This is a genomic window from Nonomuraea sp. NPDC050536 (genome assembly GCF_044457685.1).
Classification (GTDB): domain Bacteria; phylum Actinomycetota; class Actinomycetes; order Streptosporangiales; family Streptosporangiaceae; genus Nonomuraea.
In genome coordinates, this window is the sequence record NZ_JBITHD010000030.1 from 1 (window position 1) to 101,381 (window position 101,381).

The 101,381-nt window shown below is 67.2% G+C and carries 86 protein-coding genes and 1 pseudogene; 28 read left to right on the forward strand and 59 right to left on the reverse strand.

The features are described from left to right. Positions 1–259: 259 nt before the first annotated feature. The 3 genes from ACIBHX_RS47110 to ACIBHX_RS47120 form a co-directional block, all read right to left on the reverse strand. Positions 260–988, reverse strand: a complete 729-nt coding sequence (locus ACIBHX_RS47110; RefSeq protein ID WP_397074908.1) for a hypothetical protein — start codon at positions 986–988, stop codon at positions 260–262. A gap of 575 nt (positions 989–1,563) precedes the next feature. Further along, the gene (locus ACIBHX_RS47115) at positions 1,564–2,058 is read right to left on the reverse strand and encodes a cupin domain-containing protein (protein WP_397074910.1); all 495 of its coding nucleotides are present in this window, start codon (positions 2,056–2,058) and stop codon (positions 1,564–1,566) included. A gap of 145 nt (positions 2,059–2,203) precedes the next feature. Next, a complete protein-coding gene (locus ACIBHX_RS47120) occupies positions 2,204–2,608 on the reverse strand; it encodes a DUF4267 domain-containing protein (protein ID WP_397074911.1) in 405 nt (134 codons plus the stop codon). A 308-nt stretch (positions 2,609–2,916) separates the two neighbouring features. On the opposite strand from ACIBHX_RS47120, the gene ACIBHX_RS47125 reads away from it, so the two are divergent. Continuing rightward, a complete protein-coding gene (locus ACIBHX_RS47125) occupies positions 2,917–4,149 on the forward strand; it encodes a helix-turn-helix domain-containing protein (protein ID WP_397074913.1) in 1,233 nt (410 codons plus the stop codon). Positions 4,150–4,230: 81 nt separating this feature from the next. Here ACIBHX_RS47125 and ACIBHX_RS47130 read toward each other — a convergent pair whose 3' ends face one another. Beyond that, complete coding sequence (locus tag ACIBHX_RS47130; RefSeq protein ID WP_397074914.1) at positions 4,231–5,604, reverse strand: alpha/beta hydrolase family protein; 1,374 nt, start codon at positions 5,602–5,604, stop codon at positions 4,231–4,233. Between the two features lie 79 nt (positions 5,605–5,683). On the opposite strand from ACIBHX_RS47130, the gene ACIBHX_RS47135 reads away from it, so the two are divergent. The 3 genes from ACIBHX_RS47135 to ACIBHX_RS47145 all read left to right on the forward strand — a co-directional run bounded on the left by ACIBHX_RS47135 (position 5,684) and on the right by ACIBHX_RS47145 (position 7,869). Further along, positions 5,684–6,265, forward strand: coding sequence for an ArsR/SmtB family transcription factor (locus ACIBHX_RS47135; RefSeq protein WP_397074916.1), 582 nt, complete (start codon positions 5,684–5,686; stop codon positions 6,263–6,265). A gap of 78 nt (positions 6,266–6,343) precedes the next feature. Beyond that, on the forward strand, positions 6,344–6,970 hold the full coding sequence (locus ACIBHX_RS47140) for a TetR/AcrR family transcriptional regulator (protein WP_397074917.1): 627 nt from the start codon (positions 6,344–6,346) through the stop codon (positions 6,968–6,970). A 161-nt stretch (positions 6,971–7,131) separates the two neighbouring features. Next, positions 7,132–7,869 (forward strand): VOC family protein, encoded by a 738-nt coding sequence (locus tag ACIBHX_RS47145; RefSeq protein WP_397074919.1) that lies wholly within the window; start codon positions 7,132–7,134, stop codon positions 7,867–7,869. Between the two features lie 197 nt (positions 7,870–8,066). Here ACIBHX_RS47145 and ACIBHX_RS47150 read toward each other — a convergent pair whose 3' ends face one another. Continuing rightward, positions 8,067–8,462: a RidA family protein gene (locus ACIBHX_RS47150; protein ID WP_397075039.1), complete on the reverse strand. Its 396-nt coding sequence runs from the start codon at positions 8,460–8,462 to the stop codon at positions 8,067–8,069. A 136-nt stretch (positions 8,463–8,598) separates the two neighbouring features. On the opposite strand from ACIBHX_RS47150, the gene ACIBHX_RS47155 reads away from it, so the two are divergent. Further along, complete coding sequence (locus tag ACIBHX_RS47155) at positions 8,599–9,573, forward strand: helix-turn-helix transcriptional regulator (RefSeq protein ID WP_397074921.1); 975 nt, start codon at positions 8,599–8,601, stop codon at positions 9,571–9,573. A gap of 47 nt (positions 9,574–9,620) precedes the next feature. Here ACIBHX_RS47155 and ACIBHX_RS47160 read toward each other — a convergent pair whose 3' ends face one another. Beyond that, on the reverse strand, positions 9,621–10,181 hold the full coding sequence (locus ACIBHX_RS47160) for a cysteine hydrolase family protein (protein WP_397074922.1): 561 nt from the start codon (positions 10,179–10,181) through the stop codon (positions 9,621–9,623). A gap of 233 nt (positions 10,182–10,414) precedes the next feature. Further along, positions 10,415–11,368 carry a serine hydrolase domain-containing protein gene (locus ACIBHX_RS47165; protein WP_397074924.1) on the reverse strand — a complete coding sequence of 318 codons (954 nt, stop codon included), beginning with the start codon at positions 11,366–11,368 and terminating at the stop codon, positions 10,415–10,417. A gap of 2 nt (positions 11,369–11,370) precedes the next feature. Between ACIBHX_RS47165 and ACIBHX_RS47170 the strand changes: the two are divergent. Beyond that, positions 11,371–12,000: pseudogene (locus ACIBHX_RS47170) on the forward strand (response regulator); the annotation flags it as partial. A 113-nt stretch (positions 12,001–12,113) separates the two neighbouring features. Here ACIBHX_RS47170 and ACIBHX_RS47175 read toward each other — a convergent pair. The 10 genes from ACIBHX_RS47175 to ACIBHX_RS47220 all read right to left on the reverse strand — a co-directional run bounded on the left by ACIBHX_RS47175 (position 12,114) and on the right by ACIBHX_RS47220 (position 23,316). Then, entirely contained in the window at positions 12,114–13,358 is a 1,245-nt protein-coding gene (locus ACIBHX_RS47175; protein WP_397074925.1) for a M24 family metallopeptidase, read from the reverse strand. Further along, complete coding sequence (locus tag ACIBHX_RS47180; RefSeq protein ID WP_397074927.1) at positions 13,351–14,421, reverse strand: sugar phosphate isomerase/epimerase family protein; 1,071 nt, start codon at positions 14,419–14,421, stop codon at positions 13,351–13,353. The genes ACIBHX_RS47175 and ACIBHX_RS47180 overlap by 8 nt, the downstream gene beginning before the upstream one ends. 7 nt (positions 14,422–14,428) lie before the next feature. Then, the gene (locus ACIBHX_RS47185) at positions 14,429–15,847 is read right to left on the reverse strand and encodes an FAD-binding oxidoreductase (protein ID WP_397074928.1); all 1,419 of its coding nucleotides are present in this window, start codon (positions 15,845–15,847) and stop codon (positions 14,429–14,431) included. Then, positions 15,826–16,902 (reverse strand): sugar phosphate isomerase/epimerase family protein, encoded by a 1,077-nt coding sequence (locus tag ACIBHX_RS47190; protein WP_397074929.1) that lies wholly within the window; start codon positions 16,900–16,902, stop codon positions 15,826–15,828. Before ACIBHX_RS47190 ends, ACIBHX_RS47185 begins: the two co-directional genes overlap by 22 nt. Beyond that, positions 16,899–17,726 (reverse strand): ATP-binding cassette domain-containing protein, encoded by an 828-nt coding sequence (locus ACIBHX_RS47195; protein WP_397074930.1) that lies wholly within the window; start codon positions 17,724–17,726, stop codon positions 16,899–16,901. Before ACIBHX_RS47195 ends, ACIBHX_RS47190 begins: the two co-directional genes overlap by 4 nt. Beyond that, positions 17,723–18,586, reverse strand: a complete 864-nt coding sequence (locus tag ACIBHX_RS47200) for an ABC transporter ATP-binding protein (protein WP_397074932.1) — start codon at positions 18,584–18,586, stop codon at positions 17,723–17,725. Before ACIBHX_RS47200 ends, ACIBHX_RS47195 begins: the two co-directional genes overlap by 4 nt. Further along, the gene (locus tag ACIBHX_RS47205; RefSeq protein WP_397074934.1) at positions 18,583–19,470 is read right to left on the reverse strand and encodes an ABC transporter permease; all 888 of its coding nucleotides are present in this window, start codon (positions 19,468–19,470) and stop codon (positions 18,583–18,585) included. The genes ACIBHX_RS47200 and ACIBHX_RS47205 overlap by 4 nt, the downstream gene beginning before the upstream one ends. After that, positions 19,470–20,477, reverse strand: a complete 1,008-nt coding sequence (locus ACIBHX_RS47210) for an ABC transporter permease (RefSeq protein ID WP_397074935.1) — start codon at positions 20,475–20,477, stop codon at positions 19,470–19,472. Before ACIBHX_RS47210 ends, ACIBHX_RS47205 begins: the two co-directional genes overlap by 1 nt. A 26-nt stretch (positions 20,478–20,503) precedes the next feature. Then, on the reverse strand, positions 20,504–21,946 hold the full coding sequence (locus tag ACIBHX_RS47215; protein WP_397074936.1) for an ABC transporter substrate-binding protein: 1,443 nt from the start codon (positions 21,944–21,946) through the stop codon (positions 20,504–20,506). A 131-nt stretch (positions 21,947–22,077) separates the two neighbouring features. Then, positions 22,078–23,316 carry an amidohydrolase gene (locus tag ACIBHX_RS47220; RefSeq protein WP_397074937.1) on the reverse strand — a complete coding sequence of 413 codons (1,239 nt, stop codon included), beginning with the start codon at positions 23,314–23,316 and terminating at the stop codon, positions 22,078–22,080. 179 nt (positions 23,317–23,495) lie between these two features. On the opposite strand from ACIBHX_RS47220, the gene ACIBHX_RS47225 reads away from it, so the two are divergent. Further along, positions 23,496–24,251: a GntR family transcriptional regulator gene (locus tag ACIBHX_RS47225; protein ID WP_397074939.1), complete on the forward strand. Its 756-nt coding sequence runs from the start codon at positions 23,496–23,498 to the stop codon at positions 24,249–24,251. A gap of 95 nt (positions 24,252–24,346) precedes the next feature. On the opposite strand, the gene ACIBHX_RS47230 is transcribed toward ACIBHX_RS47225, so the two are convergent. Beyond that, the gene (locus ACIBHX_RS47230) at positions 24,347–25,123 is read right to left on the reverse strand and encodes a helix-turn-helix domain-containing protein (protein WP_397074941.1); all 777 of its coding nucleotides are present in this window, start codon (positions 25,121–25,123) and stop codon (positions 24,347–24,349) included. 102 nt (positions 25,124–25,225) lie between these two features. Between ACIBHX_RS47230 and ACIBHX_RS47235 the strand changes: the two genes are divergently transcribed. From ACIBHX_RS47235 to ACIBHX_RS47255, 5 genes are all read left to right on the forward strand, one after another. Then, positions 25,226–25,609: a nuclear transport factor 2 family protein gene (locus ACIBHX_RS47235; RefSeq protein WP_397074942.1), complete on the forward strand. Its 384-nt coding sequence runs from the start codon at positions 25,226–25,228 to the stop codon at positions 25,607–25,609. Positions 25,610–25,807: 198 nt separating this feature from the next. Continuing rightward, the gene (locus ACIBHX_RS47240; protein WP_397074944.1) at positions 25,808–26,920 is read left to right on the forward strand and encodes an ABC transporter substrate-binding protein; all 1,113 of its coding nucleotides are present in this window, start codon (positions 25,808–25,810) and stop codon (positions 26,918–26,920) included. Between the two features lie 82 nt (positions 26,921–27,002). After that, positions 27,003–27,176, forward strand: a complete 174-nt coding sequence (locus ACIBHX_RS47245; RefSeq protein ID WP_397074945.1) for a hypothetical protein — start codon at positions 27,003–27,005, stop codon at positions 27,174–27,176. A 50-nt stretch (positions 27,177–27,226) separates the two neighbouring features. Further along, on the forward strand, positions 27,227–28,606 hold the full coding sequence (locus tag ACIBHX_RS47250) for a UDP-glucose dehydrogenase family protein (protein ID WP_397074946.1): 1,380 nt from the start codon (positions 27,227–27,229) through the stop codon (positions 28,604–28,606). A gap of 127 nt (positions 28,607–28,733) precedes the next feature. Further along, on the forward strand, positions 28,734–29,195 hold the full coding sequence (locus ACIBHX_RS47255; RefSeq protein WP_397074947.1) for a DUF6221 family protein: 462 nt from the start codon (positions 28,734–28,736) through the stop codon (positions 29,193–29,195). A 166-nt stretch (positions 29,196–29,361) separates the two neighbouring features. Here the strand turns inward: ACIBHX_RS47255 and ACIBHX_RS47260 are convergent, their stop codons facing one another. Further along, positions 29,362–30,723, reverse strand: coding sequence for an NAD-dependent succinate-semialdehyde dehydrogenase (locus ACIBHX_RS47260; RefSeq protein ID WP_397074948.1), 1,362 nt, complete (start codon positions 30,721–30,723; stop codon positions 29,362–29,364). Positions 30,724–30,755: 32 nt separating this feature from the next. After that, a complete protein-coding gene (locus tag ACIBHX_RS47265) occupies positions 30,756–30,977 on the reverse strand; it encodes an agmatine deiminase family protein (RefSeq protein ID WP_397074950.1) in 222 nt (73 codons plus the stop codon). A gap of 345 nt (positions 30,978–31,322) precedes the next feature. Between ACIBHX_RS47265 and ACIBHX_RS47270 the strand changes: the two genes are divergently transcribed. Genes ACIBHX_RS47270 through ACIBHX_RS47280 form a run of 3 tightly spaced genes read left to right on the forward strand, consistent with a single transcriptional unit; the run spans position 31,323 to position 36,214 of the window. Continuing rightward, positions 31,323–32,909 carry a glycoside hydrolase family 13 protein gene (locus ACIBHX_RS47270; protein ID WP_397074952.1) on the forward strand — a complete coding sequence of 529 codons (1,587 nt, stop codon included), beginning with the start codon at positions 31,323–31,325 and terminating at the stop codon, positions 32,907–32,909. Continuing rightward, positions 32,906–34,984, forward strand: coding sequence for an alpha-galactosidase (locus tag ACIBHX_RS47275; protein ID WP_397074954.1), 2,079 nt, complete (start codon positions 32,906–32,908; stop codon positions 34,982–34,984). The genes ACIBHX_RS47270 and ACIBHX_RS47275 overlap by 4 nt, the downstream gene beginning before the upstream one ends. Before the next feature lie 12 nt (positions 34,985–34,996). Then, positions 34,997–36,214, forward strand: coding sequence for an MFS transporter (locus ACIBHX_RS47280; RefSeq protein ID WP_397074955.1), 1,218 nt, complete (start codon positions 34,997–34,999; stop codon positions 36,212–36,214). 22 nt (positions 36,215–36,236) lie between these two features. Here the strand turns inward: ACIBHX_RS47280 and ACIBHX_RS47285 are convergent, their stop codons facing one another. After that, complete coding sequence (locus ACIBHX_RS47285) at positions 36,237–37,904, reverse strand: MBL fold metallo-hydrolase (RefSeq protein WP_397074957.1); 1,668 nt, start codon at positions 37,902–37,904, stop codon at positions 36,237–36,239. A 93-nt stretch (positions 37,905–37,997) separates the two neighbouring features. Between ACIBHX_RS47285 and ACIBHX_RS47290 the strand changes: the two genes are divergently transcribed. After that, entirely contained in the window at positions 37,998–38,660 is a 663-nt protein-coding gene (locus tag ACIBHX_RS47290) for a winged helix-turn-helix transcriptional regulator (RefSeq protein WP_397074958.1), read from the forward strand. A 64-nt stretch (positions 38,661–38,724) separates the two neighbouring features. Here ACIBHX_RS47290 and ACIBHX_RS47295 read toward each other — a convergent pair whose 3' ends face one another. After that, complete coding sequence (locus ACIBHX_RS47295) at positions 38,725–39,693, reverse strand: LysR family transcriptional regulator (protein ID WP_397074960.1); 969 nt, start codon at positions 39,691–39,693, stop codon at positions 38,725–38,727. 84 nt (positions 39,694–39,777) lie between these two features. On the opposite strand from ACIBHX_RS47295, the gene ACIBHX_RS47300 reads away from it, so the two are divergent. Continuing rightward, positions 39,778–41,064 (forward strand): MFS transporter, encoded by a 1,287-nt coding sequence (locus tag ACIBHX_RS47300; RefSeq protein ID WP_397074962.1) that lies wholly within the window; start codon positions 39,778–39,780, stop codon positions 41,062–41,064. Between the two features lie 41 nt (positions 41,065–41,105). Further along, positions 41,106–41,738 carry a cysteine hydrolase family protein gene (locus tag ACIBHX_RS47305; RefSeq protein ID WP_397074963.1) on the forward strand — a complete coding sequence of 211 codons (633 nt, stop codon included), beginning with the start codon at positions 41,106–41,108 and terminating at the stop codon, positions 41,736–41,738. On the opposite strand, the gene ACIBHX_RS47310 is transcribed toward ACIBHX_RS47305, so the two are convergent. Continuing rightward, positions 41,735–41,998 carry a hypothetical protein gene (locus ACIBHX_RS47310; protein ID WP_397074965.1) on the reverse strand — a complete coding sequence of 88 codons (264 nt, stop codon included), beginning with the start codon at positions 41,996–41,998 and terminating at the stop codon, positions 41,735–41,737. The genes ACIBHX_RS47305 and ACIBHX_RS47310 overlap by 4 nt on opposite strands. A gap of 46 nt (positions 41,999–42,044) precedes the next feature. Between ACIBHX_RS47310 and ACIBHX_RS47315 the strand changes: the two genes are divergently transcribed. The 3 genes from ACIBHX_RS47315 to ACIBHX_RS47325 all read left to right on the forward strand — a co-directional run bounded on the left by ACIBHX_RS47315 (position 42,045) and on the right by ACIBHX_RS47325 (position 47,765). Then, the gene (locus ACIBHX_RS47315; protein ID WP_397074967.1) at positions 42,045–42,599 is read left to right on the forward strand and encodes a YceI family protein; all 555 of its coding nucleotides are present in this window, start codon (positions 42,045–42,047) and stop codon (positions 42,597–42,599) included. Positions 42,600–43,050: 451 nt separating this feature from the next. Continuing rightward, entirely contained in the window at positions 43,051–45,855 is a 2,805-nt protein-coding gene (locus ACIBHX_RS47320; RefSeq protein ID WP_397074968.1) for a cation-translocating P-type ATPase, read from the forward strand. A gap of 74 nt (positions 45,856–45,929) precedes the next feature. Then, a complete protein-coding gene (locus ACIBHX_RS47325) occupies positions 45,930–47,765 on the forward strand; it encodes a protein kinase (RefSeq protein WP_397074969.1) in 1,836 nt (611 codons plus the stop codon). Positions 47,766–47,852: 87 nt separating this feature from the next. Here the strand turns inward: ACIBHX_RS47325 and ACIBHX_RS47330 are convergent, their stop codons facing one another. From ACIBHX_RS47330 to ACIBHX_RS47340, 3 genes are all read right to left on the reverse strand, one after another. Next, the gene (locus tag ACIBHX_RS47330) at positions 47,853–48,050 is read right to left on the reverse strand and encodes a ferredoxin (protein WP_397074970.1); all 198 of its coding nucleotides are present in this window, start codon (positions 48,048–48,050) and stop codon (positions 47,853–47,855) included. 20 nt (positions 48,051–48,070) lie between these two features. After that, positions 48,071–49,171 carry a cytochrome P450 gene (locus ACIBHX_RS47335; protein ID WP_397074972.1) on the reverse strand — a complete coding sequence of 367 codons (1,101 nt, stop codon included), beginning with the start codon at positions 49,169–49,171 and terminating at the stop codon, positions 48,071–48,073. 144 nt (positions 49,172–49,315) lie between these two features. Then, the gene (locus ACIBHX_RS47340; RefSeq protein ID WP_397074973.1) at positions 49,316–50,746 is read right to left on the reverse strand and encodes an MFS transporter; all 1,431 of its coding nucleotides are present in this window, start codon (positions 50,744–50,746) and stop codon (positions 49,316–49,318) included. A gap of 325 nt (positions 50,747–51,071) precedes the next feature. Here ACIBHX_RS47340 and ACIBHX_RS47345 point away from each other — a divergent pair, with 325 nt between their 5' ends. Together ACIBHX_RS47345 and ACIBHX_RS47350 are read left to right on the forward strand one after the other, a co-directional pair. Further along, complete coding sequence (locus tag ACIBHX_RS47345; RefSeq protein WP_397074974.1) at positions 51,072–51,560, forward strand: SigE family RNA polymerase sigma factor; 489 nt, start codon at positions 51,072–51,074, stop codon at positions 51,558–51,560. Beyond that, a complete protein-coding gene (locus ACIBHX_RS47350; RefSeq protein ID WP_397074975.1) occupies positions 51,557–52,297 on the forward strand; it encodes a hypothetical protein in 741 nt (246 codons plus the stop codon). The genes ACIBHX_RS47345 and ACIBHX_RS47350 overlap by 4 nt, the downstream gene beginning before the upstream one ends. A 155-nt stretch (positions 52,298–52,452) precedes the next feature. Here the strand turns inward: ACIBHX_RS47350 and ACIBHX_RS47355 are convergent, their stop codons facing one another. Further along, positions 52,453–53,367, reverse strand: a complete 915-nt coding sequence (locus ACIBHX_RS47355) for a cation diffusion facilitator family transporter (RefSeq protein WP_397074977.1) — start codon at positions 53,365–53,367, stop codon at positions 52,453–52,455. 108 nt (positions 53,368–53,475) lie between these two features. On the opposite strand from ACIBHX_RS47355, the gene ACIBHX_RS47360 reads away from it, so the two are divergent. Then, complete coding sequence (locus tag ACIBHX_RS47360; protein WP_397074979.1) at positions 53,476–53,679, forward strand: hypothetical protein; 204 nt, start codon at positions 53,476–53,478, stop codon at positions 53,677–53,679. Positions 53,680–53,881: 202 nt separating this feature from the next. Here the strand turns inward: ACIBHX_RS47360 and ACIBHX_RS47365 are convergent, their stop codons facing one another. Both ACIBHX_RS47365 and ACIBHX_RS47370 read right to left on the reverse strand, forming a co-directional pair. Beyond that, on the reverse strand, positions 53,882–55,507 hold the full coding sequence (locus ACIBHX_RS47365; RefSeq protein ID WP_397074981.1) for an ABC-F family ATP-binding cassette domain-containing protein: 1,626 nt from the start codon (positions 55,505–55,507) through the stop codon (positions 53,882–53,884). A gap of 415 nt (positions 55,508–55,922) precedes the next feature. Beyond that, positions 55,923–56,768, reverse strand: coding sequence for an NAD(P)H-binding protein (locus ACIBHX_RS47370; protein ID WP_397074982.1), 846 nt, complete (start codon positions 56,766–56,768; stop codon positions 55,923–55,925). A gap of 154 nt (positions 56,769–56,922) precedes the next feature. On the opposite strand from ACIBHX_RS47370, the gene ACIBHX_RS47375 reads away from it, so the two are divergent. Then, entirely contained in the window at positions 56,923–57,372 is a 450-nt protein-coding gene (locus ACIBHX_RS47375) for a MarR family winged helix-turn-helix transcriptional regulator (protein ID WP_397074984.1), read from the forward strand. Positions 57,373–57,507: 135 nt separating this feature from the next. Here ACIBHX_RS47375 and ACIBHX_RS47380 read toward each other — a convergent pair whose 3' ends face one another. From ACIBHX_RS47380 to ACIBHX_RS47395, 4 genes are all read right to left on the reverse strand, one after another. Further along, positions 57,508–57,975: a DUF3995 domain-containing protein gene (locus ACIBHX_RS47380; protein WP_397074986.1), complete on the reverse strand. Its 468-nt coding sequence runs from the start codon at positions 57,973–57,975 to the stop codon at positions 57,508–57,510. A 139-nt stretch (positions 57,976–58,114) separates the two neighbouring features. Beyond that, positions 58,115–58,879, reverse strand: a complete 765-nt coding sequence (locus ACIBHX_RS47385) for an amino acid ABC transporter ATP-binding protein (protein WP_397074987.1) — start codon at positions 58,877–58,879, stop codon at positions 58,115–58,117. Then, positions 58,876–59,742, reverse strand: a complete 867-nt coding sequence (locus tag ACIBHX_RS47390) for an amino acid ABC transporter permease (protein WP_397074989.1) — start codon at positions 59,740–59,742, stop codon at positions 58,876–58,878. The genes ACIBHX_RS47385 and ACIBHX_RS47390 overlap by 4 nt, the downstream gene beginning before the upstream one ends. Positions 59,743–59,744: 2 nt before the next feature. Then, positions 59,745–60,656 (reverse strand): ABC transporter substrate-binding protein, encoded by a 912-nt coding sequence (locus tag ACIBHX_RS47395; RefSeq protein ID WP_397074991.1) that lies wholly within the window; start codon positions 60,654–60,656, stop codon positions 59,745–59,747. A gap of 111 nt (positions 60,657–60,767) precedes the next feature. Between ACIBHX_RS47395 and ACIBHX_RS47400 the strand changes: the two genes are divergently transcribed. Together ACIBHX_RS47400 and ACIBHX_RS47405 are read left to right on the forward strand one after the other, a co-directional pair. Beyond that, complete coding sequence (locus ACIBHX_RS47400; protein ID WP_397074992.1) at positions 60,768–61,406, forward strand: TetR/AcrR family transcriptional regulator; 639 nt, start codon at positions 60,768–60,770, stop codon at positions 61,404–61,406. A 58-nt stretch (positions 61,407–61,464) separates the two neighbouring features. After that, positions 61,465–62,289 carry a dimethylarginine dimethylaminohydrolase family protein gene (locus ACIBHX_RS47405; RefSeq protein ID WP_397075040.1) on the forward strand — a complete coding sequence of 275 codons (825 nt, stop codon included), beginning with the start codon at positions 61,465–61,467 and terminating at the stop codon, positions 62,287–62,289. 6 nt (positions 62,290–62,295) lie between these two features. On the opposite strand, the gene ACIBHX_RS47410 is transcribed toward ACIBHX_RS47405, so the two are convergent. The 6 genes from ACIBHX_RS47410 to ACIBHX_RS47435 all read right to left on the reverse strand — a co-directional run bounded on the left by ACIBHX_RS47410 (position 62,296) and on the right by ACIBHX_RS47435 (position 77,089). Next, positions 62,296–63,564 (reverse strand): M20/M25/M40 family metallo-hydrolase, encoded by a 1,269-nt coding sequence (locus ACIBHX_RS47410; protein ID WP_397074994.1) that lies wholly within the window; start codon positions 63,562–63,564, stop codon positions 62,296–62,298. Continuing rightward, entirely contained in the window at positions 63,561–64,823 is a 1,263-nt protein-coding gene (locus tag ACIBHX_RS47415; RefSeq protein WP_397074996.1) for an ArgE/DapE family deacylase, read from the reverse strand. Before ACIBHX_RS47415 ends, ACIBHX_RS47410 begins: the two co-directional genes overlap by 4 nt. An 86-nt stretch (positions 64,824–64,909) precedes the next feature. Then, positions 64,910–66,133: an MFS transporter gene (locus ACIBHX_RS47420; RefSeq protein WP_397074998.1), complete on the reverse strand. Its 1,224-nt coding sequence runs from the start codon at positions 66,131–66,133 to the stop codon at positions 64,910–64,912. Between the two features lie 410 nt (positions 66,134–66,543). Continuing rightward, entirely contained in the window at positions 66,544–72,570 is a 6,027-nt protein-coding gene (locus ACIBHX_RS47425; RefSeq protein ID WP_397074999.1) for a putative Ig domain-containing protein, read from the reverse strand. Between the two features lie 544 nt (positions 72,571–73,114). Next, entirely contained in the window at positions 73,115–73,321 is a 207-nt protein-coding gene (locus ACIBHX_RS47430; RefSeq protein WP_397075001.1) for a hypothetical protein, read from the reverse strand. A 12-nt stretch (positions 73,322–73,333) separates the two neighbouring features. After that, positions 73,334–77,089: a helix-turn-helix domain-containing protein gene (locus ACIBHX_RS47435; protein WP_397075002.1), complete on the reverse strand. Its 3,756-nt coding sequence runs from the start codon at positions 77,087–77,089 to the stop codon at positions 73,334–73,336. 271 nt (positions 77,090–77,360) lie between these two features. Between ACIBHX_RS47435 and ACIBHX_RS47440 the strand changes: the two genes are divergently transcribed. Continuing rightward, a complete protein-coding gene (locus tag ACIBHX_RS47440) occupies positions 77,361–79,214 on the forward strand; it encodes a BTAD domain-containing putative transcriptional regulator (protein WP_397075004.1) in 1,854 nt (617 codons plus the stop codon). A 35-nt stretch (positions 79,215–79,249) separates the two neighbouring features. Here ACIBHX_RS47440 and ACIBHX_RS47445 read toward each other — a convergent pair whose 3' ends face one another. The 20 genes from ACIBHX_RS47445 to ACIBHX_RS47540 form a co-directional block, all read right to left on the reverse strand. Continuing rightward, on the reverse strand, positions 79,250–79,867 hold the full coding sequence (locus tag ACIBHX_RS47445; protein ID WP_397075005.1) for a DUF5825 family protein: 618 nt from the start codon (positions 79,865–79,867) through the stop codon (positions 79,250–79,252). Continuing rightward, the gene (locus ACIBHX_RS47450; protein WP_397075007.1) at positions 79,867–81,744 is read right to left on the reverse strand and encodes a RiPP maturation radical SAM C-methyltransferase; all 1,878 of its coding nucleotides are present in this window, start codon (positions 81,742–81,744) and stop codon (positions 79,867–79,869) included. Before ACIBHX_RS47450 ends, ACIBHX_RS47445 begins: the two co-directional genes overlap by 1 nt. Then, the gene (locus tag ACIBHX_RS47455; RefSeq protein ID WP_397075009.1) at positions 81,725–82,924 is read right to left on the reverse strand and encodes a SagB family peptide dehydrogenase; all 1,200 of its coding nucleotides are present in this window, start codon (positions 82,922–82,924) and stop codon (positions 81,725–81,727) included. Before ACIBHX_RS47455 ends, ACIBHX_RS47450 begins: the two co-directional genes overlap by 20 nt. A gap of 145 nt (positions 82,925–83,069) precedes the next feature. Next, positions 83,070–84,362: a M16 family metallopeptidase gene (locus ACIBHX_RS47460; RefSeq protein ID WP_397075010.1), complete on the reverse strand. Its 1,293-nt coding sequence runs from the start codon at positions 84,360–84,362 to the stop codon at positions 83,070–83,072. A 56-nt stretch (positions 84,363–84,418) separates the two neighbouring features. Then, positions 84,419–85,696, reverse strand: a complete 1,278-nt coding sequence (locus ACIBHX_RS47465; RefSeq protein ID WP_397075012.1) for a M16 family metallopeptidase — start codon at positions 85,694–85,696, stop codon at positions 84,419–84,421. 106 nt (positions 85,697–85,802) lie between these two features. Then, positions 85,803–85,997: a hypothetical protein gene (locus ACIBHX_RS47470; RefSeq protein ID WP_397075014.1), complete on the reverse strand. Its 195-nt coding sequence runs from the start codon at positions 85,995–85,997 to the stop codon at positions 85,803–85,805. 186 nt (positions 85,998–86,183) lie between these two features. Continuing rightward, entirely contained in the window at positions 86,184–89,105 is a 2,922-nt protein-coding gene (locus tag ACIBHX_RS47475) for an adenylate/guanylate cyclase domain-containing protein (RefSeq protein WP_397075015.1), read from the reverse strand. Beyond that, positions 89,096–89,281, reverse strand: coding sequence for an aroma-sacti cluster domain-containing protein (locus ACIBHX_RS47480; protein ID WP_397075017.1), 186 nt, complete (start codon positions 89,279–89,281; stop codon positions 89,096–89,098). Before ACIBHX_RS47480 ends, ACIBHX_RS47475 begins: the two co-directional genes overlap by 10 nt. Then, a complete protein-coding gene (locus ACIBHX_RS47485; protein WP_397075018.1) occupies positions 89,209–89,958 on the reverse strand; it encodes an iron-containing redox enzyme family protein in 750 nt (249 codons plus the stop codon). Before ACIBHX_RS47485 ends, ACIBHX_RS47480 begins: the two co-directional genes overlap by 73 nt. Continuing rightward, entirely contained in the window at positions 89,951–90,916 is a 966-nt protein-coding gene (locus ACIBHX_RS47490; RefSeq protein WP_397075020.1) for a hypothetical protein, read from the reverse strand. Before ACIBHX_RS47490 ends, ACIBHX_RS47485 begins: the two co-directional genes overlap by 8 nt. After that, the gene (locus tag ACIBHX_RS47495; RefSeq protein WP_397075022.1) at positions 90,913–91,698 is read right to left on the reverse strand and encodes a hypothetical protein; all 786 of its coding nucleotides are present in this window, start codon (positions 91,696–91,698) and stop codon (positions 90,913–90,915) included. The genes ACIBHX_RS47490 and ACIBHX_RS47495 overlap by 4 nt, the downstream gene beginning before the upstream one ends. Before the next feature lie 299 nt (positions 91,699–91,997). Beyond that, the gene (locus ACIBHX_RS47500; protein WP_397075024.1) at positions 91,998–92,642 is read right to left on the reverse strand and encodes a GAF domain-containing protein; all 645 of its coding nucleotides are present in this window, start codon (positions 92,640–92,642) and stop codon (positions 91,998–92,000) included. Positions 92,643–92,651: 9 nt separating this feature from the next. Beyond that, positions 92,652–93,488, reverse strand: a complete 837-nt coding sequence (locus tag ACIBHX_RS47505; protein ID WP_397075025.1) for a S8 family serine peptidase — start codon at positions 93,486–93,488, stop codon at positions 92,652–92,654. Positions 93,489–93,507: 19 nt separating this feature from the next. Continuing rightward, positions 93,508–94,740 (reverse strand): MFS transporter, encoded by a 1,233-nt coding sequence (locus tag ACIBHX_RS47510; protein ID WP_397075027.1) that lies wholly within the window; start codon positions 94,738–94,740, stop codon positions 93,508–93,510. A gap of 3 nt (positions 94,741–94,743) precedes the next feature. Then, on the reverse strand, positions 94,744–95,826 hold the full coding sequence (locus tag ACIBHX_RS47515) for a hypothetical protein (RefSeq protein WP_397075028.1): 1,083 nt from the start codon (positions 95,824–95,826) through the stop codon (positions 94,744–94,746). 11 nt (positions 95,827–95,837) lie between these two features. Beyond that, positions 95,838–97,046, reverse strand: coding sequence for a YcaO-like family protein (locus tag ACIBHX_RS47520; RefSeq protein WP_397075030.1), 1,209 nt, complete (start codon positions 97,044–97,046; stop codon positions 95,838–95,840). Continuing rightward, a complete protein-coding gene (locus ACIBHX_RS47525; RefSeq protein ID WP_397075032.1) occupies positions 97,039–97,884 on the reverse strand; it encodes a TOMM precursor leader peptide-binding protein in 846 nt (281 codons plus the stop codon). Before ACIBHX_RS47525 ends, ACIBHX_RS47520 begins: the two co-directional genes overlap by 8 nt. Next, positions 97,877–98,932, reverse strand: a complete 1,056-nt coding sequence (locus tag ACIBHX_RS47530) for a radical SAM protein (protein ID WP_397075034.1) — start codon at positions 98,930–98,932, stop codon at positions 97,877–97,879. Before ACIBHX_RS47530 ends, ACIBHX_RS47525 begins: the two co-directional genes overlap by 8 nt. Before the next feature lie 296 nt (positions 98,933–99,228). Then, positions 99,229–100,113, reverse strand: a complete 885-nt coding sequence (locus tag ACIBHX_RS47535) for a hypothetical protein (RefSeq protein ID WP_397075036.1) — start codon at positions 100,111–100,113, stop codon at positions 99,229–99,231. A 1,001-nt stretch (positions 100,114–101,114) separates the two neighbouring features. Then, positions 101,115–101,381: S26 family signal peptidase (locus tag ACIBHX_RS47540; protein WP_397075037.1), on the reverse strand; the 267-nt coding region annotated here is incomplete at its 5' end.

Sequence of the window (101,381 nt, forward strand, 5' to 3'; positions counted from 1 at the left end):
CGACATCACCGCCCGCAGCCTGTGACCCGCAGCCTCCCAAGGAGAGGTAGACCAAGCCCGGTGACGACGAACGGCCCCGGTCCATCCATGTGGACTGGGGCCGTTCCAGGCCCTCCACTCGGGTTCGTGCGACCAGACTCAAAGTAGCTCTGAGTGACCAAGGTCCGGGGCATGACGAACATCGGAACGATAAGTCCCGTTAGGCGAGGCGCTCACGTAACTGTTTCATCTTCGGATCGACCGGGCTGTGCGCCGTGCCCTACTTTCGGCGTCTACGCCAGTTGAGGTTCTTGAGTGATGGCGAAGCGGCTGCGTATGGCCGGTTCCAGGGTGCTCCGTCGCAGGCGAGCCCGACCCCGGTGTTGAGGAATCCGGCGTCCTGACACTGGTACAACACTCCGCGCATCGCGGTGGCGTTCCTGGGGCCCTGGTAGCGCGAGGCGAAGTTCTGGAAGCACGACTTCGACTCGCCGGTGGTGTAGGGGGAGGGGCCGGCGGCTGCGATCGCGACGAGGAAGGACCTGTTACAGCCGATCTTCGGCGACGGCTCCTTCCCTCTGAGCAGCGCAGCCCGCCTGCAGCCGGTCACCGTCTGGAAGGCGTCGACGACGTCCTCGTTCGGGCGGAGCCGGGAGTACGCGAGGACGAGGTCGATCTGAGCCGCGAGCGGGTACGCCCCGGTGTTGCCGAACTCCTGGTCGAGGAGGCGGAACCACGTCTCGAAGCTCGGCACCTGGACCTGGGCACCCGGAGGCAGGGTGTAGACGGCGAGGTCTGTCGGGCTGTCAAAGCTTTCCAGGCCTGGAAACCCGACGTACGACAGGATTCCGATGCCGACCTTCGGTGGGTTGTCACCATAGGCCCGGCGCAACACCAGATAGTGCTCAAGATTGGTGTTGGACGCCCCCCAGGCGTACCAGAAGCCGCTGGGACAGATCGTCGTGCTGCCGCGCTCGTGTGTCGTACCGGAAGAAAGGGTGAGACGCATCGAACCTGCCGGTTGTTCCACGCGGCCAGGTACTCGCCGGGTGTGGAGACGCAGCCCGCCGCTCGAGTCGAGCCCGAGGGCGGCGCCCAGGTCACGGTGAGCGCCAGACACAGACCATGACGACGAGAGACGACTTCCTGACAGCCGACGGATGGTTCATGCGTGCTCCCTCGGATTGGCCGGTTCCAGCCGGATCGGAACCGGCCGAGCTACCGTGACCAATGTCCGAGGACAGGAGCGATTCCGAGCCGGTGACGTGGCGGTTGATGGCTTCATCCGGACGGCACCGAGGGCGAGCCCTCAAGCGGCTTGTACTAAAACGTGCTCGCAGGACATCGCCAGCCGAGATCTTGTCCTGGGAGCGCGAGCGACTGGAGCCAGCTGCGGCTCGCCTCGGCCGACCTTCGGAAGGTCAAAGAGTAGATCGCGATGTCGGCCCGCGATTTCCGCCGCCGGATCAAGGCGGCGGCGACGCCCCGTGTAATGATCTAGAAGGAAACCTAGGCCAGCCGCTGGGATCGGCGGGAACAGGAATGCCGGGCCGGCTCGCTGACGAGTCCCGGTCCGGCTGGGCTTCAGGATCTGGCGTTGTTCCAGGTTGTGCTGTTGAGGAAGTAGGTGTCGTAGATCTCCTGGACTTCCAGCAGGCTTTCTGGGGGGACCTTGCCGTACGCGATGCGTTCGAGGTGGCGGAAGTACTCGAACCGTTCGACGCCTGGGGTGATGACGATGAGGATGTCGGCGTCTTCGCCCGGTGTGGCGGCGAAGGCGTGGGCGAGGCCTGGCGGGACGACGACCAGATCGCCGCGTTCGGCGGTGATGACCTGCTCGCCCGACAACAGCTGGGCAGAGCCGTCGAGCATGTAGAACAACTCGACCGAGTTGGAGTGGTGGTGGGGGTTGGCGCCGTTGGCGCCGTTGCTCAGGCTGACTCGTTGGGTGGACAGCGCACCGCCGGTCGAACTGCTGTCGGCCAGCAGCCGGATCGTGGTCGGGGCGCGGCCGATCACTTCGGCCTCGGCGGAGCGGACGATCACGGACTCGTCGAAGTTCGGCATGACCAGCGACATTTCTAAGACTCCTTGCTGATGACGATCGATGGCTCAGATGACGATCAGGGGCTCGGACGGTGATGGCCGGCTGGGTGCCGTCCCCACGCCGTTGCGGTTCGTCCTCTGGCGAAGGCGGCGTGGGGGTCGAGCGCTGCCGTAGGTCCTACGCAACCGCGGGGACGGCGCGGGATCGAGGGTTGGTGCGGAGAAGGAGCGCACCGGTGAGCGCGACCACGACCGCGGTGGCGCAGTGGATGCCCAGCGCCGCGGCCACTGGACCGCTCTGCGACAGCACGATGGTCATGTCGCCGAAGGGCACGAATGACGCCGCGAGCATCGCCCAGCCGAGCGTTCGGCGCTGGCCGGCCAGCAGGAGGGTGAAGATGATGAGCCCCTGTCCGATGTCACGCACGCCCTTGACCGCGAAGTAGCCGCCGGCGTTGCCAGTCGGCGGGTGGGGGAGACCGAAGCCGGAGGCCGCAGCCTGCCCGTCCAGGAGATAGTTGAAGCCGACGTAGGTGATGAAGAGTCCACCGACGACGGCGAGGACAGTGGCGAGGTTCTTCATGATGTCTCCCTGAGAAGTTCGTGTTGCCTGGAAATCTACGACGATCTCCAAAGCTTGGCAAGTGTTTGCCAAGAAGATTTGCCAGCGATGTCCTGTGGCATCGTTTCGGTTGGGCTTGGTTTGAGTGAAGCCACCTGGTCGTTGGAGTGGCCTTGCTGGAGGGAAGCGTCTCCCTGCTGGCAACCAATTTGCCAAGCGTGCGCAAGATGACTAAGATCAAAGGCGACAGGACTGACACATTTGGCACGGCGATGGCAAGATGGTCTGGCTAAGACTCGTCGTCGATTCACCCGTTTGGGGGCAAGCGCGTGCTCCAGCAGCCTCAGTTCGGCCGTCGGCTCAAGCAATTGAGGACCGAGCGCGGCCTCACGCAGGGCGCACTCGCCGGCGACGACATGTCGACCGGTTATCTCTCGCGCCTGGAGTCTGGAGCCCGCCAGCCCACTGAGCGCGCGGTGGCGCATCTGGCCAACCGGCTCGGGATAAGCCCAGCGGAGTTCGAGGAATCCACTTCATCGTCGCTGGCACAGAGTCTGACCATCGCCACCGGCCTCGACTCGGACGAGACGGCCGGGCTGCTGGCCGAGGCGCTGAAGACGGCGCATGGCCAGGACCCTTTGCTGCGCTGGCAGGCCTTGTGGCGGGTCGCCGAGTGGAAGCGACGTTGCAACGAATGCCCTGCTGAGCGCGCCTACCTTGACGAGTTGGTCGGGCTCAGCAACGAGATCGGGCTGCCAGAGCTGCGAGTCAGAGCGTTGACCCAGCTCGCTCGATGTATGCGAGCCTCTGGAGAGATCACGCCTGCGGTCGAGGCCGCCACGGTCGCCCACCGGCTGGCCCTCGACTGCGAGCTGTCCTCACGGGACATGGCGACGGCCCTGCTGGCGCTCGTGTCAGTGGAGGCGGAGGCGGGTCGGCTGTCCGAAGCTCGCATGCATGCTGATGAGCTGGCCGTCCTCGTCGAGGGCCAGCCCGACGCACTGTGGGCCGAGGCCATGTGGACCGCAGCGGCCGTCCGGGTTCGTCAGGGCGAGCTGGCGGGCGCGCAGGCGCTGCTCGACCAGGCCCTGGAGCGCTTCGACGGCCGGGAGAACCTCACCCTGTGGCTGCGGCTGCGGGTGGCCTCTGCCAGCCTTCATCTCCAGAAGACCCCACCCGAGCCAGACCTCGCCCTTCAGCGCGTCGAGGCGGTCGAGGCGATTCTCCCGTTCGCCGGAGCACCGGCTCTGGAGCAGCAACTGATGTCCATCCGGGCGCACATCGCCGTCCAGGAGGGCCGGGTCACGGACGCTCACGCCCTGCTCGATCGACTCGCTGACACTGATCTGCGCATGACCTACCGGGAACGCGTCAGGCTGGACATCCTGCGTAACCAGGTCCTCCTTCTCGAGGGTAAGGATGAGGAAGGCCTGGCCGGATTGAGGAGCCTCGCCCAGCAGGCCCAGCAAAACTCCAACATCGACCTTGCCGCGGAGATATGGCGAATCGCCGCCGAATCCTTGGCACAGGCGCGTGAAAAGTCCTCGGACATCAAGAGCTGACATGCGCACCAGGGCGGCGCGGCGCGAGCTCGGGCTGAGCGACGCGCCGGGCACGATCTGCGGAGGCGGTCACTGGCCGGCTCAGGGGAGCAGTAGCCCCCAGTAGAGCGCCCACGGCACCAGGAGCGTGCCGCCGGTCAGCAGGAGGCTCAGCCGTACTCGCTCAGAGCCTGAAGCTCGGCGCCAGGCGGGTACGGCGAGCGCGGCCGAGACCACGGCGGCGACCGCCAGGACCTGCAGCCCGAGCCAGACCAGCGGCCGTCCGGCCAGGACGGGCCCGGGATGGGCGAGCTTCGCGCCGGTCAGCGTCAGATACATCAGGTAGGCGAGCGTACCCAGCGTCACCACCAGGCCCGCCGCGGACAGCAGCCGCGCGGGCCGCCCTCCGCTTACCCGTCTGCCGCGTAGCCTGCGGGCCAGCGCCCACAGCGGGTACGCGGCGAAGGCCACCATCAGCAGCGCCAATGCGGCGAGCTGCACGGTGGCGGACTCCCACCAGGCCATGGGCGGCACCGCCACAGAGAGGTTCGCTTGCCGCGGCGCGGGGGTGGCGTTCTCACCGGACGGGAGCTCGCCGCGCGTGACCCGCGTGACCCAGGCGCCGATGGCGTCGGCGTAGCCGGGTGTGAGCGTGGGAAGCCGGGTGACGCCACCGTCGGGGGAGTCGTGCACGGCGTGGTCGCCGGGGAAGAAACGCAGTGTGTAGTGGTCGTGGCCGAGGGCCCTGACCAGCAGCGGCGGGTTCTCCTGCGGCGGCGTGAGCAGGTCGTGGTCGCCCCAGATCGCCAGGATCGGCTGGCGTACCTTCGCCAGCACCGCGCTCGCGTCGTGATACGGCTCGGGAAACTGGCCGGCGTCGGCGAGCAGCCGGTACAGGCTGGGCTCCGCGCGATCGACGATCGAACCCGCCACCCCCGCCTTGCGCAGCCCAGCCGCCACGGCCCAGGTCTGCTGGCGCAGCGGGGAGATGGCGTTGGCGCCGACGAGGATCAGGAAGGAGACGTCCGCTGAACGGCTGGCGGCTAAGGGGGCCACCCAGCCGCCCTCGCTGAAGCCCCAGAGGCCGACTTTGGTCTTGTCGACGCCCGGCTGGGCGCGCAGCGCTCCCACCGCGCCGAGCGCGTCGTCGGCCAGCCGTCCGTAGTCCAGCTCGGCCATCGAGTAGGCGCGCTTGTCGTAGATCAGCACCGACATGCCCTGCTTGGCGAAGGCGACGGCCTCGTTCATCAGCTTCGTGCGGGGTGTGCCGGGGCTGGATCCGCCCACGAGGACCAGCCCTGGCCTGGGCGCGCCGCGGGTGGCGGGGGAGAGCACGCTGCCGTGCATCGGCAGGCCGTCGGCGCCGCGGAAGCTGACCTCCACAGTCTGGAGCTCAGGTACGGCGGCGCGGGCCGCCACCGAGGGGAGTGTCGCCAGGAGAACGGTCGCCAGCGCGACCATGAGGAGTCTTCGCATACCGCCGAAACTACTCTGCAGAGATGTCTCGGCAAAGAGTCGTCTGCAGAAATCCTTCTGGAGAACTAGGCTCATCCTCGTGAAGGATGAGAAGCCCTGGGTACTCGACGACCCGGGAAGGCTGAAGGCGCTCGCCCACCCCATGCGGCGGCTCATGCTCGAGCACCTCAACGTGCATGGCCCCGCCACCTCCACCACGCTGGGGGAGGTGCTCGGCGCCAAGACGGGCACGACCAGCTATCACCTGCGGCAGCTGGAGAAGCACGGGTTCATCGAGGAGATCCCCGAGCGGTCCACCGGACGGGAGCGGTGGTGGCGGCGCGTCGAGACCGGCGACATCCGCCTGCCCCGGCCGGACCAGCTTGATCCCGCCGATCGGCCGGTGCTGGCCGAGTTCCATCGGATCGGGCACGAGCGGGATCGGGAGCTGCTGGACGAGCTGCCCGCCGCCTACGCGGCCGATCCCGCTTGGGTCATGGTGTCGCGGGCATTCGGCTGGATGACCGAGCAGGAGGTGGCCGCCTTCTTCGAGGAGTACATGGCGCTGCTGAAGAAGTACGGTCACCGCCGCGGTGACGCGCCACCGGGGTCCAGGCCGCTGTTCATCCGATTCTTCACGGTTCCGGCGGAGCACGACGTGCAGGGATATGGACCACTTTAATAAAACTTGCAGTTACTTGGTCAGGTTTTGTCAATCAAGCGATTGACTGGGCGATATGGGGTATTTACGGTCCCCTTCATGACTACAGGTGAAAGCGGCCAGCGGGAGATGATCCTTCAGGTCGCGACCAGGCTGTTCGCTGCCCTTGGCTACGACGGCACCTCGACCAGACAGATCGCGGAGGCGGCGGGACTCAATATCGCCACCATCAACTATCACGTCGGCAGCAAGCGCGAGCTCTATCTGGCGGTCATGGAGCGGGCCCACATAGCTCATGCCGCCGTCATGGAGCAGGCGGTCAAGGACCTGCTGTCCGCTCCGCCCGACCAGAAGATCGTCGCCGTGCACCGGCTCATCGACGACTACATCGACTTCTGCGTCGAACGTCCCGAGGTCCCGGCGCTGTGGATGCACCGCTGGCTCTCCGACGCCAGCGACGTCACCGACCTGGAGCCACGGTACGTCCAGCCCCTGGCCCAGCTCGTCATCGACGCCATCGCCCCACAGGTCATCGCGGACGACGTGGACGTGGACTACACGATCAACTCGGTGATCTGGTGCATCCACAGCTTCGTGCAGAGTGGGGTGTTCGACAAGAGCGGCGAGCGGCGCGCCCCTGACGACCCTCGCGTCCTGAAACGCTTCCGCACGCACATGCATCAGATGGTCCACCGCACCCTCGGACTTCCCGGATCTCCTCCCTGATCACAACTGGAGCCGAACGACTCCCGGCTTTTGCCAGGAATTGCGTGCGCTCCATCGTCGCCATCGCGACTGGTATCGCGGCGTGGTCGATCACGCGCGGCGGCGACCCGACGGTACGGCCTTCGGCCGCTCGTTTATCTGGGGGACATAGGGTCGGCGGCATGGCACTGCAACTTGTTCAGGTGAATTTCAAGGCTCGGGACGACTCGGCGCTCGGCCGGTTTTGGGCGGAGGCGCTCGGCTGGGGTGTTTCCAGCGAGGGACCCGGTGTGACCAACGTCGAACCCATGGACTTCGTCTGGCCGGACCCCGTCGCCGTCTGTGTCGACTTCGTCACCGTCCCGGACCCTGAGACGGTGAAGTACCGCGCGCACCTCGATCTCGCCACCACCTCTGCGGCCCATCAGGCGGAGTTGGTCGCGCGCCTGAAGGAACTCGGTGCGACGCCCGCCGATGTGGGCCAGGGCGACGTCCCGTGGACGGTCCTGGCCGACCCGGAGGGCAACGTGTTCTGCGTGCTGGAGCCTCGGGAGATCTACCGGGACACCGGGCCGATCGCCGCGGTGGTGGTCGACTGCACGGACCCGCGGGCCATGGCCAGGTTCTGGGGCGAGGCGGTGGACTGGATCGTGCACGAGGTGACCGACGATCATGCGCGGCTGCGCTCCGCCAAGGGTGTCGGGCCGTATCTGGAGTTCCTCCGCACGCCCGGTGTGAAGACCGTGTGGAACCGCGTCCATCTCGACGTGCTGCCGTACCCCGGTGATGATCAGGCGGCGGAGGTGGCCCGGCTGCAGACCCTCGGCGCGACGCTCGCCGATGTGGGCCAGGGCGAGGTCTCATGGAAGGTTCTGGCCGACCCGGAGGGCAACGAGTTCTGCGTCCTAGGCCGGGCCTGACGCGAAACCCCGCCCGCGTGCCGGCCAGCGGCAGGCGTTGTACGCGGTGCTGGACGACAAGGTCGGCGACGCCGGGACCGGGGAACGAGCTGAGGGATCTTCACGACCGAAGAGTGATTTCGCTCGCTCCAATCAAGATCCTTCTCAGTGCCAACGGCTGTCCGCTGGTTCCTCACCCCGGAGGCGGCGAGGTCGCATCACGCGACGGCGGTCCCCTCAAGCTCGACCATCAGGTCGGGGATCGCCAGCCGTGCCACTCCGAGCATCGTGGTGGACGGTGCCACCCCGGCGGCGCCCAACCGCGACGCCAGCACGCCGTAGTGCTCGAAGAGCCGATCGACGTCGGTGGTGTAGACATTGAGCCGGACGAGGTTCGCGAGGGACATGCCGGCCTCGCCGAGCACGGCCTCCAGGTTGTCGAGGCTCAGCGCCAACTGCGCCGCCATGTCACCCCCATGCTGGGGCTTGCCGTCGTCGCTCATCGCGGTCTGCCCGGCGCAGTACAGGGTCCGGGTGTGCCCGGAGACGATCTCACCCTGGTTGTAGCCCAGCTCCACCGACCACGGCCACGGGTTGACCGCCGTTCGCTCCACTGACATATCAGCTCCATTCGATTCGTCGATCTGACGTACGTCCATCGGCTCGGTAGCCACCGTCTTTGACGTCGTGTTGATAAGCCTCCCGGCAAATCACGACATCCTGTGTCGTGTATCTCGGTAGGGTTTTTGTATGCGCGCCGACCGGTTGGTCTCGCTGGTGCTGCTGCTGCGGCAGCACGGTCGGCTGTCCGCGGTCACGCTGGCCCGCGAGCTGGAGGTATCCACCCGCACCGTCCTGCGCGACATCGAGGCGCTGTCCGCAGCAGGCGTCCCGGTCTACGCCGAACGCGGCCGGCACGGCGGTTTCGCGTTGCTGCCCGGTTTCCGGACCGAGCTCACCGGACTGAACCACGACGAGGCCCTTGCCCTGCTGATCGCCGGATCGCGGCGTGGCGCGCAGGCGTTCGGCCTCGGCTCGGCGCTCGCTTCGGCGATGCTCAAGGTGGTTGACGCGCTACCCGACAGCTATCGGGACACCGCGGCCGGCGCGGCCGAGCGATTGCTCATCGACCCGGAGACCGACCTGCTCTCGCGTCGGCTGGTCGCTGAGGAGGTGCCTGACACGGTAGTGGCCGAGGTCCGGCGCGCGGTGCTGGCCGGACACAAGCTACGCATCCACTACGCGGCTGTGGACCAGACCCCGAAGTGGCGCACGGTGGACCCGATCGGCCTGGTCACCGTACGCGACCAGGGCTACTTGCTGGCCACGAGGTCTGGCGCGGACCGCACCTACCGGTTGTCCAGGGTCTTGGCCGCCGAGGAACTCGCCGAACCCGCACAGCGACCAGCCCGGGTCGATCTGGACCGGGCCTGGCAGGAACGCAGCACGCGGTTTCGGACCGGCGGCGACCAAGTCGCCGTGCTGGTACGGGTGAACCCGGCGCGGCGGGAGGACCTGCTGGGCACCGCGCTGGCCGTACGCGCCGAAGAAGTCGACGCGGACGGCTGGCTGCGGCTGGAGGTGACCTTCCAAGATCCGAGACACGCCGAATGGGCGCTGTGGCAGCTCAGCACGAACGCGGAAGCCCTGGCCCCGCAGTGGTTGCGCACCTCCCTGCGCAACCGCGCCGCCGCGGTCGTCACCCGCTACGAAGTGTCATCCTGAGATCTGCGGGCCGTCGCTTGGCTCAGATCTTCAGTGCTGACGGCCGGTCACAGCCGGGCGGCCCACTCGTCGCCCGTGAGGACCTCAGCACCCCTGGCCGGGAAGACGCGGTTGATCAGGAAGTCGTGCACGTCCGTTTCCGCGTCGGCGCAGGCGTCGCTGAGCACGGTCAGGCCGTAGTCGCGGTCGGCGGCGTCGTAGAACGTAGCGGCGACCATCGCCCCGGTCGCAACACCGGCCAGCACGATCGAGTCGATGTGCTGGGCGCGCAGGAGCCGATCGAGGTCGGTCCCCGCGAACGCGCTGGCGCGGCGCTTGAGGACGACGGCCTCGCCCGGCAACGGCTCGATGCGCGGGTGCACGAGCGTCTCGGGGGATTCTTCGTGAAACAGCGTCCCCGCCCCGTGCAAGGCGCTGATCACCTGGTTTCCCGCTCCCACATCAAGGCCTGAGGCCCGGAGCCCGAACCGTATGAAGATCACCGGGATTCCGGCGGCTCTGGCCGCAGGGAGAACCCTTTCCATGACGGGAAGCACGCCGGCAGCGAAGGCGTAGTTGTCCACGATGCCCGCCTGCAGGTCACCGACGATGAGCGCGGTGGTGGTCATACGGATTCCTGGACTGTACGGCGTGCCATCGGCCATCCTCGCGGTCGTATCCTTGGCGCTGTTATCGATCTAGTACGACGATAGTGGGACAAATTTGCATATGGGGCATTGGCCCCGTCGCAGGCGGCTGGAAACGCGTGCTCCCCACCTCCTAGTGATCGTCACGCGCGGTCACCGCTTGGGCCCGATGCCCGCCGAGCTGCGCGCGGACGCGGATCTGCGCGAGGCGCGCGCTATCGGCGTCGTAGCCGTGCTGCGCTCCAGAGGCGGGCGGCGGCGACTGTGAGCCCCGCGGCTGCGGCCGTCACCAGCCAGAGCATGAACGTCGGATAGAGGTAGGCAAGCTGGATCCAGCCGGCGTCGCGACCGCGGGCCAGCATGCGATGGATCGGGACGATTGTCACGCACAACGTGAGCGGGATCAGGTACGGCGTCAGCCGCCATAGCTGCCACCGAGCGTGACGTCCGGCCCATTGCCGAGCACGTACGCTGCCCCTTGCCGCGAGCCCGATGGTCGCCAGGGTCAGCAGCGCGAAGAGCGCGTCGGTGAGGACCAGGGACTGCGTGGATGGCAACTGCGGGGTGCCGCCTTCGATGATGGCGACGATGCCGGTCATGAGGGCGTGCGCGTCGGAGTAGACCATGCCGGTGTTGGCCATGACGGCGATGCCGTAGCCGGAGTCCGGTATCAGCAGCTGGTGAGCGGTGGAGGTGAACAGGTCTCCGCCGTGTTCGAGTACGGGGGTGCCGCGTTCGGTCTTGCCGATCTCCCAGCCGAGGGCGTATTCATCGTTCGGCTTCGACGGAGTGCGCATCTCCCGGATAGCCTGCGGGGACAGGAGACTCGGGAGACCGGTGTTCTGCGCGATCAGCCATCTGGCCATGTCGTTGGCGGTGCTGAGGACCCCGCCCGAGCCGTTTCCGAATCCCGTGGGCTCGGGCAAAGCGACGGCTTGGCCGAGGACGTACAGGTAGCCGCGGGCGCTGCCGGGCAGGTCGCGATCGGTGTCAACGGTCATGCTGTGGCGCATGCCGAGGGGCTCGAACACGTGCGCGTCGAGGTAGGTACTGAACGGCCGGCCGCTGACCACTTCGACGAGCCGCGCGGCGACCTGGTAATTGGTGTTGTGATAGCTGAAGGCGGCCCCGGGATCCGTGGCGAGCTTCGCCGTCCTCAGCCGGGCCACGGGCCGACGACTCGGTACTGCTCCGCGAAGGGCTGACGCGGCTGCTCGCCGACGCCGGGCATGAGATCGTGGCTGCCGTCGGCGACGGGCAGGCGCTACTCGAAGCGGTGGATGAGCATCCGCCCGACGTGGCGGTGATCGATGTGCGCATGCCACCGACGCACACCGACGAGGGACTGCGCGCGGCACTCGACATCCGCAAGCGCCTGCCGGGCGTCGGCGTGCTCGTCCTGTCCCAGTACGTGGAGAAGACCTACGCGGCCAGGCTCCTCTCAGGCGACGCCAAGGGTCTGGGGTACCTGCTCAAAGACCGCGTCTCGGAGGTGGCCGACTTCCTCGACGCGCTGGAGCGGATACGCACGGGCGGCACGGCCTTCGACCCCGAAGTGGTCCGCCAACTGCTCACCCGCACCACCCATGCCGGCCCGCTGAGCAGGCTGAGTCCGCGTGAAACGGAAGTACTGCGGCACCTCGCCCAGGGCTACGTCAACACCGCGATCGCCGAACGCCTGCACGTGTCGCTAAGCACCGTCGAAAAGCACATCAACTCGCTCATGGACAAGCTGGAGCTGCCGCGCGATCCCGGCTACAGCCGCCGGGTGCTGGCCATCCTGCGCTACCTCGACAACTGAGCGCCGGATGCGCGAACTCGCCGACGACCAGTTCCTTGGTCACCGTTCATGCGTTAAAGGCGTGTTGGCGACAGCCGGGGCCGCGGTCTGACAGGCCGCGGCGCCCAGCGGGGTCAATCGACTACGTTCAGCCGGTTCGGGATGGTGTTGAGCTCCTCCGGGCCGTCTGCCGTCAGCAGCACGGTGCCGCCGATGCAGACGCGCTTGCCGTCGCGCAGAGCGTTGGGCTCGAACGCGAAGGCGTGTCCCTCGGTGATCTCGAAGTCGCCGTCGAGCCCCATACCGCTCGGCAGTTTCTCCAGGTGCGACAGCGCTGGGTCGACCTCCGGGTGCAGGCGGGTAGCACTGTTGTAGAGCGGCGAGACCGTCTGGACCATCGGGCCGGTGTTCCAGGTGCGGGAGCGGTGCAGCGGCTCCTCCATGACCGCCGCGAGCTCGGAGAACCGGAGCCCGGGACGCAGCGCGGCCAGGCCGGCCTCGTAGGACTCCCGGCAGACCTCCTCCAGCTCACGGAGCACTGCGCAAGGCTCGCCGAGGGATACGTCGATCTGCTGCTGCGACTCCATGCCTGCGTAGAACGCGAAGATCTCCGCCGCGATGGTGTCGCCGCGCCTGAGCACGTGCGGGGCGCCCCCCATGCCGAACCACTCAGGGATGTTCCAGGCGAAGCGCGAGCGTCCCGCGCGCTCCAGCATGAACGGCCAGCGCACCCAGCCGCCGCCGGCGATGATCGCCTGGAAGGAGGCTGCGACGATCTCATGCTCATTCGCGCCTTCGCGTACCTTGCCAACGAATGCCGCGCAGGCGGCCTCGCCGAGCTCCGCGGCCCGGCGCAGGAGGACCTGCTCTTCGGGGCTTTTGACGAGTGCGAGCGACTCGTACTCGCCGGAGATGTCGACCCAGGTGACGTCGGGGAGCAGCGAGAGCACTCGCGTCCACTCGCCGAACGGGATGACCCCGGCCCAGTCGCCGACGAACCGGCTGGTGAGACCCACGACGCCGAGCGCCGTCCTGTCCAGTCCGCGTTCCCGCACCGCGCCGGCGAGGTTGGCGAGCCTGTCACCGTGCACCCAGTCGTCGACCCAGCGTTGCCAGCGGGCGCCCGGTTCGTCGAAGCGGCCGAGGGGAACGTCGCCGACCAGCAGGAGCGGGTCGCCGGTTCGGGTGAACAGCACGACCGAGTGGGTGACCTCGTTGGTGATGTACGAGTCCGCGGAGTCCCGGCCGTAGCCGAACACGACTACTCCGTCGAGCCCGGAACGTTCCAGCAGGGCCCGGATCGAGTCCCAGCGGCGGTCACGCTCGCGCAGGCTCAGGGTGGGGTACTTGACGGTCATCTCTTCCAAGGTGTCAGTCATGTGCGTGCTCTGTTCTCTCTTCGGTTGACGGCGGGAGGGACGCGACCAGCTCGCGCAGGCGACGCGCGCTCTCCCTGATGAATTCGAGCGGCTCGCCCGGTGTGACCGGCGCTCTGAGCCGGTGCAGGTCCGGCGCGGACCCGGCCGCGGCGCGAGCCTCGTACGCCCGCGTCAGCCGGACGACCTCGAGCGCCTCCGCGGCGGTCAGATCCGGATGTGCCCGCAGCCAGCGTTCGTCGTCGATGTGCAGCGACATCTCGGCGCGGCTGCCGATGATGCCCTCGATCGAGAGCATCACGTCGCGACCGGCGAGCGGTGCGAGCAGCGCGGGCCAGTCGATCATGCCCTGGCCGACGGGGAGCAGGAACCGGCCGATGCCCTCGTCGGTGAACGCCAGGGCGACGTCGCGGATGTGGGTGGTCCGCACGTACGGCGCGGCGCGGCGCATCGCGCGCACCGGATCCTCGCAGCGCACGAGCACGTTCGCGGTGTCAAAGGTGATACCGAGCACGTCGGCACCCACCGCCTCCACGATCCGGACCAGCTCGAACGTCGTGATCTCCTCATGCGTCTCGATGTCGAGATGCACGCCGACGTCCCGGGCGATCGGCGCGACCTTGCCGAGGAAGCGCTCGATGGCGGCCAGCTGCTGCGGCCAGCTCACATCGGTCCGGAAGCGGTCGCAGGCGTAAAGCCCACTGAAGCGGAATTGGTAGTTCGCCGTCGCGGTCCACAGCTCCCGGATGCCGGCGTCCGCGGCGCTGATGATCATTCGTCGCAGGCCGAGGAGATAGTCCCCGTCACCGAGCGCGCGGACTGTGGGCGACTCGGGGTTGGCGAACGGGTTCACCTTCCCCACCCCCGCCTCGACCCGCAGGCCCAGCGCCTCCGCAGCCTGCGCAGCGTCGCGCAGCTCCGCCGGGTCGAGGTCCTCGCTCAGTTCGAGCACCGACCGGAAGAACACGCCGTCCAGGCCGAGCGCCGCCGCCTGCTCAAGCAGCCACACCGCTCCCTTCCCCGGCGCGTCCGGGAACTTGGAGCTGTCGACACCGACTTTCAGCATGGTCGCGCTACTCCGCGGCCATGAGGTCGACGAGGCCCTGGGCGAACACGTTCAGCGGGTCGTAGCGTCGCTTCAGCTCGACCAGCCGGACATACTTCGGGCCGTAGATCTCGCGGGCGCCGCCCTCGTCCTCGTGCTCGGAGGTGAAGTTGACGTAACTGCCGTTCTCCCACTCCGAGACGGCGGCTGAGAACCGCTTGACCCACGCGACCAGTGCCGCGCGCTCGTCCGGGTACTCCCAGTCGGCGCCGATGTTGCCGGCCCAGCGGGAGTGGATGCCTGAGGTGGAGTCGTTCGCGTGGTCGCGCGGGTGGAGCCGGCCGGCGATGAGCTCGAACGGGCACATCGTCTGGTGCGTGATGAACGAACTCGAGTTGAGCGAGCGCCCAGGGTAGGCGTCGACGTGCTCGATGGCGATGTCGAGCAGCTCATCGGGGAGCTCGCCGAACGCGACGTGCCGCCAATAGTGGGCGATGCCGTAGCGGAACTCGTCGTCGGTCGCGTGCTGCAGCGTCACATGGGGGATGGAGCGCACCGTGTGATAGATCGGTTCGCCAGTCTGGAACATCGGCGCGCTGAGCGCCGGTTCGTCGGCCGGATCGCCGTAGGTGACGGTCGCCACCGAGATGACCGGCTTGCCGCGGTGCTCCCGAGGTAGCTGCGACCAGTACTCCGGGCTGCGGTAGAGCCGCACGTAGGTCCCGACGTTGTCCGGCATCTCCGGGCCCCGCTCGCGGAACAGCTGCAGCACCTGCTTGCGCGACTCCGCCGGGTAGAGGGCGAGGCGCACCGTCGCCAGGCCGGGGAGGTCCACGTAGCCGAAGACGAACTCGGTCGCGATCCCGAAGTTGTGCCCCGCGCCCTTGAGCGCCCAGAACAGGTCGGGGTCGCTCTCGGCGTTGACACGGCGCACCTTGCCGTCTGCGGTGACGAGCTCCACCTCGCGCAGGAAGTCGACCGTGGACCCGAACATGCGGGAGAGATAGCCCATCCCGCCGCCAAGGGTGAGGCCGGCCACGCCGGTGTGGGAGACGACGCCTGCCGGAAGCGCGATGTCGTACGGCTCCGCCGCGCGGTCCACGTCGCCCCAGCGGCAGCCGGCGCCCACGGTGATCGTTCGCGTCTCCGTGTCGATGGATACCGAACGCATCAGCCCGGTGTCGATCAGCACGCTGCCGTCCGCGACGCTGGTCCCGGCGAGATTGTGCCCTCCGCCTCGGACGGTCAGCGGGTAGGCGTTCGCGACGCACCAGCGGAGCGCGTCCGCGACGTCGGCCGTGCTCGTGCAGCGCACGATCGCCGCCGGGTGCTGGTCGATGTCGGCGTTCCAGACGCGGCGCAGCGACTCGTACCCCGGCTGACCTGGGTACACCACGTCGCAGCCGACGGCGGACGCGAGGCTGTTCAGGACCTCGGGTTCGGGCATGGGGTGAGTTCTCCTTCACTGGCGAGGGTTTCGAGGAGCGCGCGGAGCTCGGCGAGAGATTCGCCGAGGAACGCGCGCAGGTCCGGGCCGGAGCGCCGCAGTTCGTCGAGCCCCGGCCAGAGGCCGGCGGCGGCGTTGGCCGCGTGCAGCGCCGCGAGCGACCGCAGCTCCTCCAGGTCGGGCCAGGTCATGTCGGGATGTGCCGGCCACCACCGCGGATCGTCGGGTAGCAGCGACATCTCCGCTCGCGTGCCGCCGACGCCCTCGATGACGAGGTCGATCTCCGGCTGTGCGGCCAGAAGCGTGTCGAGTAGCTGCGGCCAGTCAGTCATCCCACGGCCGATCGGCATGAGGAACCGTGAGAGCCCCTGCTCCGCCTCGGCGAGCACCGCATCGCGCAGATGCGTCATATGGGTGTACGGCGCGGCCCGGGCGACGGCCGGTCCGATGAGCTCGCCGCGGACGACCAGGTTCGCGGGGTCGAGGCAAACGCCGAGCACGTCGGGGCCGACCCGGTCGATCAGGCCCAGGATCTCGAAGGTCGTGATCTCCTCGTGCGTCTCGAGGTTGAGACGCACGCCGTACTCGCGGAGCACGGGCGCGAGCGAGAGCAGGAAGTCGCGGGTCGCGGCGAGCTGATCGTCCCAGTCCACGTCAGTGCGGAAGCGATCGAAGCCGAGCAGCCCTGGGTAGGCCTTGAAGCCGCCGGTGGCCGTCCAGACCTCGGTCCAGCCGTGCTCCGCGCACAAGCGGATCAGCCGCTCCATGCCGGCCAGGTAGCTGCCGCACCCGAGATCCCGGATGCGCGGAAGCTCCGCGGTCATGTACGGGTTGACTTTGCCGAGCCCGAGCTGGACGAACATCCCGCGTTCCCGGGCCGCTTGGGCGAACGCGCCGATCGCGCCCGGGTCGAGCTCGGGGAAGGCTTCGTCGACCGTACGCACGAGGATGCCTTCGAACCCGAGCCCCGCCACAGCGTCGAGCGTCGCGAGCGGGTCCGCGCCCAGCAGGGAGGAGCCGCCGGAGAACTTGACGTCGGCGCCGATCCTGGTCATCGCGCCACCTCCGCCCGCAGTCTGCGCAGCTCTCGGCGCTTGCGCTCGTACCCGGGGTCGGGGATGGGCACGGCCTCAAGCAGCGCGCGGGTGTAGTCGGCTCGAGGGCTGCCGTAGATCTCGGCGACGCTGCCCGAGTCGACGACGCGGCCGTGATGGAGCACGACGACGCGGCTGCACAGGTACTTCACGACCGCGAGGTCGTGGGAGACGAACAGCACGGTCAGGTTGAGCTGCTTCTGCATGTCCTTGAGCAGGTTGAGCACCTGGGCCTGCACCGAGACGTCGAGCGCGGAGACGGGTTCGTCGCACAGCAGCACCCGTGGCCCGACGACCAGCGCGCGCACGATGGCGATGCGTTGCCGCTGGCCGCCCGAGAAGTCTCTCGGATAGCGGTTCAGGTGCTCGGCGTCCAGCCCGACCAGGTGGAGCAGGTCGAGGATCCGCTCCATCCGCTCGCGGGACGAGAAGCCGCCCATGACGAGCATCGGCTCCTCCAGCAGCTGCCGCACGGTCATCCGCGGGTCGAGGCTCGAGTACGGGTCCTGGAAGACCATCTGCACCTCGCGGCGGTAGCGATGCAGCTCGCCGCGGCCCGGTCGCGCAGGATCGATGCCGTCGTAGCGGATGCTGCCGGAGTCCTCCCGTTCGAGGCCGATCAGGCAGCGGATGATCGTCGACTTGCCCGAACCGGACTCGCCGACGAGGCCGACGATCTCTCCTTCAGCGACCTCGAAGCTCACGTCGTCCAGCGCCTGGTGCGCGCGGCGGCCGGAGCCGAACCGCTTCGAGAGGCCGTCGACCTGGAACAGCACTCTGCTCATACCGGGGGCCTTTCCATCGCCATGAAGTCCTCGACCGTCTGCAGCCGGGTGTTCGGGTCCGCGTCGAGGCGGGGGATCGAGCCGATGAGCCCGCGGGTGTACGGGTGGTGGGGGTTCTCGAACAGCTCGTCGACCGGGCGGTCCTCCACGAGGTGACCCCGGTACATCACCGCGACGCGGTTGGCCAGGCCGGCGACGATCGCGAGGTCGTGCGTGATGAAGAGCACGGAGAGGCTCATCTCGCGCGACATGGTCTCGATGAGGTCGAGCACCTGCTCCTGGACCCGCACGTCCAGGGCCGTCGTCGGCTCGTCGGCGATGAGCAGGCGCGGCTCGGCGATGAGGGCGGCCGCCATGACGACGCGCTGCCGCATGCCGCCGGAGAACTGGCCGGGATAGGCCTTCAGCCGTTCCTTCGCCTTCGGCACGCCGAGCCGGTCGAGCATCTCGGCCGCTCGCCGCAGCGCCTCGCGGCGCGCGACGCCGCGCACGACGAGCGGCTCGGCCACCTGTTCCCCGATCGTGAGCACGGGGTTGAGGGCGGTCATCGGATCCTGGAAGATCATCGAGATCTCGCTCCCGCGGACGCGCCGCATCCGGCGCTCCCCGGCGCTGAGCAGCTCGGTCCCGTCCCACCGGATCGAGCCGTCGTAGGCGAGCGAGCGGTCCAGCTGCAGGATGGCACGGGCGGTGATCGACTTGCCGGAGCCGGACTCGCCGACCAGCGCGACGCGCTCGCCCGGGCAGATCGACAGGGTGAGCCCTTCGACGACCGTGAGGTCGCCGGCGCCTCCTCCGATGCGGGCTCGCTCGGGCACGCGCACGCTGAGGTTCTGGATGCTGAGCACGGGCTCGGTCATCGGACCCTCCTCGAGGCCGGGTCGACGAAGCCGCGTACGGCGTCGCCGACGAGGCCGAAGGCGATGGCGGAGATCGTGATGGCGACGCCGGGGAAGAGGGCCACCCACCACGCGCTGGTGATGAACTGCTGTCCCTGGGCGACGAGCGATCCCCAGTCCGGGCTCGGCGGGGGCGCGCCGACGCCGAGGAAGGCCAGGCCCGCCATCATCACGATGGTGCCGGAGATCTCCATGCTCGCCTGCACGTACACCGCGTCCATCGAGTTGGGCAGCACGTGCCGGAGCATGAGCCGCAGCCGCGAGACCCCGAGCACCTGGGCCGCCTCGACGTAGGAGCCGCCCATCGTCTCGCGCAGGATGCCCCGCACCAGCCGGGCCGTACCCGGCCAGGAGGCCGCGACCATCGCGATGATGATCGACCCGAGCGACGGGCCGATCGCGGCGGCCAGGCCGAGGGCGAGCACGAGCGACGGGATGGACATGAAGATGTCGCACGCGCGCATGACGGCTTCGTCGGCCCAGCGCGGCAGCAGCGCGGCAACGCTCGCGACGAGGACGCCGGTGATCATCGACAGCACCACGATGCCCACGGCCGCGAGCAGCGTCGTCCCCGCGCCGGCCAGGATGCGGGAGAACACGTCGCGCCCGGCGTCGTCGGTTCCGAGCAGGTGACCCGGGCCAGGTGACAGGAGCGCGTTCGCCGGGTCGACCTCGTAGGGCGAGAACGGTGTGACGAACGGGCCGACCGCGGCGAGCAGCAGCAGGAGCGCGACGCCGGCGAACGCGAAGCGGTCGACCAGGGCGACGCGCCGGCCGAAGAGCCGGCGGATCCCGCCGCCGATGCTCCGGCCGACCGCGGCCGTGGACAATTCGATCCCGGCCATCAGGCGGCTCTCAAGTGGTTGGTCCGCACCCGCGGGTCGAGGAGCATCTGCAGCAGATCCACGACCACCGAGGAGACGATGAAGACGAAACCGACGACGAGCACCGCACCCAGCACGGCGAACGTGTCGTTGTTGACGATGGCCTTGTACATGTAGCTGCCGATCCCTGGGAACGAGAACACCGCCTCCACGAGCACGGAGGCGCTGACCATCCAGCCGAACTGCATGCCGAAGATCGTCAGCGTCGAGCCCATGGCGGAGCGGAGCGCGTGGCGCATGACCACCCGCCGGCGCGGGACGCCCTTCGAGATCGCGAAGTCGATGTAGTCGGAGTGCAGAGCGGAGATCATGTTCGACCGCACGTTCCGCGCCAGCGTGGCGATGAACGGGACGCTCAACGCCAGGGCGGGAAGGACGAGGTGCGCGAGCGAGTCCAGCAGGTTCGCGAGGTTTCCGAACAAGATCGAGTCGAGTACGGTGAACCCGGTCACGTCGGGTGGCGCCATCCCCACGCCGTTCGTGCCGGAGAGCGGGAACCAGCCGAGGAGGAACCCGAGCGTCCAGCGGAGCATGATCGCGAACCAGAAGATCGGGACTCCGCCGGCCAGGACCAGGATGAGACGGGCGGCGACGTCCGCCGCCCGCCCCTGTGAGACCGCCGCGATGACGCCCAGCGGGACCGCCACCAGCACGGTGATCAGCATCCCCGCGAGCACCAACTGGATCGTGTTGGGGAGCGCCGCGGCCAGATCGCTGGTCACCCCCTGGTGCGTGTAGGCGGAGCTGCCGAGGTCGCCGGCGGCCGCGCGAGCGAGGTAGCCGCCGTACTGGGCGACCAAGGACTGGTCCAGACCCATCGTGTGCCGGACCTGCTCGACCTGCCCGGCTGAGGCGAAGCGGCCCGCGGCCACCCGGGCGGGATCGCCCGGGATCAGCTTCGACATCAGGAACACGATCGTCGCGACGCCCCAGGCGGACAGCAGCGCCAGACTGATCCTTCGGATCACGAAGACGAACATCAGCGGCCGTCCGGTTACTTCGCCAGCATCAACTGGCTGACGTCGAAGGTTGGACTCGTGGGCGTGTACGGGATCTTCGCCACCTTGCCGTTCCTGGCGCCGTTCACCGTCGGCCAGGCGATGTACAGCGCGGCGTGGTCGTCCACGATCTGCTTCTGCACGCTTACGTAGGCCTTGCAGGCCGCTGCCGGGTCCTTGGCGGTGGACGCTGCCGCGAGGAGGTTGTCGACCTGCTGGTTGTCGTACCGCGCGCCGTTCGTCTGGCCGATCGCCTTGGAGTTCCAGGTACGGTCCAGGACGGCGCCGGCGTCAGGGTACGGCGCGAAATCCCACGCGATCGAGATGTCCGGGGTCGTCGCCGCGGTGGAAATCAGCTGCAGATACTGGGGGAAGGTCGCCGTCTTGACCTTCACCACGAGACCGATCTCGCGAAGGCTGTTCTCCAGGAGTGTCCCGGCGAGCTTGAACTCCGGGACCGCCGGGTCGTAGGCGATCGTCACCGTCGCTCCGGCTGCTCCCGCCTCGCTGAGGAGCTGCTTCGCCTTGGCCACGTCGCGTGCGGGCTTGGGGCCGTCGTAAACGCAGTCCATGCCACGGGGGATGACGCTCTGGGCGATCTCGCCGGAGCCCTGCAGCGCGGTCTTGATGTGGCCCTCGTAGTCATAGGCGAGCTGGATCGCCTCCCGCACGCGCGGGTTGCCTGTGATCTTGCCCTGCGTGTTCATCAGGCCCAGGGTCACGCGCGTCGAGGGCATCGAGTAGCCTTCCAAGCCGCCCTTGCCGTTGAGCTGCTTGACGTCGAGGGGTGCGAGGCCCCACCCGAGATCGACGTTCCCGGTGAGGAGCTCGTCTCTGAGCAGGCTGCTCTCGTTGATCATGCGGAGCACGACGTTCTGCGGGCGGCGGTTGTCCATCGCCCAGTACTTGCCGAACCGGGAGAGGTTCACCTCCTGGTTCGCCTTGTATCCGTTCAACACGTACGGGCCGGACCCCGCGTCGTGCGTCGCCAGCCACTGCTGGGCGTGGTCGGCGCCCTCGTTGCTCCGCACGACCTTGGAGTCGACGATGTAGAGGTAGCTGAGACCCGCGAGGAAGCTCACGCTCGGCCGGGTGAACGTGATGGTGACGTGGGTGTCGTCGATGACCTTCGAGGAAGCGTACGAAGGGATGAAAGCGTCGCTCCCGGAGGCGATCTGCTTCGCCCGGTCCAGGGTGTACGTCACGTCCTCGGCGGTGAACTTGTTCCCTGAGTGGAAGACCACGTCGTCGCGGAGAGTGAGGGTCACGGCTGTCGCGTCGGAGTTGAACTCCCAGGAGGTGGCCAGCTTGGGGATCATCTTCGACTCGGCGTCGAATCCGATCAGACGGTCGTAGAACGCGTCGATGAAGATGTCGTTGTCGGCGTTCGACGACTGCAGGGGATCGAGGGTTTCGAGCGAGGCTTGGCCGGCGGCCACGATGGTCTCCGCCTTCGTTGCGGTGCCGCTGTTCGCCGAGGGTGCGGACAGCCCGCACGACGCCGTCGTTACGCAAAGGACCGCGAGAACGGCTCGCTTCGCAGCGCGACCTTTCATGTCGGGTTCCTCTCTCAGATGTGCTGGGGGGATGGGGTGGAGGGTTCGACGGCCGACCGGGGAACGTCCGATCGGGTGGTGAGAGAGCGCCGCGAGATCCACCGGCCGGCGCGGAGCACGTCGCGCGCCGCGGGCGGGGCGGCGACGGCCTCCGCCGCACCGCGGGCGTCGACCACCACGAGGTCGGCAGGACCGCCGGCGCGCAGGCCGTAGCCCCGCACGCCGAGGGCGGCCGCCGCGCGGTCGGTCACGAAGCCGAGGGCGAGGTCGAGGCTGTCGTCCGTGAACAGGCTGTTCCGGTACGCGACGGTTCGCGCCAGGTCCAGGGGGTCCCCGGAGCCGAACGGCCACCAGCTGTCGCGGATGTTGTCGGTTCCCGAGAAGACGTTGACGCCGCGTCGCACGAGCGCGAGCACGGGCGGGACGGGGCCGGCGGGCCCGTTGGTCATGATCGAGATTTGCCGCTCGGCGAGCACGCCGGCGATCTCGTCGAAGTCGCGCTCGCCCAGCAGGCCCAGCCCGTAGGCGTGGCTGAGCGCCACGGCGCCCTGCATGCCGTACGCGGCGACGCGCTCTGCGATCGCCCGGTACTCGGCCAGCGCCGCAGGCCCGTCCTCGTGCAGGTGGATGTCGACTCCGGCGCCGTGGCGGGCCGCCAGCTCGAAGACCGCGTCGAGGTGGCCGTCGAGGTCGCCGTCAAGGGAAGAGGGGTCCAGCCCGCCGACGACGTCCGCGCCGAGGCGCAGCGCCTCCTCGAGCAGGTCCGCCACTCCGGGCGCCGAGACGATCCCGCTCTGCGGGAAGGCGACGATCTGCACGTTCAGGTGGCCGGCGAACGTCTCGCGAAGCCGCAGCGTCCGCTCCAGCCCGCCGAGCCCGACGTCCGGGTCGATGTCGACGTGGGCACGCAATGTCCCGGTTCCGAACTCGACCATCGTGCGGGCGAGGCTGAACGCGCGCTCGTCGGCGGTGCGGTCGAGCGCGGTGCGACGCGCCTTCTCGAGCTCGATGCGCTCCCGGATGCTGCCACCGGGAACGTGCGGCTGCCATTCCCCGCCGAAGAAGGTCTTGTCGAGGTGGGCGTGACCGTTGACGAGCGGCGGAAGGACAAGACGCCCCGCGAGGTCTTCAAACGGTCCGGCAACAGGGTGGGAGCCGACCGGCCGGATCTCCCGGATGACCGTGTCCGCGATCTCGATGTCGACGAGGCCGCCGTCTCGAAGGCGCCCGTTTCGAAGGGTCGTTTGACTCACATCGATCCTCTCAGCTCCGCTGTTGGCATACACAGTCGCAGACAGGATCCCGTTTGTCACGGTTCCTGAGGCCCGTTACGCCGTTGTTGTATACCAAAATGGAAATCACGCCGAAACGGGACTGGGCGGGCGAGGTTCGATCACGCCTAGAATGAATCGCCAGAGCACGGAGGTTGAGGGTGTCCATTCCAGAGCAAGACCGGCCGCTCCCGGCCGAGGGGGAACCGGTAGAGACACCCGGGCTCTCCCTCGACCAGCTGGCATACGAGTGGGTGCGCGAGCGGATCATCGACGGCACCTACAAACCGGGCGAGCGCATCCGCGAGCGGACGGTGGCCGAAGAGCTCGGCATCTCCCGCATCCCGATCCGTGAGGCGTTCCCGCGGCTGGAGAGCGAGGGGTTCATCCGCAGCCTGCCCCGGCGCGGCGCGGTGGTCGCCTCGCTGACGGTGCGAGATGTGAACGAGCTCTACGATGTGCGCTGCTCGCTCGAGGTGCTCGCCACCCGGCTCGCGGCCGAGCAGTGCGGGCTCGGCGCGTCCGCCGAGGTTCTCCGGGAAATCCTCGACGAGGCGGAGAGCGCCGTCGCAGCCAACGACGGCGCGCTGCTGTCAGCCACCAACTCGCGCTTCCACGCCGCGATCCTGACGCTCTCAGCCAACCAGCTGCTGCAAGACCTTATGGCGCCGATCCTCGGGCGCGTGAACCGGCTCTTCTACATCGTGCCCGAGAGCGACCAGGTCAACTTCCACCACGAGCACGCCGAGCTCTACCGGGCGATCTCGTCCGGCCAGGCGGAGCTGGCCGCCGCACTGGCCTTCGCCCATGTGGAGCACAGCCGGCGCGACACCCTCCCGGTCGTGCAGTCACTCCTCGACGAGGCGCAGGCACCCCAGCCCATGGGCGCCCGTCATATGATCAGGCGCACGCCATAGGTCTACCTGATCCTCAGGCTCTGTCGTGCCGTTCGAGCTATCGCCAGACCAGCTCAGAGCAACCCGTCCTGACAGTTGCTCCGCCCCCTCATTGATCAGCGAGCCTCGGCGTCGGATTCGGTGAAGTAGGCGGCGCTCTCCGCGTCCGTCGGGTAGTACGACTCGATCGAGATCTCGTCCAGGGTGATGTCCATCGGGGTGCCGAACGTGGTGGTGGTGGAGAACAGCCGCACTTCTCGTCCGCCGAAGCGAAAGATCATCGGGATTGCGATCTCGGACTCGATCGGGTGGCTCGCGGGCTCGGAGTCGGGTGCCAGTAGTTCCTCGTAGAGCGCGGTGAGCTCGGGGTCGGGAGCCGTGGCAAGCTGACGCATGATCCGGGTACGGAGCAGCGAACGCACCTCGACCAGGTTGACGATGTGAGGAGCGAGCCCACGCGGGTCCAGTCCCAGCCGCACCATGTTGATCGGTGGCCGGAGCAGGTCGGGAGCCACGTCTGCGAGGAACGGGTCGATGGCGCGATTGGTCATCACGATGTTCCACCGTCGATCGATGACCAGCGCCGGGTACGGCTCGTGTGCGCGCAGCACCCTTGCGACCGCGTCCCAGGCTGCCGGCAGCGCGTCCCCGTCGAGCGGCCGCTCGGCGTAGCGGGGTGCGAAGCCGGCGGTGAGCAGCAGCCGGTTGCGCTCACGCAACGGCACATCGAGCGGATCGGCGAGCCGGAGGATCATGTCGGCGCTCGGGTTGGACTTCCCGGTCTCCACCAGGCTGACGTGACGAGCTGAGACGTCGGCGGCGATCGCAAGATCGAGTTGGCTGAGTCGCCGGCGATGCCGCCACTGCCGCAATAGTTCCCCGACCGTGTACATGGCCGCCGATGCTACTCCGCCAGGAGCGGGGCGCCATGAAATGCGAGTTCATCGACAGCCGTCGCGACGGCAGGAAAACTGCTGCCTGTGACTACACAGAACATGACCACAGACAACAAGAGCATCGTCCAGCGGGCGCTGACGGCGCTGGTCGCGACGGGGGACGTCGATGCGCTCGCGCCGTTGCTGAGCGACGACTTCGTCCATCACCGGCCGGATTCGACCTCCTCGACCAAGGCGGAATGGCTCGCCGCCGTACGCGCCGCGCTCATCCCGCTCGCCGGCATGCAGGTCGAGATCCAGCATGTGCTGGCCGACGGCGATCACGTCATGATGTATTCGCGGCGCTGGCTTCCCGGTGCCGAGCCGGGGATCGCGGTCGTCGACATCTGGCGGCTCGACGACGGGCTGATCGCCGAGGCATGGGAGATCATCGAGCCGGTGGCCCAGGCGGCCGCCAATCTGGCGTGGTGGGAGAACCGCTGATCACTGACCTGGCCACGACCCGAGAGCCACGGTGATGAGCACCTGGTCTGTTGCGAAAATGGATCAAGGTCGTGGTCCGGGGGGCGTGGTGATCTGGCGAACGGCCGGTGGGGGCGACTAGAGGCGTCGCTGCTGGTGGGCAATACCCTGCGATCCGGGCAAACTGCCACCGAATCGTCGCAGGGGAGACGCCAACGCATGAATACGCCACCATCGCCACCTGGGGCGGAGCGGGCTGACGGATCATCCGTCCGGATCGGCGCTCTCGTTCCGCTTACTCGGCCTGGCTGGGTCGAGGCAGGCCAGCACTTGCTCGCTGGACTCGAACTGGCCGTTCGCGAAGTCAATGACGCTGGCGGGATCGTCGGAAGACCACTCGAACTGGTGGTCCGGGACACCGCGGCTGATCCACAGAGGGCCGCGGCAGCCGTAGATGAATTGGCTCACCTGGGCGTCGCTGCCTTGGCGGGGGAGTATCACAGCGTCGTCGCTCGCGCCGCTGCCGCCAGGGCCGACGCCCTCGGCCTGCCGTTCCTCTGCTCGTCAGCGGTTCTCGACGCGCTCACCGAACAGCCGACGGAGTGGGTGGCGCGCGTCGCCCCGGCGCAGTCCCACGGCTGGCAGATCTACGCGGATTTCCTCCTCAGCGCGGGCCACAGTCGAATCGCCGTAGCAGCCCAGTCGAGTGTCTACTGGGCATCTGGGGCCCGCATCCTGCGGGACTACCTCGCTCCACGCGGCGGCACCGTCATCGAACTCGACATGAGCGCGCTCGCCACCACGGCCGTGTGCGACGAACTCGTCGACAATCGCGCGACAGCCCTCCTTCTTCTGGTCGGCCATCCGGAACCGGCAGTGTCGATCGTCAAGTCTGTCCGCCGCGACCAGCGCCTCGCCGAGATCATGATTGGTGCTCCGGCCGGGCAACCGGAGTTCGCCGAATGGGCGAGGTTGCTGGGCGACGACAGCGCCGCGATCCCGTTCTTGCGCTACCTGCCCGAGCGCCTCAGCCCACTCGGTGCACGAGTCGAGACGGCCCTCCGCGAGCGGCTAGCTGCAGCGCCCTCCTTCGTCGCCTTCGAGGGCTACGACACGGTCGCCGTCCTCGCCGACGTGCTGCGTTCTCACGGCACGGACCGGGCGCGCATTGCCGAATCCTGGCCGCGCGTCGCAGTCGAAGGCACCCGCGGGCAGATCCAGTTCTCCCGCACGCCAGACATCAGCGTTTGGCAATGGGCTTGGGCGCCAGTCCAAGTCGTTGATCGAGATCCGGCACAACCCGATCGCTTTCGGATCCTCCACGCCAGCTGAGAGCACCGAAGTCCGACTGTCCAGATCTGTCCGAACTTGAGGCTGTCTACCTGTCTACGCGTTAACACAAGGGCGACCGGGCGTGCCGGACGCCGACTTCACGGCCGACGTGCTCTACCTGCTGCTCCGGGGGTTCTACTTCGCCAGCAGCGAGGACCCTGAACTGTGGACGGACGAGCGGGTCGGCGCCGCGATCTCCAGAATCACAGACCTGTTCATCGCCGGCATGGGAACGCCGCCCAACCCCCAGGCCTAGGGCGCTGCGTTGATGTCCATCACTTCACCGACCTAGGGTGGGACCTCCTTGTGAAGGGACACCGGCACGCAGGTCCCGGGCAGCTCGACCTGCTCGGCCACGCGTTGCGGAGAAAGGAGACGGTCTGCCGCATGGTGGGAAAGCCGCACTACCGGAGTGTTGCTGTGTTCGGGGCGGGATACATCGGTCTGGTGACCGGTGCCTGTCTCGCCGACCTCGGCCACCGGGTGGTGGTCCGGGACATCGACCCGGAGAAGATCAGGCTGTTGCGGGCCGGCGACGTGCCGATCTACGAGCCGGGTCTGGGCGACATGATCGCCCGGAACAAGGAACGGCTGAGCTTCACCCTGGACCTGGATGAGGCCGTCACCGGTGCCGAGATCGCCTACGTCTGCGTGGACACGCCGCCGTCGGCTTCCGGTGATGCGGACCTGTCACGGGTCTGGTCGGTGGTGACGTCGCTGAAGGACGCCGCTCATCTGCGGGCCGTGGTGGTCAAATCCACCGTGCCGGTGGGCACCGGCAGCCGGGTGCGAGCCGCGCTGGACGCCGCCGGGCTCGGCCACGTCGGCTATGCCGCGAATCCGGAGTTCACCGCCGAGGGCCGCGCGGTCGACGACTTCATGCGTCCCGACCGCATCGTCATCGGGGCGTCCGACGAGGCGACCGCCCGCCTGCTCACCGAGCTGCATCAGGGCGTGGACGGGCCGGTCGTGGTGATGAGCGTGCGCTCGGCGGAGATGGTGAAGCTCGCGGCGAACGCGCTGCTCGCCACCAAGATCAGCTTTATCAATGAGATCGCCACCTTGTGTGAGAAGACCGGAGCCGACGTCGAGGAGGTGGCTCACGCCGTCGGACTGGATCATCGCCTGGGGCCGCACTTCCTGCGGCCCGGCATCGGCTGGGGCGGCTCGTGCTTTCCCAAGGACAGCGAGGCGCTACGGCAGCTGGCCAACAACACCGGCTACCACCTGCAGCTGCTGTCGGCGGTGATCGAGGTCAACAACCTGCAGAAGCGGCAGGCCATCCAAAAGCTCAAGGACGAGCTCGGCACGCTGGCGGGTGCGCGGGTGGCGCTGCTCGGCTTGACGTTCAAGCCGGGGACGGACGACATGCGCGAGGCGCCCAGCACCGTCCTGGCGGCCCGGCTGCTCGCCGAGGGGGCCGAGGTGCGCTGCTGGGATCCGATGGCCCGCCCAGCCGCGGCCGAGCCATGGACGTCGACGACCCGCCACACGAGCGTGGAGCAGGCGCTCGAGGGCACGGACGCGGCGATCATCGTCACCGAGTGGCCACAACTCACCGAAGTCGATTGGACGCAGGCGGTGGCGGTGATGCGCCGGCCGGTGCTGTTCGACGGCCGGAATCTGCTGGATCCGGCGACGATGCGGGCCGCTGGTTACCGCTACCTCAGCGTCGGCCGGCCCTGATGCTCGGCCGCCCATGCCCGGCTGGGTATGGATTCGTGGTAATTCCATCGGAGGATCACATGCCCAACCCTGATGGGGCCTTGCCGTCAGCCGGCTTGCATTACGGCGAGACCCGAGGATGTGCCTCATGCATGACCTGAGCTTGTTTCTGACTGCGCGGCTTGACGAGGACGAGCAGACCGCCAGGGCGGCAACGCCTGGCCCGTGGTCGTACGACCCTGGCAAGGAGTGGTACGACGGCGACGACTTCGTCACTATGACCAACGGCCAGGAGTTCGTCGGCTACGGAGGTCTTTCAGACCTCCGCGGAGCCGTCTGCATTACAGGCGAGGCCGGCCACGCGCAATCCGCCAGAGACGCCGAGCACATCGCCCGCCACGACCCGGCCCGCGCACTGCGCGAAGTCGAAGCGAAGCGGCGCACCCTGGCCCGCCACCCCGGATCGACGGCGACAGACGAATGCTCAGGCTGCGGTGCACGACTCGACGGCACATGGCGCACCCCGCCCGGAGCGCTCTGCCCAGAACTGGCCGACCTCGCGCTGCCGTACGCCGGCCATGAGGAGTACCGGGAGGATTGGCGTCCCTGATCCTCCTCGACCTGGAAGGCAGTCGAGGGTTCAGGCCGAAAGAGGCGGGGCCGTCGCACTTCGGTGGTCGACCCAGAAGCCGCCCCGACGAGTGGAGGTGATGACACCCGCGACCACACAGGAAGCGGGCGCCACCGCGTCCACGGCGTCGCTTGTCGCGTTGCTGTCAGTCTGCGACGAAGAACATCCGCTTGTTCACGAACTCGTCCATGCCAAGGGGACCCAGCTCGCGGCCGAAACCGGAGCGCTTCACCCCGCCGAACGGAATCTCTGCCCCTTCACCGGCAGGGACGTTCACGTTCGACATCCCGCTCTCGAGCAGTGAGGCCACAGATGTGGCTCGGTCCACGTCGGTGCTGAACACCGAGCCACCCAGTCCGTACTGCGTGTTGTTCGCCAGCTCCAGGGCCTCCTGGTCGCTGCCGACCTTGTAGACCACGGCGACCGGCCCGAAGAGCTCTTCGCTGTAGGCCCGCATGTCCGGGGTGACACCCGTGAGGACAGCAGGGGAGTAGTACGCCGCCGGGCCGTCAGCGAGCACACCGCCGGCGTGCAGTGTCGCTCCCTTGCTGACGGCGTCGTCGACCTGGGCTGCGATCGACTCCGCGGCCGCCCGGGATGACATCGGGGCGAATGACCCCGGCTCCATCGCGAGTGCCTTCTGGGTGAGCTCGGAGACGAAGTCATCGAAGATGTCGTGCATCACGATCATGCGCTTGTTGGAGTTGCAGGCCTGGCCCATGTTGTACATGCGGAAGCCCCACGCCGTCTCCGCCGACGCCGCGACGTCGTTGCTGTCGAGGATCAGGTAGGGGTCCGAGCCTCCCAGCTCGAGCACGCACTTCTTCAGGTTCTTCCCCGCGAGCGACGCGACGACCGCACCTGCCCGCTCCGACCCGGTCAGCGAGACGCCCTGCACCCGCGGGTCGGCGATGATCGTCGCGATCTGCTCGTGGGTCGCGAACAGGTTGATGTACGCCCCCTCGGGCACGCCGGCGTCCTTCATGATCTGCTCGACCGCGAGCGCCGACCTCGGCACCGACTCGGCGTGCTTGAGGATGATCGTGTTGCCCAGCATCAGGTTGGGCGCCGCGAAACGGGCGATCTGGTAGAAGGGGAAGTTCCACGGCATGATCCCGAGCAGCGGGCCGACCGGCAGCTTCTGCACAACCGCCTTTCCGCCTGAGAACGTCTTGATCGGCTGGTCCGCGGCGAGCGTCGGGCCCTCGGTCGCGAAGTAGTCGAAGATCGCCTGGCAGAACTCGGCCTCCTCCACCGCCTCCGCGGTCGGCTTGCCCATCTCCTGGGTCGCGATCGCCGCGAGCTCATCCGCGCGCTCGGCGAACAGCGCCGCGACCCTGCTGACGATCTCGGCGCGTTGGGTGATCGAGACGTCCTTCCACCTCGTGTACGCCGCAGCGGCGGCCGTCAGCGCGGCCTCGACGTCTGCGTCGGTCGCTGTCTCGAACGTCTCGACGACCTCGCCCGTCGCCGGGTCGGTCACTTGGTAGGCGGGACCGGTCTTCATCGTCGTACTCCTGTCTTGCGTGGTTGAGCGAACTAGCTGGGGACGGACGGCTGCTGCTGGGTGATGCAGTGAACCCCTCCACCGCGAGCGGAGATCGGTACGGCATCGACGGTCACCACCCGGCGTCCTGGACAGACGGTGGCGAGGATCTCTCGCGCCTCCGCGGGTGTAGCTGTCGTCAACGAATCCGTGACCGTTCTCGAGAACGGAAGGAGCCGGCAGGTCGATGATGTCCCAGTTGCGGCCCTTCGCATCGTGTGTCGCCTCCAAGTATGACTTGAGCACCTTGGTGACCTTGAAGTCCGGGTGTCGCGGGTCCCTCTGCGAGTGCACCGGGAGGGTGCCGGGCGACGGGGTCTGGGTCCAGCTGGATCGTGGTGGTCACCAGTACGGTGCCCTCGCCGTCCACCCTTCGTTGGCCGGCATCGACCACCGTTGCCCTCGCCGACGACGGCATTTGTTCGGATCACACTGCGAGGGTCTCCAACCGGCGGCCGGCGTAGGTGATCGCGGCGATTTCGGGTCTAGTGTGAACGATCGAATATCCCTAATCTGAGCCTAACTCATGTCTGCTTGGTGCTCATAGTGGAGTTGATGCGATGTCACACCAGGAGTGGTGGCGGGACGCGGTGGTCTACCAGATCTATCCGCGCAGCTTCGCCGACGCCGACGCCAACGGCCAAGGGGACCTCGCGGGGATCCGGGCCCGCCTGCCGTACCTGGTGGAGCTCGGGGTGGACGCCGTCTGGCTCACGCCGTTCTATCCGTCGCCGATGGCCGACGGCGGGTACGACGTAGCCGACTTCTGCGACGTGGACCCCCGCTTCGGCACCCTGGGCGACTTCGACGCGCTGGTCGCCGACGCGGCCGAGCACGGCATCCGGGTCATCGTCGACATCGTGCCGAACCACTGCTCGGCCGAGCACCCGTGGTTCAAGCAGGCGCTCGCGGCGGAGCCCGGCAGCCCGGCACGCGAGCGCTTCATCTTCCGTGACGAGCCGAACAACTGGCAGTCCATGTTCGGCGGTCCGGCCTGGACCCAGGTCGAGGACGGGCAGTGGTACCTGCACCTGTTCGACTCCTCCCAGCCCGACTGGAACTGGCGGCACCCTGACGTGCCGGCGCTGTTCGAGGACGTGCTCCGCTTCTGGCTGGATCGCGGTGTCGCGGGGTTCCGGGTCGACGTCGCCGGGGCGATGTTCAAGGACGCCGCGCTGCCCGACCTGCCGCCGGGCACGCCGCCCGACGCTGAGCCCTCGCCGTACCTTCACCAGCCGGAGACCCTGGCCGAGCACCGCCGCTGGCGCAAGATCCTCGATTCGTACGGTGACCGCGTCGCCATCCTCGAGCACTGGTCGGACAACCCCGAGATCATGGCGCCCTACCTCGGCGACGGACAGCTCCAGCAGGTCTTCAACTTCACGCTGATGAGCACGCCGTGGTCGGCGACGGACTGGCGAGCGGCGATCGAGTCGTCCGTCGCGATCACCGCGAGCATGCCGATCACCGCGCCGTGGGTGCTGGAGAACCACGACGCTCCCCGGCTGGCGACCAGGCTCGGCGTCGACCAGTCGATCATCCGCAATCCGACCGAGGAGGCGCTGCGCGGTGAGATCGACATCGACCGCACGCGCGGCTTACGCAGGGCGCGCGCGGCGGCGCTGATCCAGCTCGCGCTGCCCGGCTCCGCCTATGTCTACCAAGGGCAGGAGCTCGGCCTGCACGAGGTCCTGGACATCCCCGCTGAGCGGCGCGAGGACCCGATCTTCACCAGGACAGGAGGCGCGATCTTCGGCCGCGACGGCTGCCGGGTGCCCTTGCCATGGAGCGGTGACGCCCCGCCGTACGGCTTCGCCGATCACCCCGTGCGGACCTGGCTGCCCCAGCCCGGCGACTGGGCCAGACAGACCGTGGCGGCGCAGAGCGCCGACCCCGGCTCGATGCTGAACCTCTACCGCACCGCCGTCCGGCTGCGCCGCGCGCACTTCGGCTCGGCACCCGATCTGGCCTTCTTCGACGCGGGGGAGGGCACGCTGGCGTTCACCAGAGGGCCCGGCTTCGCGCTTGTGGCGAACCTGGGGCAGGAGGCAGTGGCGCTGCCCGCGCACACCGGGGTACTGCTGGCCAGCGGCCCCCTCGAGGGTGACCTCCTACCCGCCGACACGGCCGTCTGGGTGAGCCGATGAGCATCGTCTTCGACGCCCGCGACCGGTTGTGGCTGCTGCGCACCCCCGCGACCTCCTACGTCCTGCGTCTGGATGAGGACGACGCGCCCCGGCACGTCCATTGGGGCGCCCGCCTCACCCTCGACCAGGCCAGGCAACTCGCCGAGGTCCGCGCCACACTCGCCGACACCGAATCCGACCCCGGTGGTGAGGAGCTCGCCGTCGAGGGCGGTCTGCGGTACGGCGTGCCGTCCCTGATCGTCCGGTACGGCGATGCCACCCGTGGCGTGGAGTGGCGCTTGCTGAATCAGCGGATCGACGACGGCCGCCTGGAGATCGTCTTCACCGATCGGCGGTACCCGCTGGAGATCACCCTTCACTACCGGGTCCGGGAAGACTCCGACGCGATCGAACGGCACGTCACCCTGCGCCACACCGGACAGGGCCCGTCGATCGAGATCCTCCGCCTGGACTCGGCCGCTTGGACCCTCCCGCCCCGCCCCGGCTACCGGCTGAGCCACGTCGTCGGCGAGTGGGGCAAGGAGTTCCAGCTCCAGCGAGGCGAACTCGCCCGCGGCGAAACCACGCTCACCAGCAGGGCCGGCATCACCGGGCACGCGAGCAACCCCTGGCTGATGGTCGACGCGGGGGAGGCCACCGAGGAGCACGGCGAGGTGTGGAGCGCCGCGCTGGCCTGGAGCGGCAGCTGGCGGATCACCGCGTTCCGCGACCAGAGGGGCTGGGCCGGATGGTCGGGCGGGTTCGGCCACGAGGGCCTGACCTGGCGGCTGGCCCCCGGTGACGTGCTCGAGACCCCGGCCTTCGCCGGCCTCTACAGCGCGGGCGGGTTCGGCGCCACCAGCCGCGGCTGGCACGACCATGTCCGCAAGCACGTGCTGCCGGCCCCGGACCGAGTCAGGCCGGTCGTCTACAACGCCTGGGAGGCCACCGAGTTCGACTACGACGAGGCGCTCCAGCTCGACCTCGCGGGCCGCGCCGCCCGGCTCGGGATCGAGACGTTCGTCATGGACGACGCCTGGTTCGGCACCCGCACCCACGACGCGGCCGGTCTCGGCGACTGGTGGCCCAACCCCGGCAGGTTCCCCAAGGGGCTCGGGCCGCTGATCGACGAGGTACGCGGGCTCGGCATGGACTTCGGGATCTGGGTCGAGCCCGAGGCCGTCAACCCGGACAGCGATCTCTACCGACGGCACCCGGACTGGGTGCTGCACACGCCGGGGCGTCGCCGTACGGAGAGCCGCAACCAGCTGGTCCTCAACCTGGCCCGGCGCGATGTGGCCGAGTGGACCCACGCCTGGCTGGACGCACTGGTCGGCGAGAACGAGATCTCCTTCCTGAAGTGGGACATGAACCGGTCCTTCAGCGAGGCCGGTTGGCCGGGACACGATGATCCCGATCGGCTCTGGATCGACCACGTCAGGAACGTCTACGCGATCATCGATCGGCTCCGCGCCGACCATCCCGGCCTGTTCATCGAAGGATGCGCGGGCGGCGGCGGCCGGGTCGACCTCGGCATGCTGGCCCGGGTCGACCAGATGTGGACCTCCGACAACACCGACGCCGCCGAGCGGGTCGCCATCCAGCATGGCTACGGCCAGATCTACCCGGCCTGCACGATGGGCGCCTGGGTCACCGACAGCCCCAACTCGGTGACGGCCCGCAGCCATTGGATCCGCTACCGCTTCCACGTCTCCATGGCCGGCGCCCTCGGCGTCGGCGGAGACCTGCGGGCGTGGAGCGAGGACGACCTGACCTGGGCGGCCGCGTTCGTCGAGCAGTACAAGCAGGCCCGGCCGGTGATCCATGGTGGTGCGCAGTATCGGCTGGGACCCGAGGCGACGCAATACGTCTCCACCGACGGTCGCGAGATCGTCGTCCTCATGTATCTGCCGAGCGCGCTCGGCCGGACGCGCGCGCCGCTCAGGCTCACCGGGCTCGACCCGGCGGGACGGTATCGCGACCAGGCGACGGGGGACGTCCACCACGGCGCGGTCCTGCTCGCGCACGGCATCGGCGCGGGGCTGATGCCCTTCGACGGCACCAGCGAGTTCGTCCATCTCACCCGCGTCGACTGAACAGAGGTCGCCATGACCATCCCCTCCCTCACCCCCATGCGTCGTGTGGGGTCCGGCTGGATCTCCACGTACGTCATCGCCGGGTTCGGTATGCAGATCGCCCTGCAGTCACCGAGCACGTTCGTCATGCCCCAGCAGATCGCGGACATCGACCCCACGGGGAAGGTCGGAGGGTACGCCTGGGTCAGCGTCATGGGCGCGGTCGCGGGGCTCGTCGCCGGACCGCTGTTCGGCGCGCTGTCCGACCGCACCGGCAGCCGGTTCGGCCGCCGCCGCCCTTGGATCGTCGGCGGCGCGCTCACCTGCGCCGCCGCCTTTCTCTTCCTGGCCGTCCAACAGAGCGTGGTCGGCGTCGCGATCGGCGCTCTGCTGCTGTCGATCGCCATGTCGGTGCTGGGCGCCGGGTACAACACGATCGTCCCCGACCAGGTCCCGGTCGCCCAGCGTGGCCTGGTGCTCGGCTGGGCCGCGGTGCCGCAGGCCGCCGGGCTGATCTCCGGAGGGCTGCTGCTCGCGCTCGCCTCCGGCCCCTCCAAGGGGTACCTGCTGATGGCCGCGGTCCTGGTCCTGGTGATCCCGTTCGTCGCGGTCACCACCGATCAGCAGCTCCCCGAGGAACAGCGCCTGCCGTTCTCGCTGAAGACCTTCCTGGCAGGCTATCGGATCGACCCCCGCCGCCACCCCGACTACGCCTGGGCGCTGGCGACCCGCTTCCTGATGGGCTTGGGGTACGGCATCGGCACCCTCTACATCCCCTACTTCCTGCAGGACGTCGTCGGTCATCCCGACGACCTGCTGATCGTCGTCGCGATCAACGGGACCTCGGTCGTGGCGCTGGCCGTGGTCAGCGGCTGGCTGTCCGACCGGATCGGCCGCCGCAGGATCCTGGTCTGCGTCGGTTCGGCCATCATGGCGGCCGCCGCGATCATGCTGGCCCTGTCACCCACCTGGACCATGACCATCGTGACCGCCGTGGTGCTCGGCGTCGGTTACGGCATCTACATCGGGGTCGACGGCGCCCTGATCACCCAGGTGCTACCCGCCGCCTCCGATCAGGGCAGGGACCTGGCCATCGCGGGGCTGATGGGGAGTCTGCCGTACGTGATCGTCCCCGCGGTCGCGTCGTTGATCATCAGCAACCTCGGGGGCTACTCGGGGCTGTACCTGGCTTCGGCGCTCATCTCCCTGCTCGGCGCCGTGCTGATCTGGCGGATCAAGTCGGTGCCCTAGCGTCGGGCGATCTTGTCGGCGGTCACGCGGGCGGTGCCAGCTCGAGATCGGCGAGGCCCGCGTAGTAGACGAACTTGAACGGGTTGAGCAGTTGGTTGCCTTCGACCAGCCGCTGCAGAACCTCATGCCGGAGGTCGAGGAGCTCGGGCGTGCCTTGGTGGCTGAGTAGCCCCAGGTCGAGGATGCGCAGCGCGAGCGCGTACTCGCCGCGCCGGATGAGTTCGGCGCCCGCCGTGTGGAAGGGGGCGGCGGTTCCGCCGCCGAGCAGGTCCGCCGCGCCGGCCTCCTCGGCCGGCGTGAAGTGCTCGACGCCCTCCCCTCTGAAATGCCAATATCCGGTCCGCTGACGGTGGACGCGCTGGATGAAGTGATCGCGGGCGACCAGATAGGGGATGACCGCCGATGGGTGATCCTTCAGTAGCTGCGGCAGGTGGTTGAGCTGCAGGATCTCGACCAACGTCAGCCCGTCGACGATACCGGCCCGTACGGCGACGTCCAGGTCGCGGAAGGCCGCGAGCAGCCCGGGGAAGGCCTCGATGGTGTACGTGGCGGTCAGCCCGGCGTGCCCGTGGATCAGCAGCCTGGGGTGCAGTTCCATGACCGTCTCCATCGCCTCGAACAGGCCCTCGGCGGAGCCTTCTGCAAAGAACGGGGCGCCGAGGTACGGCATGCTCATGTCCCCGGTGAACACGACCTCCCGGTCCGGAACGTGGATGATCAGGCCGTCGTGCGTCTCACCCCCTGCGATCGGAATGAGCACGAACTCGATTCCACCGACGGTCAGCTTCTCGGGCCCGCTCACCAGATGGTCTGGCACGGCCTGGAGCCGATGGCTTCGGCCATCCGGCAGGAAGTACCGGAAGGGCGGCGGTCCGGAGTTCTGCAGCCGCAGCTCGTCCGGGAAGTTCGCCTGCGCGATCACCGTTGCGCCGTCAGCCGTGAGCACCTCGAGCCCCCCGACGTGATCCCAGTGCGCGTGCGTCAGGATGACGTGCGTGATCGGCAATCCGGTGAGCCGGCGGAGGTCGCGGAGGGCCGCGGCCGCGTGCTCGGGGGTGCTGGCGGAGTCGATGGCGACGACCCCTTCGGTGGTGACGACGAAGGCGATGTCGGAGAAGTCGTATCCCTGGGCGACGTGCACGTCCGGCGCGAGTTCGACGAGCTTCTGTGGTACGAAACGGAACCCGTCGTCGGTGGTCACCGAGTAGTCGGTGATCAGCCGCCCGGATCGGCTTCGGGCCGCTTCCGCCTCGCCTGTCCGGCCGAGGAGTTCGTAGGCATGGGACAGCCCCTCATACACGGCCCTCATCAAGCCGGGCGGGAACTGATCCCTGACCGCGAGCACGAACTCGAGGTCGGCGACCACGGTTTCCGCACGGCCTGCGCACTCGGGGAGCCGGGCGAGCGAGGTTCCCCGGAAGTACTGCGGCAGCCCGAGGCCGAGGCCGGTAGCCGCGTCCAGCCTGGCGATCGCCTCTTCGGTCTCGCCGTCAAGACGAGCCTGGAACGCTCCGGCGAGCGCCAGCGAGAGAGCGTCGGCCGGGGCGCTGTCCGAGCGGGCCGCGAAGTAGTCGAAGCCCTCCTGGTAACGCTCGGCGGCCATGAGCTGGCTAGCGAGCACGACAGTGGTGGGCTGGTCGGCGTCCGGCCAGGCCGCTGCCTCCTTGAGCGCATCGATCTCGAGCCACATCGTCGTCTCCTCTGCGTTGAATACGTCCAGCCATTAGCTATCTATAAGATAGTAGTTTAGAGATAGTATCTGTCAACTAGTATGATGAGGGACGTGACTCGCAACGTTCGTACCTACGACCACTTCTGTTTGACCGCGCGCGCCTTGGAGCGCGTCGGCGATCGTTGGAGTCTGCTGGTGGTTCGCGACCTTCTCACCGGCGCCAAAAGGTTCACGGACCTGATGGACCGCCTCGGCGGGATCACTCCCAAGACGCTGAGCCAGCGCCTGCGCGAGCTTGAAGACGCCGAGATCGTCACCGCCGACCGCGAGCCGGGCCGGCGGGAAGTCTGGTATCACCTGACACCGACCGGAGCCGACCTGGGACCTGTCGTCGATGCGCTCAACTGGTGGGGGGTGCGGCACTCCTGGCGCCTGCCCCAGCCGGGCGAGCCGCTGCACGCCGAGCACCTGCTCCGCGCCGCCATCCAGGCCATCGACCTCGCCACCGATGATCACGAACCAGCCCGCTGGTACTTCCGGCTCGACGATACGGACTACCTGGCCGAAAGCGACGGCCACCAGTGGTCATTCACCGCGAAAGCTCCACCCGCACCCACGTGGGCCGACGTCACGATCACCGCGACCACCGAAGCCCTGACCGCCTGCATCTTTGCCCGGTCGGACCTCGGCGTCGACATCACTGGCGAGACTGAGCCAGTACAACGATTCCGGCAACTGATCGGAACCCTGGCCGCCGTCGTACATCCCGGCTAGACGCGCTTCCGCGACGATCGGACACATCAGACTCGCGTTGGTCATGCACCTGCGCAAACGACTGTTATGGGCGGGTGTGCGCGATGTCGCCGGCGCTGCGGCGTGGTGTCGTTGCCCAGGACGGGAGCCAGGCCGTTTCGGGGAGCGGTGTCAGGCTTGCGAAGTGGTTGATGATCGCCCGAAGTCCCGGATGCGGATTCGTTCTGGGGAACATGAGGGAAAGCGGGTAGGCGAGCGTCGGGTTCACGATCGGGATGCGGCGTAGGTCGTGGTTCGTCGGCCAGATGTACCGGTCGCGCGCGCCGACGAGGGTGGCCAGGTCGGCGGAGTCCGCGAGGGCGTCGAGGAGTACCTCGTTACCGAAGTTCGGGCCTGCCGCGTCGATGCGGAGGTCGAAGGCGGTGGCGAGCTGATCGTAGAACTCTGCCCATTCGCTTCGGGGCACGATACCCGGCACCCAGATCCGAAGCTTGCGCAGCTGGGGTGGTGTCAGAGTGCGTGCGGAGGCAAGCGGATGCCTGGGGCCGACGAGGAGTTCAAGCGGGGAGTCGAAGGCGTGGATCATCTGCACGTCACGCGGCAGCGTGGCCAGATCGGTGACGGTACGGAACGAGGCGTCGATATCGCCTGCCTGGACGGCGGCGGCCACCACGTGAGGGTCGTTGACCCTGAGGGTCACCACGTCGAGGTCAGTTTCGGGATGCGACCGCCAATAGTCGTGCAGAACCACGGCCTGCGCGCTTCGCAGGCCTAGAACGTCGATCCGAAGGGCCCGCGAGCCCGGCCTGACCGCGATGACGGCGCGATCAACACCCGCGACGATACTCCGTGCGTGTGGGAGGAACGCCTGGCCGTCGAGCGTCAGTTCGACCCCTCGGGCGGTACGGGTGAACAGGCGGACCTCCAGTTCGCGCTCGAGGGCGGCGATCCGCTTCGAGACCGCCTGTTGTGTCACGCCCAGCTCGTCGGCCGCGTGCTGCAACTGTCCGAGCTCGGCCGCCCGGACGAACGATCGCACTGCCTCCGTATCCATCGATCCAGCTTATGCCTGCCCAACGGATCGTTGTGGCTCGCCGAAAGGTGGTTGTTTGATCCTGCTGTCCTGTAGCCGATGTGATTGAGGGACCCAAACATCGGTTGTTGCGGAGGGAGTCATGTGCGCGTGAAATTGGGGTCCGGTTTCGGCTGGCTGTGGTCGGCCTACGCCGTCAGCACGTACGGCACGTGGATCGCCTTCGGAGCGTTCCCGCTCATCGCGGTTCGAGTGCTGCACTCGTCGGCATTCGCGGTTTCGCTTCTGGAGGCAGCCGGGCTTGCCGTCGCGGCGATCACGGCGTTCCCGCTCGGGCCGTGGGTCGAGCACCGGTCCAAGCGTCCCGTGATGATCGCGATGGACCTGGCTCGGTTCCTCGCGATGGCGAGTGTTCCGGTCGCGTACTCCCTCGGCTTGCTGTCGTACGGCCAGCTGCTGGTCGTCTCGGTCATCTCCGGAACCGCAAGCATCGCCTTCACCGCCGCATCCGGCGCGTACCTGAAATACCTCGTCCGCAGCGATCACCTCCTTACCGCGAACGGGAGATTCGAGGGCACGAGCTGGGTGGCGACCGCGGCCGGACCGCCCCTCGGCGGCGCGCTCATCGGGCTGCTCGGCCCGGTCATCACCATCATGGCCGACGCCCTCAGCTACCTGCTGTCCGCGCTCGCGGTCCTCCGCATCCGCGGAGGCGACGTCGCGTCACCCCGCGACCCGGCCACCAGGTCGCGCGGAGCCGACCTTCTTGGTGGCTGGCGGTTCATCCTCCACGACCGCGCACTACGGTGCCTGTTCCTCAACTCGATCCTGGTCGGCGGCCTGATCATGGCCACCGTCCCGCTCCTGGCCGTCCTCCTGCTGGGCGAATACCACTTCCCGGCCTGGCAATACGGGCTTGCCTTCGGCATCCCGGCACTCGGCGGCTTCGTGGGCGCCCGCCTCTCCGCACGCCTCGTGAAGCGTTACGGCCGGCACCGGGTCATGACCGTCTCCGGCTGGCTGCGATCGCTCTTCCCGCTCGGTCTCGCGTTCATCCATCCCGGCATCACCGGACTCCTCACCGTGATCATCATCGAGGGCCTGCTGATCACATGCATGGGCATCTTCAACCCGATCTACGCCACAGAACGCCTGCAACGGACTCCCACGGATCATGCCGCTCAAGTCCTCAGCGCATGGAGTGTCAGCAGCAAACTCGTGCAGGCCACCCTCATGGTGATCTGGGGCATCCTCGCCACACTCACCAGCCCCCTCGCCGCGATCACCATCTCCGGCGTTCTCCTGCTCGCCACCCCGCTCTTGCTGCCCAAACGGACACACTTGCTCGACCCTGAACCCGCCCTGTCGGCCGAAGACGTCCCGGCCGCATGACTCGTGCCAAACACCCTCGTCACCCAAGGAGAGACAGAGACATGACCGTCACCACCCCGGCGCTGGACCCTCGGACGACCGCACTGCTCGTCATGGACTACCAGCAGGCGATCCTCGCCTCGCTTCCCGAGCCGGCCGATCCTGAAGCGCTGCTGACCCGAGTCGCCGGCACCATCGCCGACATGCGCGCGCACGGTGCTGCCATCGCCCACGTGCGGGTCGGCTTCACCGAAGCCGACTGGACGGCGATCCCACCCGCCAACAAGACGTTCTCCTTCATCGGCCGGCAGCACCTCATGCACCACGAGGAACCCGAAACCGCCTTCCACGATCAGCTCGCCTCCGAGCCCGGCGACATCACCGTCCGCAAGACCCGCTTCGGCGCCCTGTCCACCACAGACCTCGACCGGCGACTGCGGGATCGCGGCATCACCACCCTGGTCATCGCCGGCATCACCACCAGCGGCGTCGTCCTGTCCACCGTCACCGACGCCGCCGACCGCGACTACCGGCTCTACATCCTGTCCGACTGCGTCGCCGACCCGGACCCGCAAACCCACCACACCCTGATGACCGGCATCTTCCCGAGGATGGCCCACATCATCGACACCGCCGAACTGCGCTCGATCCTGCACGAAAGCCACCCCGGATTGTCAGCGACCGACAGGGCTTAACCGTCGATGACGATCAGCACCCTGTCAGAGTGGTCGCCGTCAGCGGCCAGATTCAACACCGGGCCACCTGATGCGGCTCTGCGGGACCTGGAGCCGGGCTGGGTCGTGAGGACGGCGGTGTCGCAGCTGGCGGCCGCATCGGCGAGCCGGACGGACAGCAGCGCGCTCTGGATGCCGCGACAGCGATGCGCGGTCGTCTCGCAGAGCGCTTCCCGGACAGCCGGCTCCTCGTGGACGTACCGGCCGAACAGCCGGCTCACGACGGCCGCCGTCGGGTGAGTGGACGACGAGGCTTAGCCTGGCAGAGTGAGTGTTCCCGCTGGTGGCTACACCTTCGGCCCGGAGTCCGGCCGGCTCCTGGTCAAGACGACGCGTACCGGGCTGGGAGCGAAGGCCGGGCACGACCTCACCATCGAGGTGACCCGCTGGAGCGGCGAGGCCACGGTCGACGTGGCTGATCCGGGCGGCTGCTCGGTGGTCGCTGAGATCGACGCAGGGTCGCTCGAGGTTCGCGAGGGCACCGGAGGCGTCAAGCCGCTCACCGACTCCGATCGGGCGGACATCAAGGCGAACATCCAGCGGAAGGTCCTCCACACCGACCGGCACCCGGCGATCACGTTCCGGTCGACGCGTGTGGAGGGCACTGCGGCGGCGTTCCGCCTCGAAGGCGAGCTGACCATCGCCGGGGTCGCCCAGCCGGTCATGGTGACGGGCCGGCTGGGCGACAGCCGTGTGCACGGCTCTGCGACCGTCACCCAGAGCAGGTGGGGCATCCGGCCCTACTCGGCGTTCTTCGGCGCGCTCAAGCTCAGCGACGACGTCGAGGTGGAGTTCGACGTCGACCTGGTCCCCAAGGCGTGAGCCGCCGCCTTTCACTACTGCCACTTCGGAATCCGCCCGGTGGCGCCCCGGTAGCCCAGAGCGGCGAGTTCCCCGGCGATCAGCCGGTAACCCCCCCAGCGGATTCTCCCGGGCCAGACGAAGGCCCCTGGGGCGCCGCCGTACCAGATGGGCGTGCCAGCGCAGCAGCGTGCCCGGCGTCACGAACAACTGCCGACGACCGGCTGGAGACAGCAGGCGCGATGAAACGGTCAACGTTGATAGTCCCCATGCCGGGCACGTAAGCAGTCGTGTCGACCGGTTTTCGTGGCCGCTTTTCGGGGAAGATCACCATAAACGCCCCAAAAGGGGATATATCGCACTAGGTGGGCGCCGGTGGTTCGGCGGGTGAGGGAGGGGTTCCCATGGCCCCACGTCGGTCCGGGTTCCGCGAAGAATCTCTGCTCGGCTCCTGGCGGATGCCATGAGCGGGATGGACGCGTCGCCGGTTCCTGCCCAGCCGGGCAAGCCTGAGCCCGACGGGCAGCGGCTGCCCGAAGGCCGTCCGGCCTGGCACGAGGTCGACGCGGCGATGGTGGCCCAGAACTTCGGCGTCCGGCTCGAGCAGGGCCTCAGCACGGAGACCGCGCGCGATCGGCTGCGCAGTCACGGCCCCAACAAGCTGGCCGGCGGCAAGAAGGAGTCCGCCATCCAGGCGTGGCTGCGCCAGTACCAGGACTTCATGCAGATCATTCTGCTCGCCGCCGCCGTGATCAGCCTGCTCGTCACGCGTGACGTCGGGACCTTCGTGGTCCTTGCCGGGCTCACCGTCTTCAACGCGGTGATCGGGCTGCGCCAGGAGGCCAAGGCGGAGGAGAGCGTCCAGGCGCTTTCCCAGATGATGAAGACGGTCGCGCGGGTCCGCAGGGACGGCCAGGCCGTCGAGATCGACGCCGAGGACCTGGTCCCCGGTGACGTGGTGCTGGTGGAGGCCGGCAACCGGGTTCCCGCGGACGGCCGGATCTGCCTCGCCGCGACCCTGGAGATCGAGGAGGCCGCCCTCACGGGCGAGAGCCTGCCTGTCGCCAAGAGCACCGAGCCGGTGCAGGGCAAGGATGTGCCGCTCGGGGATCGCACCTGCGTCACGTACATGAACACCTCCGTCACCCGAGGGCGCGGCGAGCTGGTCGTCACCGCGACCGGGATGGACACCGAGATCGGCCACATCGCGAACCTCCTCGCCACCACGGAAGCCGACAAGACGCCGCTGCAGAAGCAACTGGACGCCCTGTCGAAGATCATCGCGACCATCGCCGGCATCGCTCTTGCGCTGGTGGTCGTGCTCGGGCTGATCCGTGGCGCGTCGTTCAACACCCTGTTCATCACGGGCGTGGCGCTCGCGGTCGCCGCGATCCCGACAGGCCTTCCCGCGGTCGTCACCGCGCTGCTGTCCATCGGCACCCGGGAGATCGCCCGCCGCAACGCGATCGTCAAGCGCCTGCCGGCCGTGGAGACCCTGGGTTCGACCTCGGCGATCTGCTCGGACAAGACCGGGACGCTGACGCTCAACAAGATGACCGCCCGCGAGCTGGCGATCCCGGGCCAGCACCGGTTCACCGTGTCGGGCGAGGGGTACGGCATCGCCGGCGAGGTCAGGCACGTCGGCGGGGAGCACCTCGACCTGGACCCGTACCTGCTGCCGATGATCCTGTGCGCGGACGCCGTGCTCGACGGCGAGAACCTGATCGGGGACCCGACCGAGGGCGCCCTGATCGTGCTGGCAGCCAAGGGCGGCCTCGACATCGAGGAAACCCGGGCCACCTATCCGCGGGTCGCGGAAGTCCCGTTCGACTCCGACTACAAGTTCATGGCGACCTTCCACGAGATGACCGGAGCACACGGGCAGCCGGTCGTCCGCTGCTACGTCAAGGGCGCTCCCGACGTGCTCATCTCCCGCAGCACCTCCTACCGGGCCCCTGACGGCTCCCTCGTCCCGGTGACCGACCAGAACCGGCACCTCGCGCTGGAGGGCAACGACCGCATCGCCGCGGCGGGCGAGCGCGTCATGGTGGTGGCCCAGCGCGATTTCGACCCGGGCACGTTCGACCCGCAAGGCGAGCTCATCGGCTCGGTGCGCGAGCTGACGTTGCTCGCGATGGTCGGGATCGTCGACCCTCCGCGCCCGGAGGCCAAGGCCGCCATCGCCGAGTGCACCCACGCCGGCATCCGGGTACGGATGATCACCGGCGACCATGCGACGACTGCCGCCGCGATCGCCCACGAACTCGGCATCTCCGGCCGGGCCCTCACCGGGGCCCAGTTCGCGTCGCTCACCGACGACCAGCTGCTCGAGCAGCTACCGGACATCGGCGTCATCGCGCGGGTGGCCCCGGAGGACAAGCTGCGCCTGGTCCGGCTGCTCCAGCAGTCCGGCGACGTGGTGGCCATGACCGGAGACGGGGTCAACGACGCTCCCGCTCTGAAGGCGGCCGACATCGGCGTCGCGATGGGAATCACCGGCACCGAGGTGTCGAAGGAAGCCGCGGTGATGATCCTCACCGACGACAACTTCGCCACGATCGTGGGCGCGGTGCAGTACGGCCGTGCCCTCTACGACAACCTGCTCAAGTACCTGCGTTTCCAGATGTCGACGCTGGTCGCCTACATCGCGATCTTCATCGGCGCCGGCGTCGTCGGTATCGCCGGCGGCACCCCGCTCAACCCGCTGCAGATCTTGTGGGTGAACATGGTGGTGGACATCCCGGTCGCGATCGCGCTCGGCTTCGACGAGCAGGCACGTGGCCTGATGAGCCGCGCGCCCCGGCCGATCGGCGCGCCGATCCTGACCCGGGCGAACTGGGTCCGGCTGTGTGTCCAAGGGGCCGTGATGACGGTCGGGTCGCTGTCCGCCTACCAGATCGGCGCCGCCCACGGCGCTGTGGTCGGCGCCACCCTGCTGCTGACCACGCTGTCGCTCTTCCACGTCGCCGCTGGACTGCTGGCCCGCGATCAACGCGGCACGATCTTCGCGCGGTCCGCCATACCGGGACCGACCCAGCTGCGCAGGTACGCGCTCTCCCTGCTCGCGATCATCGCGGTCACCGGAATCGGGCTCCTGCAGCGCATCTTCGACACGACCGACCTGAACTTCGCGCAATGGTGCATCTGTATCGGCATCGCCGCCACCCTCGTCGTCATCGAAGAGCTGCTCAAACTCGTCCTGCGGCACCGTGACCGAAGGAGCGGGGCGACCGGCACCGCCGCCGACCAGCGCGTCCTCAGCCCCCAAAGAGCATGACCCAGGCTGGGACGGCCACCTGCGCGGCTCGTTTTCGAGGGCATGTGTCGCTATAAATGCTCCTTATGGTGATCATGCCCCTCCAACCCGGTGACCCCGGGCAGATCGGGCGGTTTCGGTTGGCGGGGCGGCTCGGCAGCGGCGGCCAGGGAGTCGTCTTCCTCGGCGAGGACGGCTCTGGGGGCCGCTTCGCCGTCAAGGTGCCGCATCCGCAGTCGCTGGCCGACCCCGAGACCAAGGCCAGGTTCGCGAGGGAGTTGGAGATAGCCCGCGGCGCGGCTCCCGCCTTCACCGCCCGGGTGGTGGAGGCGGTGCTCGAGGGCGGCCAGCCGTACATCGTGAGCGAGTACGTCGAGGGCCCGAGCCTGCGCGAGCGGGTGGACCAGCGCGGGCCGCTCAGTCCCGACGAGGTGCACCGGCTGGCGACGGGGCTGGCCTCGGCGCTGTCGGCGATCCACCAGGCCGGGATCGTGCATCGCGATGTCAAGCCGGACAACGTGCTGCTGGGCCCGGACGGGCCGCGCCTCATCGACTTCGGGATCGCCCGGCTGCCGGGCGGCACGCTCACCTCCTCCGGGCAGATCTTCGGGACGCCGCTGTACATCCCGCCGGAGGTCTTCGAGGGACAGCGGGTCACGGCCGCGGCCGACGTCTTCGCCTGGGGCGCCGTGGTGGCCTACGCGGCGCAGGGCCGGCACGCCTTCGGCGGCGGCGAGGTACCCGCGATCATGAAGCGCATCCTGTCCGGCGAGCCCGACCTCGGCGGCGTGCCGGAGCTGATCCGGCCCGCCGTGGCCGCCGCCCTGGCCAAGCAGCCTGCTGTACGGCCGAGCGCCGTCGATCTCCTCGTGCGCCTCGTCGGCGGTCTGCCGGCGCGCCCGGAAGGTGAAACGCAGCGCAAGGAGCCCCGGCCGAAGCGCCGCGTTGGCGTGCTCCTCGCAGCGGCGGCGGCGGTGATGCTGGCCGGCGCGACGACCGCCGTGCTGCTCTGGCCCCGCCAGTCGGCCGGGATGGCCGCCGGGCCGCCGGCGCGTGCGACCGTCACCGTCACCCCGGAGACGCCGCCGAGCAGCGCCGCCCCCAGCCCGGACGCGCCCGGCGACGACGATCCGAAGCCGATCACCGGGAAGGAGGTCAAGGGCCCCACCGGCCCGGTGCCGCCCGCGATCAACGAGAAGGACCTGCGCGCCTACTACCAGGTCTCCGCGGCCGAGCACGGGCGCCTGGCCAAGCTCCTCAGCGGCCAGGGGTTCCGCCCGCTGTCGCTGTCGATCACCGACCAGGGCTACACGGCCCTGTGGCGCAAGGTGCCGGGCCCGGCCTACGTGACGGCGCACAACCTGTCGGCCAAGGGCTACAAGGACTTCTTCGACAAGTGGACGGCCAAGGGCTACCGCGAGGTCGTCGCCGCGGCCCACGACCTGCCCGGCGGGCCGGTGTTCGCCGCCGTCATGGAGAAGCGCGAGGGAGGCTTCATGGCCTACCACAGCATGACGGCCGACGTCCTGCGCCGCCGCAACACCGAGGCCGTGGCCAAGGGCTACATTCCGGTCTCGCTCAGCGCCCACGGCACGGCCGGGAAGGTCCTCTACGACGTCGCCTGGGTGGCCAACGCCGACCGCCTCGACTGGACGATGACCATCGGTCAGGACGCCGACCGGTACCAGACCGAGTTCGACCGACGCGCCAAGGAGTACATCCCGCTGGCCACGGTGGATGAGAAGGGCCTGATCACGGCGGTGTGGACGCAGAACAACGGAGGATGGTGGAGCAACACCGCCCTGTCGGCGCAGCGGCACCGCGACAAGATCAAGGAGTTGGTCGGCCAGGGCTACCGCCCCGTCGCGATCACGGCCAGCCAGGTCGGCGACCGCGTTGTCTACTCCCTGACCGCCCGCATGGAGTCCTAAGGGGTCGGGAGCCGATCCGGTGCAGGGTTTCGGCGGCGGTCAGACCCGCCGCCGGAGCACCCACGACCACGATTCGTGAAGGTCGGCTCACGACGGGTTCAGCGCGATCGCCAGCGCCGGGCAGATGCGGGCGGCCTCACCGACGTCCTCCTGCAGCTCGAGTTCCGGGCTGTTTTGGAGGAGCACGACGATGCCGTCTTCGTCGCGCTGGTCGAATACTTCTGGGGAAATGAGGACGCATTGCCCCGAGCCGATGCACGCGTCTTGATCGACGGTGACCTTCATACGCTTTCTCCTTCTGTGATTTACCAGGTGACGGGCAGTTCGCGCACTCCGTAGAAGACGGCGTGCTCTTTGAACGTCAGGTGTTCCATCGGTACGGCCAGGGCCAGCGTGGGGATGCGCCGGTAGAGGGTGCCGTAGACGACCCGCAGTTCTACTCGGGCCAGTGGCTGGCCCAGACACTGGTGGACGCCATAACCGAAGGCGACGTGGTGGCGGGCCCTGCGGTGGACGTCGAAAGCGTCGGGGTCAGGGAAGGCTGACGGGTCCCGGTTGGCGATGCTTTTCACCACGATGATGCCCTCGCCCTTGCGGATCACCTGGCCGCCGATCTCGAGATCTTCCCGCGCGACGCGGCGGGCTTCGGTGTGGGTGATGGACAGGTAGCGCAGGAGTTCTTCGACGGCGTTGGCCACCAGCGCGGGGTCGCCGTCGCGCACCGCTTTCAGCTGCTCCGGGTGCGCCAGCAACGCAGCCGTGCCCAGCGCGATCATGTTCGCGGTGGTGTCGTGTCCGGCCACCAGCAGGAGTTGACCCATCGTGGAGATCTCCCGCCGGGTCATCGCGCCGCTCCGGTACTGTTCGACGGCCAGCCTGCTGAGGACGTCGTCGCCCGGCTCGGCGTTCTTCTTGTCCACCAGCGCGTCCAGGTAGAGGTTCAGTTCCTCGCTGGCGGCCATGGCCTGCGCGGGGTCGCCCTCATCCATGACGAGCGCGCCCGCCACACGCTGGAAGAAGACTCGGTCGGCGTACGGCACGCCCAGCAGTTCGCAGATCACCAGCGAGGGAACCGGTAGCGCGACCGCCTCCACCAGGTCGGCCGGGTTGGGGCCGGCGAGCATCTGATCGATGAGGTCATCGACGATCTGCTGGATCCTGGGCCGCAGCGCCTCCACCTTTTTGATCATGAAGTCCGCGGTCATGAGCCGCCTCTGTGTGGTGTGCTCCGGTGCATCCATCTGCATCAGGGTCTTCATCTGCGCGTCGCGTGCCTTGCTCACCGCGTTGGTGTGCGGGAAGCCGGGTTGTGCGACGTCGACGCTGACGCGCGGATCGGCGAGCACCGCGCGGGCATCCGCGTACCGGGTGACCATCCACGGGGTGCTGCCGTCCCACAGTCTCACTCGCGAAACCGGCGCTTCTTCGATGCGGCGGCCCAGCTCCGCTGCCGGATCGAACGGACACTCCGTCGCACGGGCCATCGGAAACATCGGCATCTGTGGCGGGGCATCGGTCATGGGTTCTCCTTGCATCGAACAGGGGATCGGTCACGGGCTTTGCCGGCGCAGGGCCAGTACGGATGGCTCCGTGTGGCTCGCTCGATTTGCGGCATGGGCGGTGAGGGCGCCGATCGCGCAGACGATCGCGAATCCGAACAGCACGTACCGTGCCGCGTCGAGCATCAGCCCGCCGCCCAGGTTGACCAGAATCCCGGCCACCGCCGTGCCGAACGCGATCGCCAGGCTCGTCACGGTGGCGATCGCCGCCGACGCCCGCCCTCCTTCCTCCGGATCGGAAGTGCTGGACATCGCGGCTACGGACAGATGCGGGTACGCGAGGCCGATTCCCGCCCCGGCGACGAAGAGCACCGGCACCCACACGAGCACCAGCCAGATCGGCGTGTCCTCGCGCTGCAGCAACCCCTGGACGAGGAGGCCGGCGGCGAGCAGCACCGGGCCGAGCACCCGCAGCCGGCGCACTGCACGGACCCCCGTCACCGACGAACTGCCGATCTGGGTCACCGACCAGCCGAGCGAGATGGCCGCGGCGAAGAACCCCGCCACGAGCGGCGGCAGCCCTGCCAGCCGCTGGCCGAACAGCGGCAGGAACGACTCGACCGCGACTCCGAAGGCCAGCAGCGCCAGCGTCAGGTAGACCCACTTCAACGACGAACCCCGCTGGTACGTCGTACGCGGGAAGACCCGCAGCGCGCTGCGCCGCTCATGGACGACGAAGCCGGCCACCAGCAGCAGCGCCACTCCGATTACGGCCGCCTTCGTGAGGGTGCCGGCCACGACCCCCGCCACGCTCACGGCCCCGGAGGCGGCCGTGACCAGCAGCAGCGACCCGGCCGGAATCGGCACCCGCGTGTCGCCGCGTTCGCTGCGCGGCAGGACGCGGGGCACGATCGCACCGCACCCGGCCCCGATCACCGCCATCGCCGCGAACGCCAGCCGCCACGACCCGAACTGGGCGAACAACCCGCCGAGCGCCGGACCGGCGAAGTTCCCCACGCCGTACATCGCCGACATCAGCGCCGCGCCGCGCGTCCACAGCCGGGCCGGCAGCGCCGAACGGATCACGGCGAACCCCAGCCCGGACAGCAGCCCGGCGCCCAGCCCCTGCGCGCCGCGGGAGACGAGCAGTACCGCCATCGCCGGGCTCAGCGCACAGGCCAGCGAACCCGCCGTGAACATGGCGAAGCCGAGAAGATAGGCGCCGACATTCCCCCATCGGTGCAGGAATCGGCCGGTCAGCATCGTCGCGATCACCATGGCGACGAGGTAGACCGTCATGTTCCAGGCATAGAAACTCGCACCGCCGAGATCGGCCACCGCGGTCGGCAGCAGGCTCGCCGCCAGATAGATGTTGATCGCACCGACCAGTACCCCGCCGGCCAGCACAATCGCCGCGCCGAGATACTCCCGGCCCAGCAACTCCCGCCACGCGGGTGGGGCGGAGGGAGACGTGAGGCTCACGCGATTCGTTGAGAGTCGCCTTGTGCCTCGATGCGCTTTTTCGTGGTCGTCAGCACTCATGCTTCAAGGCTGTCGTTGAACTGATTCCGGAGACTTTCGCCGGCTGTCGTCTACGGGTGCTGGGCCGATGGATGAGAAAGCCTCAAGCGCCGGTGGAACTTTGCCTGATCGCACCAGCGTGCTGTGGGCTCCATCTGCCGCCCGCTTGGAACCACGGTGCGGGTCGATGGGTTCACCGGGTTGGCCGAGCCGGCCCGCAACCTGGCGTGAGAATCCCTGCTGCGGCTGTCATCCGGTTCAGGCCCTCGGCGAGTAAGGATCAGTGATGGATGGATTCGCTGAGTATGTGACAGCCCGGTCGGGGCGGCTGCGCCGTACGGCCTATCTGCTCACGGGTGACTGGGGCATCGCCGAGGACCTGGTGCAGGCCGCGCTGGCCAGGGCGTGGCAGGCCTGGCGGCGCATCAAGGGCGACCCAGACCCGTACGTCTACCGCATCTTGACCAACACGCACGCCTCATGGTGGCGCAGGCGCTGGCGTGGCGAGGTGCCCACGGAGCGGCTCCCCGACGCCGCCGCCGGCGGCGACTTCGCCCGCGAGTTCGGTGAGAAGGACGCGCTCTGGGCGGCGATCAGGGGACTGTCGGACCGGCAGCGGGCGGTCATCGTCCTGCACTACTTCGAGGACCTGACGCTGCCGCAGTGCGCCGACGTGCTCGGCTGCTCGCTGGGCACGGTGAAGACCCAGCTCGGGCGGGCGCTGACGCGGCTGCGGGTGCACCCGACGATCGAGTTGATGGGGGTGGAGCAATGAACCATACCGAAGACGACCTGCGCGAGCTGCTCGCCGAGCGCACGGCGTACGGACCCGGAGGGGACATGGACGTGGCCGAGATCGTACGGAGGGGTAGGCGCGGCATGCTTGCCAGGTGGGGCGCGGGCGCGGTGCTGGCGGGGGCCGCCGCGACCGTCGCGGTGTGGGCGCTGCCGGGGGCGGTGACGGCCCCCGCGCCCGCACCGGCGGACCAGCCCATCGCTGTGGCCACCCCGTCGAGCACGACCTCTGCGGCACTGCCGCGCGTGCCCGAGCCGCCGGCCAGTCTTGACGGCCTACCCAGGATCGGGGGTGTGATCAACAGCATGTCCGCGACCGGAACGGACATCAAGGTCAAGCCGACCAGCCACGCCGCCACCGTGGTCGTCACCTGCGCGAACCCGCAGTCGTGGGTGGTCACGGCGGTCGACGGCGGCCAGGCGGGGCAGGTCACCCGGTGCCAGGGCGGCGTGGCCCGGCACGCCTACAGCCGAAGGTCGCTCCCCTCCGGATGGTCGAACGGGCGCTACTCCATCCGCGTGTGGGTCTTCCCTCCCACCGAGCTCATCGGGCAGACGTCACTGGACGGCTGCGCCGTGGTCGACAAGCAGAAGGGAACCTGCAACGGCAGGTACGCGGCTCAGGAACTGGTCAGGTACGACGTCGCCCTGGAATTGGCCGCCGACCTGGGAGTCAGACCCGGAGCATGGGCCGCGGGGGTCTACGACGGAAGCTGATGGGACGTCACCTGGGCGCCGCCACGTTCGGATCCACCTCAACGCCTACGTGCCGATCTTGCAGACCGCGCGCAGGTGGTGGCGTTCCTCCTCACGACGCCTTCGAGGCGTCGCTGGGAGAACCTGGGCTCGGCCGGGCTGCTGTGCCGCGAGGCTCAGTCCCCGGTCGGGGGGACCGGCTGGAGGTAGACCGCGGAGGCGATCGGGACGCGTTCGCGGATCTGCCGCTCCGCCTCCTCCAGCGTCCGCGCGGCCTCCCCCGAGCTTTGCGCGGTCCGCATCGTGACGTGCGCCGCCACGAGCAGGTCCTCTGGCCCCAGGTGCAGAGTGCGCAGGTGAGCGAAGCCGCGGATGGACGCCTCGTTGGCGAGGATGTCCCGGATCTCCCTCTGGACAGCCGGTGACGCGGCCTCGCCGATGATCATGCTCTTGGTCTCCTTGGCGAGGATCACCGCCACGGTGATCAGCAGCAGGCCGATCGCGACGGAGCCGCCCCCGTCGAAGGCTCCGTTACCGGTGATGGCCGACAACCCCACGCCCACCACCGCGAACGTCAGCCCGGCCACCGCGGCAGTGTCCTCCAGCAACACGACCGGCAGCTCCGGCGCCTTGGTCTCGCGGATGAACCGTGCCCACGACCGTCCTTCGCGCACCCGGTTGGAGCTGCGTACGGCGGTGCGCAGCGAGAGCCCCTCCATGACGATCGCGGCCACCAGCACGCCGATGGCCCACGCCCAGCTCTCCAGCGGGCGCGGATGCGCGATCTTCTCGTAACCCTCGTACAACGCGAACAGACCGCCGCCGAAGAACAGCACCACCGACACGAGGAACCCGTAGAAGTAGCGCTCGCGACCGTAGCCGAACGGGTGGGCCTCGCTGGGCTCCCGTCCCGAGCGCTTGCGGCCGAGCATCAGCAGCAGCTGGTTGGCGGTGTCGGCAACGGAGTGGATGCCTTCGGCGAGCATGGCCGAGGACCCGGTGAAGACGAACGCCACCATCTTCGTCACGGCGATGCCCAGGTTGGCGGCCAGCGCCGCCAGGGTCGCCCGCTTCGATCCGTGGTCCGACATGGTCACCCCCTGCCCAGCGGTATGACGGAAACGCATGTTTGGCCGAATCGCCTCGGGTAGACGATGGCGGGGTACCACGTGCAGGCAGCCGACGGGAAGATCGGAACCGTGGACGAGGCGACGTACGAGGTCGGCGAGAGCTACCTCATCGTCGACACCGGCCCGTGGATCTTCGGGAAGAAGGTCATGCTTCCCGCATCGACGATCACCAGCATCGAACCGAACGAGCGCGACGTCCACGTCTCCCGCACCAAGCAGGAGATCAAGGACGCTCCCGAGTTCGACGAGAGCACGTTCAAGGAGGCCGAGTAGTCGAGCAACAGCAGCAGCGGCTAGGGCGCTCTTGCCGACCCCGGTCTCGCCCCGGAGAATGAGGGCCTGTCCTGCGGCGGCCGCCAAGAACGCGGACAGCCGCTCCTGCTCCCTATCGCGGCCGACGATGGTTGGGACGCGCGATTCCACGGCTCTCCACTCCTCTCCTCCTGCTCCTCCGCATGGCGCTGCTCCCAGCGCGTCACTCACCGCTGGGGGCCCCGGTTTCCAGCAGGCGCCCGCCGGACAGCTCCAGCCAGCGCTCCACCTTGATCTCCGCGAGGAACCGCTCGTCGTGGCTGACCACCACGAACGCCCCCTCGTACGCGCTGAGCGCGCTCTCCAGCTGCCCCACGCTGACCAGGTCCAGGTTATTGGTGGGCTCGTCGAGCAGCAGGAGCTGGGGCGCCGGTTCGGCGCAGAGCACGCAGGCCAGCGTGGCGCGCAGCCGTTCGCCGCCCGACAACACGCCCACCGGTAGATGCGCACGCGCGCCGCGGAACAGGAAGCGGGCCAGCAGGTTCATCCGCTCCGCTTCCAGCATGCCGGGCGCGAACGCGGCCAGGTTCTCGGCCACGGTGCGTTCGACGTCGAGCAGGTCGAGCCGCTGCGACAGGTAGGCGACCCGGCCCTCGGCCCGCCTGGCCGTGCCCCCGTCGGGCTCCAGCTCGCCGCTGATCAGGCGGAGCAGGGTGGACTTGCCGGCGCCGTTGGGGCCGGTCAGCGCGATGCGCTCGGGCCCCCGAACGGTCAGGTCGATGCCCTGTCCGGCGAACAGGCCGCGAGCCTGCAGGTGTTCGCCGTGGAAGACCGTGCGGCCCGCGGGGACGTTGGTCCCGGGCAGCTCCAGCGCGATCTTCTGGTCGTCGCGCAGCGCCCGTCCGGCCTCGTCGAGCCGGGTCTGGGCGTCGCTGACACGGGAGGCGTGCGTCTGGCCGGCCCGCCCGGCTGACTCCTGGGCGCCGCGCTTCATGTTCCCGGCGAAGATGCGCGGCAGTCCGGCGTTCTTGAGGTTGCGGGCGGCGTTGCTCGCCCGGCGCTCGGCGCGCTCGCGGGCCTGCTGCATCTCCCGCTTTTCGCGCTTGAGCTCTTGCTCGGCGCTGCGTACGGTGCGCTCGGCGGCCTCCTGCTCGGTACGCACCGCTTCCTCGTACGCGGTGAAGTCGCCGCCGTAGAAGCGGACCTCGCCTCGGTCCAGCTCGGCGATGCGGTCCATGCGGTCGAGCAGGGCCCGGTCGTGGCTGACCAGGAGCAGGCAGCCGTTCCAGTCGCCGAGCACGTCGTAGAGCCTGCGGCGGGCGGCGAGGTCGAGGTTGTTCGTCGGCTCGTCGAGCAGCAGGACGTCGGGCCGCTTGAGGAGTTGCGCGGCCAGGCCGAGCGAGACGACCTGGCCGCCGCTCAGCGTATGCAGCGCGCGGTCGAAGGCGAGGTCGCCGAGCCCGAGCCGGTCAAGCTGGGCGCGGGTGCGCTCCTCGATGTCCCAGTCGTTGCCGATCGTGGTGAAGTGCTCCTCGCCGGCGTCGCCCGACTCGATGGCATCAAGCGCGGCGATCACCGGGGCGATACCGAGCACCTCGGCCACGGTCAGATCGCCGGTAAGCGGCAGGCTCTGCGGCAGGTAGCCCAGCAGGCCCTCGACCGTGACGCTGCCGCCGCGGGGACGATTTTCGCCGGCGATCAGCTTGAGCAGCGTGCTCTTGCCCGCGCCGTTCGGGGCGACGAGGCCGGTACGGCCGCCGCCCACGCTGAAGGACAAGTCATGAAAGACCGAGGTGTCGTCGGACCAGGAGAAGGACAGGCGGGAACACACGATGAACGAATCGGACATGCGAGAAGACCTCGAAGGAGAACGCGGGCGCGCCGAAGCCGCCCGACAAAGGACAGAGATTCGGGGAACGACGAATACGGCCACATCGGCGGCGGTCATGCACGCCTGCCGGGGCCGATCAATCTCCGGTATCACCCGGAGATGTCGTCGTCACCTGCCACGTTCTGGTCTCCTAGCATCCGAACAAAAGCGCTACTCACCATAGCAGCGTCGTCGTCAGCACGCGCCACCGCGAGCGGGTCGAGCGCCTCACCGTCCCCGGACTCCCAGCTCCCCGGCGTCGCACCGGTACGAGACATCGAGCGCCTCGACGCGCCCCGTGCGGCGCGAAGCGCGTACAAGAGAGGGTCGAGCGCGGCGGTGGAGACGGCTTCGCCTCCACCGCGCTGCGCGTCGGCGGCCATGGCGGTGGGCTTCAGCCGAAGGCCGGGGCGTGGCGGCGGGCCCAGTCCTCGAAGGAAGCGGGGGCGCGTCCGGTCAGGCGCTCCACGGAATCGGTGACGAAGGCGATGCGGTCGGCGCGGAGCAACTCGTTGAGATCGCGTGCGGCGTCCACGAATCCGGCCGGCGCGCCGTGGGCCGCCATCGCCGCAGCGGCTTCCGCGGGCGTCTGCTCCACGTACTCGATGTCGCGGCCGAGGACCCCTGCCAGCATGGTCGTCTGCTCCCGTGCCGTGAGCAGACTTCCGCCGGTGAGGACGTACGACTGCCTCTCATGCCCGTCCTGGGTGAGAGCGACGGCCGCGACGGCGGCGATGTCGGCGGGATCGATGGGCGCGAACCGGCCGGGTCCGACCGGGTCACGGACCACGCCTTCGGCCTGGATGGACGGTACCCACCACAGCGCGTTGGTCATGAAGTTGCCGGGGCGGAGGAAGGTGGCCGTCATCCCGGAGGAGCGGATGATCTCCTCGCGGTCGTGGTGCCACTTACCCATGATCGGCATCGGGTCGAGGGTCACACCGATGGACGACAGGTTGACGATGTGGCGTACACCGGCGGTCATGGCGGCGGCGACGGCGTTGGCGGTTTGTTCCTGGCCGTGCCCGGCCTCCATCAGGAACACTCGCTCGACCTGTGCGAATGCGGCGGCCAGGGTCTGCGGGTCGGCCAGGTCGCCGACCACCCGCTCGATGTGCGCGGGTAGGCGCGCCACCCGGGCGGGGTCGCGGACGAGCACGCGGACCGGCTGGCCGCCCTCGTCGAGTTGACGGACGAGTTCGCTGCCCACGTGGCCGGTGGCTCCGGTGATGAGGATCATGAGGGGTTTCCTTTGGAGGCGTAGTTGACGACGACCGCTATACCGTCCGCGGCCAGTCGCTCGGTGGATTTCATGTGCCGGCTAGCGACAAGAAGAACGATAGCCGACTAATGATTAGCCGTCAATTCATTAGCCGGGCAGCTATCCTGGAGGGGTGACCGAGATCGTTGACTTGATGACCGTCACCCACAAAGCGCTGCGCGTGCTGGCCGAGGACTCCGTCCGCCGTCACGGCCTGCACCTCGGGCAGAACCTCGTGCTGGCCGCGCTGTGGGAACAAGAAGGCCGCACACCCGGCGAACTGGCCGCGCTGCTGAACGTCACCACACCCACCGTGGTCAAGATGGCCACCAGGATGACCGCCGCCGGACTGCTCACCCGGCAGCGCGACGAACACGACCAGCGGCTCGTCCGCCTCTACCTCACCGACAAGGGCCGTGCACTCCAAGGGCCACTCACCGCCGACCGCCAAGAACTGGAACGCCAGATCACCGAGGGCCTGACGCGAGAGGAACTGAAGCAGCTGTCCTCGACCTTGGCCAAGGTACTGGCCAACGCCCGCCACCACGGCAGCGGAAAAACCACCGCAACCGACGAGCACTAACCGCGGGATGTTCCAGATGCCAAAGCCATGGTCGATCGCGACGCCCTCGTGGTTGAGCACCAGCACCGGCCCCTTCTGGGTCGTCGGAGCGGCCAGTAGGTCCGCGACTTGGGGATGGTTCGTTGGAACGGCCGATCACGCGTCTTGCGTGGTGAGTGGTGGGGTGCCCGCTGGTGTCGCGAAGGCTGGGGTCGTCGTCTTGGTGGCGATGATCGCTGCGGTGAAGAGGGCCAGGCACGCCGGTGTGTAGGCGAGGAGGTTGAGCCAGTAGAACGGTGTCGACGGGCTTGCTCCAATCCCGAACGCCCAGGCGAGGCCCGCGATGCCGCGGACCAGGAGCCCGGTGGCGACCAGCAGCCCGCCCAGCCTTCTGACCCGGCCGGGAATCCGTCGTGCCAGCCAGGCAGGTCGGCCGACCACCGCCAACATCAGGGCCGATGCGCCGACTGCCGCTGTCAGCGGCATGAGAAGGATCCGCGGGGTGAACGGAAGCACGACGTTGAGCACTGCCAGTGACAGCGAATCGGGGTCCTGCGCCGGCCACGTGCTGCCGGTCATCCAGTACACATGCACCGCGGCGTCCGCTGCCAGCGCCGCGGCCACCGCCATTCCTGCCCGCACTCGTGTCCGATCCTGCATGGTTCTCGCCTCCTGATCGTGTGAGGTACCTCCACCACGAAAGAGGACGAGAACGAGCCAGCGGTTCCCTGTGACGTCGATCACTGGAACGATCGGTCGCTGTCTAAAGGACCTTGGAGAGGAACGATCGGGTGCGCTCGTGGGTGGGAGCAGAGATGATCTCGTTGGGATCTCCCTCCTCGATGACGTGGCCGTCGTCCATGAACGTCAGCACGTCACCGACCTTGCGGGCGAACCCGATCTCGTGCGTCACCACGATCATGGTCATTCCCGACTTGGCCAGGTCCGTCATCACGTCGAGCACCTCGCCGACGAGTTCGGGATCGAGTGCGGAGGTGGGCTCGTCGAAGAGCATGAGCTTGGGCCGCATGGCCAGGGCTCTGGCGATCGCCACGCGCTGCTGCTGTCCGCCGGAGAGCTGGCCGGGGAAGGCGTTCGCGCGATCGCCGAGGCCCACCCGGTCCAGGAGTTCCCTGCCGTGGTCGTGAGCCGCCCGTTCGCCCTCTTTCTTGATCTTGATGGGCGCGAGTGCGATGTTCTCCAGCACGGTCAGGTGGCCGAACAGGTTGAACTGCTGGAAGACCATGCCGATCTCGGCACGGCGCCTGGCCACCACGTGGGGTGCGGCCTCGTGCAGTCGGCCCTGCCGTACTTCGTAGCCCACGGGGTGGCCGTCGACGGCGATGTAGCCAAGGTCGAGGGTTTCGAGGTGGTTGACGCAGCGCAGGAAGGTCGACTTGCCGGAGCCCGAGGGGCCGATCAGGCAACGCACCTCGCCGGGCATGACGGTCATGTCGATGCCCTTGAGCACCTCCACGTGGCCGAACCGCTTGTGCACGTTGGCCGCGACGAGAATCGGATCGGTCATGATCGGCTCCTGCCGTTTCCGTTGAAGCCGCGCCCGTACTTCCGCTCGATGTAGTACTGGCCGACACTCAGCGCGGACGTCATGACGAGATACCAGACACAGGCGACTATCAGCAGCGGGATCTGCTTGAAGTTCTTCGCGTAGATCTCTGTGACCGCGCCCAGCAGGTCTTGCACGCCGATGACCAGCACCAGCGAGGTCACCTTCAACATGCTGATCGTCTCGTTGCCCAGCGGAGGGATGATCACGCGCATGGCCTGCGGCAGCACGACATGGCGGAGGGTGCGTAGGCGGCCGAACCCGAGCGCGGCGGCGGCGTCGGACTGGCCGTGCGGGACGCTGATGATTCCGGCGCGGACGATCTCGGCGAGATATGCCGCGGAATTGAGCCCGAGTCCGAGTATGGCCGCGACGGAGAACGGGATCAGCGCGTTGGTGTCCCACGTGACGAACTCCGGCCCGAACGGTATGCCCAGCCCGAGCGTGGGGAACAGCGCCGCGGCGAATCCCCAGAACAGGAGCTGGACCAGGAGCGGGGTGCCGCGGAAGAACCACACGAAGAGCCACGCGACGCCGGAGAGCACGCGGTTCGATGACAGACGCAGTACGGCGAGCACGGTACCGAGCACCAAGCCGAGCAGCATCGAGGTGAACGTGAGCTGCACCGTGGTCCAGATGCCGGCCAGGACGCGGGGCGCGAAGAGATACTCGGCGACCGTGTCCCACGCGAAGTTCGGATTGGTGAACAACGCGTTGACCAGCATGGCCAGCAGTACGACCAGGACCGCGATCATGGCCCACTGTGCGGGGTGCTGCCTGCGCCGTACAGGTGCAGAGGCACTGTCGATGGGTAGCCGGTCCATGATCAACCGGCGTCCTCCGGGTTGATCTGCGGTTTGTCCACAGCGCTCGGCGTGAGGTTCCACTTGGCGAGGATCTTGCCGTACGAACCGTCGGCGACGATCGCGTCGAGTCCTGCCTTGACCGCGTCGCGCAACGTGCCGGCGTCCCTCGGCACCGCCGCGCCCACGAGCACCGGATCGATCAGCGCATCCATGGTGGCGAACTGGTCGGGGAGCTGCTTGGCCTGGTAGGCGACGAGTGCGCCGTCGGCGAGTTCCGCGTCGGCACGGCCGACCGCGACCGCCTGGTTCACGTTGTCCTGCTGCGGCAGGATGAGCTGCTTGATGGCCGCCTGGCCCTTCGCGGCGCACTGCTTACTGAGGTCGGGCAGGATCTGGATCGCCTGGGTGGTGCCCTTCTGCGCGGAGACGGTCTTCCCGCACAGGTCCTGCTCGCTCTTGATGCCCTTGGGGTTGTCGGCCTTGACGAGGATCTGGGTGCCCGCCTTCAGGTAGCTGACGAAGTCGACCTCCTTCATCCGTTCCTTCGTGACCGAGAAGGCGGCCCAGGAGACGTCGAACTTCTTGGCCTTCACGCCGGCGATGATCCCGTCGAAGGGCACGTTGACCCATTCGACCTTGAGCCCCATCTTGCCGACCACGGCCTGGGCGATCTCGGCGTCGAGGCCCACGATGGCTCCCGCGTCGTCCTTGAAGATCATGGGCGCGTAGGTGGGGTCGGTCGCGATGACCACCTTGCCCTTGGCCTTGAGCTCAGCGGGAACGAGCTTGGCTACCTGCGGGTCGGCCGCCGTGGCGGAGGCTGAGTCAGCAGCCGGGCCAGAGGGGGCGGCCGACTGGTTGGTCTGGATTCCACACCCGGCGAGTGCCGCGAGCAGCATTCCCGCGCCGAGGGCTCCGCGTCTAAGTCCCATGAACATTCCTGCCCGGTATGCAACAAGTTGTGCTTACTGTAGGGATTGAGAATCTGACGTCAAGACTCTCGTGTAACTTCGCGGTGAAATCGGAGAAGGAGGACCACCTCGATGAGCCGGACCAGGTCGCGGGCGACCGCGGACGAGGTCGAAGCGCGACGTGCGGAGATCCTCGCCGCCGCCGCCCGCGTGGTGGCGCGCAAGAGCGTCGAGGGCACCAGGCTCGCCGACGTGGCGGAGGAGGCCGGTGTGTCGATCGGCCTGATCCAGCACTACTTCCGCAACCGCGAGCGGCTGATCGTCGAGACGTTCCAGTCGTCGATCGAGCAGGCGAGGGCCGAGTGGCGGAGCTACGTGGCCGACGCGTCCGACCCGGTCGCGCGCCTGCGCGAGCTGCTGACCTTCTGCGTCACCGGCAAGACGCCGTTCTCCCAGGCGTGGGGGCTGTGGCTGGAGTTCTACGCGGCCAGCGCCCGCGACCCCGCCCTGCGACTACACGTCCACTCGGTGATGAACATCTGGTACGCGCTGTTCGCCGAGACGATCGCGGCCGGGGTCCAGGCGAAGCGGCTGCGCCCGCGCGACCCGATCGAGATCTGCCTGCCACGGATACTCGCCACCGTGGACGGCCTGGCCATACAGGCTCTGCTCGGCTTGTACGGCATGTCGGAGCACACCATGGAGGCGGCTCTCATCCGTACGGTCGCCGCGGAGCTGGGCATCGACGAGAGCGAACTACGGCGGGGTTGACTCGGCCGCAGACTCCCAACAATATTCTCTTATGGTAAATGTGCATGGCGTGAACTCCATGGTCGCCCCCCTGCGCCGCGTCGCCGTACGAACCCCTACACCCACCGGTGACTTCGCCGCGGCCGAGTGGCGATCCACCCCCGACCCCGATCGGCTGCGCGCCCAGCACGAGGCGTTCGCTGCCGCGCTGCGCGACCTCGGAGCCGAGGTCACCGTCCTCCCGGCGGCCGAGGGACTGGTGGACGCCTGCTTCGCCTATGACCCTGTCTTCGTCGTCGGTCGCGGCGCGGTCATTCTCCAGCAGGCCAAGCCCGCCAGGGCCGGCGAGTCCGAGCTGATGGAGCGTGAGCTCACCGAACTCGGCTTCCCCATCGCGGGCAGGCTGACCGGCGACGCGCGCGCGGACGGCGGCGACCTGTTCTGGCTCGACCGCACCACGCTCGCGGCCGGCCGCGGCTACCGCACCAACCAGGCCGCCCACGACCAGCTCCGCGCGATCCTCGCCGAGGAGGGCGCTGACCTGGTCTCCTTTGACCTCCCGCATGACAAGGGACCGGCACACGTGCTCCACCTGATGTCGGTGATCTCCCCGGTCCGCGAGGACCTGGCCGTGGTCTACGAGCCGATCGCACCGGTGGCGCTGCTGCAGGCGCTCGTGGAGCGCGGCATCCGGTGGATCCCGGTGGACGCCGAGGAATACGACAAGCTGGGCACCAACATCCTGGCCGTCGCCCCGGGCAAGGTCATCATGTTCGACGGTGCCCCGCGTACGGTCAAGGCCCTGCGCGCCGAGGGCGTCGAGGTCGTCGTCGTGGACGCCTCGGAAATCGCGCTCGGCGACGGCGGCCCCACTTGCCTCACCAGGCCGCTGGCCAGGGACTGACCAGCGTCACGCCGATCCCAGGAGGGTGGCCAGGACCCGGGTGCCGAACTCCAGGCCGGAGGTCGGGACCCGCTCGTCGATCCCGTGGAACATCGCGGGCAGGTCGAACCCGTCCGGCGCGAGCAGCGGGGTGAACCCGTAGGAGCGGATGCCGAGCCGGTCGAACCAGTAGGCGTCGGTGGCGGCCGGATTGAGATACGGCACCGCGACTCCGGACGGGTCATGCGCGGCCAGCGCCTCCTGGATGGCGGTGAGCAGCGGCCCGCCGGGCACCCCGGCGATCCCGTCGTCACGGTCGAGCACGTCGACCGTGATCCAGGGCAGCCCGGACACCGCGTCCCTGACCAGGCCGATCACCTCGTCCGCCCGGCCGGGCAGGCTTCGGCAGTCGAGTACGGCGGTGGCCGTCGGCGGGACGGTGTTCTCCTTGTCGGCGCCGGTGAGCATGGTCGGGTTGATCGTGTGCCGTAGGCCGGGTTCGATCATGCGCGCGAGCGGACCGAGCGCGCCGAGCACTTCGTCCACTCCGGCGTCCACTCCGGCGAGGCCCGCGACCGTCTTCGTGAACTCGGCGACCACCGGCGTCACCGACACCGGCAGAGGTATGGACTGCACGGCGGCGAGTGCAGTGGCGAGCCGTACGACGGCGTTGTCGTCGTGCAGCAGGGAACCATGGCCGCCGCGCCCCGAGGCGGTCAGCCGGAGCCAGACGACGCCCTTCTGCCCGGTCTGCACCGGATAGACGCGGCTGCCGCCGGGGACGGCCTGGCCGAACCCGCCGACCTCGCCGAGCGCCTCCACGCAGCCTTCGAACAGGTCCGGCCGCCGGGTGACCAGGTGGCCGGCACCGTACGAGCCGTTCGTCTCCTCGTCGGCGACGAAGGCCAGAACCAGGTCGCGCTCCGGCGCCAGGCCGTCGAGAGCGGCCAGCGTCATCGCCGCCATGTGCTTCATGTCCACGGCGCCTCTGCCCCACAGGAATCCGTCCGCCACCTCACCGGACAGCGGATGGACCGACCATCCGGCTGGGTCTGCGGGAACGGTGTCGAGGTGGGCGTGCACCAGCAGCGGGGGCCGTGCCCCGTCTCGTCCCCGGATCCTGGCGACGACGTTGGCCCTACCGGGCGCCGATTCGATCAGCTCGGGCGTGTGGCCCAGATCGGTGAGGCGCTCGGCGACGTACTCCGCGGCCGGCCGCTCGTTGGCGCCGTCCTCGCCGCCGGTGTTCGCGGTGTCGATCCTGATCAGGTCGCGGCACAGTTCGACGACGTTCACGTGATCACACCGCAGCGCCGTACCGTGAGGAGGACGAGGGCGCGGGTGACCTCGCGGAGCTCGGCCAGCGAGACCTGCTCGCGCGGCGCGTGCGCGAACCGCACATCGCCAGGACCGTAGTGCAGGGTAGGTATGCCGCCGATGCCGGAGTAGAGCCGCAGATCACTCCCGTACGGCGCGGCCGTGCGCCGGGGAGTTCCACGGCCGGTGATCTCGGCCACCGCGGCGCTGATCTCGCCGATCAGCGCGTGGCCTGCTGGCAGGCTGCCGCTGGCGAACTGCCCTCCCGGCCAGGTCACGCGGACCGGGTGATCGCGGAGCCAGGGGTCGTCGACCTGAGCGATCGCTTCCTCCAGCGCCGCGCGTGCCACGTCCGGGTCCTCGCCGAGCTGTACGCCCATCCGTCCCTCGGCGACGAGGAGATCGGGGACGCTGCTGGCCCAGTCACCGGCCCGCAGCCTGCCCACCGAGATGGGATATGGCACCGGATAGTCGTCGAACAGCGGGTCGCGATCACGGTTCCTGCGCTCTTCCAGCTCGCGAAGGGCCTGGTAAACGGGCCAGAACACCTCGATCGCGTTGACCCCTTCGTACGCGGTGCTGCCGTGCGCCGCTCGGCCTGCCACTTCCAGGCGGAAGGTGAGCGCGCCCGCGTTCGCGGTGATGACCGTGCCGCTGGTGGGCTCGGTGATCACCGCGGCCTCGCCGGTGTGCCCGCGGAGCATGGTGGCGAACGCGCCGAGCCCGCCGTCCTCCTCTGACACCACGGTGTGTACGGCGAGCGGCCTGGCCAGCCTGATGTGCGCGGCACGCAGGGCGTGGACCACCGCGAGATTGGCGGCGACCCCGGCCTTCATGTCGCAGGTGCCGCGCCCGTGCATCACGTCGCCCACGATCCTCGCGTCGAACGGATCGCCGCCCTCCCATTTGGCCAGGTCACCGGTGGGGACGACGTCGACGTGCCCTTGCAGGACCAGAGCCGGCACCCCGTCGCCCGTGGTGCCGACGACGCCGTAGCCCTCCGCCCGTGGCGCCTCGGTGCCGGGGAAGCGAGGGTCGGCGCGGAGCTCGTCGAGGTCGAGCCGCCAGGTGTCGACGTCCATGTCCGCTTCCGTGAGCAATGCGGCGCATCGGTGCTGGAGATCGGACTCGGCGTCGGTGCCTGTGACGCTGGGGACACGTACCAGTTCGTCGAGGAGGCGTACGGTCCGTGCGTCGTCGACAGCCGCCAGCGCCCGAGCCTCAACCGCAGTTACCATAAGCAGATACTGTAGGCCAATTTCGCACACTACCGCTGACCTTCTGCGGACGCACTCCCGGAACGAGGAACTACCCGCCGAGCGCCTCAGTCGTCGTGGGCGATGTGCATGAGCTGCCGCCACAGCAGCACCACGAACACCGCGGAACCCGCGAAGGCGAACCAGAACGGCGCCGCGACACTGAAGCGGGTGGCCAGGACTCCGCCGATCAGCGAGCCGACCACCAGGCCGGCGTAGACGCAGATGGTGTTGACGCTGCCCACCCGGCCCTGGAGTTCGGCCGGGACCGCGCGCTGGCGTACGGTGACCGAGGTCGTACCCCAGATGAACGCGTGTGCGCCGAAGACCAGGAAGATACCCCCGGCGACCCATGGCGAATGGGTCAGGGCCAGGCCCAGGTGGGTGAACGTTTCGATGATGAGCCCGATCCGCATCAGGGCGCCGAGGCTCACCCTGCGGGTGATGGCCCCGTACAGGCCGGTGCCGATCAGGCCGCCGATCCCACCGATGGTGGTCATCAGGCCGAAGCCCATGGCCCCGAGGCCGAGCTGCTCCTGGGTGTAGAGCACGAGAACCGACCAGGCCGCGCCGAACGTGAAGTTGAAGATCAGGATCGTGAGCGCCAGCGTGCGGACCGCCGCGTGCCGGATGGTCCAGCTGAATCCGGCGATGAGTTCCCGTACGGTGTCGGGCTTGGGATCGGCCTGCCGGCCGTGTGGCGGCAACTTGATCCGGGAGACCAGGACGATCCCCGCCACCACCAGGAGCAGCTGGCCAACGAACGGCCAGGTGAAGCCCAGGCCGAACAGCGCCGCGCCGATCGGCGGCCCGGCGAGCTGATTGAGCGTGATGAACCCCGTGCCCAGGCGGGCGTTGGCGATGACGAGATCGTCCTTGGTGACCATCATGGGCGTCAGCGTGGACGTCGCGTTGTCGGCGAACACCTCGGCGATGGACCGGAGCGTGAGCGCTACCAGCGCCGTCACCACGGTCACCGTGCCGGTCACCATGAGCGCGGCGAGCGCTGCCAGCACCACGGCCCGGACCATGTTCGCGACGAGCACGATCCTGCGCCGGTCGTGCCGATCCGACAGCACGCCCGCATACAGGCCGAACAGCAACGGTGGCGCCCAGCCCACCAGGGCCGACAGCGAGATCATCAGCGGATCGCGGGTCAACGTCGCGATCAGCAACGGCCCTGCCGCGGCCGCGACCCCGTCACCGAGATTCGTCAGCCAGCTCGAGGCCAGCAACCACCGGAATCCTGTCCCCAGCCGGGCAGGCAGGACCTTCTCCACCACTGTAATCACGAGCGCAAAACCATACGTTTTGAGGAGATCTACGGCAACATATTTTCGCGTCCCGTGCGCGCATGCGGGGCGCGACAACGGGCGCCAGCTTTGTGCTGGGTAGCACAACCGGGATAGACGACCGCCAGCGTGAGACACGAGGCACCCAACGGACCCAGGCCGCCGGACAGTCTCGGATCTCTCTAGGCTCGACCTCGATGGACGAGACCCTTCGGCTGCCGCAACAGATCCAGCGGGCCGTGCGCGCGGCGCTGCAGAACTAGTCAGAGATCGCGGCTGCGGGGGGCGAGCGCGTCGGCTTGTCGGCGAGGTCCGGTCGCACGGCGAGACTCCCAGCTCATGCAGCTCGAGCTGGGAGTCTCGTTCTGGATCATGACGGTTCCGCGCAGGCGGGCCCGTATGACGTCGGCTCAGATGTTGACGATGGTGAAGGACGTGTTCAACGAGCTCTTCTCGAACAGGCTGGCCATCACCGAGTACTGCCCCTTGGTCCCGTTGGCGGTGAAGTCGCCGGCGACAGCGATGCCGTCGGCGTTGGTGACCGCCTGGTAGGTGGGTTTGCCACCGTGGAAGGTGCCGCTCGCGCCGGTGCCCGGCGCCGTGAAGATCACACTCGCGTTGGGGTACGGCGCGCCTTGCTCGTCGGTCACGGTCACGCTGAGGTTGTCCGCGAGGCGCGTGTTCACCACCACGTTCTGCGGCGCGCTGCCGCCGTTGGGCGTGATTGCCTTCGCCTGCAGTTTCCTGTTGCCGAGCTGGAAGATCGCGGGACTGAGTTCAGGGACGCCGGTGACGGTCGCGGTCACGGTGTAGTCGCCCACTGTGTCGTTGGCGGTGAACGCGGCCGCGGTCACCGTCCCGTCGGCGCCGCTGGATCCGGCCCAGGAGGCGGTGCCGTCCGCGAAGGCGCCCGAGGCGCCACTGGGCGGTGCGGTGAAGACCACCCACGCGTTCGGGACGGCGGCGCCGGCTGCGTTCTTCACCGTGACCGTCAGCCCGTGGGCGAAAGCCGTCCCGATGTTGGCGGCCTGCGGCGTGCTGGCGGGCGCCGGAGTGATGCCGGCGACATCGGTCTGGGTACAGGCCAGGTCGAAGGTGACATGGGCCGTACTCACGCCCGGCACTTGAGCCTCCACCCTGAACGAACCGGCCGTGGCGCCGGCGATCAAGTCGGTGGCCACCGCCAGGCCTCTGCTGTCGCTGACCGCTCGGCACGTGGTGCTGCCGTCGGCGAACTTCGCCGACGGCAGCGTGCTCGGCGCGGTGAACGTGACGACGGCCTGCGGCAGCGCCTGGCCGGCGCCGTCGGTGACCCGTACGGCCAGCGCGGTCAGATAGCGCGTGCCGGTCGGGGAGGTCTGGTTGTCGCCGGAGTACTTGGCCACCGCTTGGACGGGGCTCGCTTGCGCCGCCGGCACGGACGCCTTCTGCGGATCGGAGTACAAGGGAGGACCGTAGGCGTCGTGGCATTGGACTGTGACGGTCGTCGTACCGGTGCCGACGAGCGTCGGGGTGCCTTGGATGTAGCCGGTGTCCTCATCGAGCTTGAGTCCCTCGGGCAGGTTCCCGTCGATGACCTTCCAGCCAGAGATCCACTGGGTGCCCTTTTTGTTGCCCTTTTCCACCGATATCTTCACGTTGTAGTCCATGCCCACCTGAGGTACTGGCAGTGTCTGGAGCCTGGGGATGTAGGGCTTGTTGGCGTTCGCATCCCAGGCCCCGATCGCCGCCGCCCAGAAGCTGACGAGGTTGGTGAGGGCGTTGGCCCCGGTCACGCCGGCGTTGAGGGCGAACCCCGGGCCCGTCATCCGTCGGCTCCACCAGCGGATCGCCTGGGTCATGAGCGGGACGGGTGTCAGGGTGCTCGAGACCCACGTCGCGGGTGAGGTGTCGGTGGTACGCAGGTTCCCCATGATGTACATGGCCAGCAGGATGGTGCCGAATCCGGTAGTCGCGAACGGCCCGACGTTGAAGGCCTCCGTGTTCTTGAAGGAACGGCCAGCGGCGACGATCGTCGCGACACACGGCGCGCTGAAGACCAACCAGACCACCCACGGCATGAAGTCGACGGCGTCGGTGGCGCCGTACACGCCTGGGTAGCCCACGAGTACGTACCCGAGGATGGTCGAGCAGGCGTTCCCGTAGGAGGCCACCTTGCTCTCCGGCACCTCCACCGGCGGCGGGACGACCGACGACTGCCAGTGGCTGTCCGTCCAGGCGCCGAACAACGTGCAGAGGACGCCGGACAGGAAGTTCCCCATCTCCTGGACCACCATGAGGGCCGCGGAGTCACTCGGCGGGTCCTGGGGCACGACGGCCGAGTTGCCGGGGTGCCAGACCGGCGGGGCGAGGTGGGGGAACACGCCGCCAGGGAAGGGCGCCTGGTCGACGCCGTTCACGAGCTTGTAGAACACGGTGCCGACGAACGCGCCGATGAGCAGGAAGAGGTCGCCGATGGTCAGGGGCTCGATCTTGTCGTCCGGGACGCCCGCGCGCTTCTGCACCCATGTGTAGATGGTGTTGAGGAACCCGAAGTCGAGCGGGGCGAACAGCGCATCCTCGATCGTCTTGTAGACCGTGACGGCGAGGGTCAGGAACGCGTGGACGACCAGGCTGACGGCTTCGAGCAACGCGATGACGAGATTCTCGACGGCGTCGAGCAGCAGGACCACGGGTGTTCGACCGGGATCGCTCTGATCCGAGAAGAGCCCTTCCAGAAGTTCATTGATGTCCTCCACCGCGCGGCCCAGCGCGTCGCCGACTCCGGACAGCTCCCAGTGCGTGAGGAACTCGTTCCAGGCGTCGCCCATCGCGGATATCGCGGCGGTGTGGTTGACCGTGAAGGAGCCCGGATGCCGGATCTCCTGTCCGTGCACCTGGTTCATCAGCCAGTTGCCCTGCGGGTTGCCCTTCGCCTGGTCGGCTTCGACGACCTTGCCGGAGGCGTCCCGGGCCGGTGGGACCTTGTTCTGGGCGTCGCCGATCCGGCTGTCGGCGAAGTAGGCCTTGGCTTCGGCGAAAGCCGTACGGACTTTTTGCTCCTGCTCCTTGAACCAGCCGTCGGAGAGGTCGCTGAAGTGTGTGACGGTGGTCGACGCGTAGCCCAGCGTGGTGAGGAGCCCGGACTTGAGTGCCTTCTTGGTCTCCCAGATGTCCTTGAAGGCGAACAGGGACTTGAGCCAGTCGATGACGCGCGTGGCGGCGTCGGCGATCATCTGGAAGACGGCTTCCACGGCTTTCGCGGCCTGCCCGATCGAGTTGATGATGATCTCTCCGAGGGAGACGATCATGTCCCCCATCCAGATCGTGATCTTGACGACGGAATTCTTCACGTCGACGACGACCTCGGCGACCCGGGCGGCGCCGGTCTTGATGCCCTCCCAGACGTCGGTGGCCCACTGGGCGAAGTCGTCCCAGAAGCCGCCGTAGGCGGGATGGCCGGTGCGGTGGTCGTGGTACGCCGCGATCTCGTCCTCGGTGCGGAAGGCCTGGAAACGAGGCCGGTCCGGGTCCCAGTTCTGGAAGACGTAGCCGACGACGGGCTGGGCGTGCTCGGAACCGGGGAAGCGCGCCGTGAAGCCGGTATCCGTGGTGGTGCCCGCGGCCATGGAGTACATGGTCGAGCAGTGCTTGACGACCGTCTCGGGCTGCAGGTCGTGCGACCACCTGTTGCTCGGGACCAGCGGCTGGGTGTGGCCGTCGTCCCCCGCGGCCTGCGCCGTTCGCAGTGCCTCGGCGTCGAAGGTGCCCTTCTGGGAAGGCAGCGAGCCGGTGCCGGCGAGGTAGCCGTTGACAGCGGTGGCGAAGTCGATCGCGTAACCCGCGGAAAGGCCGTCGGTGGTGAGGGTCAGGATCGGGGAGCTGAGACCGCGGGCGTCGACGGACACCGACAGCCTGCCCGCCCCGCCGGTGACGACCGCGATCGGGCGCCCCGGGCCGACCTGGTAGGACACCGTGCCGACGTGGACCTCGGCCAGCGAGTCGGCGGTGATGGTGACGGTGTGGCCGGGGATCGGCGCGCCCGCGGCGTCGAGCAGCGTCGCGTCGGCCACGTAACGGGAGACGACGATCGGATCCTGCGACGTCTTCGCGGGGGCGCGGCGCACCTTGTCGACGGCCCACTGGGAGGTGGTGACGTCCTGGGTGCACAGGCAGTACGCCTCGGCGGCTGACGCTCCGCTGACCTTGATCAGCTGCGATGGCTTGTAGTCCGGGTAGGGATCCAGCTGGTACTCCGCGACGCCTGCGTGCACACCGACGACGACCGGGGACAGAATGCTCGGGGACCGGTACACCGGCGGGAACAGGTCGCCGGCCGACTTCACGATGGTGACCAGGCCGCGGGCCACCCTCGGCCCGGGGGCGTAGACGATCAGGTGGTCGGCCCGGCCGCTGGAGGTGCCGTCGAAGGACATGACGCGGCGGCCCGAGAAGCCGCCGAAGCCGCCGATGGTTTGCGAGGTGTAGACGGAGGCGTACGCCGGCGGCTGGTTCGGGACGGGCGGCTGCTTGCTGAGGATCCGGACGGCGTTGTCCCTGTAGCCGACCAGATGGTCTGGCTTGTTCATGGGGACGGCGGTGTCACCGTAGTTGAACGGAGTCAGCCGGTCGCCCGCGTCGGCCAGGGTGAAGCCGCCGATCCCGGTGGCGGACGTCAGGAGGGGCTGGTAGTCACTGCTGTTCGGTTTGCGCTGCAGCAGGAAGAGGCTCCCGACCCCGGGCCGGTAGGCGATCAGGTGGTTGCGCTTGCCGCTGCCGTCGAAGTCGAACGCGATGAGCTGATCGCGGGCGTCGGCCATGTCGTAGCCGCCGATGCCGTCGCCGGCGCCGGCCGTGCGGCTCTGGTACACGGTTTCGAAGAAGTCACCGGTGCCCTTCTGCACGATCCACACGGTGCGGCCACCGGGTCGGTAGATCGCCAGGTTGTCGAGTCGGCCCGAGCTGTAGTAGTCGACCGCGACGATCCGGTCGGCGGTGCTCTTCAGATCGGCGTTGCCGATGCCGTTCGTGCTCGAGTAGACGGGTTCGAATCTCGCCTGGGCGGCGTTCGCCTTCAGAACCGAGACCCTGCCCGTCCCTGGCCGGTAAACGACGACGTGGTCGAGCTTGCCGGCGTGCCGGTAGTCGAAGGGGCAGATCAGATCGCCGGTGCCCAGTTGGTAGGGGAAGTTCTGTGAGTCGGAGGCGAAGACTTCCTTGAAACCGTCGACGGTCCTCTTCATCACCCACATCTTGGCCTGGCCGTCCACTGGACGGTACGCCACGAGGTGATCGGCTTTGCCGGTGCCCTCGTAGTCGAACGCGAACAGCTGATCGGCGGGGTTCAGGCAGTCCCAGTTGTCGATCCCGGGGCCCAGGGGCCGCTCCGGCAGCGCCTGAGTCCACACCGGATGGACTGCCCGATGCCCGTAGAGCCAGTCTGCCTGGTGCAGGACGCTCAACGAACCGGCCGCGTCCTGGCCGAAGATGTGCAGCTTCCCGTCAGCGTCCTGCCATGCTTTGGCGGTATCGAAGCTCACCGTGGCTACGTGCTGGTAGAGGCTGCCGCCGTAGCCCGTCACCAGGTCGCCGTCGTTGGCATCGAGGAAGACGTGTCCGATGTCGCCCTGCGGGGTGGCCTGCGGCAGGTTCGGCACATTGTAGGTGCCGCAGAACTGCTTGACCGTGCTGCTCACCGTCTCGTTCGTGACGCCGGCGCCCTCGGCGGTCGAGAGGCGACGCAGGACACTGCCGTCCAGAACGTAGTACACATACGCCTTGCGGCGCAGGTCAGCGTACTGAGTCACCGGCGCGAACCCGCCGCCGACCAAGCGTCCGGACTGCGCCGCGATCGAGCACGGCCCGGACAGGACCCACGGGTAGTAGGCAGTGGCGAAGGCCTTCGGCGAGGCGGACAGGGAACTGATGTACAGGCCGTTGTGCAACGCCGCTCCCATCACCAGCGGCCCAGCGTCCGGCGAGTACGACACCGCCAGCGCCTGCGGTGCCACGCCTGGCGTCACCGTCCACTGCGTCGAGGTGGCCTGCCGCACCTCCCACCCGCACTCCACCGTCCCGTTCGGCCCGGCACCGGTCGCCACCAGCACGAACGACTGCACCGCACCGCCACCCACCGGGGCGGCGAATGCCCACACGTCCCCGGTGGGATGCACCACGACGACGACTTCGGTGAACATCCCCGTCGCGGCGGACACCGCCGCCTGCTCCCAGCCCGTGTCGGAGGCCTCCGTCCGCTCCAGGTAGGTGAGCTTGCCGGCTTGGTCGATGACCAGCGCCTCCTCCCGGGCCTGTTTGAAGGGATTCGCGAACAGTGCCTCCTGGTTGTAGGCGCCCGTCCCCACCGACACGGCGTCGGCCGGAACGGCGTCCTGCATCAGCTGGACGCCGACTTTGAAGGACTTCGGTGTCTGAGTGTGGGCGGAGATCGACGAGGACATGGCGGACTCCTTCAGGGCTGTGTGGCGGCAGACGATCTTGGATGACGGCCTGCAGCGTTCACATGCCCAGCACCGAGAGCTGGTTACCATATGTGGCGAAATGGTTACCATATGTAGTCATTCGGGCTCCAAGCCAAGGCGTCGAAGATCCGAGAACAACGGGTCCACCGAGGCGTAAACGGGGCCTGACCTGGCTAAAAGCTGTCAACGACCCGGTGGCGGGGTCAACGCGACAGTCGTGCGACGGCACCCGCACGATTCCCTGTTCGCCGCACGTCAACCCGGCTACACATCACATCGGGATCAAGAGCCCATCAGCCTGGTCCGGCAGATGCGAACCGCTGTCGATGGTTGCTCCATGGTGGTTTGCGCGCATGGGATCGACGGTGACACGCGCAAGAGACAGGGGCGGCACGGTTGCTCGGCGGTTGCTCGCGTGTACGGGATACGGCCTGGCATACGCATGGTCACGCCCCGACAAAGCTGGGCACCATCTTGCTATCGCATAATGATTCGGCATTTGATGCCATTTATCGGCCTTTGCCTACTGATCACGATTACGCCCGGTCTCGATACCGCTGCGGTCGTCCGCAGCACGATGAAGTTCGGCCGATCTGCGGGCATACGTACCGCGCTCGGCTGTGCCGCAGGGCTTTTCGTGCACGCCACGGTGCGCCTGGTCGAGGTCGCGTAACTGACCCTCGTACACCGTCGCGCCGTCGGGGAACCCGCCGGCGAAGGAGGAGTTCATCGCGCATCTTCGTCACGAGTCTCGATCCATCTGCGAGTTGGCCGCGAGATCACACGTCGACCGATAGGGGAGGGACGGGAGGTAGGTGGACCACTCCTGTCGGGTGAGGTCGCGACCGACGGTCTGACAGGTGTGCGCCTCTGCGGCGCTGGGGTCGAGGGTCCAGCGGATGATCCGGCTGTCAGCGCCACCGGAGACGAGCGCGCCGTCCGCGGTGAAGGCGAGCCCGCGGACGCGGGAGGTGTGCCCGGTGAGGGTTGCGACGCGGCGTCGGGCCCTGACGTCCCAGACCATGACGGTGTGGTCATCGCCAGCGGAGGCGATGAGCCTGCTGTCCCCGCTGAAGGCGAGGGCCTGGACGGCAGAGGTATGCCCGCTCAGCGTGGCGATCTCTGTGTGCGTCACGGCGTCCCAGAGCTTGATCGTACGGCTGTCGCCCGCAGTGGCGATCAGCTTGCCGTCGGGGCTGAGGGCGACGTCCTGGACCCCGCCCTGGCCGGTGGCCGTGCCGTCCAGCCGCTTGCCGGTGGCGACCTCCGTCGTGATGAGGAAGCCGGCTGGGCTGATCGATATGACGTGGCGCCCATCCTGGCTGAAGACTTGCGAGGTGGCGATGAGGCCCGGTTGCTCGACTTTGAGCGCGACGGGCGCGGCGAGGTCGTCGAGGTCCCAGAGGAATGTGCCCAGCCCCGCCGCAGCAAGGAAACGGCCGCTGGGGTCAAAGGCCACATCGGTGGAGGCGCCCTGCCCCCTGTAGGTGAGGAGCGCGGTTGCGTGCTTCCGGCGCCGGACGTCCCAGATGGTGATGGTGTGGTTGCGGGTCACGGCGGCCAGCAGGAGTCCGTCCGGGCTGAAGGCGACGGCCTGGACCACATCCGGGTGCCCGGCGAGCAGGGCCTGCGGCCTGCCCTGGGCGTCCCAGAGCCGCACGGTTCCGTCGGCTCCCGCCGAGGCGATGGTCCGCCCGTCCGGGCTGACCTTGATGTCGTTGACCGGCGAGCTGTGCCCGGTGAACGGTGGGGGCACACGGCGCAGGGAGATGGTGCCCCCGAGCCCGGCGCTGGCGAGGATTGTGCCGTCCCCGCTGAGTGCCAGCGAGGTCGTCTCGGTGCGCCCCCGATCCTGGTAGACCTGGACAGGCTCGCGACGGTGGAGGTCCCAGACGGTGATCTCGCCGTTCTCGTCCGCCACCGCGACTTGCGAGCCCACCAGGGTGGAGGTCGCCCAAGCATAGGAGCCGCGCAGGTCAGGCGTGGATAGCCGGACCGGCCGGTCGCGTTCGAGGCTCCACAGATCGACGCCGCGTGCGTCGCCGGAGGTCGTGAGACGGCGTCCAGCCTGGGCGAAGGCGAGCGTGCGAGCCCCCGGCGCGGGCACTGCGGCGAGTTTCTCGCTGGTGGCCACATCCCAGATGACGGGTTTATGTACCTCGTCGGCCGAGGCGAGGACCTCACCATCGGGACTGAAGGCCAGGGAGGTAACGGCGGAGGTGTGCGCGCGCAGGACCCGGCGGATACCGGTGGATAAGTCGTGTATGGCGATGCCGCCCTTCCCGACGCCGACCGCGACCTTCGTGCCGTCCGGGCTGAGGGCCATGGCCGGAGTGAGGCCGGTCTCGGCAAGCCGGGTCACCCGACTGCGGGTGGGCACGTCCCACAGGACGACGGACCCGGATCCGGACTTCGAATCGACGAACGCGCCGGCGAGCAGCTTTCCGTCGGCGCTGAAGGCCACGGCTCTGGCGAGGCCTGCGTCGCCCTCCAGGGTGGCGATCCGCGTGCCGAGCACCGGGTCCCACAGGGCGATCCTGCCTCTGCTGTGCGCGGAGGCCAGCAGCGAGTGGTCGGGACTGAACGCGATGTCGTACGCGGTAGGACCGCCGACGTTGAGGTCCACCCGAGGGCGGGCAGTGGCGACGCTGAGGAGAGCCCCAAGCGTCTCCTCACCGGGGGAGAGGCGGTAGGCCTCGATCGCGAGCAGACCCGCCAGCCTGGGATCGTTCGAGAGCAGCGATCTTGCCTGCAGGGCCAGCCGTCCAGCGAAGGCGGCCCGCCCCTGCCGCCTGGCCTCGGTACTCTGCAGTACGGCCAGCGCCCCGCTGACCATGGCCACGAGTAGCAGCGCGGCCATGCCCGCGACCAGGCGTTGGAACAGGCGGGCCCGGCGCCTGTCGCGATCGTGCTCGGCCTCCTCCCAGGCGTTGCCCGCGTGAAGGAAGGAGCTTTCGAGCTCGTTCAGCTCCCCTGGGTGATCCTTGGCCCAGGTGCGGGCCGTCATCAACTGAGCTCCCCGGTAGAGCGCCCCCTGATCGCGGTCCAGCGACTCCCAGGACTGGGCGGCCTCGGTGAGCCGCCGGTGGACGAAAAGGTTCGCCCGGTCGTCGGTGAGCCAGCGGTGCAGTCGCGGCCAGGCCCGAATTAGCGCCTCGTGGGCGACCTCGACTCTGTCGTCGTCCAGGACGATCAGGCGCGCCTCGGCCAAACGGTGCAGGACCTCGACGATGACGACCTCGTCGCATAGGCCATCGAGTTCGGCCCGCGCGATGGGCCGCCGAGTGTCGTCGGTGCCGTCGCCGAGCGCGGAGAGCCGCAGGAAGATCAGGCGGGCGGCCTGTTGCTGGTCCCGAGTGAGCTCGCCGTAGACCCGCTCGGCCGTGTGAGAGATCGCACCGCGCACGCCGCCGGTCGCGTGATAAGCGGACATGCCGAGAGCGGCCCCGCTCCTGTGCCGCCAGGTTTCCAGCAGCGCGTGCGAGACGAGAGGCAACGCGCCCGGCTCCGCCGCGGCGTCGGCGAGCAGCGTGGTGAGCAGATCCGAATCCACGTCGATCCCGGACAGGATGGCAGGGCGGATGATGACCTCCCGGAGGTCCGCGGCCGACATCGGCCCGACGAGCAGTTGGGCCTCGTCGTCCAGCGCGTCGACCAGGCCGGGGTGCTGCGTGAAGTGCGCCAGGAAGTCGGCCCGCACTCCGAGCGCCACGGTGGTGCGGCGACCGGGGCCACGGGCGACGTCGAGCAGTGCGTCGATGAAGCGGCCGCGCTCGTCCCCGTCCATGCAGAGGGTGAATACCTCCTCGAACTGATCCACCACCAGCAGCGCCCGGATCTCGTCAGGTTCGGTGGCCAGCGCGGTGCGGATGGCGATGTCCAGCGTGGCCGGATCCCGCCACAGCTCCTCGTGAAGCTGGGTGACATCCGCGCCGGACAACTTCGCCACCTGGCCGGACAACGCCTCCAGGGGATGTGCGGTCGGCGTCATCAGCATGCTCCGCCAGCGGTCGTTCCCTGACAGGCCGCCGAGCAGGCCCGCGCGCAGCAGCGACGACTTCCCGCTTCCCGAGGCGCCGAAGACGCCGACCAGAGGCAGCCGCGCGACCTTGTCCGTTAGCCGGTCGACCAAGCGCGAGCGGCCGAAAAACCATCCCGCGTGCTCGGGCTGGTACGCAGTCAGCCCCTGGTACGGACAGTGTTCCTCGGCCCGGCCTTCGGGCTCGACATCCGCCGGCGCCGCCGAGGCCGCAGTCCAACGCGCCCGCCACTCCTCGGGATCACCGCCGCACGCCTCGGCGTAGGCCAGCGCCACCTCAAGCGAGGGGAGCCGCTCGCCCTTTGCCGCGTCCGCCAGCGTGCTCGGCGAGTAATGCGCTCGCTTGGCCAGGTGGCGATAGCCGGGCGTGCCCGCCTGCTCACGCAGTTGACGCAACTGCCACGCGAAGCGCTGAACAGGACCAGCTTCGGGATCGACAGGATTTTCTGGGCGGCCCACTACTCACCCCCGTTGACCGCAGTTGTTTGTCGGGCTTTCCCGCCTGGTGTCGAACAACTATGGCACGGCTAGACATACCTCTCGATCCGGAAAATATGGTTCGTCGAGAACGGGGGCTAACGTGCGTTTTGTCATTCGTGGCCCGGTGGAGATGTCGCCAGACGGGAGGCCGTCGCCCTCACTTGGCCCCGCGACACCGAGCCGTGGTGGCCTATCTGCTGCTGCACGCCCGGCAGGTGGTTCCGACCGAGCGGGTCATCGAGGCACTGTGGTGAATTTCGCGATCTTGGGTCCTCTGGAACTTCGTAACGGTGAGCAGCCCGTACAGTTCGGAGCCAAGAAGCTCCGACGGCTGATCGCCATCCTCTTGTGTCGGGCGAATGAAGTGGTCTCCGTAGACCAACTCCTCGATTGGATCTGGGATGCTCCGCCCCAGACGGCCGTTCAGAATCTCCGCGTGTACGTGTACCAGATACGGAGGCGGTTGGGCAAGGAAAGGATCTCGTGGGCATCACCCGGCTACCGGCTGGCCGTCCACCAGGGTGAGCTCGATGCGCAGCTGTTCGAGGATCTTGCAAATCGAGGGCGGAAGTCGCTGATGGCGGGCCGGCCGGCAGAAGCGGGCGAATTGCTGCGGCAGGCTCTCGTCCTGTGGCGTGGTGAACCCCTCTCCGATTTCAACGACGTTCCCTTCCTCGCGATTACTGCGGCCAGGCTCGAGGAACTACGGCTCGGTGTGCTCGAAGACCGTATCGAGTCCGACCTGGCGCTCCGCTTGCACTCCCACTTGCTGACCGAATTGGCGGAGATAGTGGGCACGCACCCACTACGAGAGGGCTTTCGTGCGCAGCTCATGCTGGCGCTGTACCGGGCCGGTCGGCAGGCAGAGGCCCTGGAGGTGTACCGAGCGGCCCGCCGGGTTTCGATTGCGGAGCTCGGTCTCGAGCCAGGGCAGCGGCTGCGCGACCTGGAACAGCAGATACTCACCTCCGACCCGGGTCTCGACCCGTCCGCGCCCGTCACGCTGATCACGCCATCTCGACACGATCTAAGGAGACCGTTTCTCCTTCCCCCCGACATCAGCAACTTCACCGGGCGAAACGAACAACTGAGCAAAGGGCTCGCGATCGTCAGCGAGCAGGCCCCTATCCACCCGATCCTCGCCATCACCGGCGGGGCCGGGACCGGAAAGACGACGCTTACCGTCCGTCTCGCCCACCAGGTGAAGTCCCGTTTTCCCGACGGGCAGCTCTTCGTCGACCTGCATGGTCATGCCGGGACCGCCGTGTCGGTGAGCGAGGTCGTGGGACGCTTCATCCGGGCCCTGGGAGTAGCGGGTCAGGACATTCCATCTTCCCAAGAGGAGCGTGTGGAGCTCTATCAGAGCCTGCTCGCCAAGCGCCGCGTCCTCATCGTGCTGGACAACGCTGCGAGCGAGACAGAGATCCAGCCCATGCTCCCGGGCGAGCCGGGCTGCGCGGTCATCGTGACGAGTCGCACACGCCTCGGCGCACTAGCTCGCGAGCAGGTCATGGAGATCGACGTGCTCAAGCCCGAGGAGTCGTTGGAGATGGTGTCCGGGCTGATCGGTGCCGAGCGAGTCGCCGCCGAGAGGAAGGAGTCCAAGGAACTCGCCGAACAGTGCGGGCATCTTGCCCTTGCGATCCGTATCGCATCCGCTCGCTTGAACACCCGCCCTCACTGGCGGGTGGCCGATCTCGTAAAGCGGCTTCGTGACGAGTGGAGACGCCTCGACGAACTCGTCTACGGCGAATTGAATATGCGCGCGAGCATCGAGCCCAGCAACCGCGCACTGCAGCCGCCTGCCCAGCGCCTATTCCGGCTTCTCAGTCTGCTCGACTGCCCCGACTTCACGGTGTGGACCGCGGCGGCCCTGATCGACTCCTCCCCGACCTTCACTCAGAACCTCGTGGATGACCTGGTTGACGCGCGCCTGTTGCACTGGGTCGGCCGCGATTCTGTCGGTCTCGACCGATACGGCTTCCATAACTTGATTCGGCTGTTCGCACGCGAACAGGCATACGCTGCATATTCATCAGAATCAAGAATGGACGCAGTGAACCGTGCCATGTCGCACGGTCACAGGCATACGCCGGATTCCTGAACGCTAGGGGGCAGCAGTGTCCGCTGACGATCACCTCATCTGTCGGGCCACCGCCGCATCCGCATGGGCAGCCAGCACACCAGGCTGCCAACCGGCATCACCAGTCTGCTCGACACCAGGTTGGACAGGACGCGTGGCGGGATGTCGTCAATCGGCGCGCCGGCATCGAGTGCTTCGGCCACCTCGAGATACTGTCGCTTGTCTATGGTGTAGCGCCGAACCCCACCCCATCGCAGATCGCGTACCTGAATGAATCCCGGTCCTCGCCGGTATGCCAGCCTGCCCATCCGGAAGGCTTGAAGCCATTGCTCCACTGCGCCATCTTCCGCGCCATCGACCGCCGCCGGCGGGAACAGATGACTCAGGGTTTTCCAGGCGAACCCCTTGTCCACCTGCAGGGTCCAGTCAACGAAGATGCCAATGCCGGTCAGTTCCCGGACGAGCATGAGTGCCTCGGCGGCTCTGCTCGCGTCCGATCCTTGCCGGAGGTCCAGAGGCTTAGTGATGCTCACCTTGCGGCAGCCGCGTTGGAAGAGATCCTGCGCGTGCGCCGAGGGCACGTGACGCAGCTGCTCCACGCCGAGTGACATGCCTCCAAGCGCTGCGGCCTTCTGGTTGTAGTCGCGGGAGAGTGTGAGTGCGACCTTGTCCATCAGATCCTTCCCACCCTGACGACCGCACCGGAGCGGAGCAGTTCTTGGTTGACCGCTTCCACGGCCACTTGTACGTATTGGCCTTGGTCATGGAAGACGAGTCCCATAAGCTTCCAGCGGTGCAGTAACGCCTCGGCGCTGTCCCGGGCCACATCCGAGCCCAGGCTCTCGGAGAGCCTTCGTGCAAGCGACTCCGCACTGCGCGGATCGTCGAGCAACCGGAACGCGGCGAGCTCCATGGGGTCCTCGATGCTCAGAACGTCCCATCCGAACTGTTCGCGATCACTGACGACGACGATGCGATCACCCAGGTCGCAATGGGTGAGCCGACTGCGGTCCGCTTGCCTCCGCCATTCGTCCAGGGCCGCCTCGAGTCGCCCGGCCAGCTCTTCTCCGATGCCGAGTTGCTCGGACTCGAAGACGTAGCAGAAGTCCAGCAATTCACTTTCGGGGAGGTCGTAGACCAACCGGTACTGCGCGGCGGGCTTGAGCGCACTGAATCCGAGCTCGGGCCGCTCAAAGTAAGGGCTGAATCGTTCGATCGCGATGCGCGCCATCGAGTCAGGAGGCGCTAGGTGGTGGAGTGCTGGCAACTGTTCGATCACCGACTCGTAGTCCTCGGGCAACTCTTCCGGGAACCCGTACAGGTAATTCCATTCAACAGAGATGCCGGTCGTCACCGCGTCACGCAGCAAGCGGACGTTCTGGCATCCGGTCACGCCCTTGTCCATGATCCGCAAGGTCCTGCTGTTCAAACTTTCGATACCGGGCTGGACCGCGAGAACGCCGGCGTCGGCCAGAACGCGGAGCTGGTCACGCTTGAGATTGGATTTGATCTCATAGTGGAAGCGCAAGTCGTATCCCGATTCCGCCAGTTTTGGTAGCATCGAGTTTATGTATCGCATGTCGAGAATATTGTCGACAACGTAGACGTCCAGGGTTTGATGACGCTCGACCAGGTCGATGACCTCTTTAAGGAAGGTATCTGGATGCTTGCTGCGAAATTGCATTAAGGAACCGTTGAGCCCACAGAACGTGCAATGGTGTTTCTCTCCCCACCAGCATCCACGTGCGCCTTCCACCAGCAATGCCGGCTCTGCCCACGTTCGCGCCAGCGAGCCGCTCCGATGCTCGAAGTACTCGTCATAGGATGGCGTGACCATGGCGGCCGGAGCCACTGGCGTCTTCTCCACAGCGTTCTCCTGTGCGGCTCCACGACGATCACGCCAGCAGAGGCCCGGAATGCCACTCACATCCCCGTCGCCGTCCAACGCGTCAAGCAAACGGGGGAAGGCTGTCTCACCTTCACCACGGACAACGAAGTCGACGAACGGGAAGTTGCGCTGTATCGCCGCTCCCTGTGGTCCATCGCAGTTGGCCCCCCCGAACACGGTGATGGTATCCGGCGCCAGTTTCTTGATCTGTTTTGCCGTGGCCAGCGAGGCTGTGTTCTGCTGAAAGGTCGTGGTGAATCCGACGACATCGGGTTCCCAGGCGACCACCGACGCAGCCACCTCCTGGACGAACTCGGGAGATTGCTCGTGGAGCAGGCGACTCACCTTGAGATAGCGCTCAGGAATGTTTCCGCGCATGGTTTTTTCGAACTCTTCAAGTCGCCATTCCGAATTTCCGTACAGAGCTGAGGAGAATACCCAGTCGCCGCATCCCAAGAAATAAGACTCCAAGCTGTAGAATTTGTAGTCGGCAGAGTTCAGCGGGACTCGATCCGCCAGCCAGTCGACGAATCCCAGGTTAGCGTAATTGGCATATAGCTCATCATCAGGGCGACTTTCTCGGACACAACCTACGAGAATACCAAGCGCGATGGACGGGAAATCTACTGCCGCCCACGGCATGTTAACCAGGGCCACACGCATCTGACTCTCCTGACTTGTTCGGTGCGTAACCGCCGAGCATGAATTCGCCGACGTTCGATTCCTCGAGCGAGTCAATGCCAGTCGCTTCCGCGAATGCAACGGAATCACCGGTGCCAAGCGCGCAGGGGGCGAGCCCCATAGCGGTCGCGACGAGATACATGACCTGATAGAGGACGCCGACATCCTTGAGAATCAGGGAGTAGGCAAGCTGCTCGTACTTCCACATCACGCGTCCAAAGCGCGCGGTGATGACCATGAGAAGCTGGGGCTGGTCCGACACTCCTGCCGATGCGCCTGCGAGGGCGAGCATCCGGCTGACTTGTTCTCCGTCCGCATGGATGGAGACGAGTGCGTGCTCCTGGGCGTCGTAGTGGTACAACCCAGGTTCGAGGCCGTCGACGTAGCGGACGACAGGATAGATCTCGAGCTCGTAGAGCGAGCCTCCACCGGGATAGGGACGGCTCAGAAGCTCGAGGCCGTTGCGAGCCCACTTTCGCCTGGTGCGCGCGCACCGGTAGAGAAACTCGCCCACAGCGTCGACTTTGAGAGGGCTGTCGTCGTCGTGTGCGCGGATAGAAGTGCGATTCTCAAGCGCCGCAGTCAGCGTCAGGTCAGTACGGCGAAGCTGATCGAGGTCCGGCCGATGGAGCAGGATCCGCTCGCCGATGATCTGCGGGCGCTCGGCGGGAACCGGGTCGAACCGCCCGTCCGCCCACCCCGTGCCTCCATAGCCCGTGGAAGACTCCCTGAAGCGAGTTCGCTCATGGAACCACAGATCGTGGGTGTTCCATTGGCTGAGCCGGAACGTATCCCGCTCAGTGGCAGGGTCATCTACGAGTAATCCGCCCCATGCCAGGTCCTGGCGGAGCCGTTCCTCGAGGTGGTCACCAGCCGGCTCGCCCATGTCGAGCGCTCGGGCAAGGGCCGAGAGTGCTCGACTGCGCACCTCGACTCGGCACCAGGCAAGAGGGGACTCGATGGTGATTCCCTCGCTGCTCTTGCGCATGATGGCGAAGCGTGAGAGCACGGCCGTAGCCGGGACCTTGGCCGGCCGTTGGCGACCCGGAGATCGCAGTGGATGCATGGTGTACATAGCGTCACCGTCACGAGTGATGGTGACGGCCAACCAGCCGTCGACCAGCAGCGGCCAGATCTCATGCCCACGATCCTGACTGGCCACGTCTCCTTCACTCAGGTCTCGCAGCAACGCGCGAGTGCTCTGAGTGGCCCGCCCAAGAGGTACTCGCCGACGCCCCTTCAGGAGCCACACACTCCCCGAGGACGTGATGACCCCCCGGACACCTGCCCCGAGCGCGATCCGTTCGTCAATCGATGGCATGGGCTGCTTCATTCTCCAGAAGAGCCGTCTTAATGACCGCTGGATCCCCGACTGCCACCATCACCAAACGGGCACGGTCGAGATGGTGGGCGGCGGCTTGTACGACATCGGTTTCCACGGCAGCGATGTGGCGGGCCGCTTCCTCCACACGATCGAGTCCGTGTCCCTGCTCGTGAAGACGTCCATACACACTGACGATCTGCTCAGAGGTCTGCATGGTCAGTGGAGTTGAGCGGATGAGGCATTCCTTGACCGTCTCCAGTTCCCCCGAAGGAAGCCCGTCATCGATCAACCGCTCAATCTCCGCTGCCATCACCCGTACCGCTGGTCCGGTTGACGCGGAGTCCACCGCGGCCTCCAGGATGAGCTCCGGCAAGTAGACACCGGACACCTTACGCACGACGAATGAGGCGGCGGCGCCGTAGGAATAGCCCTTCTCTTCGCGGAGGACGGTGTTCAGTCGCGAGCCGAACCAGCCGCCCAGGGCATAGACCGCGAGGTGCAGTGCGGCAGCTGCCCGAGCGGTCATCGGTTCTCCCGCTCCGCCGTACAGCACATGCGTTTGGGTGACGGACGGCAGACTGGAGATGACGATGGGCTCCAGTGTCGGCCGCAGTTCCCTCACCTCAGCATGCGTCACCGGGCCGCCACCTGACCAGCCGCTGAATGCTGCTCGCACATCCGCATCAACGTCCCCACTCAGATCGCCCGCGAGCAGGAGGATCGCGTCCTGCGGGGCTACGATGCGCGCGTATCTTTTCCGGACGGCTGCGGCGTCGATGAGGGTCATGGATTCGTGAGTGCCTCCCGATGGGCGGGCGTAGTTCGAACCTGGCAGGTGCACAGCACCAATGAACTCGTGCCTTGCCCTTACCTCGGGGCGGGCCCGCTCACTACGGATCTCCCCGGCCCGCTGGAGCGTGAGTCGTTTGATCTCGGCGTCCGTTAGGGCGGGCGCCATCACCGCCTCTGCCATGAGCCGGAGGATCTCCCCGAACCTCGCCGCCGGTCCCACTGCCGTCAGGGATGCGCCGTCATGGGTGCAGTCGGCCGTCAACGTGGCGCCAAGCTGCTCGAGTGCGTCGAAAGAGCCGTTCGTTCCACGCACGCTTGGGCCTCCTGCCATGGCGTGCATGAGAATCCGCGTGATCCCGCCCTCGTCCGGGTTCTCGCTCCCCGCGCCGTGGCCGAAGACTAGCCGGGCCGCCATCATTCCTCGTCTGGGCAGATTGGTGAGCGCGGCGGTCAGGCCGTTCGGCAGAGTGTCCGACTCCCACACCCGTTCCGAAGGCGTACCTGCTGGTAGCACTGCGGGGCGTGGATATGCGGAAGAGTTCATGCCGTTCCTTCGCTGTAGCACAGAACGACGTGGCGGGTGCTGCCACTCCACGGACGCATCGCGTCGCGGACCTGTGTGAGACCTGCCGCGTGGATGTCCGTGAGGGCGGTGTTGGCCAGGGCTGCGTCTCCGCGCACGACGGCATGCCACGAGAGCTCATCGGCTTTGCCATCAGCCGTGTCGGTGCGCGCGAGCCAACTCGCGTCGAGGTAAGCCAGCGCCCGATCCATCTCGTGCTGTTCAGGACCGTGTTCCACCAGTGCGGCGACCTCCTCGTTGAAGGCCTGCTCAAGCTCTCCCAGCCCTACTCCGGGCCGGGGTACGAGTTGGGCGATACCTAGTGAGGCGTCGATGGCCAGCGGAAGAAGATTCAGGTGCACGCTGGCGGCGAGTTCCCTCTCGTGAATCAGGCGGGTGGCTAGCCTGCTGCCATTGCCTCTGGCGGCGATCGTGGCGGCCAGACGTGAAGCCGGGAAGGCGGGAGAACCAGCAGGTGGCAGCGTGCACCCGATGAACAGCCGGGCGGGCAGCCGTGTGCGTTCCTCGATCCGGATCTCGAGCGGGCCGAGAGGCGGGGCAATCGGTCGCCGCTGCGGCTTGCGCTGCGCCGGACGCAGTCCGGAGAAGTACTGCTTGATCCAGTTCAACGCGCTCGCTGGGTCGAAGCCGCCGGAGACGGTCACCACCGCGGTGTCCGGCGCATAGTAGGAGGCGAAGAAGGAGCGAGCATCGCCGAGTGATGCCAGCTCCAGATCTCGCATGCTTCCGATCGGAAGATGATCGTACGGATGACCGATCGGGAACAGCGCCTCGACCACTCGCTCTCGCGCGCTCCCGTACGGGGCGTTGTCGATGGACTCACGCCGCTCGTTCCGCACCACATCACGTTGAATGTCGAGGCTCTCCTGCGTAAGCGTGTGGCTGAGGCCGGACAATCGGTCTGCTTCCAGCCAGAGCACCAGCTCCAGTGCCTCCGCCGGAACCACTTGGTAATAGGCCGTCCAGTCCATCGAGGTCGTTGCGTTGGCACTGCCACCCAGACCTTGGACAAGGCGTAGGTGCTCACCCGCCGCGACGCCAGGCGAGCCAGAGAACATGAGGTGCTCAAAAAGATGGGCGAGGCCGGTGAGCCCCGGCTCCTCGCAATGCGAACCCACCGCATATCTGAAGGAGACCGCGACAATCGACTGGGTCTGATCGGGGTTGAGGATCACCCGAAGTCCGTTATCAAGCGTCTCCTCAAGATATTCTATTCGCGGAGATAGCACGGTCATCGCTCGCCTTCATAAAAATAACGATACTTGCAGAGTCGCGCGCCGGCCGTGACCGCCTCATTTTTCGGCACGGCCGGACACGTTTTCCGCTACTTACTCGGCAGTGCTATCCACAGGCGCATCCGCCGTTGAAGCTGACGTTGTTCTGGCCGACGATGTCTTCGTCCTCGAAGGAGTGCCCCTCCAGGTCGGCATCGTCCTCACTCACAGCCTTCTTTACACTCTTGGCGAGCTTGAGCGCGTTTTCCATCTGCTGGTCGAACTCCGGAGAGAGCTCGCTGCCGGCGTCGAGTTCAGCCATTTAATCCTCCTGCTAACCGATGAAGCGGGATCAATTGATCGCCACTCACAAGCTACAATTCAATGTATCGCCTAGCAAGATATTTTGCTCGAAATGTGGGGCTATATTTTCATGGGTCAATCAATTGCATGCTATCGCAGGCGCTCCCACCATTTCAGGAGCGCCTTTACGGGAATATTTCCTGTATTATCGGATTGATGAGGCTATTTCCTTGACCGCCCTTGCCTCGTCGATCGCCAAGCAGATCCGGGCCGACAATCTCTCCTCTCCCAGCCGCGTAGAGACGCTTAGACAGCCGAGGAGCGGCAGAAGCCTGGCGCCGGATCCCCGCACGGCGCCAAGGAGATCCATAGCTGTGTCGAGGTACCGGCCGTCTTGCTCGGACAGGGCCCTGGCCCGTGCTGCGAGGATGCCGATATCCCAGGGCACTTCTCGCGCCCCGGATGGCAATGCCGGGGGGATGCCGGCAGGGTCGAGTACGAAACCGCGCAACTGACAGCGGAGTGCGGCATTCTCGAGCCCGATCGCCTTGTACATAGCGGCGGCTTCATTCGCCGCCCTCACCGAGGTGGCCACATCGTCGGCGAGTTCCGCGATCATGCTGCGGAATTCCTGGACACCGGCGAGTCCGGGCTTGTGCCCGATCTCAGAAAAGACGGACTCCGCCTCCGCGATCATCTCATCAGCGGTATCGACCGCTCCGGCCATGCATTGGAGCAAGGCCGCAGGACAGCCGACCGCGGCCTTGAGCATGGGCGCTCCACCTGTCTCCCGCCACAGGTCGAGACATCGCGCGAGCGCCCCGGCGACCGGGGTATCGCTATAGGCCAGGCATAGAGCCAAGTTGCCGTGTATCTCCGTGAGGCCGAACCGCGTGTTGGTTCGAACGGCCATGGCATGAGAGCGAGTGAGCGACTCCTCGGCTAGGAGATAGTCGCCGCTCCTGGCGGCGCTCAGTCCCTGGACCAGCAGAAGCCGGGATCGACTGCCCGTGTCACCCGCGCGTTCGGCCAGCTCGCCGGCCTCCGTGAGCAGATCCTCGTCCCACCTCAAAGCAAGCTCGGTGACTCGCAGGTTCGCCGCCGCAGAAAGGTTCGCCACATCAGGAACTCGTGAACGCAGATCCTCAACGATCGTGAGCGCTTCAGAAACTCTTCCGAGTGCCCCGAGTGCGTATGCTTCGATCGCTCCTGCCTCCGCTTCGAGATCGAGGGCACCCGGAGCGATCTCCCGGGCCCGCTCTACCAGGGCAAGAGCGCGAGGCAACTGACCACAGGAGACCATGAAGCGTGCGGCCGAGCACAAGCAGCTGGCCGCGCGCCGCGCGGCCGCTCTTCCGGCATCAGAGCCAGGGGCGATCTCGTTCCACGCGCCGTGCGCCTTCTCCGCATGCACCGCCGCCAATTCGATCGCCTCAGGCCTGTGCTGGGCGAGCTCCTGCAAGCGGACCATGATCCGCTCGTGAACGGCGGCTCTGTCGTTCAGGGTCATGAGGGCGTACGCGACGTCGGCGGCCGCCTGACAGTCGATCTGTTCGGGTTGCGACTCCACGGTAAGCAGGCCTGTCTGCGTCAGTTCGCTGACCGCTGCGTCGAAGTCGCGTTCATCTCCGCCGCAGGTAGCCGCCACATCGAGGAGACTCACATCGCCGCCCCATGCTCCGGTGCACGTGAGCACGCTCCGCGCCATCGGTGTCAGCCTGTCTAGGCGAGCTCCCATGGCCGCCTCCACCGATGGTGGAATCAGCTCTTCCGAGTCATCGTTAGACAACATCGCCAGCTGTTGCAGGTACAGGGGATTGCCTCGACTCCGGCGAAGGATTTCCTCTGCCCTAGCCGTTGGGAGATGTGTCCCATGCTGCTCCGAGATCTTCTTCAGGAGAGTCCGAGCGTGATCCTCGTCCAGAGGGAGCACTCTCATTCGTCGTTCTCCGTGCCCGTCCATGACCTCCATTTCGCGCCCGCTCATCAGGATGGCTAACCGGGCATCGCGCTCCCGTAGCCTTCCGATCAGAGTCCTGACAGCCTCGCCTGCTGCTGGATAGTCATCTACGAGGATGAGCAAAGGTAGGTGTTCGGCCAGCTTGACCACCCGTCGTTCGAGGGTCCACCTCAGCTCCTCGAGCGTCTGGACGATCTCTCTGGCGCCCTGCTGTATCTCGATCCCAGCCCTTCGTTCGAGCGGGACCAAAGCCTCCCCCAATTGGTACAAGGGCCAGGTCCCCAGACGATCGTCATCGCGCCGGCAAGGCACCATGAGGACATGGCATTGGACACTTGCCTCCGCAGTGTTGCGAGCGTCGAGCAAGATCCTCGTCTTGCCTACTCCAGGCTCCCCCTCCAGGACCAGAGCTGAGGGACTAAGCGCCGCCAATCCGGTCGATATCCACGAGACCAGCTCCCGCCGAAGCTCTGATTGATTCACGATCGACGGACGGCTGTCCTCCCGTGGCGTCGCCATGCCACCGACCTGCCATGCCTGCAGCGCCTTGTCGAACCCCTTGGCCGCCACGGGACCGATCGGATGGGTAGTGATCCGCTCGTTGACGAGCAGCCAGGTCTTCAAATCGATCACGATGCTGTCGTCCTCAGCTGCTTGCTGAAGGCGTGCCGCCCGGTTCATCACCGCGCCTATCGCGAAAGAGGAATCCCTTCTGCTCGCCATGACCCGGCCGGAGGCGATGCCGTACCTGACCCTGAAGTCGACGCCCCGCCTCTGGAGATCCTCGGCGTGAGTGGCCAACCGATCGAGCGAGTCCTGTGCTGCCTGAATCGCTCTAAGGGCGTCATCCTCCCGGCCGCCATCGGCGCCGAACACGCCGACCACCGCATCGCCGATGAACTTCTCCAGCCGCCCGCCGCCCGTACTGAGCGCGCCGCCCACCTCGGCGAAGTAGTCGTCGAGGACAGAACTCCACACCTCTGGTCGAAGTCGCGCCGCCAACTCCGTAGACCCGGCTACGTCGCAGAAGACCACAGTGACGAATCGCAGTCGAGGAGAGTCGTCCTCACTGGATCCCAGGTTGTGGCCGCAGCGCATGCAGAACCTCGCCGCAGAGGGATTGGCGGTCTGGCAGCGCAGGCAGGCGGTCTCGTTCTCTACCAGCACAGCCCGCCACCGTCCATATGCCCCTCCAGATCGTCGCCCGCCTCCTCCAGTCGCTGCTTGATGTCCGCTAGGAGAGCGATCTCCTCGTCGGTCAGCGACTCCATCACCGCGAGTTGCTCGTCGTTGGCGAGGTGGAGCTCGAATCCGAGTTCTTCCAGTCGGGAAAGGTCTGCCATGGTGCCCGCTTCCTTCTGTCGGTGAGGTCGGCAATTACGTCGGCCAGTCCACACACCGTGGTGAGCGCGCTCGTGACGACCAAGGCGCTCAGACGCGGGGACAGCGGCAACGCATCGAGGAGACGTCCGAGTTGGTCGCCATGCTCCTGGTCGAGTTCGGCGTGCTGGGAGATCGTGGTAAAGGCCGTGAGGCGCAAGCCGTATTGCTGAGCCAGTCGCGGAGCGAGATCGCTCGCTGGAGGAAACCATTCAAGTACCGCGATGTGCCCCAGAAGGGCGACGGGATGCTCATGGAGCAACCAGTAATACTGCGCCCCCACCAGGCGGGCGATCGAGCCGGCCGGAATCCGCTGCTCCAAGGCGACCGGATCACCGCCCGCTTGACGAAAATCCTCTCGGACCCAGTCGTCGTGACCAGCCTCGTCTCCGGCTTGTGCCGCCAAGTAGGGCAGCAGAAGTGAGGACACGGTATCTGGCCGACGAGCACATTCCTGTTGGGCCGCGATAAGCAGCGGGACCGTGGCCCGCATCGCGTCGTGGGCCACGCCCAGCCATTTCAAATACGTGCCAGGTGGTGACTCGGATGCCCACATTTGGTTGACCAGACGACCCAGCGACGGCATGGCCAGTTCGAGCACCCCGCGCAACCGGACTCCAGGGAGAACGGAATCACGCACTTGTACCCTCCATCCCGGCCAACGCGACAACCATCCGGGCGGCGTCGGATGATCGTCCGACAGCCTCGTGAGCGGCGTGACATGCGTGGCAGATCGACAGATACTCGGCTTTCGCCGCCATCGACAGGTGCGGCAACATCGCCAGGGCTCGCGGGCCCTGACCGCCGATGACACGCAGAACCGGTGCTTCCCGCAGAGATCGCAACGCGACCCCGATTTCGCTCCGGTGCCGCACCGATCTGCGCAGGTCGTCGTGCCCCGCCGCCCTCATGATGACCGGCTCACTGCAGCACGCGATTACGGTGCCGTCATAGCGGATGGTCGGGGAGTTCGTGAGCCCGCATGGACCGTAGGCGGCCATCGGCCGCGGTGCGGGGACGCTGAAGACCTGACGCCCGCGGCCGTGCGGCAGAGGGGCGACAAGATTGACTTCCACGCTGTCTGGCAACCATGACAGGTTGGTCGTCGTACGTTCGTTCACGATCTGCAGGATCAGGTGGCAGCCCGCGTCCAGGATCAATTCAGCCGCGCGCCGGAGGCGATCCTCCGCGACCTTTCGTGTGTGAAAGCTATCCGTGCTCAGGACCACCGTGGCGACCTTTCGTAAGGTTCCCGGAATCCAGGACGCGATACGACGAGTCCCCGCCCAATGGCCGCTGGTGAACACGACCGTGGGGATGCCCGCCTTGTGCATTGCCTCGGTCGCGTGGGTCAGCCCCCATCTCTCGGCGAAGGGCTCACCGCCGGTGATGGCGAGCACTTCAAGCTCCTCGACCTCGGCCAAGCCCGATACGATCTCGCGGAACAGCGGCCGATCGGTGATGGTGGGGCTGTCGGGACGCGAGGCGACGGAACAGTGGCCACAGCCCACAGGACACCGATCCGTCAGGAAAAGCAGTGCTGTCGCGCCTGGAGTCCGGCGAAGGCGCGACATATTCGAAAGAGTCACCTTGGTCATCGGGACACCGATCTGCCAAGCTCGACCAGGCTGGCATGGTGGGCAGCCCCGCAGGCTAGAGCGGACTCGCGCGCAGACACCCTGCCGGTCAATTGCGTAGCCAACCGCTCAACCAGTGCTCCTCGCGGCGAATTCAGATAGGCGCCGGCGCGGTGAGCAACCTCATCCGCCTCCCCTCCCATGGCGACACAGGTGGTGCAGGCGCCGCCCTCTTGTGCTCCGCGGCCGAACTTCTCTCGTACCAGCCTCGGACCCAGTAGGCGCACCGCTCGTACGGCAGGGTGCTGGAGGCTCCTTTTCCGTACTTCGGCCCACGAATCCACTGCGGCGTCACCCAGCACCAGGTGCGGCGGCTTTGCCGGCTCGACTAGGCTTTGGCGGCTGCACGCGTACACGGTCCCGTCGTAGCCGACCAAAGGCCAGGTGGCGACGGTGCAGGGGGCCACCGAAGGGGGATCTGGTGGCAACGGTCGTACGGTCAGCAACTCTGCGGCCCGCCCCGTCGGCTGCAGCGGAGTCACGAGTATCGGGACGCGGTCAGCGAACTCTCTGCGGATATCGTCGACCAGTTCCGTCAAGTACGCATCCCCCGGGGAGCCGGTGAGCTGGAAACTGACCGCCGGCACCTCCTCCATGATCGAATGCATGGCATGGAAGACGTCCGCTCTGCTCACCTCCCGCTCGTGAAAGGCATCCAGGCTCGCGGCGAAGTGATCGACGGTCGTGATCGCCCGCATGATCTGGTCCGGGGGCCGGCGTCGTTGGTGCCTGGCGAAGAACATCCCGGACAGAAGATACGACCTCGTCCCAGACTGCCTGGCCGTGGTCGCGAGCTCGCTGACAAGCTTCGGCCGGAGCAGAGCTTCTCCTCCGGACATGACAATGACACTCGGATGCTCGTCCGCAGTGAACGTTCTTGCTAGCCGAAGGAAGGGAGCGCCAGCGAACTGCTCGGCAGTCGCTGACGACTCGGTCGAGCAGTGAGCACATGACAGCGGGCAGCGTCTGGTCAGGGCCATCAGCAACCCGGCCGCGGGCACCGGCCGAAGCTCCATGATCTCAGCGAGGTGCATGCCGGCCCTCAGTGTCGCTCAAGGAGGTCGGCCAGCGCGATCACGAACTGCCCTGCAGCCGGGTCGCGTCCGCCGTCGAACCTGCTCAATGCGGCCTCCAGCCGGATAATGGGATCCGACTCGACATGATCGAGCAGCCTTGGCCGCAATGCCCTGGCTGCCACCAGGAGTGAGATGGCCGAGCAGCACTGCTGGGCGAGTTCGGTCAGAAGGTCCATCGCGGAGACATGACCAATCGAGGAGAGCTGGGCGTCCAGGACCTCGATGACACCAATCGGCTCGTCGCCCAGCTCGAGCGGAGCCGCGATGATCTCACTGGGCACGTAACCCGTATCGGTTGCGAACTGGCGATCGAAACGATCGTCCTTGTCGACATCGCGGACCAGGATGGTCTCACCCGTGCTCCAGACCCAGCCGGCAATGCCGTGACCCGCCGGGATCGACAGCCCTATCAGTCGATCCTCCCCGACCCCGGACGACGCCTCGAACACCAGCTCATCGCGTTCTCGGTCGTAGAGGAAAACCGAGGCAGCCGCGGCACCGAAGGCGAGCCTGGCCAAGCGGACGCTGGATCGGAGTAGCTCGTCGTGCACATCAGGGGCGAACAGCCGAGCCGCCGATCGCGAAAAACCCTCCAGTTCCTGGAAATCCACGATTTCTCCTCAGGTCAGATTGTCGGCTACGGCCGCCAGCACATGCTTGAGCTGCGCGGTTCGAAAGGATGGGTGGCGTTGCAGGATGCGAGCACACCAGCCCGCGATATGCGGAGTGGCGAAGCTGTTGCCGGACACACGGCTCGTCCCACCGCCGGGCCGGGCAGTCTCGATGTCGACGCCGGCTGCGAAGAACTCCACCGGGGGGGTCGGGTTCACCTCGATGTAGCCCGGCTCCGACCGGCCATGTGAACCTACGGAGATGACAGAGGAGAAGCGCCATGGAAAGCTGTTCACCGGCCTGTTGTGTGCCGAGGACACGATGGTCACGCCGCTGAAGTAGGCTTCCTCCGCCATGTCGTGCAGGCGTTCCTTGAATACCTGCCGCCGGGTCGACAGGCTGAGATTCACGACGGGGAACCGCTGCTCGATGGCCCATTTGAGAGCGGCCATCAGAGCCTCACCGTTGCCTTGAAGGTTCTTGCCGAGAACGCGAACGCTGACAAGATCGCAGTCCGGGGCCAACGACCGGATAATGCCGGCGCACGCGGTCCCGTGGCCCGCGGAATCGCCCTCGGCGTCGGGGACGACAGACCAGCCTTCAATCCCATCGACGATCTCTTGCCGTACGCAATACTGTTCAGCGCGCCCGCCGACGGCGGGATGTTCAGCGTCTAGGCCACTGTCGATGATGCAGACCCGCACTCCCCGCCCAGTCGAGCCGCCCCAAGCCCAATCGCGAGTAATGGGGTAGGTGAATCCGAGAGCTCCAGCGTCCGCCTGCGCCCCCATGGACGTATGCGCGAAGCGGATGGTTCGCCTGGAGCCTTGTCCGACCGTGGTCACGTAGTCCCTCCCGATGAGTTCACTTAACTGCGCCTGACGTCGCGGTGCCTGGGAGGCTGTCCACCCTGCGAATCCGTAGCGCAGCTACGAGGGCTGGCAGGACCACGACCGCCGCGACCACCACCACCGGCTGGAAGACAGGCTGAAATGCCACCAGCCAGATGGCGCCCAAAGCGAGCCCCCCGACCTGGGCCAGGCTGGTAATCGCATTCGCGCCGCCGAAGACTCGGCCCAGCGCGTCCTCGGGCACGGCACTCTGAATCACCGTGGCGAAGATCACGATGAGAATTGAGCCGCCAAGTCCCATAAAGAGCGTTCCGGCGGCTGCGATGACGTCGATGCCGGACAGAAAGGTCACTGCGCCCATGCCGACAAGCGAGAGAGCCAGGACGCATCCCGACTTGGCGCGCTCAGGCATCTTGGCGAACCAGACCCCGATCGTGCCGCCGCCGATGCCGCCCACCGCCTGGCACGTCGCGAGCACGCCGGCGAACCCAGCCTCGCGGTGGAGCCCTGCGGTGATGACCGCGTACCAAACGCTGCTCAAAAGGCCGATCGAAAGGATGCATGCGCCCGCGGTCGTCACCATGAGGCGTACGTCCCGATGCGTGTTGATCAGGCGAAGCCCTTCTCGGACGGAGGCCAGCACCCCTTCTGTCGTCCGCTCGCTCGCTTCTTGGCCGAGGCGGCGCCAAGCGAGCGGAATCAGCAGGAGGATGCCGACGACGTATGTGGCCACGTCGAGCATCACCACCGCGCCGATGCCACCCGCCTGCGCATAGACCAAAACCCCCACCATCGGCGCGAGCAGACGAGCTACCTGGGATGTCGACTGCAGAAACCCGTTGATCATCGCGAACTTCGACTTCGTGGCCACCTGCGGGAGCAGCGCGTCCCCCGCGATCGCTATCAATCCGGCGTTGACCCCCTGTGCAAGCTGGATCAAGTAGACAAGCCAGAAGGCAGAGGGATCACTCACGAGTAGGAAGCACAGTGTCAGGCCGGCACCGATCAACTGACTGGCGATAAGGAGCGTTATCCGGTTCAACCTGTCGACCATCTGGCCGATCAAGGGGTACGAGAGCGTGGGTAGCGCGAACAGAACCATAGACAGGGCGGCGGCGCTGTCGCTGCCGGTCAGCTCTCGAACCCAGACCAGCACCGCCAGGGCGGAGGCCGCGCTGCCGAAGGTCGACAGCGCACGTGCTCCGACGAAAGAGACAACCAGGGGCGCGCTGAGATGTGTGCGCATCAGCTATTCCTCCTCAAACCGCGACATGGCGAGTGCAGTCACCCGGGCCAGGTCCTGTTCCGAGATGTGCGACTCGAGAACCGGCGCGTCTGCGGCCGGAGTGTTGATCACAGCGGCCCGTCGAAGAGAGAGATCTTGGAGGAGCTGGTGGTCTCCGAGATCGCGTGCCGCGTCGATGGACTGTTGAAGCGCGGTCAACGCCAACTCGAGACGCCCGGCCCTCAGCAGGGTGTCTGAGAGGGAAGCAAGGCACCGAAGTGGCGTCATAGTGGACAGATACCGTCCGTTGACCATGCTCCTGCACACGAACAGCTGCTCGGCGAGACTGCCTCCGGCAGACAAATCGCCCGACGCAGTCAGGGCCGATGCCGTGTGTAGCAACCGGATGAAGTTCAGCTGCCGTAACGGCAATGGCTGAGTGGACAGGTTTTCGACGAACAGCCGCGGCTGCGTGAGCGGATGGACCAGCCAGGGTGTCTCGGCCGCGTGTTGTGGCCCAGCCCCCCGTGCCAGCTCGGGCCAGATGCGAGTAAGGCGCTCCGCCTCTGACACCAGTTCGCCATGCGCTCCGCGACGCCAAAGGATCTTGCAGGTGTCCACCACGCGCACTGAGCGAGCGAGAACCTCGACCAGGTGGCCAGCCTCTCGCATCGAGTCGATCATGTCCTCGTCGACGTCCAGATGAGAGAACCGCGCAGGCCGTCCCACCGAGAGCTGTTCCAATTCGGCCAGTTGAGAAAGTGCGTCAGAGACGCTTCCCACAAATCCCTCCAGCCGGATCAGATTAATCTGCGGTTGAAGCGCATAGAAGGTGTCGGCCCCTGACCGTCGTAGGGCGAAGGAGATCTCCTTCTGGCACACCCGTCGGGCATCGGCGACATTGCGCTGCCGGAAGAGCAGTAGGGCAAGGAGGTTCGCGCCGACGAATAGCTTCGGGATGTCGTCCGGACCGCTGTTAAGAAGGGCCTCGACACGACTCAGCTCCGAATCCCCGCGAGGGACGACCCACTCGTCGTCGGCCAGGAATCCCAGCCATGAATTGGCCTCCAGCAAGGGCGCTGGTATCTGCAGTTTGGTCGTGGTCACGTTGGCTCCGGCTAGGCAAGGGGAACAGGGACGAGATTGATCTGGTCGGCAACCTTCAACTCCACGCGGCAAGGATGAGCCCGCATTCGCTCAGCCAGGCTTCGATCACCGAAGCCGACTTCGAGGGGGTAAAGGTCTGGCGAGCGGAGGGCAGCCGTGTGCCAGCCCAGCTTCCGGAGGGTCGGCGAGCTGATATCTACTGCGTAGACGGCAATCTGCCGCCGAGCTAGCCGAGAAACGAGGCCGTCGACCACCTCCTGAGGGTGACCGGCCAGTTGCCATGCCCCAGGTGCGTGCTCGGCGGCAGGCTCACAAGAGTCCGCGAACTCCATGTGCGCGCCATCAAGGTGATAAAACGCATTGTGGGCAAAGGAGGAGAAGTCGAGCGGGCCGCCGTAATCGTCGGCCAGCCAGTCGACGCACATGGAGTGGGCCGCTATCGACTCACGAAGGGCCCGGAGTCCGGCGTCTGGGAAGCTACGGTCGCAGGCACTGCCCACGGCGCGGACCCGTTGTCCGCCGTACCAGCCGTCGGTGACGCAAACCACGGTTGGCACGCCATGAATCCATGACAGGTCAAGAAACCTGCACTGCAACCCCGATTCTTTCGCCTCGCAGCGTGTCCTGAGATCAGGCTCAACTACAGGGCTGCGCAGGCGGTAGCGCCACATGGTCATGAGCGCGTCCCGCTCGAGCAGCTCCAGCAAAGCCCGCTCAGTGGCGGACGCAAGAGTGTGCCCTGCGGCTGTTCCGTTCGTAGATGGCCGATCGGATCGCTGAGAGGTCGGGCACGAAGCGGGGTGCACGTAGTAGTCGCTAGCGGCTCGCGGGGTCGTCACACCTGTCGCGAGATCAACGGCTTCGACCCAAGCTTCGTCAAGAGGGCAGTGGCCGTCGCGGGCACCTCGGCGAGGATCAACGAGAGCCTTTGGCGGTTCCATCAAGGTGAGACGTTCGATGAATTCCCCCATCGCTCGTGTCCTGGCCATGGAACCGCAGGTGGATCTGCCCACTCCGACCACCGGTGTGATCTCGCCATGGACACGATCCACCGCTGTCCCTAAGGCGACCACGCGCCGCAGGTTAATATCCGCATCAACCCATTCCCTCAGCTCCTGAACCGGACCGATCCGGCGAGAGACGAGGCTCTCCATGGGTTCGTAAGGCTCGTCGTGCCACGGCGCGATCACGGCTTCCGCAGAGAAGTAGGGATCATCCATCGGCCATCTCCCCTCCACACACCGCGCAGCCGGGCACCGGTACATGCGTATGGCGACGGACAGACGGACCATCTGCAGCAGCCAGTTCCAAACACGTTCCGGCCGACCGGGGAGCCTCGACGCTGACCCAATCGAGAACCAAGGCGGCCGCCAGCCCGGCAATCATGTGTTGTTGCCAGTGGCCACCAGATCCGGACCGTCCCTCGCGCAAGTACTGGTCATACTCAGCCGGCTTGCTGAGTACCGCCGCGCGTCTCATCCAGTGGCACTCCAGGCAACCCACGCCTGGTGTGAACAGCGGACCGATCAGTGCCGGCGCCGATGCACGCGCGTCGACGAACAACCAGGTGGTGTCCGACTCGCAGAAGCGGCGGTTGACCTCCGCAAGAAGCCCGAACTCGGTGCCATCGGCGACCACCACCACTATCCCCGCGGGCACCGGTCCGAGCAGAGATGTCCGCATCGATACTGCGGTCTCACCGCCCTCTACCTCCTGGGCCAGGATCTTCGCTATCTCACCCGCGAGATCACTCGCGCCCAGGACGGTCACAGTCCGCTGGGGGGATTCCCCCGCACCGACCCCAGACTCGGCCGCGAGAAGTGCCCGATACGTAGCCACGCCGGGCTGAGTCTGGAGGAACCCATGAGATACCAGCTTGTCGACAAGCACGGTGTTCAGGTTTGTGGTGTGGACTGAACGTCCGTCCACCATCAGTTGATCGCGGACATCGAGCGACGCGGGGCCTCTGATGACCGCATACCAGGTCCCACGGGCGACCAGGAGCCCATTGGGAAGTGGAACCCATCCCGCGTACGGCGCGATCCGGTACTCAGGCATCGACAGTGAGCCCCATGCGCTCGGCCGCGATGTCCAACCGCGACTCCCAGCCGAATTTGAAACTCGGGCAAGGTAGCCCACCTTCGTGCCATTGCTTGGGGCAGCTACCGCCGCACACAGGCAGGAATGGGCACTGCGCGCACGGCCAGCTTCCGGACCGCACCTCGCCATACCACCCGTCGAACTGACCGGGCGGCCTGCGCGCCGTGGATCCGAGACTGTCCAGCGTGGCGATCAGCCCTTTGTCCTTGTCTCGCGGGACAAGTGGATGCTCCGAGCAGGAGTAGACGCCGCCACCAGGATCGATTAGCTCGCCGAACGTTGAGGTAGCCAGGCAGGTGGTCTGCACCGGCACTGTCGGAAGCAGGACTGCGTCGATTCCAAGATCGTGGGCCTGCCTCAACCATTCGCATTCCCGCTGGGAGTACATCTTGGCTTCCATCTCCACCGCAGACACATCGTTGCCCCATGAGTGGACGGGCGCCAAGTGGAGCTCGACACGAGGGTGGCCGAATCCGTAGCAGGCCAGGTCCGCTATCAACTCGCTAACATGAGCCTCGTTCTCCCGGTCGATATTGACCCGGATTCCCAAGCGTAGGCTGGGCCATTTGGCCTCGCGCACCGTTGATGACAACAGCCGGACGATCTTGCGGAAGCTGCCTGTCCCGTTACGCTTGGTGCGACGACTGTCATGAATGGCAGCCGGACCGTCCAGGGTCACTTCAATCGATCTGACGTGGCATTCCTCGACTAATGTCTGGAGTGTCCGATCGCTGAGAAGGCTGCCGTTCGTCACGACCGATGCCCCGTAGGACTTGCCATATCGCTGCGAGGCCCAGAGGAACGCGCTGCTCATCTCCCTGAGAACCCTGAGCCCCAGAAGCGGTTCGCCGCCGAACCATACGACGTGGACCCTCTTGCTGGACGGGGCGGCGAACGCGGATGTGACTCGCGCGATCGTCTTTTCGACCAGGTCGGATTGGACGCTCCCCTTTCTGTGCTCTTGGCCGCAATAACTGCACGTCATGTTGCAGTAGGCGGTGGGCATGATGGTGAATCTCCGCACTGCGGGATCGTCGGACGTTCTCTGCATTCGGAGCAGAACCTCCGCGAGCTCGCTCTCATCGGCCTGTACTACGGCCTCAGCTTCAGTGAGCGATTGCAGTGTGCCTGCTGTGACACGGCCGACATCTCCTCGTTCGAGGTGGAACCCGTCCTCTCCGGACATGTGAACAATCCGCCCTGTACGAGTGGCATATCCCAGGCGGACGGACCTGCCGTGCTCGTCCGCGTAGGTGCGCGTACTCATAACGAAGTAGCGGCTTCGGACGAGTTCTGGGGTGCTCACCCGGCCACCTTTATCTCCAGAGATGCGCAGACGTCGACGTCCCCGTGCTCAATGGAGAGGACAGCACTGGACGCGATCAGGCTGACTAGAAGACCCCGCTCATTGTCGGCGAAGCCCAGGCATACTCCCGGACGTCGCCGGTTCTCCGCGCCGTTCCTTGCGCTGAAGGCAGGTACATCAGTGTTTGCGCCAATCCCGAAGCGGGTCACTCGATTGGCCCCCGGCCGGAGGAGTGCCCGTTGAAGAAGTACGAGCAGTCGGGGATCCGCACATTGCACATCATGAACAAATCCGGAATCGAGCTTCAGCGTGATCGGATGAGCAGCAAGGCGCACATCTCTCCGGATTCGCCGGTTCATACTGATCGCGCCGTCCGCCACGAACACTCCGTCCATGGTCAATGGCTGGATAGAAATCTCCCCAGCCGGCAAGGTCGCGACCCTTCCAGGACTGAGACCACCGTCATGGCGCTCCCAGGCCGAACTATCCGCGAACGAAACGTGGAAGCAAGAGCCAGATACGGTAACGCCACGCATCTGACGCGCACCCTCGACCGACGCCAGAAGGTCGTCACAACGACGCCTGACGCCCTCGGGATCGCGAACCACCGAGAGTTGGTCGACTCCCACGGCCATCACGTTCACATCACTGGGTATGCACAGGTGGCGCACCAGGTCGTCGACGACTGAGATGTCGTCTTCCAAGATCACGGCGATGAGCCTGCCGCGTGACTCGCCGCGCACCGCTTCCGTCCACCGATTCGAGAGCTCGCCGCCAGACCCGTCGAGCAACGGGAGCACGGCCACTGTCGCACCGACGCGTCGGGCCTCCGCGAACAGCGCTGAGGCGACGTCTTTTTGTCCCCTGCGGAAGATGATCACTAACTCATCGTCCGGCTGCGCCCCTGCATACGCATGGACGAGTAGGCGGATGCCCGCCCGGACATCGTCTGGCAATGCCGTGTCCCCCACTTTGGGCCTCTCAGTCGCGGTGCTGATCTACTCGGTCCGTAGTCTGCACCGCGGGAGTTTATTTCCGATATGGCGCTGATTGGACAGGGCATGCGTCAAAATATATCCGCAATGAATCTGTCCAACTCAGCGAGGAGCTCTGGAGGCATAGAGGGCCGGCAGAAGAATCGCTCGGTGACAGTAGAAATCGCGCGGGATATCTCTTGAACAGGGCGTGAGACGTCGCCCAAGAAACAAGAATGAGGAGGACGTATGCAGGCCGCATGGGTAGATGACGTCATCATTCAGGATGTAGAGTATTCGGAGAATGCGCTCTGCGTGTCGATGGATGGCTCTCCGTCTGATGTAGTGACAGATATTCGAACTTGCGGGCACGACCGCTCATCGCGTCTTCGGGCGATCCATCGAGATTACGATCAGCTGCTCATGCGCCTAGATGAACGGTGATGCCTAAAAGACAAGGTGAGTCGATTCCTCGTTCTCAGTGATCGCGAATACAAGTCGGTCGTCGGCACAATCGCTTGCGGCTCGTTTATGCCACTCGCACTGGCCGACTGTTGGCCGTTCGGACAGAGATAGCCGCCGATCTGGGTAGGGGTACCGTCCCGGCGTGCGGAGCCGATGAGCTGACGGCCTTACTGGAATGCGAGATTCTCATAGCCGCCGCCGTGGATGAGATCGCGGTTCTCACGGACCGGGGGGCACAAGCAGTGGTCCACCCGGAGAGGCGCTCATTTGTTCTGATGCCGTCCTCGTACTGTGATATGGGCTGTGACTATTGCGGTCAGGAGCACATCACCAAGTGGCGGGGATCGGCACGATTCCCTGTTCACCGCACGTCAAGCCGGTTACGCATCACATCGGGATCAAGAGGTGACCAGGGCTGTATTTGCGGGAACTCGAGGTGGTGGTTAGCCCATCTTGCGGAGTACCACGCCGAACAGGCGGTCAGTCGTCAAATATCCGGTGTGGCGGGAGTCGTGTGAATGGTCCGGGTTGTCGCCCAACACGACCAGGCGCCCGGTCGGCACTCGCGTACCTGGCGCGGTCCGCAGCGCCGGGACGGTGTCGCGGGGGATCGGGTCACCCGGTATCGCCGCGACGCGCTTGATGATCCAGCGCGGACTCGGGTTTATCGGATCGGCGGCCAGTTCCGGCGCGAATCCGCTGAGTACGAC

Coding starts and splice junctions, on each gene's coding strand:
- ACIBHX_RS47325 (WP_397074969.1), top strand. CDS start 45,930: ATGCCCCTCCAACCCGGTGACCCCGGGCAGATCGGGCGGTTTCGGTTG.
- ACIBHX_RS47145 (WP_397074919.1), top strand. CDS start 7,132: ATGGCACTGCAACTTGTTCAGGTGAATTTCAAGGCTCGGGACGACTCG.
- ACIBHX_RS47230 (WP_397074941.1), bottom strand. CDS start 25,123: ATGTACACGGTCGGGGAACTATTGCGGCAGTGGCGGCATCGCCGGCGA.
- ACIBHX_RS47130 (WP_397074914.1), bottom strand. CDS start 5,604: ATGCGAAGACTCCTCATGGTCGCGCTGGCGACCGTTCTCCTGGCGACA.
- ACIBHX_RS47350 (WP_397074975.1), top strand. CDS start 51,557: ATGAACCATACCGAAGACGACCTGCGCGAGCTGCTCGCCGAGCGCACG.
- ACIBHX_RS47510 (WP_397075027.1), bottom strand. CDS start 94,740: ATGCGCACACATCTCAGCGCGCCCCTGGTTGTCTCTTTCGTCGGAGCA.
- ACIBHX_RS47270 (WP_397074952.1), top strand. CDS start 31,323: ATGTCACACCAGGAGTGGTGGCGGGACGCGGTGGTCTACCAGATCTAT.
- ACIBHX_RS47525 (WP_397075032.1), bottom strand. CDS start 97,884: ATGCCTGAGTACCGGATCGCGCCGTACGCGGGATGGGTTCCACTTCCC.
- ACIBHX_RS47195 (WP_397074930.1), bottom strand. CDS start 17,726: ATGAGCAGAGTGCTGTTCCAGGTCGACGGCCTCTCGAAGCGGTTCGGC.
- ACIBHX_RS47175 (WP_397074925.1), bottom strand. CDS start 13,358: ATGACTGACACCTTGGAAGAGATGACCGTCAAGTACCCCACCCTGAGC.
- ACIBHX_RS47110 (WP_397074908.1), bottom strand. CDS start 988: ATGCGTCTCACCCTTTCTTCCGGTACGACACACGAGCGCGGCAGCACG.
- ACIBHX_RS47260 (WP_397074948.1), bottom strand. CDS start 30,723: ATGAAGACCGGTCCCGCCTACCAAGTGACCGACCCGGCGACGGGCGAG.
- ACIBHX_RS47160 (WP_397074922.1), bottom strand. CDS start 10,181: ATGACCACCACCGCGCTCATCGTCGGTGACCTGCAGGCGGGCATCGTG.
- ACIBHX_RS47355 (WP_397074977.1), bottom strand. CDS start 53,367: ATGTCGGACCACGGATCGAAGCGGGCGACCCTGGCGGCGCTGGCCGCC.
- ACIBHX_RS47395 (WP_397074991.1), bottom strand. CDS start 60,656: ATGGGACTTAGACGCGGAGCCCTCGGCGCGGGAATGCTGCTCGCGGCA.
- ACIBHX_RS47330 (WP_397074970.1), bottom strand. CDS start 48,050: ATGAAGGTCACCGTCGATCAAGACGCGTGCATCGGCTCGGGGCAATGC.
- ACIBHX_RS47390 (WP_397074989.1), bottom strand. CDS start 59,742: ATGGACCGGCTACCCATCGACAGTGCCTCTGCACCTGTACGGCGCAGG.
- ACIBHX_RS47370 (WP_397074982.1), bottom strand. CDS start 56,768: ATGATCCTCATCACCGGAGCCACCGGCCACGTGGGCAGCGAACTCGTC.
- ACIBHX_RS47205 (WP_397074934.1), bottom strand. CDS start 19,470: ATGGCCGGGATCGAATTGTCCACGGCCGCGGTCGGCCGGAGCATCGGC.
- ACIBHX_RS47385 (WP_397074987.1), bottom strand. CDS start 58,879: ATGACCGATCCGATTCTCGTCGCGGCCAACGTGCACAAGCGGTTCGGC.
- ACIBHX_RS47280 (WP_397074955.1), top strand. CDS start 34,997: ATGACCATCCCCTCCCTCACCCCCATGCGTCGTGTGGGGTCCGGCTGG.
- ACIBHX_RS47430 (WP_397075001.1), bottom strand. CDS start 73,321: ATGAACTCCTCCTTCGCCGGCGGGTTCCCCGACGGCGCGACGGTGTAC.
- ACIBHX_RS47235 (WP_397074942.1), top strand. CDS start 25,226: ATGACCACAGACAACAAGAGCATCGTCCAGCGGGCGCTGACGGCGCTG.
- ACIBHX_RS47120 (WP_397074911.1), bottom strand. CDS start 2,608: ATGAAGAACCTCGCCACTGTCCTCGCCGTCGTCGGTGGACTCTTCATC.
- ACIBHX_RS47115 (WP_397074910.1), bottom strand. CDS start 2,058: ATGTCGCTGGTCATGCCGAACTTCGACGAGTCCGTGATCGTCCGCTCC.
- ACIBHX_RS47140 (WP_397074917.1), top strand. CDS start 6,344: ATGACTACAGGTGAAAGCGGCCAGCGGGAGATGATCCTTCAGGTCGCG.
- ACIBHX_RS47415 (WP_397074996.1), bottom strand. CDS start 64,823: ATGGTAACTGCGGTTGAGGCTCGGGCGCTGGCGGCTGTCGACGACGCA.
- ACIBHX_RS47425 (WP_397074999.1), bottom strand. CDS start 72,570: ATGTCCTCGTCGATCTCCGCCCACACTCAGACACCGAAGTCCTTCAAA.
- ACIBHX_RS47345 (WP_397074974.1), top strand. CDS start 51,072: ATGGATGGATTCGCTGAGTATGTGACAGCCCGGTCGGGGCGGCTGCGC.
- ACIBHX_RS47155 (WP_397074921.1), top strand. CDS start 8,599: ATGCGCGCCGACCGGTTGGTCTCGCTGGTGCTGCTGCTGCGGCAGCAC.
- ACIBHX_RS47405 (WP_397075040.1), top strand. CDS start 61,465: ATGGTCGCCCCCCTGCGCCGCGTCGCCGTACGAACCCCTACACCCACC.
- ACIBHX_RS47275 (WP_397074954.1), top strand. CDS start 32,906: ATGAGCATCGTCTTCGACGCCCGCGACCGGTTGTGGCTGCTGCGCACC.
- ACIBHX_RS47180 (WP_397074927.1), bottom strand. CDS start 14,421: ATGCTGAAAGTCGGTGTCGACAGCTCCAAGTTCCCGGACGCGCCGGGG.
- ACIBHX_RS47445 (WP_397075005.1), bottom strand. CDS start 79,867: ATGGACAAGGTCGCACTCACACTCTCCCGCGACTACAACCAGAAGGCC.
- ACIBHX_RS47185 (WP_397074928.1), bottom strand. CDS start 15,847: ATGCCCGAACCCGAGGTCCTGAACAGCCTCGCGTCCGCCGTCGGCTGC.
- ACIBHX_RS47400 (WP_397074992.1), top strand. CDS start 60,768: ATGAGCCGGACCAGGTCGCGGGCGACCGCGGACGAGGTCGAAGCGCGA.
- ACIBHX_RS47305 (WP_397074963.1), top strand. CDS start 41,106: ATGACCGTCACCACCCCGGCGCTGGACCCTCGGACGACCGCACTGCTC.
- ACIBHX_RS47240 (WP_397074944.1), top strand. CDS start 25,808: ATGAATACGCCACCATCGCCACCTGGGGCGGAGCGGGCTGACGGATCA.
- ACIBHX_RS47295 (WP_397074960.1), bottom strand. CDS start 39,693: ATGGATACGGAGGCAGTGCGATCGTTCGTCCGGGCGGCCGAGCTCGGA.
- ACIBHX_RS47265 (WP_397074950.1), bottom strand. CDS start 30,977: ATGCGAAGGGCCGCAACTGGGACATCATCGACCTGCCGGCTCCTTCCG.
- ACIBHX_RS47480 (WP_397075017.1), bottom strand. CDS start 89,281: ATGGCAGACCTTTCCCGACTGGAAGAACTCGGATTCGAGCTCCACCTC.
- ACIBHX_RS47365 (WP_397074981.1), bottom strand. CDS start 55,507: ATGTCCGATTCGTTCATCGTGTGTTCCCGCCTGTCCTTCTCCTGGTCC.
- ACIBHX_RS47285 (WP_397074957.1), bottom strand. CDS start 37,904: ATGTGGCTCGAGATCGATGCGCTCAAGGAGGCAGCGGCCTGGCCGGAC.
- ACIBHX_RS47520 (WP_397075030.1), bottom strand. CDS start 97,046: ATGGATGATCCCTACTTCTCTGCGGAAGCCGTGATCGCGCCGTGGCAC.
- ACIBHX_RS47255 (WP_397074947.1), top strand. CDS start 28,734: ATGCATGACCTGAGCTTGTTTCTGACTGCGCGGCTTGACGAGGACGAG.
- ACIBHX_RS47490 (WP_397075020.1), bottom strand. CDS start 90,916: ATGACCAAGGTGACTCTTTCGAATATGTCGCGCCTTCGCCGGACTCCA.
- ACIBHX_RS47470 (WP_397075014.1), bottom strand. CDS start 85,997: ATGGCTGAACTCGACGCCGGCAGCGAGCTCTCTCCGGAGTTCGACCAG.
- ACIBHX_RS47465 (WP_397075012.1), bottom strand. CDS start 85,696: ATGACCGTGCTATCTCCGCGAATAGAATATCTTGAGGAGACGCTTGAT.
- ACIBHX_RS47450 (WP_397075007.1), bottom strand. CDS start 81,744: ATGCGTGTGGCCCTGGTTAACATGCCGTGGGCGGCAGTAGATTTCCCG.
- ACIBHX_RS47320 (WP_397074968.1), top strand. CDS start 43,051: ATGGACGCGTCGCCGGTTCCTGCCCAGCCGGGCAAGCCTGAGCCCGAC.
- ACIBHX_RS47200 (WP_397074932.1), bottom strand. CDS start 18,586: ATGACCGAGCCCGTGCTCAGCATCCAGAACCTCAGCGTGCGCGTGCCC.
- ACIBHX_RS47495 (WP_397075022.1), bottom strand. CDS start 91,698: ATGTTCTTCGCCAGGCACCAACGACGCCGGCCCCCGGACCAGATCATG.
- ACIBHX_RS47530 (WP_397075034.1), bottom strand. CDS start 98,932: ATGCCCACCGCCTACTGCAACATGACGTGCAGTTATTGCGGCCAAGAG.
- ACIBHX_RS47190 (WP_397074929.1), bottom strand. CDS start 16,902: ATGACCAGGATCGGCGCCGACGTCAAGTTCTCCGGCGGCTCCTCCCTG.